At 72.0% G+C, this 114946-nt stretch carries 99 protein-coding genes and 3 pseudogenes (2 of these 102 cut by a window edge); 46 read left to right on the top strand and 56 right to left on the bottom strand.

All coding sequences use genetic code 11. From position 1 onward, the window contains the following. The 3 genes from AQJ11_RS20435 to AQJ11_RS20425 form a co-directional block, all read right to left on the bottom strand. Positions 1-827, bottom strand: partial view of an amidohydrolase family protein gene (locus AQJ11_RS20435; RefSeq protein ID WP_014671987.1) — the 5' portion only. It extends 280 nt beyond the left edge of the window; 827 of the gene's 1107 nt are visible here — the first part of the coding sequence; the start codon lies at positions 825-827; the stop codon falls past the left edge of the window. Positions 828-966: 139 nt separating this feature from the next. After that, positions 967-1287, bottom strand: a complete 321-nt coding sequence (locus AQJ11_RS20430) for a hypothetical protein (RefSeq protein ID WP_014671988.1) — start codon at positions 1285-1287, stop codon at positions 967-969. A gap of 70 nt (positions 1288-1357) precedes the next feature. Next, on the bottom strand, positions 1358-2362 hold the full coding sequence (locus AQJ11_RS20425) for a heme o synthase (RefSeq protein WP_237280810.1): 1005 nt from the start codon (positions 2360-2362) through the stop codon (positions 1358-1360). A gap of 363 nt (positions 2363-2725) precedes the next feature. Between AQJ11_RS20425 and tkt the strand changes: the two genes are divergently transcribed. From tkt to pgl, 5 genes are read left to right on the top strand one after another with little or no spacing between them, the layout of a single operon-like run. Then, positions 2726-4813 (top strand): transketolase, encoded by a 2088-nt coding sequence (tkt, locus tag AQJ11_RS20420; protein WP_014671990.1) that lies wholly within the window; start codon positions 2726-2728, stop codon positions 4811-4813. 33 nt (positions 4814-4846) lie between these two features. After that, positions 4847-5965, top strand: coding sequence for a transaldolase (tal, locus tag AQJ11_RS20415; RefSeq protein ID WP_014671991.1), 1119 nt, complete (start codon positions 4847-4849; stop codon positions 5963-5965). Between the two features lies 1 nt (position 5966). Beyond that, complete coding sequence (gene zwf, locus AQJ11_RS20410) at positions 5967-7505, top strand: glucose-6-phosphate dehydrogenase (protein WP_059263962.1); 1539 nt, start codon at positions 5967-5969, stop codon at positions 7503-7505. Then, on the top strand, positions 7502-8608 hold the full coding sequence (gene opcA, locus AQJ11_RS20405; protein ID WP_059263961.1) for a glucose-6-phosphate dehydrogenase assembly protein OpcA: 1107 nt from the start codon (positions 7502-7504) through the stop codon (positions 8606-8608). Before zwf ends, opcA begins: the two co-directional genes overlap by 4 nt. Further along, a complete protein-coding gene (pgl, locus tag AQJ11_RS20400) occupies positions 8605-9387 on the top strand; it encodes a 6-phosphogluconolactonase (protein WP_014671994.1) in 783 nt (260 codons plus the stop codon). Before opcA ends, pgl begins: the two co-directional genes overlap by 4 nt. A 47-nt stretch (positions 9388-9434) precedes the next feature. On the opposite strand, the gene AQJ11_RS20395 is transcribed toward pgl, so the two are convergent. From AQJ11_RS20395 to AQJ11_RS20375, 5 genes are all read right to left on the bottom strand, one after another. Then, a complete protein-coding gene (locus tag AQJ11_RS20395) occupies positions 9435-10274 on the bottom strand; it encodes a carbohydrate ABC transporter permease (protein WP_014671995.1) in 840 nt (279 codons plus the stop codon). Between the two features lie 10 nt (positions 10275-10284). Further along, positions 10285-11640, bottom strand: a complete 1356-nt coding sequence (locus AQJ11_RS20390; RefSeq protein WP_059263960.1) for an ABC transporter permease — start codon at positions 11638-11640, stop codon at positions 10285-10287. Positions 11641-11650: 10 nt separating this feature from the next. Continuing rightward, positions 11651-12976: an ABC transporter substrate-binding protein gene (locus AQJ11_RS20385; protein ID WP_059263959.1), complete on the bottom strand. Its 1326-nt coding sequence runs from the start codon at positions 12974-12976 to the stop codon at positions 11651-11653. A 29-nt stretch (positions 12977-13005) separates the two neighbouring features. Next, entirely contained in the window at positions 13006-14616 is a 1611-nt protein-coding gene (locus AQJ11_RS20380; RefSeq protein WP_208616573.1) for a glycoside hydrolase family 13 protein, read from the bottom strand. A gap of 157 nt (positions 14617-14773) precedes the next feature. Next, positions 14774-16045, bottom strand: coding sequence for an ABC transporter substrate-binding protein (locus tag AQJ11_RS20375; RefSeq protein ID WP_059263958.1), 1272 nt, complete (start codon positions 16043-16045; stop codon positions 14774-14776). A gap of 123 nt (positions 16046-16168) precedes the next feature. On the opposite strand from AQJ11_RS20375, the gene AQJ11_RS20370 reads away from it, so the two are divergent. The 3 genes from AQJ11_RS20370 to AQJ11_RS20360 are packed head-to-tail and all read left to right on the top strand — an operon-like array spanning position 16169 to position 19736. Further along, a complete protein-coding gene (locus AQJ11_RS20370) occupies positions 16169-16684 on the top strand; it encodes a PadR family transcriptional regulator (protein WP_014672000.1) in 516 nt (171 codons plus the stop codon). Next, positions 16681-17433, top strand: coding sequence for an ABC transporter ATP-binding protein (locus AQJ11_RS20365; protein ID WP_059263957.1), 753 nt, complete (start codon positions 16681-16683; stop codon positions 17431-17433). Before AQJ11_RS20370 ends, AQJ11_RS20365 begins: the two co-directional genes overlap by 4 nt. A gap of 20 nt (positions 17434-17453) precedes the next feature. Beyond that, positions 17454-19736, top strand: a complete 2283-nt coding sequence (locus AQJ11_RS20360) for an ABC transporter permease (RefSeq protein WP_059264038.1) — start codon at positions 17454-17456, stop codon at positions 19734-19736. Between the two features lie 268 nt (positions 19737-20004). On the opposite strand, the gene pgi is transcribed toward AQJ11_RS20360, so the two are convergent. From pgi to uvrC, 12 genes are all read right to left on the bottom strand, one after another. After that, positions 20005-21657: a glucose-6-phosphate isomerase gene (gene pgi, locus AQJ11_RS20355; RefSeq protein WP_059263956.1), complete on the bottom strand. Its 1653-nt coding sequence runs from the start codon at positions 21655-21657 to the stop codon at positions 20005-20007. A 52-nt stretch (positions 21658-21709) separates the two neighbouring features. Beyond that, entirely contained in the window at positions 21710-22975 is a 1266-nt protein-coding gene (locus AQJ11_RS20350) for an MFS transporter (protein WP_398780464.1), read from the bottom strand. A gap of 135 nt (positions 22976-23110) precedes the next feature. Then, positions 23111-23446, bottom strand: a complete 336-nt coding sequence (locus tag AQJ11_RS20345; protein ID WP_003976875.1) for an RNA polymerase-binding protein RbpA — start codon at positions 23444-23446, stop codon at positions 23111-23113. 204 nt (positions 23447-23650) lie between these two features. Further along, entirely contained in the window at positions 23651-23881 is a 231-nt protein-coding gene (secG, locus tag AQJ11_RS20340) for a preprotein translocase subunit SecG (protein ID WP_041665101.1), read from the bottom strand. 113 nt (positions 23882-23994) lie between these two features. After that, positions 23995-24771, bottom strand: a complete 777-nt coding sequence (tpiA, locus tag AQJ11_RS20335; protein WP_014672007.1) for a triose-phosphate isomerase — start codon at positions 24769-24771, stop codon at positions 23995-23997. A 3-nt stretch (positions 24772-24774) separates the two neighbouring features. Beyond that, the gene (locus tag AQJ11_RS20330) at positions 24775-25986 is read right to left on the bottom strand and encodes a phosphoglycerate kinase (protein WP_058080105.1); all 1212 of its coding nucleotides are present in this window, start codon (positions 25984-25986) and stop codon (positions 24775-24777) included. Positions 25987-26121: 135 nt separating this feature from the next. Further along, positions 26122-27129 (bottom strand): type I glyceraldehyde-3-phosphate dehydrogenase, encoded by a 1008-nt coding sequence (gene gap, locus AQJ11_RS20325; protein ID WP_014672009.1) that lies wholly within the window; start codon positions 27127-27129, stop codon positions 26122-26124. Between the two features lie 298 nt (positions 27130-27427). Further along, complete coding sequence (locus AQJ11_RS20320; protein WP_208616572.1) at positions 27428-30382, bottom strand: M14 family metallopeptidase; 2955 nt, start codon at positions 30380-30382, stop codon at positions 27428-27430. Between the two features lie 152 nt (positions 30383-30534). Then, on the bottom strand, positions 30535-31524 hold the full coding sequence (gene whiA, locus AQJ11_RS20315; RefSeq protein WP_014672011.1) for a DNA-binding protein WhiA: 990 nt from the start codon (positions 31522-31524) through the stop codon (positions 30535-30537). Next, complete coding sequence (locus tag AQJ11_RS20310) at positions 31515-32582, bottom strand: gluconeogenesis factor YvcK family protein (RefSeq protein ID WP_014672012.1); 1068 nt, start codon at positions 32580-32582, stop codon at positions 31515-31517. Before AQJ11_RS20310 ends, whiA begins: the two co-directional genes overlap by 10 nt. Next, on the bottom strand, positions 32579-33661 hold the full coding sequence (gene rapZ, locus AQJ11_RS20305; RefSeq protein WP_059263954.1) for an RNase adapter RapZ: 1083 nt from the start codon (positions 33659-33661) through the stop codon (positions 32579-32581). Before rapZ ends, AQJ11_RS20310 begins: the two co-directional genes overlap by 4 nt. Beyond that, positions 33658-35877 carry an excinuclease ABC subunit UvrC gene (gene uvrC, locus AQJ11_RS20300; protein ID WP_079082363.1) on the bottom strand — a complete coding sequence of 740 codons (2220 nt, stop codon included), beginning with the start codon at positions 35875-35877 and terminating at the stop codon, positions 33658-33660. Before uvrC ends, rapZ begins: the two co-directional genes overlap by 4 nt. 482 nt (positions 35878-36359) lie before the next feature. Between uvrC and AQJ11_RS20295 the strand changes: the two genes are divergently transcribed. Then, positions 36360-37307 carry a hypothetical protein gene (locus tag AQJ11_RS20295; RefSeq protein WP_059263952.1) on the top strand — a complete coding sequence of 316 codons (948 nt, stop codon included), beginning with the start codon at positions 36360-36362 and terminating at the stop codon, positions 37305-37307. 69 nt (positions 37308-37376) lie between these two features. Here the strand turns inward: AQJ11_RS20295 and AQJ11_RS20290 are convergent, their stop codons facing one another. Then, positions 37377-37805, bottom strand: a complete 429-nt coding sequence (locus AQJ11_RS20290; protein ID WP_059263951.1) for a Rieske (2Fe-2S) protein — start codon at positions 37803-37805, stop codon at positions 37377-37379. A gap of 275 nt (positions 37806-38080) precedes the next feature. Here AQJ11_RS20290 and AQJ11_RS20285 point away from each other — a divergent pair, with 275 nt between their 5' ends. Both AQJ11_RS20285 and AQJ11_RS20280 read left to right on the top strand, forming a co-directional pair. Next, positions 38081-39208 carry a LacI family DNA-binding transcriptional regulator gene (locus AQJ11_RS20285; protein ID WP_059263950.1) on the top strand — a complete coding sequence of 376 codons (1128 nt, stop codon included), beginning with the start codon at positions 38081-38083 and terminating at the stop codon, positions 39206-39208. Beyond that, positions 39205-40125 carry a carbohydrate kinase family protein gene (locus tag AQJ11_RS20280; protein WP_059263949.1) on the top strand — a complete coding sequence of 307 codons (921 nt, stop codon included), beginning with the start codon at positions 39205-39207 and terminating at the stop codon, positions 40123-40125. Before AQJ11_RS20285 ends, AQJ11_RS20280 begins: the two co-directional genes overlap by 4 nt. A gap of 158 nt (positions 40126-40283) precedes the next feature. Here the strand turns inward: AQJ11_RS20280 and uvrA are convergent, their stop codons facing one another. After that, entirely contained in the window at positions 40284-43310 is a 3027-nt protein-coding gene (gene uvrA / locus AQJ11_RS20275; RefSeq protein WP_014672020.1) for an excinuclease ABC subunit UvrA, read from the bottom strand. A gap of 224 nt (positions 43311-43534) precedes the next feature. On the opposite strand from uvrA, the gene AQJ11_RS20270 reads away from it, so the two are divergent. From AQJ11_RS20270 to AQJ11_RS20250, 5 genes are all read left to right on the top strand, one after another. Next, positions 43535-44221: a maleylpyruvate isomerase family mycothiol-dependent enzyme gene (locus tag AQJ11_RS20270; RefSeq protein WP_059263948.1), complete on the top strand. Its 687-nt coding sequence runs from the start codon at positions 43535-43537 to the stop codon at positions 44219-44221. A 63-nt stretch (positions 44222-44284) separates the two neighbouring features. Beyond that, entirely contained in the window at positions 44285-44941 is a 657-nt protein-coding gene (locus AQJ11_RS20265) for an MBL fold metallo-hydrolase (RefSeq protein WP_014672022.1), read from the top strand. Positions 44942-45424: 483 nt separating this feature from the next. Continuing rightward, positions 45425-46309 (top strand): ABC transporter substrate-binding protein, encoded by an 885-nt coding sequence (locus AQJ11_RS20260; protein WP_058080113.1) that lies wholly within the window; start codon positions 45425-45427, stop codon positions 46307-46309. Then, positions 46306-47241, top strand: a complete 936-nt coding sequence (locus AQJ11_RS20255; protein ID WP_014672024.1) for an amino acid ABC transporter permease — start codon at positions 46306-46308, stop codon at positions 47239-47241. Before AQJ11_RS20260 ends, AQJ11_RS20255 begins: the two co-directional genes overlap by 4 nt. 67 nt (positions 47242-47308) lie before the next feature. Further along, positions 47309-48037 (top strand): amino acid ABC transporter ATP-binding protein, encoded by a 729-nt coding sequence (locus AQJ11_RS20250; protein ID WP_167360870.1) that lies wholly within the window; start codon positions 47309-47311, stop codon positions 48035-48037. Positions 48038-48051: 14 nt separating this feature from the next. Here AQJ11_RS20250 and aroQ read toward each other — a convergent pair whose 3' ends face one another. Further along, on the bottom strand, positions 48052-48525 hold the full coding sequence (gene aroQ / locus AQJ11_RS20245; RefSeq protein WP_014672026.1) for a type II 3-dehydroquinate dehydratase: 474 nt from the start codon (positions 48523-48525) through the stop codon (positions 48052-48054). 210 nt (positions 48526-48735) lie between these two features. Between aroQ and AQJ11_RS20240 the strand changes: the two genes are divergently transcribed. Then, on the top strand, positions 48736-50007 hold the full coding sequence (locus AQJ11_RS20240; protein ID WP_059263946.1) for an MFS transporter: 1272 nt from the start codon (positions 48736-48738) through the stop codon (positions 50005-50007). A 27-nt stretch (positions 50008-50034) separates the two neighbouring features. Here the strand turns inward: AQJ11_RS20240 and AQJ11_RS20235 are convergent, their stop codons facing one another. From AQJ11_RS20235 to AQJ11_RS20210, 6 genes are all read right to left on the bottom strand, one after another. Continuing rightward, entirely contained in the window at positions 50035-51135 is a 1101-nt protein-coding gene (locus AQJ11_RS20235) for a calcium:cation antiporter (RefSeq protein ID WP_059263945.1), read from the bottom strand. A gap of 288 nt (positions 51136-51423) precedes the next feature. Continuing rightward, entirely contained in the window at positions 51424-52425 is a 1002-nt protein-coding gene (locus AQJ11_RS20230) for a TerC family protein (protein WP_059263944.1), read from the bottom strand. 222 nt (positions 52426-52647) lie between these two features. Continuing rightward, positions 52648-54669, bottom strand: a complete 2022-nt coding sequence (locus AQJ11_RS20225; protein ID WP_059263943.1) for a TerD family protein — start codon at positions 54667-54669, stop codon at positions 52648-52650. Positions 54670-54932: 263 nt separating this feature from the next. Then, on the bottom strand, positions 54933-55511 hold the full coding sequence (locus AQJ11_RS20220; protein ID WP_014672031.1) for a TerD family protein: 579 nt from the start codon (positions 55509-55511) through the stop codon (positions 54933-54935). A gap of 173 nt (positions 55512-55684) precedes the next feature. Continuing rightward, positions 55685-57832, bottom strand: a complete 2148-nt coding sequence (gene uvrB / locus AQJ11_RS20215; RefSeq protein ID WP_041665107.1) for an excinuclease ABC subunit UvrB — start codon at positions 57830-57832, stop codon at positions 55685-55687. 40 nt (positions 57833-57872) lie between these two features. Continuing rightward, entirely contained in the window at positions 57873-58751 is an 879-nt protein-coding gene (locus AQJ11_RS20210; RefSeq protein WP_014672033.1) for an MHYT domain-containing protein, read from the bottom strand. A 278-nt stretch (positions 58752-59029) separates the two neighbouring features. Between AQJ11_RS20210 and AQJ11_RS20205 the strand changes: the two genes are divergently transcribed. Together AQJ11_RS20205 and AQJ11_RS20200 are read left to right on the top strand one after the other, a co-directional pair. Then, positions 59030-59902 (top strand): glycerophosphodiester phosphodiesterase, encoded by an 873-nt coding sequence (locus AQJ11_RS20205; RefSeq protein ID WP_059263942.1) that lies wholly within the window; start codon positions 59030-59032, stop codon positions 59900-59902. A gap of 41 nt (positions 59903-59943) precedes the next feature. Then, a complete protein-coding gene (locus tag AQJ11_RS20200; protein WP_041665108.1) occupies positions 59944-60498 on the top strand; it encodes a methylated-DNA--[protein]-cysteine S-methyltransferase in 555 nt (184 codons plus the stop codon). Between the two features lie 16 nt (positions 60499-60514). Here the strand turns inward: AQJ11_RS20200 and AQJ11_RS20195 are convergent, their stop codons facing one another. Next, a complete protein-coding gene (locus tag AQJ11_RS20195) occupies positions 60515-60946 on the bottom strand; it encodes a VOC family protein (protein WP_059264036.1) in 432 nt (143 codons plus the stop codon). Between the two features lie 99 nt (positions 60947-61045). On the opposite strand from AQJ11_RS20195, the gene AQJ11_RS20190 reads away from it, so the two are divergent. Then, positions 61046-61954, top strand: a complete 909-nt coding sequence (locus AQJ11_RS20190; protein ID WP_059263941.1) for a pseudouridine-5'-phosphate glycosidase — start codon at positions 61046-61048, stop codon at positions 61952-61954. Continuing rightward, the gene (locus tag AQJ11_RS20185; protein WP_059263940.1) at positions 61939-62874 is read left to right on the top strand and encodes a carbohydrate kinase family protein; all 936 of its coding nucleotides are present in this window, start codon (positions 61939-61941) and stop codon (positions 62872-62874) included. The genes AQJ11_RS20190 and AQJ11_RS20185 overlap by 16 nt, the downstream gene beginning before the upstream one ends. 352 nt (positions 62875-63226) lie before the next feature. Here AQJ11_RS20185 and AQJ11_RS20180 read toward each other — a convergent pair whose 3' ends face one another. After that, positions 63227-64021 (bottom strand): methyltransferase domain-containing protein, encoded by a 795-nt coding sequence (locus AQJ11_RS20180; RefSeq protein ID WP_059263939.1) that lies wholly within the window; start codon positions 64019-64021, stop codon positions 63227-63229. A gap of 178 nt (positions 64022-64199) precedes the next feature. Here AQJ11_RS20180 and AQJ11_RS20175 point away from each other — a divergent pair, with 178 nt between their 5' ends. Then, positions 64200-65327, top strand: a complete 1128-nt coding sequence (locus AQJ11_RS20175) for a magnesium and cobalt transport protein CorA (protein WP_014672040.1) — start codon at positions 64200-64202, stop codon at positions 65325-65327. Between the two features lie 370 nt (positions 65328-65697). Here the strand turns inward: AQJ11_RS20175 and AQJ11_RS20170 are convergent, their stop codons facing one another. Continuing rightward, positions 65698-66330: a nucleoside/nucleotide kinase family protein gene (locus AQJ11_RS20170; protein ID WP_059263938.1), complete on the bottom strand. Its 633-nt coding sequence runs from the start codon at positions 66328-66330 to the stop codon at positions 65698-65700. Between the two features lie 16 nt (positions 66331-66346). Between AQJ11_RS20170 and AQJ11_RS52700 the strand changes: the two genes are divergently transcribed. From AQJ11_RS52700 to AQJ11_RS20150, 4 genes are all read left to right on the top strand, one after another. Next, on the top strand, positions 66347-67327 hold the full coding sequence (locus tag AQJ11_RS52700) for an NAD(P)-dependent oxidoreductase (protein WP_398780444.1): 981 nt from the start codon (positions 66347-66349) through the stop codon (positions 67325-67327). A 43-nt stretch (positions 67328-67370) separates the two neighbouring features. After that, on the top strand, positions 67371-68069 hold the full coding sequence (locus tag AQJ11_RS20160; protein WP_208616570.1) for a DUF2293 domain-containing protein: 699 nt from the start codon (positions 67371-67373) through the stop codon (positions 68067-68069). A gap of 415 nt (positions 68070-68484) precedes the next feature. After that, positions 68485-68964 (top strand): anthrone oxygenase family protein, encoded by a 480-nt coding sequence (locus AQJ11_RS20155; protein ID WP_059263936.1) that lies wholly within the window; start codon positions 68485-68487, stop codon positions 68962-68964. Between the two features lie 153 nt (positions 68965-69117). Beyond that, positions 69118-70605, top strand: coding sequence for a glutamate synthase subunit beta (locus AQJ11_RS20150; protein ID WP_059263935.1), 1488 nt, complete (start codon positions 69118-69120; stop codon positions 70603-70605). 58 nt (positions 70606-70663) lie between these two features. Here AQJ11_RS20150 and AQJ11_RS20145 read toward each other — a convergent pair whose 3' ends face one another. Beyond that, entirely contained in the window at positions 70664-71206 is a 543-nt protein-coding gene (locus AQJ11_RS20145; RefSeq protein WP_059263934.1) for a carboxymuconolactone decarboxylase family protein, read from the bottom strand. Between the two features lie 46 nt (positions 71207-71252). Between AQJ11_RS20145 and pdxR the strand changes: the two genes are divergently transcribed. Next, the gene (gene pdxR, locus AQJ11_RS20140) at positions 71253-72689 is read left to right on the top strand and encodes a MocR-like pyridoxine biosynthesis transcription factor PdxR (RefSeq protein ID WP_059263933.1); all 1437 of its coding nucleotides are present in this window, start codon (positions 71253-71255) and stop codon (positions 72687-72689) included. Positions 72690-72790: 101 nt separating this feature from the next. Here pdxR and AQJ11_RS20135 read toward each other — a convergent pair. The 3 genes and pseudogenes from AQJ11_RS20135 to AQJ11_RS20125 all read right to left on the bottom strand — a co-directional run bounded on the left by AQJ11_RS20135 (position 72791) and on the right by AQJ11_RS20125 (position 74795). After that, a pseudogene (locus AQJ11_RS20135) lies at positions 72791-73587 on the bottom strand (SAM-dependent methyltransferase). 92 nt (positions 73588-73679) lie between these two features. After that, positions 73680-73934 (bottom strand): DUF397 domain-containing protein, encoded by a 255-nt coding sequence (locus AQJ11_RS20130; RefSeq protein ID WP_014672050.1) that lies wholly within the window; start codon positions 73932-73934, stop codon positions 73680-73682. Next, complete coding sequence (locus AQJ11_RS20125; protein ID WP_014672051.1) at positions 73935-74795, bottom strand: helix-turn-helix domain-containing protein; 861 nt, start codon at positions 74793-74795, stop codon at positions 73935-73937. A gap of 202 nt (positions 74796-74997) precedes the next feature. On the opposite strand from AQJ11_RS20125, the pseudogene AQJ11_RS48310 reads away from it, so the two are divergent. The 3 genes and pseudogenes from AQJ11_RS48310 to AQJ11_RS20110 form a co-directional block, all read left to right on the top strand. Next, a pseudogene (locus tag AQJ11_RS48310) lies at positions 74998-75678 on the top strand (ATP-binding protein); the annotation flags it as partial. A gap of 362 nt (positions 75679-76040) precedes the next feature. Beyond that, on the top strand, positions 76041-76478 hold the full coding sequence (locus AQJ11_RS20115; RefSeq protein WP_014672052.1) for a hypothetical protein: 438 nt from the start codon (positions 76041-76043) through the stop codon (positions 76476-76478). Between the two features lie 273 nt (positions 76479-76751). After that, a complete protein-coding gene (locus AQJ11_RS20110) occupies positions 76752-78854 on the top strand; it encodes an ABC transporter ATP-binding protein (protein WP_059263932.1) in 2103 nt (700 codons plus the stop codon). Between the two features lie 15 nt (positions 78855-78869). Here AQJ11_RS20110 and AQJ11_RS49870 read toward each other — a convergent pair whose 3' ends face one another. The 4 genes from AQJ11_RS49870 to AQJ11_RS20095 form a co-directional block, all read right to left on the bottom strand. After that, complete coding sequence (locus AQJ11_RS49870) at positions 78870-79046, bottom strand: hypothetical protein (protein WP_014672054.1); 177 nt, start codon at positions 79044-79046, stop codon at positions 78870-78872. A 201-nt stretch (positions 79047-79247) separates the two neighbouring features. After that, positions 79248-79910 carry a DUF899 domain-containing protein gene (locus AQJ11_RS20105; protein WP_059263931.1) on the bottom strand — a complete coding sequence of 221 codons (663 nt, stop codon included), beginning with the start codon at positions 79908-79910 and terminating at the stop codon, positions 79248-79250. A 461-nt stretch (positions 79911-80371) separates the two neighbouring features. Beyond that, on the bottom strand, positions 80372-82231 hold the full coding sequence (locus AQJ11_RS20100) for an FUSC family protein (protein ID WP_086011514.1): 1860 nt from the start codon (positions 82229-82231) through the stop codon (positions 80372-80374). Between the two features lie 127 nt (positions 82232-82358). Beyond that, positions 82359-83126: a nucleotidyltransferase domain-containing protein gene (locus AQJ11_RS20095; RefSeq protein ID WP_059263930.1), complete on the bottom strand. Its 768-nt coding sequence runs from the start codon at positions 83124-83126 to the stop codon at positions 82359-82361. A gap of 184 nt (positions 83127-83310) precedes the next feature. Between AQJ11_RS20095 and AQJ11_RS20090 the strand changes: the two genes are divergently transcribed. Next, complete coding sequence (locus AQJ11_RS20090) at positions 83311-83730, top strand: RidA family protein (protein WP_014672058.1); 420 nt, start codon at positions 83311-83313, stop codon at positions 83728-83730. Then, entirely contained in the window at positions 83727-84182 is a 456-nt protein-coding gene (locus tag AQJ11_RS20085; protein WP_059263929.1) for a GNAT family N-acetyltransferase, read from the top strand. The genes AQJ11_RS20090 and AQJ11_RS20085 overlap by 4 nt, the downstream gene beginning before the upstream one ends. A gap of 206 nt (positions 84183-84388) precedes the next feature. On the opposite strand, the gene AQJ11_RS20080 is transcribed toward AQJ11_RS20085, so the two are convergent. After that, positions 84389-85111 carry an aspartate/glutamate racemase family protein gene (locus tag AQJ11_RS20080; protein ID WP_058080141.1) on the bottom strand — a complete coding sequence of 241 codons (723 nt, stop codon included), beginning with the start codon at positions 85109-85111 and terminating at the stop codon, positions 84389-84391. Between the two features lie 5 nt (positions 85112-85116). Beyond that, on the bottom strand, positions 85117-86574 hold the full coding sequence (locus AQJ11_RS20075; protein ID WP_059263928.1) for an NCS1 family nucleobase:cation symporter-1: 1458 nt from the start codon (positions 86572-86574) through the stop codon (positions 85117-85119). Between the two features lie 167 nt (positions 86575-86741). Between AQJ11_RS20075 and AQJ11_RS20070 the strand changes: the two genes are divergently transcribed. Then, positions 86742-87500 (top strand): GntR family transcriptional regulator, encoded by a 759-nt coding sequence (locus AQJ11_RS20070; protein ID WP_244218301.1) that lies wholly within the window; start codon positions 86742-86744, stop codon positions 87498-87500. On the opposite strand, the gene AQJ11_RS20065 is transcribed toward AQJ11_RS20070, so the two are convergent. Beyond that, positions 87439-88134 (bottom strand): uracil-DNA glycosylase, encoded by a 696-nt coding sequence (locus AQJ11_RS20065; RefSeq protein ID WP_059263927.1) that lies wholly within the window; start codon positions 88132-88134, stop codon positions 87439-87441. The two genes, AQJ11_RS20070 and AQJ11_RS20065, sit on opposite strands and share 62 nt — an antisense overlap. Positions 88135-88367: 233 nt before the next feature. Here AQJ11_RS20065 and AQJ11_RS20060 point away from each other — a divergent pair, with 233 nt between their 5' ends. Then, complete coding sequence (locus AQJ11_RS20060; RefSeq protein ID WP_059263926.1) at positions 88368-89129, top strand: RNA-binding S4 domain-containing protein; 762 nt, start codon at positions 88368-88370, stop codon at positions 89127-89129. 77 nt (positions 89130-89206) lie between these two features. On the opposite strand, the gene AQJ11_RS20055 is transcribed toward AQJ11_RS20060, so the two are convergent. The 3 genes from AQJ11_RS20055 to AQJ11_RS20045 form a co-directional block, all read right to left on the bottom strand. After that, the gene (locus tag AQJ11_RS20055) at positions 89207-89662 is read right to left on the bottom strand and encodes a DoxX family protein (protein ID WP_059263925.1); all 456 of its coding nucleotides are present in this window, start codon (positions 89660-89662) and stop codon (positions 89207-89209) included. 146 nt (positions 89663-89808) lie between these two features. Further along, entirely contained in the window at positions 89809-90501 is a 693-nt protein-coding gene (locus AQJ11_RS20050) for a class I SAM-dependent methyltransferase (protein ID WP_244218300.1), read from the bottom strand. A 62-nt stretch (positions 90502-90563) separates the two neighbouring features. Beyond that, on the bottom strand, positions 90564-91529 hold the full coding sequence (locus AQJ11_RS20045) for an acyltransferase domain-containing protein (protein ID WP_059263923.1): 966 nt from the start codon (positions 91527-91529) through the stop codon (positions 90564-90566). 124 nt (positions 91530-91653) lie between these two features. Here AQJ11_RS20045 and AQJ11_RS20040 point away from each other — a divergent pair, with 124 nt between their 5' ends. Next, positions 91654-91974: a DUF6343 family protein gene (locus AQJ11_RS20040; protein ID WP_167360867.1), complete on the top strand. Its 321-nt coding sequence runs from the start codon at positions 91654-91656 to the stop codon at positions 91972-91974. Positions 91975-92035: 61 nt separating this feature from the next. Here AQJ11_RS20040 and AQJ11_RS20035 read toward each other — a convergent pair whose 3' ends face one another. From AQJ11_RS20035 to AQJ11_RS20025, 3 genes are all read right to left on the bottom strand, one after another. Further along, positions 92036-92416 (bottom strand): tetratricopeptide repeat protein, encoded by a 381-nt coding sequence (locus tag AQJ11_RS20035; RefSeq protein ID WP_014672069.1) that lies wholly within the window; start codon positions 92414-92416, stop codon positions 92036-92038. Between the two features lie 90 nt (positions 92417-92506). Next, positions 92507-93160 (bottom strand): dephospho-CoA kinase, encoded by a 654-nt coding sequence (gene coaE, locus AQJ11_RS20030; protein WP_059263922.1) that lies wholly within the window; start codon positions 93158-93160, stop codon positions 92507-92509. Between the two features lie 45 nt (positions 93161-93205). Then, positions 93206-94144 (bottom strand): PAC2 family protein, encoded by a 939-nt coding sequence (locus tag AQJ11_RS20025; protein WP_014672071.1) that lies wholly within the window; start codon positions 94142-94144, stop codon positions 93206-93208. A gap of 196 nt (positions 94145-94340) precedes the next feature. Here AQJ11_RS20025 and AQJ11_RS20020 point away from each other — a divergent pair, with 196 nt between their 5' ends. Further along, on the top strand, positions 94341-95303 hold the full coding sequence (locus tag AQJ11_RS20020) for a right-handed parallel beta-helix repeat-containing protein (protein ID WP_059263921.1): 963 nt from the start codon (positions 94341-94343) through the stop codon (positions 95301-95303). 71 nt (positions 95304-95374) lie between these two features. Here AQJ11_RS20020 and rpsA read toward each other — a convergent pair whose 3' ends face one another. Continuing rightward, positions 95375-96865 carry a 30S ribosomal protein S1 gene (gene rpsA, locus AQJ11_RS20015; RefSeq protein ID WP_014672073.1) on the bottom strand — a complete coding sequence of 497 codons (1491 nt, stop codon included), beginning with the start codon at positions 96863-96865 and terminating at the stop codon, positions 95375-95377. Between the two features lie 389 nt (positions 96866-97254). Between rpsA and AQJ11_RS20010 the strand changes: the two genes are divergently transcribed. Then, positions 97255-98073, top strand: a complete 819-nt coding sequence (locus AQJ11_RS20010) for a class I SAM-dependent methyltransferase (protein ID WP_014672074.1) — start codon at positions 97255-97257, stop codon at positions 98071-98073. Positions 98074-98160: 87 nt separating this feature from the next. Further along, positions 98161-100686: an ATP-dependent helicase HrpB gene (gene hrpB, locus AQJ11_RS20005; RefSeq protein WP_059263920.1), complete on the top strand. Its 2526-nt coding sequence runs from the start codon at positions 98161-98163 to the stop codon at positions 100684-100686. Here hrpB and AQJ11_RS51130 read toward each other — a convergent pair. The 4 genes and pseudogenes from AQJ11_RS51130 to AQJ11_RS19995 form a co-directional block, all read right to left on the bottom strand. Further along, a pseudogene (locus tag AQJ11_RS51130) lies at positions 100676-100951 on the bottom strand (PorA family protein); the annotation flags it as partial. The gene hrpB and the pseudogene AQJ11_RS51130 overlap by 11 nt on opposite strands. Next, positions 100882-101121, bottom strand: coding sequence for a porin PorA family protein (locus AQJ11_RS52420; RefSeq protein WP_341846288.1), 240 nt, complete (start codon positions 101119-101121; stop codon positions 100882-100884). The gene AQJ11_RS52420 and the pseudogene AQJ11_RS51130, both read right to left, overlap by 70 nt. A gap of 27 nt (positions 101122-101148) precedes the next feature. Then, a complete protein-coding gene (locus AQJ11_RS48300) occupies positions 101149-101283 on the bottom strand; it encodes an SPW_0924 family protein (RefSeq protein ID WP_107120852.1) in 135 nt (44 codons plus the stop codon). A gap of 171 nt (positions 101284-101454) precedes the next feature. Next, entirely contained in the window at positions 101455-103233 is a 1779-nt protein-coding gene (locus AQJ11_RS19995; RefSeq protein ID WP_059263918.1) for a lytic transglycosylase domain-containing protein, read from the bottom strand. 317 nt (positions 103234-103550) lie between these two features. On the opposite strand from AQJ11_RS19995, the gene AQJ11_RS19990 reads away from it, so the two are divergent. Further along, the gene (locus AQJ11_RS19990) at positions 103551-104420 is read left to right on the top strand and encodes a DUF4184 family protein (protein WP_059263917.1); all 870 of its coding nucleotides are present in this window, start codon (positions 103551-103553) and stop codon (positions 104418-104420) included. Here AQJ11_RS19990 and AQJ11_RS50400 read toward each other — a convergent pair. Both AQJ11_RS50400 and polA read right to left on the bottom strand, forming a co-directional pair. Beyond that, the gene (locus tag AQJ11_RS50400; RefSeq protein WP_175252118.1) at positions 104329-104739 is read right to left on the bottom strand and encodes a hypothetical protein; all 411 of its coding nucleotides are present in this window, start codon (positions 104737-104739) and stop codon (positions 104329-104331) included. The two genes, AQJ11_RS19990 and AQJ11_RS50400, sit on opposite strands and share 92 nt — an antisense overlap. 536 nt (positions 104740-105275) lie before the next feature. After that, the gene (gene polA, locus AQJ11_RS19980) at positions 105276-108002 is read right to left on the bottom strand and encodes a DNA polymerase I (protein ID WP_059263915.1); all 2727 of its coding nucleotides are present in this window, start codon (positions 108000-108002) and stop codon (positions 105276-105278) included. A gap of 258 nt (positions 108003-108260) precedes the next feature. Between polA and AQJ11_RS19975 the strand changes: the two genes are divergently transcribed. From AQJ11_RS19975 to AQJ11_RS19945, 7 genes are all read left to right on the top strand, one after another. Further along, entirely contained in the window at positions 108261-110573 is a 2313-nt protein-coding gene (locus AQJ11_RS19975; protein ID WP_059263914.1) for an FdhF/YdeP family oxidoreductase, read from the top strand. Positions 110574-110620: 47 nt separating this feature from the next. Continuing rightward, on the top strand, positions 110621-111112 hold the full coding sequence (locus tag AQJ11_RS19970) for a hotdog fold thioesterase (protein WP_014672083.1): 492 nt from the start codon (positions 110621-110623) through the stop codon (positions 111110-111112). Between the two features lie 65 nt (positions 111113-111177). Beyond that, positions 111178-111519 (top strand): hypothetical protein, encoded by a 342-nt coding sequence (locus AQJ11_RS19965; protein ID WP_244218299.1) that lies wholly within the window; start codon positions 111178-111180, stop codon positions 111517-111519. 70 nt (positions 111520-111589) lie between these two features. After that, positions 111590-112225, top strand: coding sequence for a hypothetical protein (locus AQJ11_RS19960; RefSeq protein WP_059263912.1), 636 nt, complete (start codon positions 111590-111592; stop codon positions 112223-112225). 290 nt (positions 112226-112515) lie between these two features. After that, positions 112516-113748 (top strand): branched-chain amino acid ABC transporter substrate-binding protein, encoded by a 1233-nt coding sequence (locus tag AQJ11_RS19955; protein ID WP_014672085.1) that lies wholly within the window; start codon positions 112516-112518, stop codon positions 113746-113748. Between the two features lie 114 nt (positions 113749-113862). Next, the gene (locus AQJ11_RS19950) at positions 113863-114795 is read left to right on the top strand and encodes a branched-chain amino acid ABC transporter permease (RefSeq protein WP_058080162.1); all 933 of its coding nucleotides are present in this window, start codon (positions 113863-113865) and stop codon (positions 114793-114795) included. 5 nt (positions 114796-114800) lie between these two features. Further along, positions 114801-114946: the start of a branched-chain amino acid ABC transporter permease gene (locus AQJ11_RS19945; RefSeq protein ID WP_059263911.1), read on the top strand. It continues 1681 nt past the right edge of the window; only the first 146 of its 1827 coding nucleotides appear in the window; the start codon lies at positions 114801-114803; its stop codon lies off the right edge, out of view.

The following is a 114946-nucleotide window of genomic DNA, read 5'->3' as shown; positions in this document are numbered from 1 at the left end:
ACGTGCGGGAAGACACCGGCCAGGTGGGCGGCGTGGCGGTGGTACGGGTAGCCGTGCAGCAGGACCAGGTCGGTGCCGAGGCCGGCGGTGGCCCGGACGAAGTCGGTGAGCAGCACCGGGTCCGTGCGGTCGATGCGGGAGCCGGGCTCGCCGAGGCCCGCGTGCAGTTGCAGGGGCAGGCCCGAGGCGACGGCGATCCACAGCAGGTGCCGGAGCAGGACGGGGTCGGTGAGCGCCCCGCCGACGCGCCGTCCGGCCAGCCAGCGGCCCGCCGCGCCCCGCACCTCCCCGGGTCCCGGCGGCTCGGGCGCGAGGGCCAGGCCGTGTCTGAGGCCCGCGACGGAGGTGAAGGCGACGGCGGTGGCCGCGGCTCCGTGCACCGACTCGGCGAGGTTGGCGAGGAAGGACTCGACGGTGCCGGAGGTGTCGGCGACCTGCTCCGCGAGCGGTTCGAGCCGGATGATCTCGCGGGCCTGGGCCGCCGCCGCGGAGGCCAGTTCACCGGGGCCGGTGAGGTCGCCGGGCAGCCCCGTGTCGACCAGGTACGTCGTGATGCCGCTGCCGCGCAGCAGCCTGCGGCCCGACTCCAGCACGCCCAGTTCGCGGCGCCGGGCCAGATAGCGGGCGGGCGGGCAGTGCGGTTCGAGGCCGAGCAGGGGCGGGCACCAGCGCCGTACGGCGAAGCCGGTCTGCGTGTCGAAGAGGGTGGTGCCCGGGGCCGGGGGTCCCTCGGTGCGGGCCAGCTGGGCCTCGAAGGTGCCGAGGCCCAGTTCCGTCCGCAGTACGCCGTGGCAGTACTGGTCCACGAGGGACGGCGTTTCGATCATTCCGGCTCCCCGTGGGACGTGGGCGCGCTGTGCTGCCTCACACGTCCTAACGGGTGATCCGGGGTTCAGGTGGCGGCGGCCGACCCGAAGGAACGCGGCGCTGCGTCCATGTGCGGCTCCGCCACGGGCGCCACCACAGCTAGCCGCCGATCTGGATACCGGCCATCCGCTTCCACTCGTACGGGCCCGTCCGCACCTTCGCGGCGAACTCGCCGTCGAAGGACTCGTGGACCGTGATGCCCGCCTTCTCGACGGCCTTCTCGGCGATCTCGTACGTGGGAGCCACCAGGTCGCCCCAGCCGCCGTCCTCGCCGACGAGGACGATGCGGGCGCCGCGTTCACCGATGTGGGCCACCTGGCCCTCGGCGCCGCCGTGGGCCTTGGAGAAGGCGCTGATCTCCCGGGCGAGCCTGGCCACCTTGCGCTCGGCCCTCGCGTCAACCTGCTGCGTGTCTGCCATGACCAGGATGCTACCGACGGGTAGGTCGGCTGGCGAGGTCAGGGCTCTGTGACGTACGCCCGCCGACGTCTCAGCGCAGGAACGGGTCCACCGCGATCGCCACGAACAGCAGCGACACATAGGTGATCGACCAGTGGAACAGCCGCATCTCCTTCAGCTTCGCGCCCGTGACCTCGGCCTTGGCCCGGTTCTGGAGCGCGTGCGCCTCCCACAGCCACCATCCGCCGGCGGCCAGCGCGACGGCCGTGTAGAACCAGCCGGTGTAGCCGAGCGGGGTCAGGAGCAGGGAGACGGCGACCATGACCCAGCTGTAGATGACGATCTGCCGGGCCACGACCTTGTTGGAGGCGATGACCGGGAGCATCGGCACGCCCACACGGGCGTAGTCGTCCTTCACCTTCATGGACAGCGGCCAGTAGTGCGGCGGGGTCCAGAAGAAGATGACCAGGAACAGGATGACCGGCGCCCAGGAGAGCGAGTTCGTCACGGCCGACCAGCCGATGAGCACGGGCATGCAGCCCGCGATGCCGCCCCACACGATGTTCTGCGCCGTACGCCGCTTGAGGAGCATCGTGTAGACGACGACGTAGAAGAGGAGCGCCCCGAGCGAGAGCCACGCGCTCAGCCAGTTGACGGTGAGGCCGAACAGCAGCGTCGAGACCACCGCGAGGGTGATGCCGAAGACCAGGCACTCGGGCGGGCTGACCATGCCCGTCACCAGGGGCCGCTGCGAGGTGCGGTCCATCAGGGCGTCGATGTCCCGGTCGATGTACATGTTCAGCGCGTTGGCGCCGCCCGCCGACAGATAGCCGCCGACGCAGGTGAGCAGGACCAGCTTGAGGTCGGGCACGCCCTGCTGCGCCAGGAACATCACCGGAACGGTGGTGATGAGCAGCAGCTCGATGATCCGCGGCTTGGTCAGCGCCACGAAGGCCTTGACACGGGCCCCGAACGGCCGACGAACCGGGCCTTGGCTCGCAGCCCCGAGCGCACCCTCCCCCAGTGCCTTAAGGGCCTGGGAGGTGCCCCCAGGACGGGATTCGACGGCCGTCACGCACACCCCTGACAGAGACATCCCAGCAAGCCCCCCGTATGAAGTCCCGGTAAAGGCTCGCGCGTACCACGCCACTTTAGACGTTGCCCATACCCCGCCCTTCGCGGGGGTGGGGTCGTGTTGACGCACGTCCCATAAGAGGGGTCCCGGCACTCGATTGAGCGCTCAGATGACCGGCCCCGTATTCATGTGCCAAATGCCGTTCCCGGCCGGTCGGGAGGCGGATCGCGCGGACTCCCGGCAGTCTGGAAACACTCGAAAAAACGCACGTCCTTACGGGGGTAGGCTCGACAGCGGCCGGCGGGCGACAAGCCCGTCGGCGGCCGGGTGGGCGTATGCCCCGACGACCGGCGACCGACATGTGGAGAGGAGCCCTGACCCAGGGTGAGCACCAAGCCGACCACGACAGACCTTGAGTGGACCGAGCTGGACCAGCGGGCCGTGGACACCGCCCGTGTCCTGGCCGCAGACGCCGTACAGAAGGTCGGCAACGGCCATCCCGGTACGGCGATGAGCCTGGCCCCGGCCGCCTACACCCTCTTCCAGAAGGTGATGCGGCACGACCCGGCGGATCCGGAGTGGGTCGGCCGCGACCGCTTCGTGCTGTCCGCCGGACACTCGTCCCTGACCCTCTACACCCAGCTGTACCTGGCCGGCTTCGGCCTGGAGCTGGACGATCTGAAGTCGTTCCGGACGTGGGGCTCCAAGACCCCCGGCCACCCGGAGTACGGGCACACCAAGGGCGTCGAGACCACCACGGGCCCGCTGGGCCAGGGTGTCGCCAACGCGGTGGGCATGGCGATGGCCGCCCGCTACGAGCGCGGTCTGTTCGACCCCGAGGCCCCGGCCGGCGAGTCCCCCTTCGACCACTTCATCTACTGCATCGCCGGTGACGGCTGCCTCCAGGAGGGCATCTCCGCCGAGGCGTCCTCGCTGGCCGGTCACCAGAAGCTGGGCAACCTGATCCTGCTGTGGGACGACAACCACATCTCGATCGAGGGCGACACCGAGACGGCCGTCTCCGAGGACACCGTCAAGCGGTACGAGGCCTACGGCTGGCATGTGCAGCGCGTGGAGGCCAAGGAGAACGGCGACCTGGACCCGCAGGCGATCTTCGCCGCGATCCAGGAGGCGAAGCGGGTCACCGACCGGCCGTCCTTCATCGCGATGCGCTCCATCATCGCCTGGCCGGCCCCGAACGCCCAGAACACCGAGGCCGCGCACGGCTCGGCGCTGGGCGAGGACGAGGTCGCGGCCACCAAGCGCGTCCTCGGCTTCGACCCGGAGAAGTCGTTCGAGGTCGCCGACGAGGTCATCGCCCACACCCGCAAGGCGCTGGAACGCGGCGCCGAGGCGAAGTCCGAGTGGGAGAAGTCCCTCCAGGAGTGGCGCGAGGCCAACCCGGAGCGGGCCGCCGAGTTCGACCGGATCAGCAAGGGCGAGCTGCCCACCGGCTGGGAGGAGAAGCTCCCGGTCTTCGAGCCCGGCAAGGGCGTCGCGACGCGTGCCGCGTCCGGCAAGGTGCTCCAGGCGCTCGGCGCGGTGATCCCCGAGCTGTGGGGCGGCTCCGCCGACCTCGCCGGGTCGAACAACACCACCATCGACAAGGACAGCTCGTTCCTGCCCGAGGGCAACCCGCTGCCCGAGGCCAACCCGTACGGCCGCACGATCCACTTCGGCATCCGCGAGCACTCCATGGGCGCGGAGCTGAACGGCATCACGCTGCACGGCAACACCCGGGTCTACGGCGGCACCTTCCTCGTCTTCTCCGACTACATGCGCAACGCGGTGCGCCTGTCGGCCCTGATGCACCTGCCGGTGACGTTCGTGTGGACGCACGACTCCATCGGCCTCGGCGAGGACGGCCCCACCCACCAGCCGGTGGAGCACCTGGCCTCGCTGCGCGCGATCCCGGGTCTGAACATCGTGCGCCCGGCGGACGCCAACGAGACCGCCATCGCCTGGCGCGAGATCCTGCGGCGCTGGACCAAGGAGTTCGGCAAGGGCCAGCCGCACGGCCTGGCGCTCACCCGCCAGGGCGTGCCGGTGTACGAGCCGAACGAGGACGCGGCCAAGGGCGGCTACGTGCTGTTCGAGGCCGACGGCGGCGAGCCGCAGGTCATCCTGATCGCCACCGGTTCCGAGGTGCACGTGGCCGTGGAGGCGCGCGAGCAGCTCCAGGCCGAGGGCGTGCCCACGCGTGTCGTCTCGATGCCGTCCGTCGAGTGGTTCGAGCAGCAGGACCAGGGGTACCGGGACTCCGTGCTGCCGCCGTCCGTGAAGGCCCGGGTGTCGGTCGAGGCGGGCATCGGTCTCACCTGGCACAAGTACGTGGGGGATGCCGGCCGCATCGTTTCCCTGGAGCACTTCGGTGCTTCCGCCGACGGCAAGGTGCTCTTCCGGGAGTTCGGCTTCACCGCGGAGAACGTGGCCGCGAAGGCGCGGGAATCCCTCGCCGACGCACAGCGCTGACGCTCATATACGACACGTAGGAGATGTAATTCCATGACAGACGCACTCAAGCGCCTCTCCGACGAAGGCGTCGCGATCTGGCTGGACGACCTGTCGCGCAAGCGGATCACGTCCGGCAACCTCGCCGAGCTGATCGACCAGCAGCACGTCGTGGGCGTCACCACCAACCCGACGATCTTCCAGAAGGCGATCTCCCAGGGCGACGGCTACGACCAGCAGCTCTCGGACCTCGCCGCCCGCAAGGTCACCGTCGAAGAGGCCATCCGCATGATCACGACGGCGGACGTCCGCGACGCCGCCGACATCCTGCGGCCGGTCTTCGACGCGACGAACGGCCAGGACGGCCGGGTCTCCATCGAGGTCGACCCGCGTCTCGCGCACAACACCAAGGCGACCGTCGCCGAGGCCAAGCAGCTGGCCTGGCTGGTGGACCGCCCCAACACCCTGATCAAGATCCCGGCCACCGAGGCGGGTCTGCCGGCGATCGCCGAGACGATCGGCCTCGGCATCAGCGTCAACGTCACTCTGATCTTCTCGCTGGAGCGCTACCGCAAGGTCATGGACGCCTACCTGACCGGCCTGGAGAAGGCGAAGGAGCGGGGTCTCGACCTGTCGGAGATCCACTCGGTGGCGTCCTTCTTCGTGTCCCGCGTGGACACCGAGATCGACAAGCGGCTGGACGGCATCGGCACCGACGAGGCCAAGGCGCTGCGCGGCAAGGCCGCCGTCGCCAACGCCCGTCTCGCCTACCAGGCGTACGAGGAGGTCTTCTCCTCGGACCGGTGGAGCGCGCTGGAGAACGCGGGCGCCAACAAGCAGCGTCCGCTGTGGGCGTCGACCGGCGTGAAGGACCCGGCGTACCAGGACACCCTGTACGTCACCGAGTTGGTCGCCCCGAACACGGTCAACACCATGCCGGAGGCCACGCTGGAGGCCACCGAGGACCACGGTGAGATCACCGGCGACACCATCTCCGGCACCTACGAGCAGGCGCGCGCCGACCTCGACGCGCTGGAGAAGCTCGGCATCTCGTACGACGACGTCGTGCAGGTGCTGGAGGACGAGGGCGTCGAGAAGTTCGAGGCGTCCTGGACCGACCTGCTGAAGTCCACCCAGGCGGAGCTTGAGCGCCTCGCCCCTTCGGAGGGCTGACTTGTCACCCGTTTCCGGTTCCGGAGCGAACCCGCTTCGTGACCCGGCCGACCGACGGCTCCCGCGCATCGCGGGGCCGTCGGGCCTGGTCATCTTCGGCGTCACCGGCGACCTGTCGCGCAAGAAGCTGATGCCCGCGGTGTACGACCTCGCCAACCGGGGTCTGCTGCCGCCGGGCTTCTCGCTGGTGGGCTTCGCCCGCCGCGACTGGGAGCACGAGGACTTCGCCGAGGTCGTCCACGACGCGGTCAAGGAGCACTCACGTACTCCGTTCCGCGAGGAGGTCTGGCAGCAGCTCATCCAGGGGATGCGCTTCGTCCAGGGCACCTTCGACGACGACGAGGCATTCGAGCGGCTGCGCGCCACCATCGACGAGCTGGACAAGGCACAGGGCACGGGCGGCAACTTCGCCTTCTACCTGTCCGTGCCGCCCCGCTCCTTCCCGGTGGTCATCCAGCAGCTGAAGAAGCACGGTCTGGCCGACCAGACCGGCGGTTCCTGGCGGCGAGCGGTCATCGAGAAGCCGTTCGGGCACGACCTGGCGTCGGCCGAGGAGCTGAACAAGGTCGTGCACGAGGTGTTCGAGCCGGAGCAGGTCTTCCGGATCGACCACTACCTCGGCAAGGAGACCGTCCAGAACATCCTGGCCCTGCGCTTCGCCAACACGATGTTCGAGCCGATCTGGAACCGGTCCTTCGTGGACCACGTCCAGATCACCATGGCCGAGGACATCGGCATCGGCGGCCGGGCCGGCTACTACGACGGCATCGGCGCCGCCCGGGACGTCATCCAGAACCACCTGCTCCAGCTCATGGCCCTCACGGCCATGGAGGAGCCCGCCTCCTTCGGCGCGGACGCGCTGGCCGCGGAGAAGGAGAAGGTGCTCGGCGCCGTCCGGCTGCCGAAGGACCTGGGCGCCGACACCGTGCGCGGGCAGTACGCGGCGGGCTGGCAGGGCGGTGAGAAGGTCATCGGCTACCTCGAAGAGGAGGGCATCGACCCGAAGTCGAAGACCGACACCTACGCCGCGGTCAAGCTGGAGATCGACAACCGCCGCTGGGCGGGTGTCCCCTTCTACCTGCGCACCGGCAAGCGGCTCGGCCGCCGGGTCACGGAGATCGCCGTCGTCTTCCAGCGGGCCCCGCACTCGCCGTTCGACACGACGGCGACCGAGGAGCTGGGCCAGAACGCGATCGTCATCCGCGTCCAGCCCGACGAGGGCGTCACCGTCCGCTTCGGCTCCAAGGTGCCGGGCACCTCGATGGAGATCCGGGACGTCTCCATGGACTTCGCCTACGGCGAGTCGTTCACGGAGTCCAGCCCGGAGGCGTACGAGCGGCTGATCCTGGACGTGCTGCTGGGCGACGCCAACCTCTTCCCGCGCACGGAGGAGGTCGAGCTGTCCTGGAAGATCCTCGACCCGATCGAGGAGTACTGGGACACGCACGGCAGGCCCGCGCAGTACAAGTCGGGCACCTGGGGTCCCGTGGAGGCGGACGAGATGCTCGCACGAGACGGACGGAGCTGGCGCCGGCCATGAAGATAGACCTGACCGACACCACCGCCGGAGCGATCAACAAGGCGCTCGTGCAGGGCCGCCGCGCCATCGGCACACCCGCCGTCGGCATGGTGCTGACCCTCGTCCTCGTCACCGACGAGGAGAACGCCTACGACGCCCTGAAGGCCGCCAACGACGCCTCGCGCGAGCACCCCTCGCGCACGCTGGTGGTCATCAAGCGGGTCTCCCGCTCGCCGCGCGACCGCACGTCCTCGCGTCTGGACGCCGAGGTGCGGGTGGGCGCGGAGGCGGGCACCGGCGAGACGGTCGTCCTGCGTCTGTACGGCGAGGCCGCGGAGCACGCCGACTCGGTGGTCCTGCCGCTGCTGCTGCCGGACGCGCCCGTCGTCGTGTGGTGGCCGGTGAACGCCCCGCTCGACCCGGCGAAGGACCCCCTGGGCGCGCTCGCCCAGCGCCGGGTCACCGACACCTACTCGGCCGAGGAGCCGGTGCGGGAGCTGGCGGCCCGCGCCGCGGCCTACACGCCGGGCGACACCGATCTGTCCTGGACGAGGATCACGCCGTGGCGTTCCATGCTCGCGGCGGCGCTCGACCAGGTCACCTGCGAGGTGAAGGCCGTCGAGGTGGAGGGCGAGGAGTTCAACCCGAGCTGTGAGCTGCTGGCGATGTGGCTCGCGGACCGGCTGGACGTACCGGTGAGGCGCTCGCTGTCGTCCGGTCCGGGGCTCACGGCCGTCCGCATGGACACCGACTGCGGCCCGATCGTGCTGGACCGGGCCGACGGCTCGCTGGCCACGCTGTCCATCGAGGGCCAGCCGGCCCGCGCGGTGGCGCTGAAGCGACGGGACACCGCCGAGCTGATCGCGGAGGAGCTGCGCCGGCTGGACCCGGACGACACCTACGCGTCGGCGCTGCGCTACGGCGTGGACCGGCTGAACACGGTGCCGCGGCAGGCGTCCGAGGCGCCGGCCGGGGATGCGGGCACCGGGTCCGCGGCCGAGCCGGTCGCCGTACCGGAACCGGTCGAGGAAGCGGCCAAGGCCCCCGCGAAGAAGGCGGCGGCCAAGACCGCGAAGAAGGCGCCGGCGAAGAAGGCACCGGCGAGGAAGGCGACGGCGAAGTGAGCACTCCGCAGCTGGTCGTCCACCACGACAAGGAACTGATGGCGCAGGCCGCCGCGGCCCGCCTGATCACGAAGATCGTGGACGCGCAGGCCTCCCGGGGCACCGCGTCCGTGGTCCTCACCGGCGGGCGCAACGGCAACGGCCTGCTGGCCGCGCTGGCGGCGGCCCCCGCCCGGGACGCCGTCGACTGGGGCCGCCTCGACCTGTGGTGGGGCGACGAGCGCTACCTCCCCGAGGGCGACCCCGAGCGCAATGTCACGCAGGCCCGCGAGGCGCTGCTGGACTCCGTGCCGGTGGACCCGGAGCGCGTGCACGCCATGCCCGCCTCCGACGGCCCGCACGGCGCGGACGTGGAGGCGGCGGCGGAGGCGTACGCGGCGGAGCTGGCGAAGGCGGCCGGTCCGGAGAACCACGGCACGGTGCCCACCTTCGACGTCCTGATGCTGGGCGTCGGCCCGGACACCCACGTGGCGTCGCTCTTCCCCGAGCTGCCCGCGGTCCGGGAGACCGAGCGCACGGTGGTCGGCGTCCACGGCGCCCCCAAGCCGCCGCCCACCCGGATCTCCCTCACCCTCCCGGCGATCCGCGCGGCCCGCGAGGTCTGGCTCCTCGCGGCCGGCGAGGACAAGGCGGAGGCCGTGGCCATCGCCCTGTCCGGCGCGGGCGAGATCCAGGCCCCCGCGGCGGGCGCGTACGGCCGCTCGCGCACGCTGTGGCTGCTGGACTCGGCGGCGGCTTCGCAGCTGCCGAGGTCGTTGTATCCGCCGGCGTCCCCGTGACGCACGGGCCGGTGTAGCCGCGGCGGGGGTTCCGGCCCCCGCCGCCGCTATTTCACCGACCCCGCCATCACGCCCTGCACGAAGTGCCGCTGGAACGCGAAGAACACCACCACCGGCACGATCAGGGACAGGAACGCGCCCGGGGCGAGGACGTCGATGTTGCTGCCGAACTGGCGGATCTGCGACTGGAGTTCCACGGTCAGCGGCTGCGACGAGCTGTCCGCGAACAGCAGGGCGACCAGCATGTCGTTCCAGACCCACAGGAACTGGAAGATGGCCAGCGAGGCGATGGCCGGGCGGCCCACCGGCAGGACCAGACGCGTGAAGATGCGCCATTCGCCGCCGCCGTCCATCCGTGCCGCCTCCAGCATCTCCTTCGGCATCTCCGCGAAGTAGTTCCGCAGCAGGAAGACCGCGAAGGGCAGACCGTAGGCGACGTGGAAGAGGACGACACCGGGGATCGTGCCGAACAGGCCCAGCGCGCCGAAGAGTTTGGCGACGGGCAGCAGGCCGATCTGCACCGGCACCACCAACAGGGCCACCACCAGCAGGAAGAGGGGTTCCCGCAGCGGGAAGTCCAGCCAGGCGAAGGCGTATCCGGCGAGGGCCGCGATCACGACGACCAGCGTGGTGGCCGGCACCGAGATCAGCACGGTGTTCCAGAAGGCCTGGCTGATGCCCGCGTTCTTCAGCAGCGCCGAGTAGTTGTCGAAGGACAGCTGGCCGGGGCTGGCCAGCGCCGTCCACCAGCCGCCCTTCGCCGTGTCCTGGGCCGAGCGCAGGGAGGACAGGAACAGGCCGGCCAGCGGGGTCAGCCAGACCAGGCCGATGACCACCAGGAAGGCCTGCACCAGGCCGCTGCCCAGGCCGCGCCTGATCGCGTTCATCGCTGACTCCTCATCGTTGACTGTTGCGGAAGCGGCGGACGTTGAAGACCATCGCGGGGATCACCAGGAGCAGCAGGAGCACGCCGAGGGCGCTGCCGAGACCCTGGTCGTTGCCGCCGCCGAAGGACACCAGCCACATCTGGGTGGCGAGGACGGTGGCGTCCTCCTGCACCGGGCCGGGCGCGATGATGTAGACGAGGTCGAAGACCTTCATCACGTTGATCACCAGGGTCACGAAGACCACGGTGAGCACGGGCGCGAGCAGCGGGACGGTGATCCGGCGGAAGATCTGCCACTCGTTGGCCCCGTCCATCCGGGCGGCCTCCAGGGCGTCGCGCGGGAGTGTGGAGAGGCCCGCGCCGATCAGGACCATCGCGAAACCGGTCCAGATCCACAGGTAGGCGCCGATGATCGCGGGGGTGACGAGGGTCGGGCCGAGCCAGGAGACGCCCTGGTAGGGCGGGGCGAAGTTCGACTCCGGGAGCTTCACCGTGTACGGGCCCGCCGTGAGCCCGGAGAAGCGGAAGGAGCCGTCGGCGGCGGTGGTCGCGCTCGCGACCGTCTTGCCGTCGCGCACCGCCTCGACCTTCATGCCGGGCAGGCCGCTCTCCTTGGCGTCGACCTTGCCCTGCCTGCCTCCCCCGCCGGGGGTGAAGTCCAGGTAGACGACACCGCGCAGTTCGCCGGGCGCGGCCTTGCGCGCCGCCGCCGTACGGGCGGGCGAGGCGTCGCCGGGCAAGTCCCCCGGCAGCACGCCGACCATCGGCAGCGTCACGGTGTCGCCCGCCGAGGCGGTCGTGCGGTAGGAGCCGTCCCGGTCCTGGGTGAGCAGTCCGGTGCGGCCCCGGGCCGTCGGGTAGGTCGACGTGCCCTGGAAGGCGTCGTGGACGGAGACGACGGCGGCGTTGAGCACGCCCTTGTCCGGGTCCTCGTCGTAGGCGAGGCGGAAGATGATGCCGGCGGCGAGGAAGGACACCGCCATCGGCATGAAGAGCAGCAGCTTGAAGGCCGTCGCCCAGCGGACCTTCTCCACCAGGACGGCGAGGATCAGGCCGAGGCCGGTGAGCAGGGCGGGGGCGACGACGACCCAGATGGTGGTGTTGCGGATGGCCTTCAGCGTGGCCGGGTCGCGGAACATCTCGGTGTAGTTGTCGCCGCCGACGAACCGGGTGCCGGAGGCGTCGAAGAAGCTGCGGCCGACGGAGAACAGCACCGGGTAGACGACGAGCGCGCCGAGCAGGAGCAGCGCGGGGAGGACGAAGAGCAGGGCGATCAGCCGGGTGCGGCGCCGGCCGCGGCGCGCGGACGCCGGGCCGGCGGCGGGACGCGGGTCCGCCTGCTGTTTCACGACGGTGGGGGCGGTCATGGTGTGCCGCTCAGCCCTGGTAGGCCTTGGCCGCGGCGGCTTCGAGCTTCGCCGCCGTGCCCTTCGGGTCCGACGGGTCGCGCAGGAAGTCCTGGAGGAGCTTCCACTCGCCGGTGCCCTTGGTGCCGCCGAAGGAGGCGGGTGCCTGGTCGGACATGTCGAAGCGGACCGAGTCCCCGGCGCCCACGAGGGACTTGGCGGTGGCGCGGGTGACGTCGTCACCGTACGCGGAGAGGTTCAGCTTCCTGTTCGGGGACAGGAAGCCGCCCGCCTTCGCCCACACGGCCGCGGCCTCGGGAGTGGCCAGGTACTCCAGGAGCTTCATGCCGGCCTTGGCGTTCTTGCCGTCCTTGAGGACGACGGCCGCGTCACCGCCGCTGACGACGGGGGCCGTGCCGGCGCCGACCGCCGGGAAGGGGAAGAAGTCGGCGTCCTTGCCGACGGCCTTGCCGTACTGGTCGTGGGCGACGCCGGCGACGAAGTCGCCCTCGTAGACCATGCCGGCCTCGGGCTTGGGGCCGAACACCTTCTCCACCGAGCCGGGGAAGTCGGTGTTCAGAGCCCCGTTCTCACCGCCGGCGATGAGCTGCTTGTCCTTGAAGAGCTTGCCGAGGGTGCTGAGCGCCTTGACGACGGACGCGTCCGTCCACTTCAGCTGGTGCGCGGCGAGGGCGTCGTACTTCTCGGGGCCCGCCTGGGAGAGGTAGATGTTCTCGAACCAGTCGGTGAGGGTCCAGCCGTCCTGTCCGGCGACCGCGAAGGCGGCGAGGCCGGAGTCGGAGACGGTGTGCCCGGCCTTGAGCAGTTCGTCGTACGTCTTCGGCGGCTTGACCCCGGCCTGGGCGAGGGCGTCGGGGCTGTACCAGACGGTGGACTTGTGGGCGGCCTTGAAGTAGAGGCCGTAGAGGGTGCCGTCGACGCTGCCGTACTTCTTCCACACCGGCGCGTAGTCGGCCTCGATGGTCTGCTGGGCGGTCGGCGAGAGCGGCTTGAGCCAGCCCTTCTGCGCGAACTGCTTCAGGACGCCGACCTGCGGGACCATCACGACGTCGGGCGCGTTGCCGCCCTCGATCTTGCTGCCGACGACCGTGGAGACGTTGTCGCCGGTCGACACGAACTGGGTCTTCGCGCCGGTCTTCTCGGTGAAGGCGTCCAGCACCTTCTGGAAGTTCTTCTGCTCGCTGCCGGACCAGACACCGGCCACGGTGACGGTCTGGCCGCTGAGCGCCTTGTCGCCGCCGCCCGCCGAGACGGGGCCGCCGCCGCAGGCGGTGGCGCCGAGGGCGAGGGCGAGGGTGGTACAGCCGGTGAGCAGGGTCGTGCGTCGTCGCATCATCGTTGACGGACCTTTCATCAGGGACGGGATCACATGTCGTTCAGCCACCAGGCCGCCGTGGCGCCGGGCAGGACGCCGGGCGGGCAGGGGCCGCTGGACAGCAGGGGGGTGCCGGGGGCCGGCGCGGGGGCGGGGGCCGTACCGAAGTTGACGGCGCAGACCAGTCCGTCGCCGCGGACGAAGGCGAGGACGTCCGGCGGGGTGTCCAGCCAGCGCAGCGTGCCCTCGCCCAACTGGGGCAGGGACGCGCGCAGGTGGAGGCCGTCCCGGTAGAGGTGCCAGAAGGAGCGGGTGTCGGCGAGGGCGCGGTCGGTGGCGTACTCGGCGAAGTACGACGGCTGCGGCAGCCAGGGTTTGGCGCCCTCCACGCCGGAGGTGAAGCCGAACGGGGAGGCCTGTCCGGACCAGGGCAGCGGCACCCGGCAGCCGTCGCGGATGCGGGCGCGGCTGCCGGTGCGCCGGAAGATCGGGTCGGTGAGCACGTCGTCGGGCAGGTCGACGACCTCGGGCAGGCCCAGTTCCTCGCCCTGGTAGATGTACGCGGCTCCGGGCAGCGCCAGCATCAGCAGCGCGGCGGCGCGGGCGCGGGCGGCGCCGAGCCCGCTGCCCCCGGTGGCCGGTTCCCCGTAGCGGGTGACGGTGCGGACCTGGTCGTGGTTGTTGAGGACCCAGGTGACCGTGGAGCCGGTGCCGGCGATGTCCTGCATGGCCTCGGAGATGACCTTGCGGAAGGCGTCGGCGTCCCAGGGGGCGCCGAGCAGGTGGAAGAAGAAGGCCTGGTGGAGCTCGTCCGGGCGGACGTACAGGGCCTGTTCGCGGGCGGTGGGGACGGAGACCTCGCCGACGAGCAGGCGTTCGCGCCCGTCACGGTCGGCGTACTCCTCGCACAGGGAGCGCCAGCGGCGCCACACCTCGTGCACCTCGGGCTGGTTCCAGGCGAGCGGGTTGACCGAGTCGCGGGTGCGGGCGTCGGCCTCCGGGTCGTCGGAGTCGGGCAGTTCGGGGTGCTTGAACAGACCGGCGGCGACGTCGATGCGGAACCCGTCGACGCCCCGGTCGAGCCAGAACCGCAGGGTCCGGTCGAACTCGTCGGCGATCTCGGGGTTGCGCCAGTTCCAGTCGGGCTGTTCGGGCGTGAACATGTGCAGGTACCACTGGCCGTCGGCGACCCGGGTCCAGGCGGGGCCGCCGAACATGGCGTGCCAGTTGTTGGGCGGCTCGCTGCCGTCGGGGCCGCGGCCGTCGGCGAAGTGGAAGCGGGCGCGGGCCGGGCTGCCGGGCTCGCCGGCCAGGGCCTCGCGGAACCACGGGTGCTCGCTGGAGCAGTGGTTGGGGACGATGTCGAGCAGCACCTTGATGCCGAGCCGCCGGGCGGCGGCCATCAGCGAGTCGAACTCGGCGAGGTCGCCGAAGAGCGGGTCGACACCGCGGTAGTCGGCCACGTCGTAGCCGTGGTCGTGCTGCGGTGAGGGGTAGAAGGGGCTCAGCCAGATCCCGTCGACGCCGAGCTTCTTCAGGTAGGGCAGTCCGGCCCGGACGCCGGCCAGATCGCCGATGCCGTCACCGGTGCTGTCCAGGAAGCTGCGGACGTACACCTGGTAGATCACGGCGTCCCGCCACCAGTGGTGCTTACTCAACATGCATGCATGTTAGGTAGGCGTGTCGCGAGGATGTCAACGAAAAGAACAGATGCTACCGGGGAGTTGGGGAGGCAAATGCGGGCTTACCGGGACATTCGACGGCCAGTTGAGATGTCCGCGTTATCTAACAAGTAACTAGCGGTGGGTCCGCGGTCGGCTAGCGGCTGGCGATGGCGTCGAGTTCGCGCGCCAGCCTGCGCACGGCCTGTTCGGGCGTCTGCCGCCCGGTGAGCGCGTCCTGCACGACCGCCTGCACGGCCAGGCTGACCTGGTCGTAGTGGGGGCTCTTGGGACGCGGCCGGGCGGTGAGCACGGCGGTGCGCAGGGTCGGCAGATAGGGGAACCGCCGGATGAGCGCGGGGTCTTCGTAGAGCCCGGCGCGCACGGGCGGCAGCGCGCCCCGCGTGAGCACCTGGCGCTGCACGGGCGCGCTGGTGAGGTAGGCGATCAGGCGCGCGGCGGAGTCCGGGTGCCGGGCGTGGGTGTTGACCGCGAGGTTGGAGCCGCCGAGGACGCTCGTCCCCGGACCGTCGGGCCCGGGCAGCGGTACGGCGCCGATCTTCCCGGCGACCCGGGAACCCGGTGCGGAGGCCACGGCGTAGGCGTAGGGCCAGTTGCGCAGGAAGAGCAGCCTGCCGTCCTGGAAGGCCTGTTTGGACTCCTCCTCCTTGTACGTCAGCGCCTGCCTCGGGATCCAGCCCTCGCGGATGCCGCGGGCGAGGAAGCCGATGCCCTCGCGGGCGGCGGCCGAGTCGACGGTGACGCGGGTGCCCTCGCCGCCGAGGATGGTGCCGCCCGCCGAGTACACCGCCTCGGCCGCGTTCACGGTCAGGCCCTCGTAGGGCAGGAACTGGCCCGCGTAGCCGCCGAGTCCGTACTTCGGCGCGATGGTCCTCGCGTCGTGCTCCAGCTCGGCCCAGGTGCGCGGCGGGGACACCCCCTCCTGGTCGAGGACGTCCTTGCGGTACAGCAGGAGTCCGGCGTTCGTGACGTACGGGACCGCGTACAGCCGTCCGTCGTAGGTCGCCGTGTCCACGACCGGAGGCAGGAAGCTGTCCAGCGGGAAGCGGTCGCGGGGCAGCGGGCGGATCCAGCCGGCCGCCGCGAACTCGGAGGTCCAGTCGACGTCGATGTTGAGGACGTCGAACCGGCCCCGGTCGCCGCCGCGCAGGTCGGTCGTCATCTGCGCGTGCGTCTCGTCGGCGGAGTCCGGCAGCTCGACCAGGGTGACCTTCTCGCCGGGGTGGGTGCGGTTCCAGCCCTGGAGCAGCGGGCCGAGATAGCCGGTGAGGTCACCGGCGGTGGCCAGCGTGAGCGGGCCCCGGCCGCCTCCCGCGCCCTCGTCGGCGCGGGCGCCCGAGGCCCCGTAACCGGCCATGACCACGACGAGAACGAGAAGGCCCCTACCGGCGGCGCGCATCCACCGCATAGGTTCCTCCCTGTACACCGGCACCACGGGCACCCTCGCCCGGGGACAGAGGCCATGTATACCTGTTAGGTATGCGCGATACTAGGGCCTGGAGCACATGAAGCAGACAGGAGGACAGCACGAGTGCGCCTGCCCCTCCTGGCACTCCTCGCCCGCGGCCCGGCCCACGGCTACGAGCTGAAGCAGGACCTTGAGCAACTGCTGGGCGCCGCGTACCCTCAGCCGAACGTCGGCCAGATCTACGTCACCCTCGGCCGCCTGGAGAAGTCCGGGCTGATCGAGGGCCAGGACGTCGAGCAGTCCAGCCGGCCCAACAAGAAGGTCTACCACCTCACCGACACCGGGCGCGAGGCGCTGCGAGCCTGGTTCGAGGAGACCGAGGACGAGCCGCGGGTGCGGGACGAGTTCTTCATGAAGCTCGCCCTCGCCCCGCAGACCGGTCTCGCCGACCAGATCGCCCTCATCAACCGGCAGCGGCGCCAGTACCTCAACACCATGCGCAACCTGTCGAAACTGGCCGCGGCCGAGAGCCGGGACAACCGAATCGCCCACCTGCTGATCGAGGGCGCGATGCTGCACCTCCAGGCCGACCTCGACTGGCTGGAGCGGTGCCAGGAGGAACTGGAGGATCTGGGGTGAGTGACGGCCACGCTCCGGTACTGCGGGCCGAGGGGCTGGTGAAGACCCACTACGGCGAGGGCGCGCCCGCGCACGCCGTGCGCGGGGTCGACCTCGGCGTGGCCCGCGGCGAGTTCGTCGCGGTCACCGGGCCGTCCGGCGCGGGCAAGTCCACGCTGCTGCACCTGCTCGGCGGGCTCCAGCGGCCGGACCGGGGCAGCGTCTGGCTCGACGGCCGGTGCACGGACTCCTTCAGCGAGGCCCGCTGGGCGGTGGAGCGCAGGAAGGCCATCGGGATCGTGTTCCAGTTCTTCAACCTGGTCTCGAACCTGTCGGTCGCCGACAACGTGGAACTGCCCGCGCTGCTCGCCGGGGTCCCGCCGAAGAAGGCCCGCGCCGAACGGGAGGCGCTGCTCGCCGAGCTGGGTCTGGAGGGCAAGGAGCGCAGCATGCCGGGTGAGCTGTCCGGCGGTGAGCAGCAGCGGGTCGCGCTCGCCCGGGCGCTGGTCAACCATCCGCCGCTGCTGCTCGCGGACGAGCCGGCCGGCAGCCTGGACAGCAAGGGCACCCGCGAGGTGATGCGGCTGCTGTCCCGCTTCCACGGGCGCGGCCAGACCATCGTGCTGGTCACCCACGATGCCCGGCTGGCCAGCGCCGCCGACCGCGTGATCAGCTTCTTCGACGGCCGCATCGCCGACGACGCGGCCCTGGACGGCGCGCCGCCGCCCCGGCGGAGCGGCATCTCGGGCGTGCTGGAGCTGAGGGACTGACCGTGCCGGATCTGAGGGACGTGCGGGCCACCCTGCGCTGGGCCCACTCCGACCTGCGCACCCACCGCGGCGAAGCGCTGTTCCTGGTGCTGGCCACCGCGGGCATCGTCACCTCGCTGCTGCTCGCCGCCGCCCTGTTCGGCTACGCCACGAACCCCTGGCAGCGGACCTTCGCCGAGGCGCGCGGCGCCCACGTCTGGCTGCACACCGTGCCGTCCGCCGACGCCCGCGCGCTGGCCCGGCTGGACGGCGTCACCTCCGTCGCCGGCCCCTACCGCACCGAGGCGGCCACCGTCGCCGCCCGCGGCACCCGCGCCTCCGTCGAGCTGCGCGCCACCCCGGAACCGCCCTCTGTCGGCCGGCCCCTGCTCACCGCCGGGCGCTGGCTGGACCCGGCCGCGCCGGACGGCGTGGTGCTGGAGAGCAGCCTGGCCCGCGCCCTGCTGGCCGAGCCCGGCGACACCCTGACGCTGCCCGGCACGGCCCGCACCCTCACCGTCGAGGGCATCGCGGACAGCGCCGAACCGCCGTACCGCCCCGGCGAGCAGTCCGGTCTGGTGTGGGCGCTGCCGTCCGCCGTGCGGGCCCCGGCCGGCCAGGTCATCGGGCTGCGGCTCGGCGATCCGTCCGACACCGACTACGCCGTCCAGCGGGCCGTCACCGTGCTGGGCGCCGGCGCGGTCGGCGAGGTCTCCACCTGGCAGCAGGCCCGCGCCGAGGCACAGGGCGACAACCGGCTGCTCGGCCAGGTGCTCGGGCTGTTCGGTCTGGGCGCCCTCGTCGCCGCCGGGTTCGCGGTGCACGGCGCCATCGCGACCCGCATCCGCGGGCACCTGCGGGACCTGTCGGTGCTGAAGGCGATCGGCTTCACGCCCGGCCAGGTCGTACGGATCTTCCTGCTCCAGCACCTGGCGTACGCGCTGCTCGGCGCGGTGGCGGCGGCCACGCTCACCGAGGGGCTGGGCAACCGGGTCCCGGGGCGGCTCGGGGACGCGGTGGGTGTGTGGCAGGGGCTGCCCGGGCACACGCTCGCGCTGTGTGCGGTGCCGGCGGGCGCGGTGCTGTTCATCGCTCTGACCACGGGGCTCGCGGCCTGGCGGGCGGGGCGGGTGCCACCGGTCCCGGTGCCGCGTCCGGCCGCGTCGACGGGCGGGCGGCTGAGCGGGGCGGCCCGGCGGGCGCTCGGGCTGCGGCTGCCGGCCGCGCTGGTCCTCGGCTGCCACAAGGCGTTCGCGGGGCGCGGCCGGTCTCTGGCGACCGTGGCCCGGCTGACGCTGCCGCTGCTGCTCATCGTGGTGGCGCTCAGCGCCTGGACCACGATCGACCGCCTGCACGGCAGCCCCGAGCGGGTGGGCCTGCCGACGGCGCTCACGGTCCGCTCGGACGGCGCGCTGGACGCGTCCGGGGTACGGGCCGTGCTGACCCGCGACTCCCGGGTCGCCGCCGCCTATCCCGGCGTCGAGGTGGCCGCGCTGGTCCCCGGCCAGAACGCGACCATCGCCCTGCGCGGCGTCGGCACCCGCGCCGAGCCCTACCCCTACGCCCTCGCCGAGGGCCGCGCCGCACGCGGACCGGACGAGGCGGTGGCCGGGCAGGGCCTGCTCGACCTGCTGGACGCGCGGGTCGGCGACTGGGTGCGGATGACGGTGGGCGACCGGCCGCAGATCCTGCACATCGTGGGCCGCACCCTCGAACCGCGCAACGCCGGCCGGGTCGTCACCACCTCCCTGGACGCCCTCAGGGAGAACGACCCGGAGCTGTCCCCGGCCTTCTACGAGCTGCGGCTGCGGCCGGGCGCGGACCCGCACCGCGTGGCCGCCGCCCTCGCCTCGGCCGGCCACGGCCACCTGGAGGTGCATCCCGTGACGAACCCCGCCGACGGGCTGTCGCCGCTGCGCGGTGTCGTCGCCGGGCTGATCGCCGTCCTGGCGCTGATCGGGCTGGTGGAACTGCTCACCGCGATCGGCGGCAGCGTCCGCGAGGGCGAGCGGGACGTGCTGGCGCTCCGGGCGATCGGCATGTCGCCACGGCAGATCACCGCGATCACCGTCACGGCGACGAGCTGTACGGCCCTCGCGGCGGTCGTCGCCGCCACGGCGCTGGGGCTGCCGCTGGCCCGCCGGCTGATCGACGCCCAGGGCGGCTCCAGCGGCATCGGCGCCGGAATCGCCCAGTCCCCCTCCCCCGGCCTGCTGGTCCTGCTGGGCGCGGCCGCCGTTCTGGGAGCGGCGGCCCTGGCCACCGTGCCCGCGTCCCGCGCGGCCCGCCGCCGCCTCGCGGACACGCTGAGCGCGGTGGCCTGAGCCGGCTCAGGGGCGCCGGCCGGCCTGGAAGCCGGCAGGCACCGAGGACGCGTACGCCGTCGATCTCGGCGGTGGGGTGCCGGGACCCTCGGGGTCCCGCTCCCTGCCCGCCTGCCCGTACGCGTCCTCGGCGTTGGTCACGAACGTCCGCGCCGGCGTGAGCGGGCAGGCGTCGGTGAGCCCCTCCGCCCCGGCCGCGACCGGCTCCGGACGGGAGCCCGCTCCGGACGGGAGCCCGCTCCGGACGGGAGCCCGCTCCGGCCGGGGATCAGCTCCGGCCGCGCAGTTCCCGGTACGTGGCGACCAGTGCCTTCGTCGACGCGTCCAGGCCGGGGACGTCGGCGCCCTCGGTGAGCGCGGGCTCGACACGCTTGGCGAGCACCTTGCCCAGCTCCACGCCCCACTGGTCGAAGGAATCGATGTTCCACACCGCGCCCTGCACGAACACCTTGTGCTCGTAGAGGGCGACGAGCTGGCCGAGGACGGACGGGGTCAGCTCACGAGCGAGGATCGTCGTGGTCGGCCGGTCGCCCTGGAAGGTCTTGTGCGGCACCAGCTCCTCGGGGACCCCCTCCGCGCGGACCTCCTCGGCGGTCTTGCCGAAGGCGAGCGCCTGGGTCTGGGCGAAGAAGTTGGCCATCAACAGGTCGTGCTGGGCCTTGAGTTCCTCGCTCAGCTCCGCGACCGGCCGGGCGAAGCCGATGAAGTCGGCCGGGATCAGCTTGGTGCCCTGGTGGATCAACTGGTAGTAGGCGTGCTGCCCGTTGGTGCCGGGCGTGCCCCACACGACGGGCCCGGTCTGCCAGTCCACCTGCTTGCCGTCGCGGGCGACGTACTTGCCGTTCGACTCCATGTCGAGCTGCTGGAGATAGGCGGTGAACCTGGAGAGGTAGTGGCTGTACGGCAGCACGGCGTGCGACTGGGCGTCGTGGAAGTTGTCGTACCAGATGCCCAGCAGGCCCAGCAGCAGCGGGACGTTGGCCTCGGCCGGTGCGGTGCGGAAGTGGTCGTCGACGATCCGGAAGCCGTCCAGCATCTCCCGGAAGCGGTCCGGGCCGATCGCGATCATCAGGGAGAGGCCGATCGCGGAGTCGTACGAGTACCGGCCGCCGACCCAGTCCCAGAACTCGAACATGTTGGCCGTGTCGATGCCGAACTCGGCGACCTTCTCGGCGTTCGTGGACAGCGCGACGAAGTGCTTGGCCACCGCGGCCTCGTCGTCGAGCGCGGCCAGCAGCCACTTCCGCGCCGAGGTCGCGTTGGTGATGGTCTCGATGGTGGTGAAGGTCTTGGAGGCGATGATGAACAGCGTCTCCGCCGGGTCGAGGTCCCGGGTGGCCTCGTGCAGGTCCGCGCCGTCCACGTTGGAGACGAAGCGGACCGTGAGGTCGCGGTCGGTGAAGCAGCGCAGCACCTCGTAGGCCATCGCGGGCCCGAGGTCCGAGCCGCCGATGCCGATGTTGATCACGTTCCTGATGCGCTTGCCGGTGTGGCCGGTCCAGGCGCCGGAGCGGACGCGGTCGGCGAAGCCGGCCATCTTGTCGAGCACGGCGTGCACGGCCGGGACCACGTTCTCGCCGTCGACCTCGACGACCGCGTCCCGCGGGGCGCGCAGCGCGGTGTGCAGCACGGCCCGGTTCTCGGTGACGTTGATCTTCTCGCCGCGGAACATGGCGTCCCTGAGGCCGAAGACGTCCGTCGCCGCGGCCAGCTCGCGCAGCAGGCGCAGGGTCTCGTCGGTGACCAGGTGCTTCGAGTAGTCGATGTACAGGTCGCCGACCTGGAGCGTGTACCCGGTGCCGCGCGCCGGATCGGCGGCGAACAGGTCCCTGAGACGGGTGTCCGCCAGCTCCTCCCGGTGCTTGGCCAGAGCGGTCCACTCGGGCGTCTGGTTGAGCCTGGTACGGCCGTCTGCGTTCATGTCCGACTTCCGCCTTCGTTCGTGCCTGTCCCAGCTGTTCCAACCTAATTGATCAGCGCGCGGGACGAGCGGTGGAGACGCTGTCCGCGCGGGCGGCGACGGGTATGCCGGGCTCGCGTGCCGGTATCAGCGCGATGACGGCCGAGGCGAACAGGCCGGCCGCGATCAGGGCGGGCGCGTTGAGGCCGTACAGGCCGGCCACGGCCCCGCCGAGGAACGCGCCGAGCGGGGCACCGGAGGTGGAGGACGTACGGAAGGCCGAGGCGATGCGGCCCACCATGGACTCGGGGCTGCGCTGCTGCATCAGGGTGACCTGGTTGACGTTCCAGACCATGTTCATCGCACCGAGCAGCAGCATCCCGGCCATCAGCGCGGGCACGTGCCGCACGGCGCCGATGAGCAGCAGCGCGCCCGTCTGGAGTGTGCCGCCGAGCAGCAGGGCCCGTACCCGACCGGTGCGGCGCGCGATCCGCTGGGCGACCAGACCGCCGGCCAGGCTGCCGGCCGCGTACGCCGTCATGGCGGCGGCGTAGCCGGTGTCGCCCGCGTGCAGCCAGCGGGTGACGTGCAGCGCCAGCGTGGCGATCAGGGCGCCCATGCCGATGTTGCACAGCAGTGTGGCCACGCACACCGCGCGGAGCACCCGGTCGCGCCACAGCGTGCGCAGGCCCTCCCCGATCTCCGTGCGCAGGGTGCTGCCGGCCGGGCGGGGTTCGCGCTGCGGCGGCCGTATCCGCAGGGACGCCACGAGCGCGGCGGCCAGCAGGTACGTGCCCGCGTCCGCCGCGAACGGCATGAACGCCCCGGCCGCCAGCAGCAGCGGCACGAACGGGCCTGCCAGTAGTCCGCCCGCGAGCTGCTGACCGGTCATCAGCCGGGCGTTCGCGCTGCCCAGGGCCTCTGCGTCCACCAGGGACGGCAACAGGGCCGTGGAGGCGTTGTCGAAGAGCGTCTGGAGCGCGGTGAGGGAGAAGGCGAGGGCGATCAGCAGGGGCACGGAGGCGTACCCGAGGCCCACGGCGAGGGCGAAGCCGGCGACGAGCAGACCCCGCGCGGTGTCCACGAGCCACATCGCCCGCCGCTGGTCGACGCGGTCCGCCACAGCACCGCCGAACAGCCCGAACAGCAGCCAGGGCAGATAGCCGCAGGCGGTGACGGAGGCGACGACGAGCGGCTCGTCGGTGAGGCGCACGGCGAGCAACGGCAGCGCGGACGTGCGCAACGCGTCGCCGAACCGGGAGACCACGGCGGCCGTCCACAGCCGGCCGAATCCCCCGCGCCAGGCAGGTGTCCCGCCCCTGCTCGCCGTCCCGGCCACAGCCACGCTCGCCCCCTCACGACGCACCGATGCACCGATGCACACACCGTAGAGGGCACCACTGACAACGGGCCGCCGCAGCGGGGGGAAACGGCTCCGGCCAGGCACCCGCGGGCACCCGGCCGGTCACAACTCCTAGATCTCGCCTCGCAGTTTGGCGAGCGCCTCGGCGAGGATCGCCTCGCCGTCCGCGTCGCTGCGCCGCTCCCGTACGTACGCCAGGTGCGTCTTGTACGGCTCGGTGCGCGGCGGGTCCGGCGGGTTGTCCCGGTCCTGGCCGGCCGGGAAGCCGCAGCGCGGGCAGTCCCAGGTCTCGGGAACCTGCGCGTCGCTGGCGAAGCTGGGCTGCGTCTCGTGCCCGTTGGAGCACCAGAAGGAGATGCGCAGACGCGGCGCGGACTCGCCGCGCTCGGCCTCGCCCATCGGCCCCGCCCCGACCCGGCTTCCTCGGATCGCGTTGCCACTTGCCACGGTCGTAACTCCCTGCGTGATGGTGCCGCGAAGCGAGTCGGCGTTTCGCTTCGCCGCGAGCGCCTCAGTCTACGTAAGGCCCAACGCGCGTCCAGTGATTGGAGTTACCGGCCCCCACACCCAGACGCAAGCCCCATGATAGGCCGCGCTCAGGAGCGCGTACCGAACATGGGGCTTTACGTGTGGAATGTACTGCTCGCGTGTTCAGCTGTTCGTCTTGATCAGCATGCCGAGGACGATGATGCACGCGAACCACAGCAGGCCGACCACGATGGTGATCCGGTCGAGGTTGCGCTCGGCGACCGAGGAGCCGCCGACGGAGGACTGCATGCCGCCACCGAACATGTCGGAGAGGCCGCCGCCCTTTCCCTTGTGCATCAGCACCAGCAGCATCAGCAGCAGGCTGAAGATGATCAGGGCGATCGAGAACCCCAAAACCACGGCTGGACCAACTTCCTCGGATTCGGATGGACGACGGGGGCACAGCACCCGGCTGTGCCCCCGCAAGCGTACGACGTATCGCCGCTACCGCCTACTCACCGACCTGATCACTGGTCGCGGAAGCGCACGATCTTGACGAACTCGTCGGCGTCCAGCGAAGCACCGCCGACCAGGGCGCCGTCGATGTCGGCCTGGGACATGATCTCGGCGACGTTGCCCGACTTCACGGAGCCGCCGTACTGGATGCGGACCCGGTCGGCCACGTCCTGGGAGTACAGCTCGGCGATCTTGGCGCGGATGGCGGCGCAGACCTCCTGGGCGTCCTCGGCGCCGCAGACCTTGCCGGTGCCGATGGCCCACACCGGCTCGTAGGCGATCACGATGGTCTCGGCCTGCTCGGCCGGCAGGTCCTTGAGACCGCCCTCGACCTGGCTGAGGGTGTGGCTGACGTGGTCGCCCGCCTCGCGGACGTCCAGCTCCTCGCCGACGCACAGGATCGGGGTGAGGCCGTGCTTGTAGGCGGCCTTGACCTTGGCGTTGACCAGCTCGTCGGTCTCGTTGTGGTACTGGCGCCGCTCGGAGTGGCCGATCACCACGTAGGTGCACTTCAGCTTGGCCAGCATCGGGCCGGAGATCTCGCCCGTGTAGGCGCCGGAGTCGTGCTGGGAGATGTCCTGGGCGCCGTACTTGATCTTGAGCTTGTCGCCGTCGACCAGGGTCTGCACGGAGCGCAGGTCGGTGAAGGGCGGCAGGACGGCGACCTCGACGGCCTCGTAGTCCTTGTCGGCCAGGGCGAACGCGAGCTTCTGGACGTGTGCGATGGCCTCAAGGTGGTTGAGGTTCATCTTCCAGTTGCCCGCCATCAGCGGCGTGCGCGTGCTCAAGGGTCAGTCCTCCAGTGCGGCGAGGCCGGGGAGCGTCTTGCCCTCAAGGTATTCGAGGGAGGCGCCGCCACCGGTCGAGATGTGGCCGAATGCGTTCTCGTCGAAGCCGAGCGTGCGCACGGCCGCGGCGGAGTCACCGCCGCCGACGACGGTGAAACCGTTCGTGTCGACGAGTGCCTGGGCGACCGCCTTGGTGCCCTCGGCGTAGTCGGGGTGCTCGAAGACGCCCATGGGACCGTTCCAGAAGACGGTCTCGGCGTCGGCGAGCTTCGAGGCGTAGAGCTCTCGGGTCTTGGGGCCGATGTCCAGGCCCTCCTGGTCGGCGGGGATCTTGTCCGCGTCGACCACGGTGTTCTCGGTGGGCGCCTTGGTCTTCAGGTCCGGGAAGGTCCGGGAGACCACGACGTCGACGGGGAGCAGCAGCTCGACGCCCTGCTTCTCGGCGCGCTCCATGTACTCCGTGACGACCGGGACCTGGTCCTCCTGGAGGAGGGAGATGCCGACCTCGTAGCCCTTGGCCTTGAGGAAGGTGTAGGCCATGCCGCCGCCGATGAGGAGCCGGTCGGCCTTGCCGAGCAGCTGGTCGATGACGGCGAGCTTGTCGGAGACCTTGGCGCCGCCGAGCGCGACGACGTAGGGGCGCTTGACGTCCTCGGTGAGCTTCTTCAGGACGCCGACCTCGGTGGCGATCAGGTAACCGGCGTAGTGCGGCAGCCGGGCCGGGAGGTCGTAGACCGAGGCGTGCCCCCGGTGCACGGCGCCGAAGCCGTCACCGACGTAGACGTCGGCGAGAGCGGCCAGCCGGTCGGCGAACTCACCGCGCTCGGTGTCGTCCTTGGACGTCTCACCCGGGTTGAAGCGCAGGTTCTCGATGACCGCGACCTGGCCGGGCTGGAGGCCGTCGACGGCGTCGTGGGCGGCGGGGCCGACGGTGTCCTGGGCGAAGGCGACCGGGGCGCCGAGCAGTTCACCGAGGCGCTCGGCGGCGGGCAGCAGCGAGAAGGCGGGGTCCGGGGCACCCTTGGGGCGGCCCAGGTGCGAGGCGACGACCACCTTGGCGCCCGCGTCCGCGAGGGCCTTGACGGTGGGCAGGACGGCGCGGATGCGGCCGTCGTCGGTGATCGTCCCGTCGGCCAGCGGCACGTTGAGGTCGGCGCGGACGAAGACCCGCTTGCCGCTCACGCCGTCGGCGAGAAGTTCGTCGATCGTCTTCATGGGAGTGGACTCCTACAGGAGGGCTCGTGGTGCACCTGATCGTAAAAGGACGTGGTCAGTACGTGGGACAGGGCCCGGACAGCGCGGCGGTGCGCTGCACGGGCCCTGCTCCCACTTCGGGGTCCTGCTCGGCGATCAGAGCTGGTTGCCGACGAAGACCGTGAGGTCGACGAGGCGGTTGGAGTAGCCCCACTCGTTGTCGTACCAGCCGATGACCTTCACGTTCTTGCCCTCCTGGACCATGGTCAGGGAGGAGTCGAAGGTGCAGGAGGCCGGGGCGTTGACGATGTCGGAGGAGACGATCGGGTCCTCGGTGTAGTCGAGCAGGCCCTTCAGCTCACCTTCGGCGGCCTTCTGGAAGGCGGCGTTGACCTCTTCCTTGGTGACCTCGCGGCCCAGTTCCACGACCAGGTCGGTGACGGAGCCGGTCGGGACCGGGACGCGCATGGCCATGCCGTCCAGCTTGCCCTTGAGCTGCGGCAGGACCAGGGCGGTGGCCTTGGCGGCACCGGTGGTGGTCGGGATGATGTTCTCGGCGGCGGCACGGGCGCGGCGCAGGTCCTTGTGCGGGAAGTCCAGGATGCGCTGGTCGTTCGTGTACGCGTGCACCGTGGTCATCAGGCCCTTGACGATGCCGAAGTTCTCGTCGAGGACCTTCGCCATCGGCGCCACACAGTTGGTGGTGCAGGAGGCGTTGGAGATGACGTGGTGGTTCGCCGGGTCGTACTTGTCCTGGTTGACGCCCATCACGATGGTGATGTCCTCGTCCTTGGCCGGAGCCGAGATGAGGACCTTCTTCGCGCCACCGGCGATGTGCTTCGCGGCGTCTTCCTTCTTGGTGAAGATGCCGGTCGACTCGATGACGATGTCGACACCCAGCTCGCCCCACGGGATGTCGGCCGGGTTGCGCTCGGACAGCACCTTGATGGTGTGGCCGTCGACGGTGATGGTGTCGGCGGTGTGGGAGACCTCCTGCTTGAGGCGGCCCAGGATCGTGTCGTACTTGAGCAGGTGCGCGGTGGTCGCGGTGTCACCCAGGTCGTTGACAGCCACAACCTCGATGTCCGCTCCCTGCTCCAGCAGCGCGCGGAAGTAGTTACGACCGATGCGGCCGAAGCCGTTGATGCCTACGCGGATCGTCACGAACCGATCTCCTCGTTGGTACGCCGGCTATGCGGTGCCGGCGAGCTCTGTTTGGGATGTCCCCGACCACCACCGACCCTACCTCTCTGCGGGCCCCGGGGTGACATCGAGATGGCCCATACACGGGCAGGCGGTCCGTACCAGTCAGTAGAGGTACGGACCGCCTCGGATCGACAGCGGATTCACCCGTATTTATTACGGAACGCGGGGCGCTTCCGACGCCGGTTTCACTCGTTCGTGAGCGGGTCGGCTCACTTGATGCACACCCCCTGCGCGCACCCTTGAGAGGGGGTCCCGCTCACCTGTCGAGCGAGTCGAACGCCTTCCGCAGCAGAGCCGTCCGATCGGCCGCCGACGGCACCTGTTCCAGACCGAAACCGAGCAGCACGGTGTCGTCCGTGGTGACCGCTGCGTACGTCTGGAACAACGTCCCGGTGCGCGTCCAGTCCTTCAGCACCGCCGGGCTGCCGGCGGGTGGTCCGGCCGCCTTCCAGGCGCCGAGGGACGACTCGAAGCCCTCGGTCTCCCGCGCCGTGCCGCCGACGACCAGCGAGGCGTCGTCGGCGAGGACGCCGTGCCCGCCGCTGCCGGGGTCGGTGATGTAGCTGATCGAGACCTCGACGGACTTCCCGGCGTACGCGCTCAGGTCGAAGTCCGCCTGCTGCCAGCCGCCGGAGCTGCCGGTGAGGCTGTGCCACGCACCGGTGGTGCCGGTCGCGGCGCAGGTGTTGCCGGTGAGCGTCAGGTAGTGCTTCAGCCACGGGTGCTCACCGATCAGGAAGCCCGCCCCGCACTCGTCCGGCACGGCCGCCTTCGTGGCCCCGCCGGCCTCCGGCAGGGTCGTCCAGTCGTCCGCACCGACGGTGTGCGCCTCGACCACCGCGTGGTCGTAGCCGCGCTCGGTGTCCCACAGCAGCCGCGTCCTCAGGGCGGGCTTGTCGACGGCGGCGACCCCGGTGAGGTCGATGGTGCGGGTGAGGCGCTTGTAGGCGTCGTCGGTGTGCACGGCGGCGGCCATCGAGGCACCCGTGTACGGCCCGTACGGATTGACGGTGCCGGCGAAGGTGCCCGCGCCCGCGCTCTTGAACTGCGGGTAGGTGGCGGCCGGCAGTTCGTCGGAGGTGACGCCGTAGGTGCCGGCCTTGTCGAGCGGGTTGCCGGGCGCGTCGCCGAGGGCGCCGGTGAAGCCGTCGAGCGCGCCGGAGCCGGTGAAGCCGGTGGCCCCCTTGGTCGACGTACGGCTGTAGGCGCCGAGGTAGTACTGGCTGAAGTCGTCGGACAGGGTGCCGTCGCCGAGGTCGACGCTGCCGCCGGCCAGCTCGCCGGCCTCGATCAGCCTGCCGCCCTCGTTGAGGTAGGCGCGCAGCCGGAGCTGGGTGGCGTTGGCGGGGCCGCCCGCGCCAGAGTAGTGCACGACCGTCCGGAAGTGCTTCAGCACGCCGAGCGCGTCCGGGGCGCCCTGCGTGGCCACGTCCCACACGAGCGCCCGGTGCCCGGCGCCCTTCAGCGCGTCCACGTACGTCCGCGCCTGTGTGGCGGCCGTGCCCTCCTCGGCGACCACCAGGGTGTCGGCCGCCGGCCGCTTCGCGATCGTGTAGGTGAAGTGGCTGCTGGAGACCTTCTTCCCGCTCCTGGTCCGGCCGGTGAACCACACCTCGACCTTGTCGCCCGGCTCACCGTCCCGCACCGTCGCGCGGTACTCGTCGAAGTAGAGGTTGTCCTCACCGCCGTACGTCCGCCCGCCCCTCCAGTGCCTCAGTGCCTGGTCGCGCGTACGGCCGCCGTTGACGCGGTACTTGAGCTCCTTGTCCCGGACCGCCTTGCGGACGACGACCGAGACCTCCTGGTCCGCGCCCCGGGAGTACGACGTCGAGAACGCGGCCGGGGTGAAGTCGGCGGCGCTCAGACCGACCGAGGAGACCGGCTTGTCGGGGTGTACGGCGGTCTCGGCGACGGAGAGCGCGAACGGGACGTTCTTGGCGAACTCCTGCTGGATCAGCTTCTCGTCGTCGGGGAAGTTGAAGACGGACTGGCAGTCCTGGCTCTTCCAGGCGTCGTCCGGGTCGAGGTCGGACGCGGTCTGACAGGTCGACATCTCCGGGGTGAACATCGCCATCCCGTTGACGTTCGACGCGTGGCCGTCCGCCTCGCCGTTGGTGGTGTACAGCTCCGAGGAGACCTGCGGGTGGTAGCCCGGGACGGCGGAGTCGCCGGGGGTGCCGGCGAGCGCCTTGTAGAGGACGTCGTCGGGGGTCGGGGTGGCCACCTGCCAGCCGACGCCGTAGAGGAGGAGTTCGGCGGCGGAGTGGTAGTTGATGGCGTACCGGAAGCCGACGCGCTTCTCGAAGGCGTCGAGGGCCTTGGTCTCGGGCTCGGAGCCGGGGCTCGCGCCGCGGTAGGTCTGGCTGGTGGGGTTGGGGGACGAACCCTCGTCGTCGTAACCCCACTTGTAGGGGAAGTTGCGGTTGAGGTCGACGCCGTCGCCCGTGCCGATGACGCCGTCGCCGTTGACGTCCCGCAGGTTCTTGCGCCACAGGCGGGTGCCGGAGTCCTTGAACGTGTAGTCGTAGCCGTCCGGGTTGGCCGAGAGGACGAACCACAGCTCCGTCGAGTCGACGATCTTCCTGACACGCCGGTCGGTCGTGTAGCGGTCCAGGTAGTAGTGCATCAGGCGCCGGGTCATCTCCGGCGTGATCCACTCGCGCGCGTGCTGGTTGGACATGTAGAGCACGGCGGGCCTGGAGCCGTCCTTCGACTTCTTCGCGTTCCTGGTCAGTTTGAGCGCGAGGATGTCCTGGCCGCCGAGGGTCCTGCCGATGGACTCGACCTTGGTGAGGCCGGGGTGGGCCCGGGCGGTCCGGAGGATCTCCTCCTTGAGCCCGCCACTCCCGCTGTACGGGCGGAACACGCCCTGGGCGGCGTCCTCGACCCTGGCCTCCGCCTTGGCCGAGAGCGCGTGCTCGGTGAGGTCGACGCCCTGCTCGCGCAGTCGCGCGGCCTGCTTGCCGGTGAGGTAGACCTCGACCTCGGTCCTACCGCCTACACCCGCCTTCTCGCCGAGTTCATGGCCGTCCTGGCCGGCCTTGAGCAGCAGGGGCACCTGCTGCCGGGTGACCTCGGCGCGGTAGACCTTGACCTCTTCCGGCCCGGACGGCGCCGGACTTCCGTTCTGTGCCTGGGCGATGGGCGCGAGGCTCGCTCCGCCGATCAGAAGCGCGCCGACAGCGAGGATCGATCTCGCTCTGTGTCTCATGAACCCCCCTAGCGGTGGTCCGCCACAGCGACGAACAAGTTGCCAGGCTCATGCCACTTGATGATCGAGTCAAGAGCACCACAAGGACACGCAAAAGCCGGTGCCGACCACCCGAACGGCCGTCGGCACCGGCGAGTTGACGCGCCGTCCGGTCAGCCGGCGAGGTTGTCCGCCAGCTCCTCGGTGAGGTTGGCCTCCGTGCCCGGGATGCCCAGATCGGCGGCGCGCTTGTCGGCCATCGCCAGCAGCCGGCGGATACGGCCCGCGACCGCGTCCTTCGTCAGTGGCGGATCGGCGAGCGCGCCCAGCTCCTCCAGGGAGGCCTGCTTGTGCTCCATGCGCAGCCGCCCTGCCGCGGCCAGGTGCTCGGGCACCTCGTCGCCCAGGATCTCCAGGGCGCGCTGGACCCGGGCCCCGGCGGCCACGGCGGCACGGGCCGAACGGCGCAGATTGGCGTCGTCGAAGTTGGCGAGCCGGTTGGCCGTGGCCCGCACCTCGCGGCGCATCCGGCGCTCCTCCCAGGCCAGCACGGACTCATGGGCGCCCAGCCGGGTGAGCAGGGCACCGATCGCGTCACCGTCCCGGACGACCACCCGGTCCACCCCGCGCACCTCGCGGGCCTTCGCGGCGATCGACAGTCTGCGCGCGGCACCGACCAGCGCGAGCGCCGCCTCCGGGCCCGGGCAGGTCACCTCCAGCGACGAGGAACGGCCGGGCTCGGTCAGCGAGCCGTGGGCCAGGAAGGCACCGCGCCAGGCCGCCTCCGCGTCGCAGGTGGCCCCCGAGACCACCTGCGGGGGCAGACCGCGGATCGGGCGGCCCCTGCCGTCCACGAGACCCGTCTGCCGGGCCAGCTGGTCACCGCCCGCGACGACCCGTACGACATACCGCGAGCCGCGGCGCAGCCCGCCGGGCGCCATCACGATCAGCTCGGAGCTGTGCCCGAAGATCTCCAGGATGTCCCGCTTGAGCCGGCGCGCCGCCATCGCGGTGTCCAGCTCCGCCTCGATCACGATGCGCCCGCTCACCAGGTGGAGGCCGCCGGCGAAGCGCAGGATGGCGGAGACCTCCGCCTTCCTGCAACAGGTCCGGGTGACGGGTAGCCGGGAGATCTCGTCCTTCACCGCTGCCGTCATCGCCATGGGCCGATCCTTCCATGCATCCGAAAAATACGGTCGTACGCGGCGGCCAACAGCTCCGGATCGTGCCGGGGTGATCCGTCGGTCCGGGCCACCGGGGCCAGCTCGACCGCGGCTCCCAGCCGCTTGGCGGCCTCGGTGAGCGAGTCGCGGTCGGGCACGGCGGCCACGTCGGCCAGCACCACGTCCAGGGCGAGTTTAGGGGCGTGTCGCCCCAAAACCTCCAAATGACGCTGCGGGGAGAAGCCCTCGGTTTCTCCCGGCTGCGGCGCCAGGTTCAGCGAGAGCACCCGGCGCGCCTTGGTCTCGGTGAGGGCGTCCAGCAGCTCGGGGACGAGCAGGTGCGGGATGACCGAGGAGAACCAGGAACCGGGGCCGAGCACCACCCAGTCGGCGTCCAGGACCGCCGCCACGGCCTCGGGGACGGCGGGCGGATCGTTGGGCACGAGGTGCACCGACTGCACCTCGCCGGGCGTCAGGGCCACGGTCGCCTGCCCGCGCACCGTGTCCACGTCGTCCGGGCGCTCCGGGTCGTGCCCCTTGACCAGGGCCTGGAGCTCCAGCGGCACGGCCGACATGGGCAGCACCCGCCCATGTGCGCCGAGCAGCTTGCCGACCAGGTCCAGGGCCTGCACATGGTCGCCGAGCTGCTCCCACAGGGCGACGATCAGCAGGTTGCCGACCGCGTGCTCGTGCAGTTCGCCCTGGGACTGGAAGCGGTGCTGGATGACCCGGGCCCAGGTCTGGCCCCAGTCGTCGTCCCCGCACAGCGCGGCCAGTGCCTTGCGCAGGTCGCCGGGCGGCAGCACGCCCAGCTCGTCCCGGAGCCGCCCGCTGGAGCCGCCGTCGTCGGCCACGGTGACGACCGCGGTGAGATCACCGGTGATCCGGCGCAGCGCGGCGAGCGAGGCGGACAGGCCCATGCCGCCGCCGAGCGCGACCACCTTGGGCTGGGCGCCGCGCCGACGGGGCCGCGCCCCGCGGGCCTCGGCCGAGCGGCCGGCGCGCGTCTCGGGCACCATCCGGCGCAACCTGCTCAGCCGCGGTGTACGTTCCGTCATTCCCGTCCCATGTCCCGGTGCACGACCACCGTCTCCACGCCCTCGGCCGCGAGGCGCGCGGCGAGCTTCTCCGACATCGCGACCGAGCGGTGCTTGCCGCCGGTACAGCCGATGGCGATGGTCACATACCGCTTGCCCTCGCGCCGGTAGCCGGCCGCGATGAGCCGCAGCAGTTCGGCGTACCGGTCGAGGAACTCCTTCGCACCGGGCTGGTTGAAGACGTAGGCGGCGACCTCCTCGTTGAGGCCGGTGTAGGGGCGCAGCTCCGGGACCCAGTGCGGGTTGGGCAGGAACCGCATGTCCGCGACCAGATCGGCGTCGACCGGGAGGCCGTACTTGAAGCCGAAGGACATCACGGTGGCCCGCAGCTCGGGCTCCTCCTCGCCGGCGAACTGGGCGTCCATCTTGGCGCGCAGCTCGTGCACGTTGAGGCTGGAGGTGTCGATCACCAGGTCGGCGTCGCCGCGCAGCTCGCGCAGCAGTTCCCGCTCGGCGGCGATGCCGTCCACGATGCGTCCGTCGCCCTGGAGCGGGTGCGGGCGGCGCACCGACTCGAAGCGGCGGACCAGTGCCTCGTCGGAGGACTCCAGGAAGACGATCCGCCGGGTGACGCCCCGGGTGTCCAGGTCGGCGAGGGACTCGCGCAGGTTGTCGAAGAAGCGCCGGCCGCGCACGTCCACGACGACCGCGATCCGCGCCACGTTGCCCTGGGAGCGGGCTCCCAGCTCCACCATGGTGGGGATGAGGGCGGGCGGGAGGTTGTCGACGACGAACCAGCCGAGGTCCTCCAGACACTTCGCCGCCGTGGACCGGCCGGCCCCGGACATGCCGGAGATGATCACCAGCTCGGGGATGGCCGCCTCGGGGACCCCGGCTGTCTCGCTGCCCGTACTCACCTGTGCTCCGTTGTCCTGACCGGTGTTCTGTCCGGTGTCCTGGTCGGTGCCGGGCCGGCCGGTGCCCCGGCCGGTCTCGGGCCGGGCGGTGTCCCGGCCGGTGCCGTGCCGGGCGACATCGTCGCCCGTGCCGCTGTGCGCCTGATCTCGCTGTGCTGTGGGCTCTGCGTCGTGCTCGGTCATGTCTCCTGCCCCCGTCGTTCGTCCGGGACGCCCGCGGTCACGGGCTCCCCCGAGGAACCCCCCGTCGTATCGGGTTCCTCGTCCTCAATGATCTCTCCGGTCGCCGTGTTCACGGCGGGGGCGGCCGGGGCCGCCTGGGCGAGAGCCATGGCGATGGTCTCGGCCGTCTTCCGGCCTATACCGGGCACTTCCTGGATCTGCTCGATTGTGGCGGACCGCAGCTTCTTCACCGAGCCGAAATGCTTGATGAGCGCCTGTTTGCGGGTCTCGCCGAGGCCGGGGACGTCGTCCAGCGGGCCCGCGCGGAAGCGCTTGGCGCGCTTGGTGCGCTGGTAGGTGATCGCGAACCGGTGGGCCTCGTCGCGAACGCGCTGGAGCAGATAGAGACCCTCGCTGGTGCGGGGCAGCACCACCGGGTCGTCCTCGCCGGGCACCCAGACCTCCTCCAGGCGCTTGGCGAGACCGCACACGGCGATGTCGTCGATGCCCAGCTCGTCCAGCGCGCGCCGGGCCGCCGCGACCTGCGGCTGACCACCGTCGACCACGACGAGCTGGGGCGGGTAGGCGAACTTCTTGGGACGGCCGTCGTCGTCCTTGAGGGAATCGGCGATCGCCTCGGCGTCGGCGAACACGGCGCCGCCGCCGTCGGGGAGGGAGCCGTTCGCGCCGGGACCTCCGGCCAGGGAGTCGGGGGTGCCGGAGCCTTCGGCCAGGGGGTTGTCGGTGCCGGAGCCTTCGGCCAGGGGGTTGCCGGTGCCGGAGCCTTCGGCGAGCGGGGCGTCGGTGTCGGCGCCGTCGGTCCACTCCCCCGTCCGCTCCTTCTCGGCGAGGTAGCGCTTGAAGCGGCGGGTGATCACCTCGTGCATGGAGCGGACGTCGTCCTGCCCGGCGAAGCCCTTGATCTGGAACCGCCGGTACTCGCTCTTGCGCTGCAAGCCGTCCTCGAAGACGACCATGGAGGCGACCACGTCGTCACCCTGGAGATGCGAGATGTCGTAGCACTCGATCCGCAGCGGGGCGCTGTCCAGGTCGAGGGCCTCGGCGATCTCCTCCAGCGCGCGCGAGCGCGTGGTCAGGTCGGAGGCGCGCTTGGTCTTGTGCAGCGCGAGGGCCTGCTGGGCGTTGCGCTGCACGGTCTCCATGAGCGCCTTCTTGTCGCCGCGCTGCGGGATGCGCAGCGACACGTTCGACCCGCGACGGCCGGTCAGCCACTCCTGGACCGGCTCGACCGGCTCGGGCAGGGCCGGGACCAGCACCTCCTTGGGAACCGCGTCCCCGCTCTCCTCGCCGTACAGCTGCTGCAAGGCGTGCTCGACCAAGGCACCGGTGGTGACCTCCTCGACCTTGTCGGTCACCCAGCCACGCTGACCGCGGACCCGGCCGCCACGCACATGGAAGATCTGCACGGCCGCCTCCAGCTCGTCCTCGGCGACGGCGATGAGGTCGGCGTCGGTCGCGTCGGCGAGCACGACCGCGTTCTTCTCCATGGCCTTCTTCAAGGCCCCGATGTCGTCCCGCAGGCGGGCCGCCCGCTCGTACTCCATCTCCTCTGCCGCCTCCATCATCTGCCTCTCCAGACGGCGGAGGTAGGTGCCGGTGCGGCCGGCCATGAAGTCGCAGAACTCCTCGGCCAGCTCTTGGTGGTCCTCGGGGGTGATCCGGCCGACACAGGGGGCGGAACACTTGCCGATGTAGCCGAGCAGGCAGGGCCGGCCGGTGCGGGCGGCGTTCTTGAAGACGCCGGCCGAGCAGGTACGCACCGGGAAGACCCGCAGCAGCAGATCGACGGTGTCCCGGATGGCCCACGCGTGCGCGTAGGGCCCGAAGTAGCGGACGCCCTTCTTCTTGTGACCGCGCATCACCTGGACCCGCGGGAACTGCTCGTTCATCGTGACCGCGAGGTACGGGTAGCTCTTGTCGTCCCGGTACTTGACGTTGAACCGGGGGTCGTACTCCTTGATCCAGGAGTACTCCAGCTGGAGGGCCTCGACCTCCGTGGACACCACCGTCCACTCCACGGACGCTGCTGTGGTCACCATCGTCCGGGTGCGCGGGTGCAGGTTCGCCAGGTCCTGGAAGTAGTTCGCCAGGCGCTGGCGCAGGCTCTTCGCCTTTCCGACGTAGATCACCCGGCGGTGCTCGTCACGGAACCTGTACACCCCCGGAGAGTCCGGGATGTCTCCCGGCCTGGGGCGGTAGCTGGAGGGGTCGGCCATGTCTCACACCCTACTGGCGAGCACCGACACCGCGTCGGGCCTGTGGACAACGCCCGCACCCGGACGGCGTCCGCGCGGTGGCCCCGCGGCACCCCTTCCGGCCTGCGGCCGGGCGGCGGACGCGTCCGGGGGCCGTGCCCCTCGGCCCGCCCGCCAGTCGCCTTCCCGCCATGCCGGTGACGCCCCGCCCGGCGTCGTCTCTCCGGCCAAGCCCTGGATGAGGCAGGCGGCCACTCCGACCCCGCCCAGCGGCCGCGGAACGGCAGGGTCCGGCCAGTCGTCCGGAACGGCCGGGTCCTAGGTGTTGTCGGGTTCTGGTCAACACGCTTCAATGCGGGGGAACTCGGCGCCCTGCACATGTGTACGGGGCCGGCGCGGCATGCCCGGCCAGGCACGCCCGCGGGGCCCACGGAGGCGGCCCCGCACACCCGCACAGACGGTCTGACCAGCCGTAGCGACACCTCATAGAAAGGCCCCTCGGCATGCGGCATGCCACAGAGCACGCGGACGTCCCCACCGCGGAACTGGACACGGCCCTGCGCGGCGGCCCCTTCCATGTGGCGCTGCGCGCCGCGATCGCCGCACGAGGACTGCCGCTCCAGCGCGTCCAGCACCATCTGTCACGCCACGGGGTCAAGGTCGGCGTCACCAGCCTGAGTTACTGGCAGCAAGGTGCTCGCCGCCCGCAGCGCCCGGAGTCGCTGCGGGCCGTACGCGCGCTGGAGGAGATCCTCCGGCTACCGGACGAGTCGCTGATCCGGCTGCTCGCCGAGGCCGACGAGCGGGCGACGGCCGACCGTCCGGCGGGCCGCTCCTACCGCTCCCTGATCGAGGCCTCGGGCGTCGCGGACCGGCTCACCGCCGACCTCGGCTGGTCCCAGGACGGCGGGCTGCACACCGTGGGGCACCACGAGCGCGTCCGGATCGGCGCCCGGCGCGAGCTGGTGAGCCGCGAAGCCCACCACATCGTGCGGGCCCACCGCGACGGCGTCGACCGCTTCGTCGTCCTCCACCACGGCGATCCCGGCTGCGACCCGCGCCGTGTCACCGTGCACGCCCTGGAGAACTGCCGTACCGGTCGCCTCCGCTGGGACCAGGACACCGGCGTCCTCGTCGCCGAACTGCTCTTCGGCACCCGGCTGCGCACCGGGGACACCTTCCTCTTCCGGTACGGCATCGAGGACGGCACGGCCGGGACGTCCCGCGAGTATCTCCAGCGGTTCGGCTTCCCCGGCGGCCAGTACGCGCTCCAGGTGCGCTTCGACACGGCCGCGCTGCCGGTGCGCTGCCACCGCTTCACCCAGCACTCGGCCGCGGCCCCGCGCAGTGGCCGGCAGGAGCTGTCCGTGACCAGTCCGCACCACTGTGCCCACCTGGTCGAGCCCCGGATCCGGCCGGGTGTCCTGGGGATCGCCTGGGACTGGGAGTGAGCTCATCCCCACGTCCGCACGCTGAGCCGGCCTTCCGCGCCCCGCTCCCGTCGGCCCGCGACTGATCGGTCAGTCCGCGGGACCGGCGACGATCCTGCCCTTCGCGGCCTTCACCGGCAGCTCGGTCAGGGGCTCGGTGGCCGGCGCCTGGACGACCTTGCCCGTCACGGCATCGAACTCGCTGCCGTGGCAAGGGCAGACCAGGGTCGTCCCCCGCAGCTTGTTGATGGGGCAGCCGGCGTGCGTGCAGATCGTGCTGTACGCCTTCAGGGTGCCGTCCTCGGCACGGCTGACCACCACGTTGTGGTCCCGGTAGAGCTTGGCCCCGCCCTTCGCGACCTCGCTCTCGGCGCCGAGGTCGACCGGTGCGGTGGGGGCGGCAGCGGCGGAACCACTGCCGCCCGGGGCCGAGCACGCGGCCAGGCCGAGCCCGGCGACCGGGGCCGCGGCGGCCCCTCGAAGGACGGTACGGCGGGTCGCGGAGGAGCGGGCGGGCATCTGGAACTCCACTGGTCAAGGGGTGTGCAGGGCGACGATACCCGGGCAGAGGGGGCGGCCTGGGAGCGGGGGCCGCCCTGGCAGGGGACGGGGCCGGATGTCCGCCCGAAGGGCATCGAGGCGAGTCCGGTGGTGTGCCGGGAGGAGTCACTCTGGGACGTAAACGCTTACGTAAGCGTTTACGCGAGGCGGGACCATGGGATAGCGTCCGGCCGGAAGCCGAGAAGACCGGGGCCGGCGCCGACCGAACGGCAGCCTCGGGGAAGGGAGCGCGGATGGCCACCATGGCGGATGTCGCCCGTAGTGCCGGGGTCTCCGTGGCGACCGTTTCCCACGTGCTCAACGGCACGCGTCCGGTGCTCCCCCACACCCGCCAGGCCGTGCTCGACGCCGTGGACGCCCTCGGCTACACCCCGAACACCCTGGCCCGCTCCCTGGTGACCTCGCGCACCCGCTCCATCGGCCTCGCGGTGTCGGCCATCAGCAACCCGTACTTCACGGAGATCCTGCAAGGCGTCGAGGCCGCTGCCCTGGAGGCGGGCTACAGCCTGCTCATCGCGGATCCGCACGACGACCCCCGGCACGAGCGCAAGGTCGTGCAGCTCCTCCACGAGCGCCGGGTGGACGGCATGATCGTCGCCCCGTCCGCCGAGCCGGGCGACCTCGTCGGCTACCTGCGCCGTCACGCCGTACCGACGGTGTTCCTGGACCGACTGGTCGACGCCCGCGCGACGGAGGACCGTGCACCGGGCGACGGTGCGGACGGTGCCGCCGCTTCGCCGAGCCCCCCGTGCTTCGACCAGGTGTGTGCCGAGAGCGCCGCGCCGACAGCCCTGCTCGTGACCCATCTCGCCGGGCTGGGGCACCGCCGGATCGCCCTGGTCGCCGGTCTGCCCGGGCTCAGTACCACCAGCGAGCGCGTCTCCGGCTACCGGGAGGGCCTCACCGCGGCCGGTCTGGCATACGACGAGCGTCTCCTGGTGTCCGGCAACTCCGAGTCCGCCGGTGCCGAGCGGGCCACGGCCGACCTGCTCGCCCTGCCCGATCCGCCCACCGCGCTCGTCACCGCCAACAACGCGATGACCATCGGCGCGCTGCACGCGCTGCGCCGGCACGGCCGGTCCGTCCCCGACGACCTCGCGCTGTGCTGCTTCGACGACTTCGCCTGGGCCGACCTGTTCTCGCCCCGGCTGACCGCCATCGCCCAGCCCAGCCGGGAGTTGGGCGCCCGTGCCGTCCGGGTGCTCCTGGACCGTCTGGCCGAGCCGGACCGGCCGCCCCGGACGGTCCGGCTGCCGTGCGCTTTCGTCCACCGCACGTCCTGCGGCTGCCCGGAGGAGCCGGGCAGCCGCAGCGGGGCCACCGCATCATCCACGCTTGCCGAGAAGGGAACCGCCTCGTGATCGTCGTCGCCGGTGAGGCACTGATCGACCTGGTTCCGCAGGGCCCCGGTGCCCTCGCGGGCCTGAAGCCGGCGCTCGGCGGCGGCCCGTACAACACCGCCGTGGCGCTGGGCCGGCTCGGCTCCCGCACCGCCTTCTGCTCCCGGACGTCGGACGACGCCTTCGGTGAGGCCCTGCTCGACGGGCTGCGGCGGGCCGGCGTCGATGTGTCCGGCGTCCAGCGGGGACCGGAACCGACGACCCTCGCCGTGGCCACGCTCGACGCCGCCGGTTCGGCCGCCTACTCCTTCTATGTCGACGGCACCGCCGACCGTCTGTTCACGGCCCCGGCCGCGCTCCCCGCCGCTGCGCGCGCGGTGTCCTTCGGCACCTGTTCGCTCGTCCTGGAACCGGGGGCGAGCGCCTACGAGGAGCTGATGCGGACCGCGGCCGGGCAGGGGCTGTTCACCGCCCTGGATCCCAACATCCGGGCGGGACTCATCCCGGACGCGGACGCCTACCGGGCGCGGTTCAAGAGCTGGCTGCCCTCGGTGACGCTGCTGAAGCTGTCCACGGAGGACGCGGCGTGGCTCGGTGGCACCCCGAGCGAGTGGCTGGCCGCGGGACCGGCGGCCGTGGTGGTCACGCGGGGCGGCGACGGTCTGACCGTGTTCACCCGGGACGGTGGGGAGCATTCCGTGCCGGGTGAGAAGGTCGATGTCGTGGACACCATCGGCGCCGGTGACACGGTGAACGCGGCCTTGCTGCACGGGCTGGCCGCCCGGGACGCGCTGTCCGCGGAAGCGCTCGCCGCCCTCGGGACGGAGGGCTGGACACGGCTGCTGCGCTTCGCGGCACGGGCGGCGGCGATCACCTGCTCACGGGCGGGGGCCGAGCCGCCGTACGCGGCGGAGCTGGGCGGTTCGGCCGCGCTGTGAGCGGTCCGCTTTCCCTGTGCTGTTGACAAGGTACGACCGGGCCTGCGGGTGGCGGGGACCTGTCGGACCGCCGGACCGGGCCGGCTGATGGTGGAACGAACGGCGCCCCGCGGGAGGTTCCCGCGGGGCGCCGCATTTTTGATGGTGCGTCAGACGGCTCAGGCCTTACGGGCCCGCGTCGTCTTCTTGGCGGGCGTCGCCGTCTTCGTGGCCGTGGCCGCCTTCTTGGTCGCGGTGTTGTTGGCCTTGGCCGTCACCGTCTTCCTCGTCGACGACTTGGCCGCGGCCGTCTTCCGTGCCGTGCCGCCCCGCTGTGCCTTCACCGGCTCGGCGTCACTGATGCGGTCGGCGCCGAGGATCTCGCGCAGGAACTTGCCCGTGTGGCTCGCCGGAACCCCGGCGACCTCCTCCGGCGTGCCCTCGGCGACCACCAGGCCACCGCCGGCGCCGCCCTCCGGACCCATGTCCACGACCCAGTCGGCGGTCTTGATCACGTCGAGGTTGTGCTCGATGACGATGACCGTGTTGCCCTTGTCGACCAGTCCGCCGAGCACCGTCAGCAGCTTGCTGATGTCCTCGAAGTGCAGACCCGTGGTCGGCTCGTCCAGGACGTAGACCGTGCGTCCGGTGGACCGCTTCTGCAGTTCGCTGGCGAGCTTGACGCGCTGCGCCTCACCACCGGAGAGGGTGGTGGCGGACTGGCCGAGGCGGACGTAACCGAGGCCGACGTCGTTCAGCGTCCTGAGGTGACGGGAGATCGCCGGGACCGCCTCGAAGAAGTGCATGGCCTCCTCGATCGGCATGTTCAGCACCTCGGCGATGGACTTGCCCTTGTAGTGGACCTCCAGGGTCTCCCGGTTGTACCGGGCGCCGTGGCAGACCTCGCACGGGACGTAGACGTCCGGGAGGAAGTTCATCTCGATCTTGATGGTGCCGTCGCCCGCGCAGTTCTCGCAGCGACCGCCCTTGACGTTGAAGGAGAAGCGTCCGGGCTGGTAGCCACGGACCTTCGCCTCGGTGGTCTCGGCGAACAGCTTGCGGATGTGGTCGAAGACACCGGTGTACGTCGCCGGGTTGGACCGCGGGGTGCGGCCGATCGGTGACTGGTCGACGTGCACGACCTTGTCGACCAGGTCGTCGCCGTCCACGCGCGTGTGCCGTCCGGGGACGGTCCGGGCGCCGTTCAGCTCGCGCGCCAGGTGCGTGTAGAGGATGTCGTTGACCAGGGTCGACTTGCCGGACCCGGAGACGCCGGTGACGGCCGTGAAGACACCCAGCGGGAAGGACACGTCGATGTCCTGGAGGTTGTTCTCACGGGCGCCGTGCACGGTGAGCTGCCGGGAGGGGTCGCGGGGGCGCCGTACGTCCGGGAGCGGGATCGACTTGCGGCCCGAGAGGTACGCGCCGGTCTGCGACTCGGTGTTGGCGAGCAGTTCCTTCACGGAGCCGCTGTGCACGACCTTGCCGCCGTGCTCACCGGCGCCGGGGCCGATGTCCACGATCCAGTCGGCGACCTTGATGGTGTCCTCGTCGTGCTCCACCACGATGAGCGTGTTGCCCATGTCGCGCAGGCGGACCAGGGTCTCGATCAGACGGTGGTTGTCCCGCTGGTGCAGGCCGATGGACGGCTCGTCCAGGACGTACAGCACGCCGACGAGGCCGGAGCCGATCTGGGTGGCGAGGCGGATGCGCTGGGCCTCGCCGCCGGAGAGGGTGCCGGCCGCGCGGTTGAGCGAGAGGTAGTCCAGGCCGACGTCGACCAGGAAGCGGAGCCGCTCGTTGACCTCCTTCAGGACCCGCTCGGCGATCTTCTTGTCGCGGGCGTTCAGCTTCAGCTCGCCCAGGAACTCCGCGCAGTCGCTGATCGACATCGCGGAGACCTCGGCGATGGACTTCCCCATGATCGTGACCGCGAGGACGATCGGCTTCAGACGCGTGCCCTCGCAGGAGGGGCAGGGCACCTCGCGCATGTAGCCCTCGAAGCGCTCGCGGCTGGCGTCGCTCTCCGCCTCGCTGTGGCGGCGCTTGACGAAGGGCACCGCGCCCTCGAAGGGGGTGGTGTAGACCCGCTCACGGCCGTACCGGTTGCGGTAGCGCACCTCGATCTGGGTCTTGTGGCCGTAGAGCAGGGCCTTCTTGGCCCGCTGGGGCAGGCCCGCGAAGGGGATGTCCGTGCGGAAGCCGAGGGCGTCGGCCAGGGCGCCGATCAGGCGGCCGAAGTAGTCCTTGGTGTGGCCGTGCGACCACGGGTGGATGGCGCCCTCGTCCAGGGACTTGTCCTCGTCCGGGACGATCAGTTCCGGGTCGACCTCCATGCGCGTGCCGATGCCGGTGCACTCCGGACAGGCGCCGAAGGGCGAGTTGAAGGAGAAGGAGCGGGGCTCCAGCTCCTCGAAGGACAGGTCGTCGTACGGGCAGTACAGGTGCTCCGAGTACATGCGCTCGCGCTCGGGGTCGTCCTCGGGGAGGTCCACGAAGTCGAGCACGACCATGCCGCCGGACAGACCGAGGGCGGTCTCCACGGAGTCGGTGAGGCGGCGCTTGGCGGAGTCCTTCACCGTGAGGCGGTCCACGACCACCTCGATGGTGTGCTTCTCCTGCTTCTTCAGGACCGGCGGCTCGGACAGCTGAACGGTCTGGCCGTCCACGCGCGCGCGGGAGTAGCCCTTGGTCTGGAGGTCGGCGAAGAGGTCGACGAACTCTCCCTTGCGCTCGCGCACCAGCGGCGACAGCACCTGGAAGCGGCTCCCCTCGGGCAGCTCCAGGACCTTGTCCACGATGGCCTGCGGCGACTGGCGCGAGATCGGGCGGCCGCACTCGGGGCAGTGCGGCTTGCCGATGCGCGCGAAGAGCAGACGCAGGTAGTCGTAGACCTCGGTGATCGTGCCGACCGTCGAGCGCGGGTTGCGCGAGGTCGACTTCTGGTCGATGGAGACCGCCGGGGAGAGGCCCTCGATGAAGTCGACGTCGGGCTTGTCCATCTGGCCGAGGAACTGCCGTGCGTACGAGGAGAGCGACTCCACGTAACGGCGCTGGCCCTCCGCGAAGATCGTGTCGAAGGCCAGGGAGGACTTGCCCGACCCGGACAGGCCCGTGAAGACGATGAGCGAGTCACGTGGCAGGTCGAGCGAGACATTCTTCAGGTTGTGCTCGCGCGCGCCACGGACGATGAGACGGTCGGCCACGCCGGTCCGCACCTTTCTTGAGAGAAGTGACAGGGGCGGGGCCCCCGTGCTTCTTCAGACTAGGGGGAGCCACTGACAACGCCGGTCGGATTGCCCGGTTGCATAACAACCCCCGGCCATCCAGCATGCCCGACGCCGCCTTCGACCTTATAGCACGTGCATTCGATTTCCGGGCGGGGTTCGTCACCTTCACCCGAAGGAGTGGTCGGACTAGGGTCGGCGCCATGATGGATCACGCTCATGACCTGGCCTGTGTACGGGAAGCGACGGATCGGCTCCTCAACGCGGTCACCGCAATGGACAACGCATCGCTCGCCGAGCCGTCACGGCTTCCGGGCTGGAGCCGCGGACACGTCCTGGCCCACCTCGCCCGCAACGCTGACGCGCTCGTGAACGTCCTCCAGGGCCGTCCCATGTACGCGAGCGCCGAGGCGCGGGACGCCGACATCGAGCGGGACGCCCCGCGCCCCCTGGAGGTCCAGATCACCGACGTCCGGGAGAGCGCGGCCCGCTTCCAGGCGGCCGGGGAGGCCCCCGCGGACTGGACGCGCACGGTGGAGCTGCGCAATGGAGTCACCGACTCCGCGTCCCGGGTGCCGTTCCGCCGGTGGGGGGAGGTGGAGCTGCACCACGTCGACCTCGGTACCGGGTACGAGCTGGAGGATCTTCCGGCGGAGTTCCTGGAGCGGGAGACCGGCTTCCTCACCGAGCGGTTCTGCGGGCACCCGGACGTCCCGGCGACCCGGGTCACGGACGGCACGCGCGCGTGGACGACCGGGCGCGCGGCGGACGAGCCCGGGATCACGGTCACCGGCCGGCCGGCGGACCTGGTGGGCTGGCTCGCCGGGCGCCGCGACGGGGCGGCCCTGGAGGTGCGGGGCGGGACGCTGCCGAAACTGCCCCCGCTGTAGGCCGGACCGTGCGCGGCCCGACCCGGCCGTCCACCAGGGCTCCCGCGCTATAGGCTGACCTTCATGACGTACTCTGGAGAGGTCAGGGTCGGCGGACCGGCGGATGTGCACGAGCTGAAAGACCTGATGATCACCAAGATCGCGGTCGGCCCGATGGACAACAACGCCTATCTGCTGCGCTGCCGTGCCACCGACGAGCAGCTCCTGATCGACGCCGCCAACGAGGCGGAGACGCTCCTCGGCATGATCGGTGACGACGGCATCGCGTCCGTCGTCACCACGCACCGGCACGGCGACCACTGGCAGGCGCTCGCCGAGGTCGTCGCGGGCACGGGCGCGCGTACGTACGCCGGCCGCGACGACGCCCCCGGCATCCCGGTGCCCACCGACGTCCTCGTCGACGACGGCGACGTCATCAGGGTGGGCCGCGTGGAGCTCACCGCACGCCATCTGGTCGGGCACACGCCCGGATCGATCGCCCTGGTCTACGACGATCCGCACGGCCACCCGCACGTCTTCACCGGCGACTGCCTCTTCCCCGGCGGTGTCGGCAACACGCGCAAGGACCCCAAGGCGTTCGCCAGCCTGATCCACGACGTGGAGACGAAGCTCTTCGACGTGCTGCCGGACGAGACGTGGGTCTACCCGGGGCACGGCAACGACACCACGCTGGGCGCGGAACGGCCGCATCTGCCGGAGTGGCACGCGCGCGGGTGGTGAGCGGGGCGCCGACCGGCTCGCGCGCCTGACCAGCTCGCATCCCGCACCCCCGATCAGCCCGCGCTCCGATCAACCCGCATCCCTGATCGGCTCACGTCGCAGGGCGCGCTCCGGCGTACAGGCGGTACGCGCGCCCCGCACATGGCAGTTGTGCGTGAGCCGAGCGTGCGCCGTGCACGCACCCGGCGTGCGCGCCCCCTCCGCGCGCCCCGTGTGAACCTTTCGCACACACCGGGCCTCCGTGCGCACTCCCGGAGACCGGGCGACCGCAGTCAACTGGTAGCAGCCCCGCGCAGGATGACGGCTCCTGAGCGGTAGGGGCCGCCGGTCTCCAACCCCGCCCTCGGCCGGCGGCCCAGGCTCCGCCCACGCGCGCGTGGGCCTCGCGCACCGCGTTCACACGGCCGCAACACCCCTTCCCAGCATGCGGACAACCACCGTCGTGACCTGGACAGACGCCGCGTTCACTGCCAGTCTCCCGCCATGCATGCTGCCCCTCTCGCCCTGAGCCGCGCGGTCGCCGCCGCCACCGTAGTCCTGCTCGCCACCGCCGTCGGCTGCGCTCCCCAGCCCGAGGAGAAGGCGTCGGCCGCCCCGTCCGGGTCGGCCGCGAAGAGCTGCGCCAAGGGCGAACTCGCCACCAAGACGGCTGGAAAACTGACGATCGCGACGGACGAACCGGCGTACGAGCCCTGGTTCAAGGACGACAAGCCCGCCAACGGCAAGGGCTTCGAGTCGGCCGTCGCCTACGCCGTGGCGAAGCAGCTGGGGTACGACAAGAACGCGGTCGTCTGGCAGAGCGTGCCCTTCAACAAGGCGTTCGCGCCCGGGGTGAAGACGTTCGACTTCGACATCAACCAGGTGTCGATCAGCGCCGAGCGCAAGAAGGCCGTGGACTTCTCCTCCGGTTACTACGACGTGCGTCAGGCGGTCATCGCCCTGAAGGGCGGCAAGGCCGCCGAGGCGAAGAGCATCGCGGACCTCAAGAAGCTGAAGCTGGGCGCGCAGGTCGGCACCACGAGCCTCGACTACATCACCGACGTCGTGAAGCCGGCACAGGACGCCGCCGTCTACGCCAAGAACGACCAGGCGAAGTCCGCCCTGAAGAACGGCCAGGTCGACGCCATCATCACGGACCTGCCGACCGCGTTCTACATCACGGCCGCCGAGGTGACGAACGCCAGGATCGTCGGCCAGTTCGAGAACCAGGCCGGCACACCCGAGCAGTTCGGGCTCGTGCTGGACAAGGGCAGTGCGCTGACCACGTGCGTGAGCGGCGCCGTCGACGCCCTCCGCAAGGACGGCACACTGGCCGCGATCGAGAAGCAGTGGCTCTCGGACGCCGTCGACGCCCCGGTGCTCAAGTGACGGTCACCAAGGGAGAGTCGGCCCGGGAGGGGGCGGACGACAAGGGGGACATGACCGGCGGCACCGGCGGCGGTGCCCCGGACGACGGCTACACGCCCTCCGAGCGGCGGCTGGCGCGCGAGCGCTACAGACGCGCGCGTGCCCGCCGCGCCACGGCCGTCGCGGCCCTCTCCACTCTCGTCACGGCCGCCCTGCTCTACCTGGTCGTCGTCAACGCGCCGGGCTGGCCGCGCACCAAGGAGACGTTCTTCAGCGCGCACTACGCGCGCGAGGCGTTCCCGAAGGTCCTCGAAGGGCTGTGGCTGAACGTCCGCCTGCTGCTGATCTGCGGTGTCGCCGTCCTGGTCCTGGGCATGCTGATCGCGGTCGCGCGGACCCTGCGCGGCCCGGTCTTCTTCCCGCTGCGGGTGCTGGCGGCGGCGTACACCGACTTCTTCCGCGGTCTGCCGCTGATCATCAACCTGATGATCGTGGTCCTGGGTGTGCCCGCGCTGCGGCTCCAGGGCGTGACGGTCGATCCGGTGCTGCTGGGCGGTACGGCTCTGACGCTGACGTACTCGGCGTACGTGGCGGAGGTGTTCCGGGCCGGCATCGAGTCGATCCACCCCTCGCAGCGTGCCGCGGCGCGCTCGCTGGGCCTCACCAACCGGCAGGCCCTGCGTTACGTCGTCCTGCCGCAGGCGGTGCGCCGCCAGGTGCCGCCGCTGCTCAACGACCTGGTGTCGTTGCAGAAGGACACCGGTCTGGTGTCCATCGGGGGTGCGGTGGACGCGGTACGGGCGGCCGACATCATCGTGGGCCGCAGTCTGAACTACACGCCGTACATCGTCGCGGGGCTGGTGTTCGTGGCGCTGACCATCCCGATGACCCGGTTCACCGACTGGGTGACGGCCCGGATGGACCGGCGGCGGGCCCAGGGAGGGTCCCTGTGAGCGCCTGGGGAGGAGCCCTGTGAGCACGCCCGAGAACACGCCCGCGAGCAACGCGCCGGTGCTGCGGATGGAGTCCGTCCGCAAGACCTTCGGCGGCTCGGTCGTCCTGCGGGACGTCGGTCTGGAGGTCGCCCCGCACACGGTGACCGCGCTGATCGGCGCCTCCGGCTCGGGCAAGTCCACGCTGCTGCGCTGCGCCAATCTCCTGGAGGAGATCGACGACGGCGCCATCTGGCTGGACGGCGAGGAGATCACCGACCCGCGCGTGGACCATGACGCGGTACGGCGCCGGATCGGCGTCGTCTTCCAGGCGTACAACCTCTTCCCGCACATGACGGTGCTGGACAACATCACCCTCGCCCCGCGCCGGGTGCACGGCGTCTCCCGTACGGAGGCCGAGGAGCGGGCCAGGGAGCTGCTGGAGCGCCTCGGGCTGGGCGGCAAGGCCGACGCCTACCCGGACCGGCTCAGCGGCGGTCAGCAGCAGCGTGTGGCGATCGTCCGGGCCCTCGCGGTGCGGCCCCGGCTGTTGCTGCTGGACGAGATCACGGCCGCGCTCGACCCCGAGCTGGTGGGCGAGGTGCTGGAGGTGGTGCGCGGTCTCAAGGACGAGGGCATGACCATGGTGCTGGCCACGCACGAGATGGGCTTCGCGCGGGACGTCGCCGATCAGGTCTGCTTCCTGGACGGCGGGGTCGTGCTGGAGCGCGGCACCGCCGAGCAGGTCTTCGGTGACCCGCGGCAGGAGCGCACGCGGCGCTTCCTGCGGCGGATCGTGGAGGCGGGCCGGCTGTAGGTCCCGCGCGCGGGTCACGCGTCCGCTCGCGCCGCCCCGACCAGTGCCGCGACCCGCTCCACGCCGAACGCATAGCCCTGCACCCCGCATCCCGCGATCACGCCGTCGGCGCGCAGCGAGACGTAGGAGTGGTGCCGGAACGATTCGCGCCGGTGGATGTTGGAGATGTGCACCTCCAGCACGGGCATGCCGTCACAGGTGTTGAGCGCGTCCAGGATGGCGACCGACGTGTGCGAGTAGGCGCCGGGATTGATGACGATCCCGCAGTGGCCCAGCCGCGCCTCGTGGATCCAGTCGACCAGTTCCCCCTCGTGGTTGGACTGCCGGAAGTCGACCGTGCCGCCGTGCGCGGCCGCCGCCTTGGCGCAGAGCGCCTCGACGTCGGCCAGCGTCTCGTGGCCGTAGATCTCGGGCTGGCGCTGACCGAGGAGGTTCAGGTTGGGCCCGTTGAGGATCATGATCGGGGCGTTGGCCAGGGTGCGGGGCACGGTTCCTCCGGTCCGTTCGGGGCGGTCCGTCCACGACCGCCGCTCGCACCCGGTCTATCACGCCGGTCGGCACCGGCAGCGGGCCCCGTCCGCCGGTCGCCACGGCGCGCACCCACGTCCCGTGATCACCTCCGCACGCCCCCGTAACCCTTGATCACTGTGGGTAGTTGACGCGGCATGCACGATGCACACGCCGTAAACGCCCCGTCCATGCCGCGGCTCGCCGCCGCCTCGCTCGCCGGGACAGCGATCGAGTTCTACGACTTCTTCGTCTACGGGACCGCGGCGGCTCTGGTCCTGGGGCCGCTGTTCTTCCCGACGTTCTCGCCGGTCGCCGGGACGCTCGCGGCGTTCGGAACGTTCGGGGTGGGGTTCGTGGCCCGGCCGCTGGGCTCGGTGATCTTCGGGCATCTCGGGGACCGGCGCGGCCGGCGTCCGGTGCTCGTCGTCTCGCTGCTGCTCACCGGCGCCTCGACGGTCGCGGTCGGCTGTGTGCCGTCCTACGGGACCATCGGCGTGGCCGCGCCCGTGCTGCTGCTCGTACTGCGTTTCCTCCAGGGGCTCGGGCTCGGCGGTGAGTGGGGCGGGGCGGTGCTGCTGACCGCCGAACACGCTCCCGCCGGGCGGCGTGCCCTGTGGTCGAGCTTCCCCCAGATCGGGCCGGCGCTCGGCTTCGTCCTGGCCAACGGGGTGGTGCTCGCGCTGTCGGCAGGGCTGTCCGACGCGGAGTTCGCCCGGTGGGGCTGGCGCGTGCCGTTCTGGGCGGCCGGCGTCCTCGCGCTGGCCGGTCTGTGGCTGCGCTCCTCCCTCAGGGAGAGTCCCCGCTTCCTGGAGATCGACGACCACGCGCGCGTGCCGCTCGTGGAGGTCGTACGCCACCACGGGCGGCTGGTGCTGCTGACGGCCGGAGCCCTCGCGGTCGGTTACGCGGTGTTCTACGCGGTGACGACCTGGTCGCTGGCGTACGCGACGGAACGGCTCGGCGTGAGCCGCACGGTCATGCTGACGTGCGTCATGGGCGCGGTGCTGGTGAAGGGCGCGCTCACGCCCGTCATGGCGCTGCTCGGCGACCGGTACGGACGCCGGCCGCTGTGTCTGACGGGGTGCGCTGCCTGCGCCCTGTGGATGCTGCCGATGGTCGCCCTCCTCGCGACCGGCGAGCCGCTGCTGATGTTCCTCGCCATCCTGGGCGCCCTGATCGCCTTCATCACCATGTTCGCGGTGATCGCCGCGTACCTGCCGGAACTGTACGAGGCCCGGGTGCGCTGCACGGGCGCCGCCGTGGGCTACAACCTCGGCGGGGTCTTCGGCGGCGCCCTCACCCCGATCGTCGCCACGACTCTCGCGGAGCGGGGCGGACGGGTCCCCTGGGGCGTGGGGGCGTACCTCACGGGCATCGCGCTGGTCAGCCTGGCCTGTTTCGCACTGCTGCCGGAGACGCGGCCGGCGCCCATGCCGGCGGTCGAACCGGTCACGGGCTGACCGGACGCGTCGGGGACTTCCAGCCCGCTACGGGTTGATCGCCAGTTCCAGGTAGGCGGCGAACAGCACCAGGTGGACACCCCCTTGGAGGGGCGTGGCCCGGCCCGGCACAACGGTCAGGGAACTGACCACCACGGTCAGCGCGAGCAGCAGCATGTGGGTCGCGCCGAGGCCCAGGACGAGCGGCCCGGACAGCCATACGGACGCGAGCGCCACGGCCGGGATGGTCAGGCCGATGCTGGCCATCGCCGAGCCGAGCGCCAGGTTGAGGCTGGTCTGCACCCGGTCGCGGCGAGCGGAGCGCAGCGCGGCGATGGTCTCGGGCAGGAGGACGAGCAGGGCGATGATCACACCGACGACGGCCTGGTGCAGGCCCGCCGCCGCCACGCCCGACTCGATCGTGGGCGACACGCCCTTGGCCAGGCCGACCACGCCGATCAGTGCCAGCCCGAGCAGGCCGAGGCTGGTCCAGGCGGTGCGCGCGGACGGGGGCCGGGCGTGGTCCTCGGCGGTGATGACCTCGCCCTGCCGGGTGATGGGCAGGAAGTAGTCGCGGTGGCGCACGGTCTGGGTGGCCACGAACAGCCCGTACAGGATCAGTGAGGACAGCGCCGCGAAGGTCAGCTGGATGGTGGAGAACTCGGGTCCGGGCTTGCTGGTGGTGAAGGTCGGCAGCACCAGGCTGAGCGTGGCCAGCGTCGCCACGGTCGCCAGCGCCGCGCCGGTGCCCTCGGGGTTGAAGACGGCCGTGCCGTGCCGCAGGGACGCGACGAGCAGGCAGATCCCGACGACGCCGTTGCAGGTGATCATCACCGCGGCGAAGACGGTGTCCCGGGCCAGGGTGGCACTCTTGTTACCGCCGTCGGCCATGAGGGTGACGATCAACGCCACCTCGATGATCGTGACGGCGATGGCGAGCACCAGGGAACCGAAGGGCTCGCCGACTCGGTGGGCGACCACCTCGGCGTGGTGCACGGCCGCCAGGACGGCACCGGCGAGAACGACGGTCATCAGGGCGACGACCGCGCCGGGCATGCCCCGGCCCCAGGTGAAGACCAGTAGGACGACCGCGAGCACCGGCACGAGGATCGTCCATTGTCGGGTGAGCGACCGGAGCCGAGTGATCATGCGGCGATGGTCGCAGAGGCGTACAGAGTTCGCATTCCGTTCTTTCCGGATACCTCTCATCCTTTCCGGTGCGGGGCCCGGCGCCGGTGGGGCCGGGCGCCCGCGTCACTACGAGACGCCGCCGAGGGGCGATGAGACGCGCCGAGGACCGCTGACCTCGCCGAGGGCTCACGCACCCCCGACAAGGGCTCACGCACCCCCGGCGAGGGCTCACGCACCCCCGGCGAGGGCCGATGCCCCCGTTGGCTGTGCGGCTACGCGGAACCGGGGGCTCCCGCTGCGCCTCGGTCAGACATCGACGCTGCTCTTGCGAGCGCCCTCGCCGTCGGCGCGCGCCTCCTCTTCGGCCGCCTGCTTCTTGGAGGCCAGCAAGCTGGTGACCGTGGTCACGGCCAGGACCGCGCAGATCACGCCGAGCGAGACCGGGATGCTGATCTCGGGCACGTGGACACCGGACTCGTGCAGGGCGTGCAGCACCAGCTTGACGCCGATGAAGCCGAGGATGATCGACAGCCCGTACGACAGGTGGACCAGCTTCCTGAGCAGTCCGCCGATGAGGAAGTACAGCTGACGCAGACCCATCAGGGCGAACGCGTTGGCGGTGAAGACGATGTACGGGTCCTGGGTCAGGCCGAAGATCGCGGGGATGGAGTCCAGGGCGAACAGCACGTCCGTGGTGCCGATGGCGAGCATCACGACCAGCATCGGGGTCATGACGCGCGTGCCGTTCTGCTGGATCCAGAGCTTGGTGCCGTGGTACCGGTCGGCCACGCCGAACTTGCGCTCCACGGCCTTCAGCAGCTTGTTCTCCTCGTACTCCTCGTCGGCCTCGTCCGTACGGGCCTCCTGGATGAGCTTCCAGGCGGTCCAGATCAGGAAGGCACCGAAGAGGTAGAACACCCAGGAGAAGCTGGCGAGGATCGCGGCCCCGGCGGCGATGAAGACGGCCCGCAGGACCAGGGCTATGAGGACGCCGACGAGCAGGACGCGCTGCTGGTACTGCGCGGGCACCGCGAACTTCGCCATGATCAGGACGAAGACGAAGAGATTGTCGACGCTCAGGGACTTCTCGGTGATGAAGCCCGCGAAGAACTCACCGGCCGGCTGCCCGCCCCCGAAGACGAGGAGGCCGAGACCGAAGAGACCGGCCAGGGCGATCCAGACGACCGTCCAGATGCCCGCTTCCTTGATCGACACCTCATGCGGCTTGCGCCCGATGAAGAAGTCGACCGCGATCAGGGCGGCGAGACCCGCGATGGTGAGGACCCATAGGGTCATGGAGACTTCCACTGCACCTCCGGCATTACATGACGGCAAACACATCAGCGTTGTCGCTGCCGGAGGTCTCTTCCACCCGCAATGGGCCGACGCCCCGGGACCGGACCGGTCCGTACTGACGGGTGCGCCGCAGTCAAGGAGTACTCCCCTCCGTACGGAAGACTGTACCCCAATCACCAAGGAAAGGTAAAGCAATAAGTAAAGTAAATGCCAAGTTGGCTGGTCAGGCGTACTTTACCAGTGCTTGGTGCGGGCTCTGGCGACCTCCGTGAGCACGGCGTGCACGATTGGGTCGCCGGCCGGGGGCAGTGAGGGTTCGTATGTCCAGGCGTGGCCGATCCACGGATCGGCGAGGTGGTCGTCGGGCAGCGGGGTGAGTCGCAGCAGCGAACGCCACAGTGGATCGAGCAAGGGGCCGTAGGCGGTGGCCTCCTCACGGTCGGCGACGAGAAGGAGGTGTACGCCGACGGCCGGCCCCTCATCGGCGAGGTACCGGAGCCGGGTCACCGACCGGTCGTCGAATCCGTGCGGGAAGTCGTTGACGATCAGGAGCTGCTGGGCGGTGTCCACATCGGCCGGCAGCGACTCGGCCGCGCCGCCGCGCACCGCCATCTGCACCAGGTCGACCCTCCGGGTGAGCCGCTCCAGCGTCTGCGAGACACCCGCCGCCCCGGTCGCGGCCGGCGGCGCGAGAACCCCGGCCCGCGTCAGCGGCAGCAGCGCGCGGGTCCCGGCACCGGCAGGGTCGACCACCTGCACGGCGAACTCCCCAGCCGGGTGTACGGCGAGCAGGCGCGCCGCGAGGGCGGCGGCCACGGACATCGCCAGGTGCCGCAGCTCGGCGGGGTCCGTCAGGGGAGCGGCGCCGGCCGCCGACGGACCGCCGTCGATCCACAGCCCCCTCTCCAGGGGCAGCCGGACCAGCAGGGGGATACGCAGGGGCGCGCTTTCGGGCAGGTGGACATCACCGAGCCGCAACGCCATCGGCGGCTCGGCAGGGACGCGGTAGGCGTGCCAGACGGGGCTGTCCCAGCGGGCGTAGGCGGGCGGGAGCGCGGGCTCGACCACCTCGGCCTCGGCGATGAGCTGGGCGAGGTCGCGATCGAAGGCTGCCCGCGCTTGGCCGGCCAACTGGGTCCGGCGAGCGTGGGCCGCCTCGCGCGCGGCACCGCCCGCCGTGCCGAGCCTGGTGCGGGGGTCGGCGAGGGCCTGGTCCAGTTCCTTCTCCAGGCGGGAGTCGGCGAAGTCGATGGCGCTCCGGTAGGCCGCCGTGGTGCGGGCGAGGTCCTCGAACATCCCCCAGACCTGGTTGTACAGCCGTTCCTCCATCGACCAGCCCACGGCGTCCCCGGCAACGGGCCGAGGGGGCTGTCCGTCGGCGACCGAGGGGGCCGGGGACGGAGACGGAAGGCCGCGGGTGCGGCGCGGGTGTGTGTAGTCGACGGGGCCGCCCGGCTGGTGGGGATCGGGGCCGCCATCCTCGTCAGGGCTCTGCGGGTCGTACGAACGCGGCGGCTCCGCCGGTCCGGAAGCGGACGACTGGGACCCGGTGGCGGGCTGAGAAGCCGACGCGGGTGGGGAAGGCGGGAAAGCGGTGGTGGGCTGAGAAGTGGGCACCGCCTGATGGGCGGGCGGGGCCTGCGGTGCCGCGGCGGAAGTGGTCCGGGTATCGCGATCGGTCGGCGGAACGGGTGTCGCACCGGGCAGGCCCTGGCCCACCGCCTGCTGGATAGCCGTCGCGAGGTCGTCCGCGTCGGGCAGTCCCCGGTCGGCGAGGAGGGCGGGGAGGCCGCTCGCATAGCCCTGGCCCATCGCGCGCACTTTCCAGGCGCCGTGTCTGCGGTACAGCTCCAGGGCGATCACGGCCGTCTCGGTGTCCAGGCCGGTGAGGGTGTAACAGGCCAGTTCGGTGCCGTCGTGGCCGCTCACCGTGGTGTGCGGGGCCGGGACGGCGCCAAAACCGAGCGGGCCCGCCGTGCCGGTGGGCAGGGCGAGGAACACGTCGACGCGGTGCACGGCCTCGGGCAGGGCGGCCAGGTCGACGGCCAGGCGGTGCTCGGCGGCCGTCTGCCGGGGCACCTCGACCCCGGCCAGGACGGGGGCACCGGGGTGGGCCACCCACTGGCGGCCGTGCACCGCACCGTGCTCGTCGCCGAGCGTGGCCCCGGCGAGGACCGGCACTCCGGCCGAGATCCGGATCTCCAGCCGGACCTGGGACAGCGGGTGGTTCTGCCCCCGCACCAGCTCGGCCCCCATCGCCGTCGCCCCCCTGTGTCGTTCGGTCGTGCGTGCCGCGCCGGGTGAGCGGGCGGTCCCGTGCCAGGGCCCTGTCGTCACCTTCCCGTCGTCGTCCGCAGGGCGCCCCCGCGGCGTCCGGTGCGTGCTCTGGCGCTCCCCCGGCCGAAGGCCGGGGGAGCGCCGGGCCCAGGCCCTCGTACAGGACGTGCTCGGGTCCGGGGCCGGCGCGGCGACACTACGTGCGTGGCGTCGCGCGGCGGACGCGCACTGGCGGACAGGCCCTAGAGGTGCGGCAGGATCGCCGGCATCAGGTCCTGGAAGGTACGGCCCCTGGCCGGGGCGCCGATGGCCGTCATCGTCCAGCCGGAGCCCGCCCGCTGCACCTTGGCCATGATCTGGGCGGTGTACTCGCCGCCGCCGGCCAGGGTGTAACGGGCGAGTTCCTGGCCGTTGGTCTCGTCCACGAGACGGCAGAAGGCGTTCTGCACCTCCTGGAAGGTCTGGCCGGTGAAGGAGTTGACCGTGAACACGATCTGGTCGATGTGGACCGGGACGCGTTGCAGGTCCACCAAGATGGCCTCGTCGTCCCCGCCCTGGCCGGCGCCGCCGACGAGGTTGTCACCGGTGTGGCGCACGGAACCGTCGTCGCTGACCAGGTGGCGGAAGAAGACGACGTCCTTGGGTTCCGCACCGGCGAAGAGGACGGCCGAGGCGTCCAGGTCGATCTCGCGGGTGCGGGAGCCGAACAGGCCGCGCCGCTTGGCCGCCTGCCAGCCGAGGCCCATGCGGACCGCCGTCAGGGTGGCCCCGTCCTTCTTCTCCAGGCTGATGGCCTGACCCTTGGACAAGTTGACGGACACGGCTGAATCCCCTCTCGACGGTCCCCTGTTGCCGCGCCGAGCCGTTGCTGCGCACCGCGCGGTTGATCAGAACACTACGCAGGGCCACGGGTGGTGCCGACCCCCGGCCCGGGCTTTGTGTCGGGGTTGCAACACTTGGCGTGCGGGGCCGGGGGCCGGTACCGGGCGGAGACTCAGGCGAGGCCGGCCTCCCGCATCTGGCGCAGCTCCTTCTTCATCTCGGAGACCTCGTCGCGCAGCCGGGCCGCGATCTCGAACTGCAACTCCGCGGCGGCGGCACGCATGCGCTCGGTCATCTCCTCGATCTGCTCCGCCAGTTCGGCCGCGGGACGGTCCGTGGGCACCGCCTTCTCCTTGGCCGTCCTGGCAGCCTTTCCGGCCTTCGCGCCCTTGGCCGCCTTGTCCCCGAGCGACGGGACGGGGGCCTTCGCTCCCTTGCCGTCCTTCGTCTTGCGGTACCCGGAGCCGAGGAGCTGTTCCGTGTCGACCTCCTCACGGGCGATCTGGGCGACGATGTCGTTGATCTTCTTGCGCAGCGGCTGCGGGTCGATGCCGTTCGCTTTGTTGTAGGCGACCTGCTTCTCCCGGCGGCGGTTGGTCTCCTCGATGGCCTTCTCCATCGCCGGGGTGATCTTGTCGGCGTACATGTGGACCTGACCGGAGACGTTGCGCGCCGCGCGGCCGATGGTCTGGATCAGCGAGGTGCCCGAACGGAGGAAGCCCTCCTTGTCGGCGTCCAGGATCGCCACCAGGGACACCTCGGGCAGGTCGAGGCCCTCACGGAGCAGGTTGATGCCGACCAGGACGTCGTACTCACCGGAGCGCAGTTCGCGCAGCAGCTCGACGCGGCGCAGAGTGTCGACGTCGCTGTGCAGGTAGCGCACCTGGATGCCGAGTTCCAGGAAGTAGTCGGTGAGGTCCTCGGCCATCTTCTTGGTCAGCGTGGTGACGAGGACCCGCTCGTCCTTCTCGGTGCGCTTGCGGATCTCGTGCACCAGGTCGTCGATCTGGCCCTCGGTGGGCTTGACCACGACCTCCGGGTCGACCAGGCCGGTCGGGCGGATGATCTGCTCCACGAAGCCGTCCGAGCGCGACAGCTCGTAGGGGCCCGGGGTGGCCGACAGGTAGACGGTCTGCCCGATGCGCTCCTGGAACTCCTCCCACTTCAGCGGCCGGTTGTCCAGGGCGGAGGGCAGGCGGAAGCCGTGGTCCACGAGGGTGCGCTTGCGGGAGGCGTCGCCCTCGTACATCGCGCCGATCTGCGGGACGGTGACGTGCGACTCGTCGATGACGAGCAGGAAGTCGTCCGGGAAGTAGTCCAGCAGCGTGTTGGGCGGGGAGCCGGGCGAGCGGCCGTCGAAGTGCATCGAGTAGTTCTCCACGCCGGAGCAGGTACCGATCTGGCGGAGCATCTCGATGTCGTAGGTGGTGCGCATCCGCAGGCGCTGGGCCTCCAGGAGCTTGCCCTGCTTCTCCAGCTCGGCCAGGCGCTCCCCCAGCTCCTTCTCGATGTCGTTGACGGCCCGCTCCATGCGCTCGGGGCCGGCGACGTAGTGGGAGGCGGGGAAGACGTAGAGCTGCTGGTCGTCGCTGATGATCTCGCCGGTGAGCGGGTGCAGCGTGGACAGCGCCTCGATCTCGTCGCCGAACATCTCGATGCGGACGGCCAGCTCCTCGTAGACCGGGAAGATCTCGATGGTGTCTCCGCGGACCCGGAAGGTGCCGCGGGTGAACGCCATGTCGTTGCGCGTGTACTGGATGTCGACGAAGCGGCGCAGCAGCTCGTCCCGGTCGATCTCGTCGCCGACCCTGAGGGTGACCATGCGGTCCACGTACTCCTGCGGAGTACCGAGGCCGTAGATGCAGGACACCGAGGCGACCACGACGACGTCGCGGCGGGTGAGCAGCGAGTTGGTGGCCGAGTGGCGCAGGCGCTCGACCTCCTCGTTGATCGAGGAGTCCTTCTCGATGTAGGTGTCCGACTGCGGGACGTACGCCTCGGGCTGGTAGTAGTCGTAGTACGAGACGAAGTACTCGACGGCGTTGTTCGGCAGCAGCTCGCGGAACTCGTTGGCCAGCTGGGCGGCCAGCGTCTTGTTCGGCGCCATCACGAGCGTGGGGCGCTGGAGCTTCTCGATCATCCACGCGGTGGTGGCGGACTTGCCGGTGCCGGTCGCGCCCAGGAGGACGACGTCCTTCTCGCCGGCCTCGATGCGCTTGGCCAGCTCGGCGATGGCCGCCGGCTGGTCGCCGCTGGGCTGGTAGGGGCTGACGACCTCGAAGGGCGCCACCGTGCGTTCGATGTGGGAAACGGGCCGCATGACATCAACCGTACGACCCCGCACTGACAACCGGCTCCGATCAGCGGTTCTGCGGGGTCCGGGAGGCGTGGTGCTCGGTTCGGCGCACGGGCCGGCGCCCGTCGTGATCGGTGGGGCGGCGTTCGGTGTGGGAGGCGACGGCGGTGGCCGGGACGCCCGGTTTCTGCTCGACGGGCCGCCAGTCGGGGCGGCCCGTGACCATCAGCGGGTCGAAGATCACGACGGCGCCCGCGAGGAGCAGGAAGGCGAGCGGGCCGATCAGCATGGGCGCCAGCACGGACGCGGCGGGCACGCCCCCGGCGGTGTGGGAGGGGCCGTCGAGGTGGACGCTCAGCGCGGCCATGCCGGTGTAGTGCATACCGCTGACCGCGAGCCCCATGACGAGGCTCGCGCCGACGCTCCACAGGAAGCCCCGCACCTGTCCGGCGGCCCACAGGGCGGTGGTGGCGGCCACCACCGCTATGACGACGGAGGCGGCGACGGTGAACGTGTTGTAGGTGAACCGTCCGTGGAAGCGGACGCCCGCCATACCGAGGTAGTGCATCGAGGCGACGCCCAGACCGGTGATCGTGCCGCCCGTGAAGAGGGGGGTACCGGTGGCGCCCCGGTAGCCGACGATGAAGATCCCGACGCCGACCATGACGATGGCGAGACCGAGGCTCGCATAGGTCATCGGCTTGTCGTAGTGGAGCGGTGCCTCCTTGATGCTGAAGCCCATCATGGCGACGAAGTGCATGGTCCAGATGCCGGAGCCGATCGCCGCCGAGCCGAGGGCCAGCCAGGCGGGCCGCCGTGCGTGCGTGACCAGCAGGGATCGTGTGGTGCAGCGCAGGCCGAGGGCGCCACCGAGGCACGCCATCAGGTAGGCCACCAACGGGGTGACGGCCCCGTAGCTGAATCCGTCGACCGTGCCTTGCATCCGCGGCTGCCCTTCCCGCCTTCTTCTGTCCCGGAAAAACCCGAATACGCCCCGTCCCAGGACCGCACGGGCGGTCAGGGTTGTCGCAGAGAGTATGACCCCCACCGGAAGGGTCGAACGATTTTCCGGCAAAGAAACACGGCCTTGCCGCAGTTGTGCGGCACCGGTGTGCGGACTTGGACAACTCCATTCAATGTGTGGCCGCCGTGCGCCGAGTGGCGTTGACTCGATGCTGTCAGTCTGTTGCTGTCCGTATCCGCTCGATGCGAGGAGTACGCATGTACGCGCGCGTAGTCGCCGCCCCGGTCGCCGCGGCCCTGGGGACGGTGATCGCCCTGCTGAGCCCCACGTCCGATGCCCGGGCGGGCGAGCACGGCATGCCCGTGGTGATCGCCCACCGCGGCGCCTCCACCTACGCACCCGAGAACACGCTGGCCGCCGTCGACAAGGCCGCCGAACTGGGCTTCTCCTGGGTCGAGAACGACGTCCAGCGCACCAAGGACGGCGAGCTGGTCGTCCTGCACGACGACACCTTGCGGCGCACCACCGACGTCGAGGAGGTCTTCCCCGACCGGGCGCCGTGGAAGGTGCGGGACTTCACCGCCGCCGAGATCGCCCGGCTGGACGCGGGCAGCTGGTTCTCCCCCGCGTACGCGGGCGCGCGCGTGCCGACGCTGAAGGAGTACATGCGCCGGATCGAACACAACCACGAGAAACTCCTCCTTGAGATCAAGAATCCGGAGCTGTACCCGGGCATCGAGCAGCAGACGCTGAAGCTCCTCGACAACGAGGGCTGGCTGGACGGCGGGCACCTGGGGCGGCTGATCGTGCAGAGCTTCAGCGCCGACAGCGTGCGGACCGTGCACGAGCTGAAGCCGGCGGTCATCACCGGCTACCTCGGTACGCCCACCGTGGCGGAGCTGCACCGGTTCACGCGCTTCACAGATCTGATCAATCCCTCGTACGGGTCACTCTCCCAGGGGTACGTCGCCTCCGTGCACGCCTTGGCCGGACCGCACGGCCGGTCGCTGGAGCTCTTGGCCTGGACGGTGGACGACGCGGCCACCGCCCGCGAAGTCGCCGGTTACGGAGTCGACGGGATCATCACCAACAAGCCCGACGTGGTGCGGGCGGCGCTGGGTTCGGACTGAGCCGGGCGGGCGTTGTCAGTGGTGGGTCGTACGGTAGGCGCATGGACAGCCATGGGCAGGGTGAGCAACGGGTCGTGTGGGCCGTCGTCGCGACGGACATCGGCCCGCTGATGCTGGCGGCGACCCGCGACGGCCTGGTCAACGTCGTCTTCCACGCCTCGGACGCGGTGCGCGACCGGGCGCTGGAGCGGCTGGCCGCACGGCTGGGTTCCGAGCCCGTCGAGGATCCGGACTCGCCGCTGCTGGCCGAGGCGATACGCCAGCTGCGGGCGTACTTCGCGGGGCGGCGGCACGACTTCGACCTGCCGCTGGACTGGTCGCTGATCTCCGGTTTCAACCGGCAGGTCCTGCGCGAACTGGCCTCCGGTGTGCCGTACGGCTCCGTGGTGGGGTACGGCGATCTGGCGGGCCGGGTCGGCCAGCCCGGCGGTGCGCAGGCGGTCGGCGTGGCGATGGGCGCCAATCCGCTGCCGGTGGTCGTGCCCTGTCACCGGGTGGTGGAGAGCGGTGGCGGCATCGGCGGTTTCGGGGGTGGGCTGGAGACCAAGCGGAAGCTGCTCGCCCTGGAGGGCGTGCTGCCGGAGCCGCTGTTCTGACCGGTCCGGGGCGCGGCTAGTCGTCGTAGTGGCGGGCCTCGAAGATGTTGCCGTCCGGGTCGCGGAAGTAGAAGCTGCGCGTGGCGTTGCCGCGGGCCCCGGACAGGCCGTGGTCAATGCCCGACACGGGGACACCGTGCTCCTCCAGGCGGGCGCGCAGCGCGTCGAAGGCCTCGGCCGGCAGCGACAGACAGACGTGGTTGACGGGGTGGCCCGCGCTGTCGGCGGAACCGGGCAGCATCCTCATCTGATCGGCGAAGCGGTGCGGGGCGAGGTCGAGGATGGTGTCCTCGTTGACGCGTACGGAGGGGAAGGCCGCCTTGCCCTCCGCGAACTCGGCGACCCTGACCGGCGTCAGGCCGACGGCCGTCTCGTAGAAGGCTGCCGCGGCGACCGGGTCGGCCACCCACAGGACGACGTGGTCGAGGCGCGTGGTGTTGTTCCTCATGGGCACCAGGCTGGTGGCCTCCACGACGGGTCACAAGCGTTTATCCGGGGCCGGCGCCCGCCAGAGACTAGGAAGGACCGACGGACAGGAGGCGGGCACGTGGTGCTGGTGGTGTCGGAAGAAGTCCGGGAGGCGATCGACGCGCGGCGGCCGGTGGTGGCTCTGGAGTCCACGATCATCGCGCACGGCCTGCCTCGTCCGCGCAACATGCAGGTGGCGCTGGAGCTGGAGGAAGCGGTGCGGCGGGAGGGCGCCGTGCCGGCGACCATCGCCGTGCTCGACGGGCGGCCCCGGGTCGGCCTGGACAAGGACCAGCTGGAGCGGGTCGCGAACGAGGACGGCATCCGCAAGCTGGGCCATCGTGACCTGCCGCTGGCCGTGGCGGTGGGGGCGAGCGGGGCGACCACCGTGTCGGCGACGGCGCAGCTGGCCTCCCTCGCCGGGGTACGGGTGTTCGCCACCGGTGGGCTGGGCGGGGTGCACCGGGAGTGGACCGTGACCCAGGACGAGTCGGCCGACCTGGGGCTGCTGGCGCGGACCCGGATCACGGTGGTGTGCGCGGGCGTGAAGTCGATCCTGGACGTACCGGCGACGCTGCAACGGCTGGAGACACTGGGCGTTGCCGTCGCCGGGTACGGCACGGACCGGTTCCCCGGCTTCTATCTGTCGGACTCGGGGCATCCGGTCGACTGGACGCTGGACACCCCGGAGCAGGTCGCCGCCGTCATGCGCGCCCAGGACGCACTGGACGCGCCGGAGTCGGCGCTGATCGTCGCCCAACCCGTCCCGGAGGCGGAACAGCTCGATCCCGAGCTGCACGCGCGTGTGCTCGCCGACGCGCTGCGCGCCTGCGCGGAGCAGGGTGTCACCGGGCAGGCGGTGACCCCGTTCCTGCTGGACCACCTGGTCCGGCACACGGACGGTGCCTCGCTGAGCGCCAACCTGGCGGCGGTGCGCGGCAACGTCCGGCTCGCGGCGCGGATCGCCACGGCGTGGGCCAGGGGGTGACCGCGGGCCGCAGCGGCGCGCTGTTGGTCGTCGGCGACGTGGTCACGGACGTCATCGCCCGGCATCGGGGCCCGCTCGCGGCCGGCACCGACACGGCCGCCGTGATCCGGAGGCTGCCGGGTGGCGCGGGCGCCAATGTGGCGTGCTGGGCCGCCCACACGGGCTGCGCGGACGTAGGGCTGCTGGGGCGGGTGGGCGCCGACGCCGCCGCGTGGCACGAGCGCGAGCTGGTCGCGGCCGGGGTGCGGCCCCGGCTCGTGGTGGACCGGGAGGCGGCGACCGGGACCGTGATCTGCCTCGTCGACACGGGTGCGGCGGCCGAGCGGACGTTCCTGACGGACAGCGGGGCATCCCTGCGGCTCGGCCCCGCCGACTGGTCGGACGCGCTGCTCGACGGGGTGGCCCGGCTGCATCTGTCGGGCTACCTGCTGTTCACGGAGTCGAGCAGGGCGCTCGCGGAGACGGCGCTCGCGGCGGCACGCGCGCGTGGTGTGCCGGTCAGCCTGGACCCCGCCTCGGCCGGCTTCCTGGTCGAGCTGGGGGTGGACCGCTTCCTGGCGTTCGCCGAGGGGCTGGACGTGCTGCTGCCCAGCCGGGACGAGGCATGTCTGCTGACGGGGCTGCCGGATCCGGCGGACGCGGCGGCGAAGCTGAGCCGTCTCGTGCCGCTGGTGGTGGCCAAGGCGGGTGCGGACGGGGCGCTCGTGGCCCGTTCCGGCACAGCGCCGGCCCGGGTTCCGGCCGTGCCGGTGGAGCCCCGGGACACCACGGGCGCGGGTGACGCCTTCACCGGAGCGTTCCTGGCCGCCGTGCTCGCGGGCGCGGCGCCGGAGGAAGCGGCGGCACGGGGTTGCCGGGCGGGTGCGGAGGCGGTGGGACAGGTGGGCGGCAGACCACCGCTTCCGAGCGACGGGGGTTAGGCGGACGGGGACATGCCGGCCGCTTCCGCCAGGTGTCGGGGCGTGCGAACGGTGGGCCGCCTCCGCCAGGTGTCGGGGCGCGCGAACAGTCGCCGCCAGGTGTCGGGGCGCGCGAACAGTGGGCCGCCTCCGCCAGGTGTTGGCGGGACTTGCGAACGGCGCCCGGTCACGCCCTCTGCCGGACGTCGGGGCCCTGCCGGCGGGCGACTTCAGCAGGGCCTGTGGAGCCGCCCGCCGATGAAACGGTCCGGCAGGCGCGTGAGGCCGCCGGACGCTGAAACGGCCCGGCAGGCGCGTGGAGCCGCCTGCCGCTGAAACGCTCCGGCAGCCCCGAGTGCCCCGCTGCCGCCGGCTACCCCTTGCGTCCCCACGCCGAGATCATCGGCGCGGTGGTCAGGTCCATCGTGCCGGTCTCCACGTTGGCCAGGTGCTGGTCGATCTCCGCGTCGGTGGCCAGGCCGGCGGCGACGAGCCGGGCACGGATCTGCCGGACCGTCGCGGTCTCCAGGGCGGTGCAGGCGGGCGAGGCCACGGGGAAGTACGCGTCGGCCTCCACATCGTGTAGTCCGGCCTCGCGGAGCAGGCGCGGGAGTTTGCGGCCGTAGGACAGGTCGGCGCCGCGGTCTGCGAGCAGCTCGCGGAAGCCTCGGCGCAGCCGGTTGGCGAGCCGCTGCTCGGGGCCGTACTCGTCGGGGCAGGTCAGGGGCTGGAGGGCGGGGTCGGCGTCCTCGATCAGCAGGCGTCCGCCGGGCCGCAGGGATCGGATCATGTTCCGCAGCGCCCGTTCCCGGTCGGGTACGTGCACGAGGACGAGCCGGGCGTGGACCAGGTCGAAGCCCTCCCCCGGCGGCTCCTCGGCGCCCACGTCGTGGACGCGGATCTCCACCGGCGGGCGGGCCGCGGCGGTGAGCCGGGAGGTGTCGATGTCGGTGGCGACGACCTGACCGGCCGGCCCCACCTTCTCGGCGAGCCAGGACGCGACGGAGGGGCCGCCGGCCCCCACTTCCCAGCACCGCCAGCCGGGGCCGATGCCGAGTCCTTCGAGGTGCCGGAAGGTCGTGGGGTCGAAGAGGGCGGTGAAGGCGTCGAAGCGTTCGCCCGCCTCGTTCTGCCGGTTGTCCAGGAGGTATCCGTCGGAGCGCGCCATGCTCCGATCATCCCAGCCCAGCCGGCCCCGTCCGGCTCGGTCGCCCCTTTGTCCACAGGCGGGAACAAAGCGGAACTCCCTGTTCCCACAGGCTTGCCCGCACTTCGCCGGGGACTGGCAGACTTGCCGGGCAAGGCGCGAGAGCGTCAGGCGAGGAGATCCACACGAGGAGATCCAGATGTCCATGGCAGGGAATCTGCGGAAGGTCACGGGGCTGGGCAGGGTCGGCGGCCTGCGCAAGGTGGCGCGGTTGGCCCGGCGCCGGCCGCGCGTGGACCTGAGCCATCCCGCCAGGTCGCCGCTGGGCTCGTCGGTGGTGAAGTGCGTGACGTATCAGGACGGCGTGCGCGTGCCGGGGTGCGCCGACCTGGTGGATGCCGTACGGCTGGTACGCAAGACCGGCGAGGGCTTCGTCTGGCTGGGGTTGCACGAGCCGACGGACCGTGAGTTCGCCGGCATCGCCGAGCTGTTCGACCTGCATCCGCTGGCGGTGGAGGACGCGGTCGAGGCACACCAGCGGCCGAAGCTGGAGCATTACGGGGACACGCTCTTCGCGGTGTTCAAGACGGTCTGTTACGTGGAGCACGAGCAGCTGACGGCGACCAGCGAGGTGGTGGACACCGGCGAGATCATGGTGTTCGTCGGCGAGGACTTCGTGATCACGGTGCGGCACGGCCGGCACGGCTCATTGGGGCCGTTGCGCGAGGAGCTGGAGGCGGACCCGCACCAGCTGGCCAAGGGGCCGGCGGCGGTGCTGCACGCGATCGCCGACCATGTGGTCGACGACTATCTCAGCGTCACGGACGCGGTCCAGGCCGACATCGACCAGGTCGAGACGGACGTGTTCTCGGAGAACGGCGCGCGTCTGGACGCGGGCCGCATCTACCAGATGAAGCGTGAACTGCTGGAGCTGAAGCGGGCGGTGGTGCCTTTGGGCCGCCCGGTGGAGGAACTGGCGACCCGGCCGATACGGGTCGTCGGGCCGGAGATACAGACCTACTTCCGGGATGTGCTCGACCACTTGATCCGGGCCAAGGAACAGATCGCCGCGTTCGACGAGCTGCTCAACTCCATCCTCCAAGCGCATCTCGCGCAGGTGACGGTGGCGCAGAACGAGGACATGCGGAAGATCACGGCCTGGGCCGCGGTGGTCGCCGTGCCGACGATGGTGTGCGGTGTGTACGGCATGAACTTCGAGCACATGCCGGAGCTGCACTGGCGGTTCGGCTACCCACTGATCATGGCCGTGACGGCGGGGGCGTGTCTGGCGGTGTACCGGGGCTTCCGGCGCAACGGCTGGCTCTGAGCGGCGGGGCCGCGGGGACCGGGGCCGCAGGGCCGAGCCGCGGGACCGGGCTGCGAGGTGCCGGTTCCCGATGGCCGCGTGGGCACCCCGGCTGGGCCCGGTCAGGGCGAGAAGGTACGGGAGCCGCTTGTCCTCGTCCGGCAGATCTCGGCGACGCCCCGGATCTCGGCCGAGTGACAGGGGTTCGCCGGGTCGAAGACGGAGCGGCTGATACGCGGGTCGCGGCGGAGGTCGCGCCCCTTCTGACGGCGGCCGACGGACGAGAAGAACACGCTGTGGCCCTCGCGTTCGATCAGACGACGGAGTTGCGCGGGGCGCCGACGGGGAGGAGGGCGCCTCACCGGACGGATCTGCGGGCGGCGCCTTCGGATCAGCCGCTCCAGGCGGGGTGGCGGGGGTCGTCGGCTCGTACCAGGACGTCCGCCGTCCCGGCCAGGTCGGTCTCGGCCTCGTAGCGCTCGAAGGCGGGGAGGGTCCAGTGGTCGGCCTCGGGTGTACGGCGTCGGAAGGCGCCCGGGGAGAGGAGGAGGTGCACGGTCAGATCGAAGGGGAACCAGTGGCGCAGCAGGAGGGGGCCGTGGAGCAACAGGATGCCGCCGGGCGGGAGTTGGACGTAGGGGCTGCGGGTGGCCCGGTCCGTGGCCGGGTCCCACAGGTCGGGCAGGATCCGCCCGCTGCCTCCGGGGTCGAGCGGCCCGAAGACCTCCCGCCACAGGGCGCCCGTGTCGAACCATCCGTCGTAGTACGACTCCGCGTCCCGCCGCCCGTGCTCCAGGCGGAGCGAGGCCGGGCGCAGGAAGCCTTCGGTGCCGATCACGAGCGAGGGCCGGCCGCGCACCCGCAGTGCCTCGCCGACACGCGCGGCGAGGTCTCCCGGACGGGCGGCCGGGGCCCCGTCGAAGCCGACGCGCTGCCAGGCCGCGCCGTCGGCCGGCTCCGCCCCGGCCAGCCGGTCGGCGAGCCGCTCGGCCAGCCGCTCCCAGGTGATCGCTTCGAGTCGCACAGGCCCATGATGCCGGGTGGCGGACAAGGGCGGCGCGAGTGCCGGCGGCGTCAGGCGGGCTGTCCGGCCGCGCGGCGGGCCGCGAGCAGGGCGGGGAGGTGGGTGCCGTTGCGGTAACCGGGGGTCCGGTCCGCGACGTCCTGGCCCGATCGCGGGCGACCGCGCAGGACCGGGAGGTTGGGATGAACGGGATCGTGGTCTTCCGTGCCGGGGGCCGGGCCGGGCCGGGGCGGGCCAGGCCGGCCGGGCGGTGACGACCGAGGTGCGTGCGCGTGGGTATGCGGCGACGGCCGTGGTGCGGGATGCGGCGGGGTATCCGCATCTGGGAGCGGAGGATGTCACGGTCGTACGGGGCGATGTCACCGATCCCCGATCCGTCGCCGGAACCGCTGCCGGTCACACCGGAGCCGTGCACGCCGTCTCGCCGTTCAGCGGGCCGGAGCAAGGGCTCGACACGCTCGACCACGGGTTCTTCGTCAAGGCGGCGGACGCGCTGCTCGACGGACTCGCCGTGGCCGGTGTGGGTCGGCTCGTGGCGGTGGAACCAGGGGCGAACCTGCTCGGCATGGACAGGCGGCCGGTGATGGACGCCCCAGGCGCGTTCCCGACGGAAACCCGGCCGTTCGCGCTGGCGCACACGGCCGGCCTGCACCGGCTGCGGGAGCGCGGGGACGGCCCCGTCGACCGGGTGATGCCGACGCCCGCCGGGCACCTGGGTCACGGCGGTGCCCGGACGGGGCGGTACCGCATCGCGGGGAGCGGCTGCCCGGCGACGGTCCTGAGCCATGGCTGTCGTACGCGGATCTCGCGGTGGCGGTGGTCGACGAGATCGAACGCCCGGTGCGGCGCCGTACGCGGGTGCCGGTGTCCAACTTCCACTACGAGAAGGGGTAGTTGGGGCGGAGGGACGAAGAGAGAGGAGAACGTACGGGGAAGTACAGGCGGTGACACAGGAGGAGGGACGGAGCAGGTAACTGGCGGACGGGAAACGGCGTAGGCGGGCGTGGGAGGCGTGGGCGGGGACGGGGAAAGTACCGCGTATGGCGCTTCCCGCGACTCCCCACTCCCCCGGTCGGCTTGTCGTCATCCAGCCGCTGAAGCGCAAGCGGTGTGCCGGTTGCCGGCGCGGTCCGCTGTCGCTGCTGGTGCTGGAGGACGGGGCGCCGCGCTGCCTGGACTGCGCCGACCTCGGCCACCTGGTGTTCCTGCCGCGCGGCGACACGGCCCTGACCCGCAGGTCGCGGGAGGAGAGCACGCTGTCGGTGGTGGTCGTGCGGTTCAACCGGCGCAAGAGCCGCTACGAACGCCAGGGCGTGCTCGTGGAGGAGGCCGCGCTGGCCCGGGCCGAGACCCGCTGTCTGGCGGACGCGGAGGCCCGGCGTCGGCGGCGGGCGCGGGACGCGCGGCGCCGGGTGGCGGAGGACGAACGGTTCGCGGCGGCGTTCGCGGCCGAGATCCTCCGGCTGTTCCCCGGTTGCCCGGTCGAGCGGGCCCGCGCCATCGCGGCCCACGCGTCGGTGCGGGGCAGTGGGCGGGTGGGTCGCAGCGCGGCCGGGCGGGCGTTGACCGAAGGGGCGGTGATCTCGGCGGTCGTGGCGGGCGTACGGCATGGGAACACGGCGTACGACCAGCTCTTGATGAGCGGGGTACCACGGTATGAGGCGCGGCGCCGGATCGCGGGGACCGTGCAGAGCGTGCTGCGGGCGTGGCAGGGCGTTGGGAAGGAGGACGTGGGTTGAGGAAGGGGGTGGGGGTGAACGCGGACGGGATGGTCGGCCGGGGCGTGCGTGAGCGAGGGCTCGGGGCGTCCGCAGGAGCGGGTGCGACCGCAGGCCTCGGCTGGGGCCAGCAACGCTTGCCCTCGCCAGAGGGTGTGCCCCAAGAGGGGGTGTACCTCCAGCGCCTCCCGTGCGGCCCCAGCGGCACGCTGCCCGCGACTGCGGGCCATGGCCGCCCGCGGCTCCGCGGGGTCGGCAGCCACCGCTCGATCGGCGCCGCCCCAGCGGCATGGTTGCCGGCTGCGGGGGTGCTACGGAGGGCGTGGGAGCTGGGCGAGCAGCCAGGACGTTGTCGCAGGTAAGGGGGTGCGGTGGTGCGTGAAGGTGTTGTCGGTGCCGGGCGGTGGTCCGGGTGGGAAGGATGGGGGGTGTGGGGATGATCGGCGGGCCGTTCTTCGTGCTGGTCGTGCTGGGCATTCTCGGGACCGGTCTGGTGGCCGGTGTCTTCTGCGGGTTCTCGACCTTCGTGATGCGGGGGCTCGCGGCGCTGCCGCCCGCGCAGGGCGTGGCGGCGATGAACGCGATCAACGTCGCGGCGGTACGGCCGGCCTTCATGACCGTGTTCGCCGGATCGGCGGCGTTGAGCGCGCTGATCGCGGTGGTGACGTTCGTGGTGTGGCCGGAGGAGGGGAAGGTGGAGCTGCTGCTGGGCAGCGCGCTGTACCTGGTCGGCTCGTTCGGGCTGACGATCGTGGCGAACGTGCCCCGCAACGACCGGCTGGCCCGGCTCACGCCGGGGGCGCCGGAGGCCGCGGTGTACTGGCCGGCGTATGTGCGCGAGTGGACGTTCTGGAACCACGTCCGGACGGTCGCCTCCGCCGCGGCGGCCTTGGTCTACATAGTGGCCCTCGCCTGAGCCGTCCCCGCGGCGCGGCCCCGGGAGAAAGCGCTGTCCGCCACTCTGCGCGGGCGTCGGCGGAGACGTATCGTGGCCGGAAGAGTGCCGCCCGATGACGCACGGCCCTTCGTACACCCGGTGCCTCCGGTGCCCGTACGCGAGGAAGACGCCATGGCCGATCCCAAGGGGTTCATGACCACGCCGCGCCAGGAGTGGCCGCGGCGGCCCGTCGAGCAGCGGGTGCGGGACTGGGACGAGGTGTACGTCCCGGGCGCGCTGCTGCCCATCATCAGCAAGCAGGCCGACCGCTGCATGGACTGCGGCATCCCGTTCTGCCACCAGGCCTGCCCACTGGGCAATCTCATCCCCGAGTGGAACGACCTGGTCGCGCGGGAGGACTGGCGGTCGGCGAGCGACCGGCTGCACGCCACGAACAACTTCCCGGAGTTCACCGGGCGGCTGTGTCCGGCGCCGTGTGAGGCGGGGTGCGTGCTGGCGATCAACCAGCCGGCCGTGACCATCAAGAACGTCGAGTGCGCGATCGCCGACCGGGCGTGGGAGGAGGGTTTCACGCCGCCCCGGCCGCCCGAGCGGCTGTCCGGGAAGACGGTCGCCGTCATCGGCTCCGGGCCCACCGGGCTGGCCGCGGCGCAGCAGCTGACCCGGGCGGGACACACGGTGGCGGTGTACGAGAAGGACGACCGGATCGGCGGGCTGATGCGGTACGGCATCCCCGAGTTCAAGATGGAGAAGCGGCATCTGGAGCGGCGGATCGAGCAGATGCGGGCCGAGGGGACGAAGTTCCGTACGTCGACGGCGGTCGGCCGGGACGTCCCGGCGGCCGAGCTGCGGTCCCGGTACGACGCGGTGGTGATCGCCACGGGTGCGACGGCGTGGCGGGAACTTCCGGTGCCGGGCCGGGCGTTGAACGGGATACACCAGGCGATGGAATACCTGCCGCTGGCCAATCGGGTGTGTGAGGGGGATCTGGAGGTATCGCCGCTGTCGGCCGCCGGCAAGCACGTCGTGATCGTCGGCGGTGGGGACACCGGGGCGGACTGTCTGGGTACCGCGGTGCGCGAGGGGGCCGCGTCCGTGACCCAGCTGGACATCTACGCACAGCCGGGTGCGGAGCGCGACGAGGACGCCGAGCCGTGGCCGACGTACCCGAAGGTCTACCGGCTGTCGGCCGCGCACGAGGAGGCGCGGGAGCTGCGTACGGCACCGGCGGCGGACGCGGACGCGCGGTTGTTCGCGGCGTCCACGCTCCGCTTCACCGGAGACGCGAGGGGGAATGTGCGGTCACTGCATCTGGTGGAGGTGGACGAGCAGCGGCTTCCGGTGCCGGGGACCGAGCGGACGCTCCCCGCCGACCTGGTGCTGCTCGCCCTCGGGTTCTCCGGGCCGGACCAGAAGGACGGTCTGATCGAGCAGTTGGGGCTGGCGTTGCAGCCGCGTGGCACGATCGCCCGGGACGACGGTTTCGCGACCAACGCCCCAGGGGTGTTCGCAGCGGGAGACGCGGCGCGCGGGCAGTCGCTCATCGTGTGGGCGATAGCGGAGGGGCGGGCGGTCGCGGCGGCCGTGGACCACTATCTGACGGGGAGTTCCCGGCTGCCGTCCCCGATCCGGCCCACGGACCGGCCGATGGTGGTCTGATACCCCGTCAGGGAGGCGGACGGCAACGGGGGCGGCCGGGGAGCGGTGGCGGTCGTCCTCAGCCGGCGGCGCGTTCGTCCGTGCCCGCGACCTTGCCGGTGGCCAGGGCCACGCGGTTCCACGTGTTGATCGTGAGGATCAGGGAGAGGACGTGGGCCAGTTCCTGGTCGTCGAAGTGGGCGGCGGCCTCGGCGTAGACGGTGTCGGGAACGCCGCCGTCGGCGACCAGGGTCACCGCCTCCGTCAGAGCGAGGGCGGCTTGTTCCTTCGGGGTGAAGAAGTGCCGGGCCTCGCGCCAGACGGCGACCATGTGGAGGCGGTCCTCTCTCTCGCCGGCCTTGCGGGCGTCGTTGGTGTGCATGTGCAGGCAGTAGGCGCAGTGGTTGAGATGGGAGGCGCGGATCTGGATCAGTTCGACCAGCGCCGGGTCGAGGCCCTGGCGGGCGGCGGTGTCGAAGCCGACGATCGCCCGGAACACCTTCGGGGCGGCCTTCGCGAAGTCCAGGCGGGTCCGGGCGGCCTCGGCCGTGGCGATGCCGTCCTGGAGGTCGACGGTGGAGGTGGTGGCGGCGGTCGCGGCGGTCGTGTTCGTCGTCGTCATGGCTTCAACCTAGGGGCCGGAAAGACCGACTGTAGGGTGCATTTCCATGACGGAATCGTGGGTCAATTCCGCGGAGCGCATCGGTGCGGACCTGCACCTGGAGCTGTCGGGGCCGGGGGGTCGGCGGGCGGCGCTGACCAGGGCACTGCGCGAGGCCGTGCGCGACGGGCGGCTGGCGCCGGGCACCCGGTTGCCGCCGTACCGGTCGCTCGCCGCGGACCTGGGGGTGGCCCGCAACACAGTGGCCGACGCGTACGCCGAGCTGGTCGCGGAGGGCTGGCTGACCGCCCGGCAGGGTTCCGGGACGCGGGTGGCGGAGCGGGCCGAGCCGCTGCGTGACACCGTACGAACGCCCGTCGAGGCACCTTCGCGCGCGGGGCCGGTGCACGACCTGCGGCAGGGGGCGCCGGACGCGTCGGCCTTTCCGCGCGCGGCGTGGGCGGCCTCGTACCGCCGGGCGCTCCAGGCGGCGCCGAACGAGGCGTTCGGGCCGGGCGATCCCGCCGGGCGCCGCGAGCTGCGCGAGACCCTGGCGGAGTATCTGGCTCGCGCGCGTGGGGTGCGGACCGAGCCGGACCGGATCGTGATCTGCTCCGGTTTCGCGCACGCGCTGCGGCTTCTCTTCGGCCGGGGCGTCCAGGACGCACCGGGCGCGGGCGGGGTGCTGCGCGGTCCGCTGGGCGTGGAGGCGTACGGGCTGGGGTTCCACCGGGAACTGCTCGCGGCGGCCGGCGTGCGCACCGTACCGCTGCCGCTGGACGAGCACGGGGCGCGGGTGGACGCGCTCGGGCGCGAGCGGGCGGTGCTGCTGACGCCCGCGCACCAGTTCCCGACCGGCGGCCCGCTGCACCCGGAGCGCCGGGCGGCGGTGATCGGCTGGGCACGCGCGCGGGGGGCGGTGGTGCTGGAGGACGACTACGACGGCGAGTTCCGGTACGACCGCCGGCCCGTCGGCGCGCTCCAGGGGCTCGATCCTGAGCGGGTGATCCACATCGGGTCGGTCAGCAAGAGCCTGTCGCCGGCGCTGCGGCTGGGCTGGATGGTCCTGCCGCGACGGTATGTGGAAGCGGTGCTGGCGGCGAAGGGCGAGCGGGAGGGGTGGGCGAGCGTGCCGGACCAGCTCGCCCTCGCGGACTTCGTCGCCTGTGGGTCGTACGACCGTCATGTGCGGCGTATGCGGCAGCGGTACCGGCGGAGGCGGGACCGGCTCCTCGCCGCGCTCGCCGCGCAGGCGCCGCACATCGAGGTGGCGGGGATCGCGGCCGGTCTGCACGCGGTGCTGCGGCTGCCGCCCGGCACGGAGCGGTCGACGGTGCGGGCCGCCGTGTGGCGGGGTGTCGCCCTCGACGGTCTCGCCGCGTTCCGGCATCCGCGGAGTTCGACGGATGCCGGCGACGGTCTGGTGGTGGGATACGCGGCCCCGGCCGAACACGCCTACGGGGCCGCACTGGAGGCACTGTGCGGGGTGCTGCCGCCGGGGTGAGGCACGGATCGCCCCGGGAAACCGCGGCGGGGCAGGAATTGCCCGGGAAGCCAGGACAGGGCAGGGACTCGCCCAAGGGAAGCCGGGGCGGGGATGCCGGCCTATGGCTTGCGTGCCACCGCCCCGTACCCCGGGATGACGCCGTCGTCCTGGCGCGGGACCGGTTCGCCCAGGTCGGGGTGCCACTTGTGGACGATCTCGACGCCGGGGTCGACCAGGTCGAGGCCGGAGAAGAAGCGGGCGAACTCCTCAGGGGAACGCAGGGCGAGGGTGACGCCGGCGGCCTTCAGTTTCCCGGCCGCCGCCGACTCCTCGGGCGTGAAGTCGGCCGTGGCGTGGGTCGCCATCAGGTAGCTGCCGGACGGCGGGGCGGACAGCAGCCGGGAGACGAGGGCGTGCGCGCCGTCCTCGTCGGGGATGAAGTGGAGCAGGGCGACCAGGGAGAGAGCGACCGGCCGGTCCAGGTCCAGGATGCGCCGGGCGCCCTCGATGATCGCGTCCGGGTCGCGGACATCGGCCTGTAGGTACTCGGTGACGCCCTGCGGGGCGCCGCGCAGCAGGGCCGCCGCGTGGGCCGGCACGATCGGGTCGTTGTCGCAGTAGACGACGCGGGCGTCGGGCGTGATCCGCTAGGCGACCTGGTGCAGGTTCGGCTCGGTGGGTATGCCGGTGCCGATGTCCAGGAACTGCCGTACGCCCCGCTGGGCCAGCCGGCGCGTGGCGCGGTGCATGAACGCGCGGCTGACCCAGGCCATCACCGGTCGAGGGCCGGCATCCGCCGGCCCATCGCCTCGTCGACGGGGTAGTTGTCCTTGCCGCCGAGATACCAGTCGTACATCCGCGCCGGATGCGGCTTGCCGGTGTCGATCTCGATGGCCGTCGGGTCCTGCCCTGTCATGCAGGACTCCGCAAGCGTAGGACGCGATGGTTTGTGTTCGTCAAGTGCGCTTAGCAGTAAGGAAGTTGACTGAGAAACAACACACGTCGGCGTCAGGACAGCAGGAAATCGGCCTCCCCCGCCTTGGCGCCCTCTATGAACGCGGTCATCTCGGCCGTGGTGTAGATCAGGGCCGGCCCGTCCGGGTCGGTCGACTGGCGCAGGGCGATCCGTCCGTCGGCCAGCTTCATGGCCTCCAGGCAGTTGCCGCCGTTGCCGCCGCTCCAGGGCTTGTGCCACCCCTCGCTGCCCAGCTCCCGCGCGGGCATGCCGTTGTAGACGTGTCCGCGCGGCTTGATGCGATCCATTCACAGCTCCTTGCGGAGATCCCGGAGGATCTCCTTCGTGCGTTGTGCCGTAGCGGCCTGCGCCGCCATGCGGTCCATGACCTCCAGGTGGGTCGCCACCTCGGTGCGCGCGTCGAGGTAGACGGCGCCGGTCAGGTACTCGCTGTAGACCATGTCCGGCAGTTCTGACATGGCAAATCGGAACAGCACGAAGGGCCCGTACGTCCCCGGGTGCGGCCCGTTGGCGAACGGGGCGACCTGGAGCGTCACATGGGGCAGCTTCGTGGCGTCGAGCAACTTGTCGATCTGCGCACGCATCACCTCCGGGCCGCCGACCGGGCGGCGCAGGGCGGTCTCGTCCATCACCACCCAGAAGCGGGGGGCATCGGGACGGGTGAGCAGTTGCTGGCGTTGCATGCGCAGCGCGACGTGCCGCTCGATGTCCTCCGGGCTCGTCTGGCCGACGGCACCGGATTTCAGCACCCCGCGCGCGTAGTCCTCGGTTTGCAGCAGGCCGGGGACGAAGTGCGGTTCGTAGGAGCGGATGAGGCTGGCCGCGCCCTCCAGGCTGACGTACATCGAGAACCAGCCCGGCAGGATGTCGTGGAACCGCTGCCACCAACCGGGCTTGTTCGCCTCCTCGGCCAACTGGACGAAGAGCTCGGCCTCGTCGTCGGGGACGCCGTAGGCCTTCAGCAGCAGTTGGAGGTACGGGATCTTGAGGGAGACCTCGGCCATCTCCATGCGGCGGACGGTGGCGGGGGCGACACGGAGGACGCGGGCGGCTTCCTCGCGCTTCAGTCCGGCGCGTTCCCGCAGGTCCAGCAGGCGCCGACCGAGGACCACCTGGCCCACCGTCGGCGCGGACCGCGGTTCGCTCACGCTCCCACCTCCACCGAAAGTTCACTACAGCCCTGCGGCGCCGTTCGAAGATTCATTCGAAGACCGGGCCGGACCTCCGACGACTCCAATTGGCGCCGCGCGACGTGCTGTTGCGAGCAGTCTGCCACGAGCCCTGACCGAGTCACACAGCACTCTGCAATTTTCAGAGTGACTCTTGCCAAGTGTCCATGGCAGAGCGATAGTGGCAGGCGTGATTCCGTCCGCGCCTTTAGGAACAGACGCCGCCGCAGACCGTTCCGGTCTCGGCGCCGATGGGGGTTTCCCCGCGCGAGCCGGTTCGAGCGTGGGGGAGGCAGTGACCTCCCAGGGGAGCACTGCCGAGCGCAGGTTCCGCTTCGAGCTGGCCGCACATCCCGGTTCCGTCGCCCGGGCCAGACGCCTGACGCGCGCTCGGCTGTCCGGCTGGGCGGTGTGCGCGGACACCTGCGACAGCGCCGCCCTGGTCATATCCGAGCTCGTCACGAACGCGATCGTGCACACCGCGAGCGGCCGGGTCGTGTGCGAACTGCGCGAGCACGACGACATGGTGCGCATAGCCGTACGTGACGAGGGCTGTGCTCCTGGCGAACCCCACCCGTCTCCACAGCGACCTGACGAGGAGCACGGGAGGGGGTTGCTCCTCGTCGACGCGCTGTGCCGGGCCTGGGGTGCCCAGGAGCACGGCTCCGGGCTGCTGGTCTGGGCCGAGCTGGCCCTCCAGGACGCCGCCGTCGCCTCTGACACCCTCGCCCCGGACGCCGTCACCCCGGACGCCGTCGAGCCGCGAGACGACCTTGGCTGGGGCGCCCGCCCCAAGCCGGGCCGCCCGGACGACTCCGACGACGACCGGCCGGCCGAGGCGAGTGGGCGGGTGGCGCCTGAGGAGGGGCGGGGTACGGCACCGGGGCGGGAACACCGGAGCGCCCTGCCGGAGGAACACCGGGAGGTGGCCTGCGGGCAGCACGGGGACGCGGCCTCGGAACACCGCCGGGATGCCCTACCGGAGCAGCAACGGCGGACTCCTCAGCTGGAGGGGCCGGGGAAGGCCGGACAGCTCGGGCCTGGGACGGTTGGGTCTGGACCGCGCGGGCAGCTCGGGCATGGGACGCGGCTTCCGGAACAGCACCTGCACGCCGCGCATCCGGAGCAACACCAGCACGCTGGGCTTCCGGAGCAGCACCAGCCCCTCCCACTGGGCCGACCCCCGCACGACCTACTGGCGCCCCGCCTTCACCGGGAGCGGCCGTGACCGGCGGGCGGCCCGGTGGCAGCCAGGAGCACGCCCTCGGTCTGGACACGCTGGTACGACTGCAACGCCGGCGCCCGGCCCCTGATCCGGGCCACCGTCTGTCCCTGCCGGACGGCATGACGGTCCCGCTCGGCTGTGACGCCGTCGCCGTGCCCGACCGCCTCGGCCCGCTCGTCGTACCCCGGCTGCCACGGCTGGGATGCGTGTACGCCGACGGCTCCCACTGGTGGTGGATCGTTCCGTCGGACTCCGACTACGCCCTGCCCTGGCCGTCCCCGGCCCACTATGCCGTCGGTGCCCTGGTCACCGGCCCCGCCCGGCTCATCCATCGCCCGGACGGCACGGTTCCGTACACCCCGCCGATCCCGCTGTACCTGGCCCTGTGCCGGGTGACGGGGACGGCTCCGGACTGGTCGCGGGCGGTCTCGGCGTAGCCGTTGCCGCCCCGGCCGCCGACCGTCGCCGCGGTCCCGGCGCACTTACCTTCCGGCACCCCACCGCTGCCCCGGCCCGAACCACCACCCTCACCGGCCGGTCCCCCGGTCCCCCAGCCCCCGTCGGATCCCACGGGGCCAACCAGCGCCCGCCCACCGCGCCGCCCACGCGGATCGTGCTCCCTCCGCGCCCCTCGTACGTCTGCTCGCGCCCTGCCGGGCCGGGGTCCCGGCCGGAATAGTGGCCGTTCCGTCGGGGTCCGGGAGGTCACGGTGAGGAAGAAGCGGGAGGCGGCCGAGCCGGTGGTGTCGGCGTCGGAGCGGCTGCTGTTCGGCGGACCGCTGCGGTACGACATGGGTTGGAACCAGCACGCGGACGCCTTCCTCGCGCTGACCTTCCGGGCGATGCTGACCCGGCTGCCCGGCATGCTGTCGTCCAGTCTCCGGCTGGCCCGGCAGGCGGACGCGCGGGCCGCGCGGGTGGTGCTGGCCGCCGAGGCGGGCCGGGGCGTGGCCCAGGCGGTGAGCCTGCTGGCCGTGAACAACGCGCTCGGCAAGCTGCTCACCGGCCCCGACATCGAGCAACGGCTGCGCGCGGCCACCCCCGCCCTCGTGGTGATGGCCGTCGTGACCCTGGTCGCCGCGTTGCTGCGGGCCGCCTCCGTCTACGCCACCGGACGGCTGGAACCCAAGGTGGAGCGGGTGGCGACCGAGCTGTACCTGGAGCGGGCGGCGAACGTGGAGCTGGCCGCGATCGAGGACCACGCCTTCCACAAACTGCTGGACACGGCCCAGTACGGCGCCCGGTCCGCCCGGCACATGATCGGCTACAGCACCCGGGTGATCAACGCGATGATCTCGCTGGTCGCCGCGGCGGGCGTGCTCACCGTGCTGCATCCGGCGCTGCTGCCCCTGCTGGTCACCATGACCCTGCCCAGCGCCTGGAGCGCGCTGACCAACGCCCGGCGCCGCTACGAGTCCTTCCACACCTGGGTGCAGCACGCGCGGGCCGGTCAGCTGATCAGCGGCCTGCTCACCGAGCCGGCCGCCGCCCCGGAGATCCGGGTGCACGGTGTGGGCCCGTTCCTGCTGCGCCACTTCCGGTCCATGTCGGAGACCGCGGAGGCGGAGCAGGCCCGGCTGTCCCGGCTGGCCGCGCGGACCGGACTGATCGCCGCGGCCTGGACGGGCCTGGCGACCCTCGCCACGTACGCGACGCTGGGCGCGCTGCTGCTCGCCGGCGCGATGGCCCTGGCGGTGGCCGGTACGGCGGTGATCGCGATCCGCACGGGTGCGGCGAGCCTGGACACGCTGGTGCTGGAGATCAACCAGCTGCACGAGGAGGCTCTGTTCGTGGGCGATCTCCAGCGGCTGTACGCCGCGGCGGCCGAGCGGGCCATCCCGGCGGGCGGCGAGCCGCTGCCGGAGGACCCCCAGGAGATCCGCTTCGAGAACGTCACCTTCAGTTACCCGCACGACGAGCCACCGGCCGGACCCGAACAGCACCCGACCGGTGACCACGCAGCCGCTCCGCCCGCGAGCGTCCCCCACCCGACCGGAGAAGCCGCGCCCCGGGAACACCCGCTCGGAGATTCCGCGTCCCAGGAACACCCGACCGGCAGGCCCCCGAGTGGCACCGCCCCCCGCCCCGCCCTCGACAACGTCACCCTCACTCTCCCCCTCGGCCGGATCATCGCGCTCGTCGGTGAGAACGGCTCGGGCAAGACCACGCTGGTCAAGCTGCTCGCGGGGCTGTACACGCCGGACCGGGGCCGGATCCTGTGGGACGGCGTGGACGCGGCGCGCGCCGACCGGCGGCTGCTCGCCGAGCGCATCGCGATGGTGGCCCAGGACTTCAAGCGCTGGCCGTTCACCGCCCGGGTGAACGTGGCCGTCGGCCGCTCCACCGCGCCGATGACCGAGGAGCGGCTGGCCGCGTCGATCGCCGAGGCGGGCGCCGAGGACGTGGTCGCGGACCTGCCGCGCGGCCTGGACACCCTGCTGGCCCGGAACTTCAGCGGCGGACACGAGCTGTCCGGCGGCCAGTGGCAGCGGCTCGGCATCGCCCGGGCGGCCTACCGGCGCGGGAGCATCCTGATCGTGGACGAGCCGACGGCGGCGCTGGACGCGCGGGCCGAGCTGGAGGTGTTCGAGAAGATCCGGGCGCTGGCCGGCGGCGGGCAGACGGTCGTCCTGATCACCCACCGGCTGGCCTCGGTCCGGCATGCCGACCTGGTGCACGTGCTGGAGCAGGGGCGCCTGGTGGAGTCCGGCACCCCGGAGGAACTGCTGTCCAGGGGCGGTGTCTACGCGGAGCTGTACTCCCTCCAGGCGCAGCAGTTCACGGCGCGAGTGCCGGCCCCCAAGCCGGCCTGAGTCCCCCGGACCGGCTCAGTCGACCGTCTCGCCACCGCGGACGATCACCAGGAAGGTGTCCGTCGCGAGGTCCATGACGACCTCGGCGGGCAGGCCTTCCAGTCGCCGCGCGTGCGCGAACTCCTCCGCGGGCCAGGAGCCCCGGGGACCACCGGCGGGAAAGCGTTCGAGCACCGTTCGCCCGTTCACCATCTCGCACCTCCAGGAAGCGTCGTACGTGTAGGGAGTTAACGCCCTGGAGAGGGGAAACGGCTCGGTCAGTGACGGGACTGAGACATTGTCGACACCGGGTCGGCGCGGACCGTGAGGATCCGCTCACCTTGTGACACGAACCGCACGCTCCGTATCAGTGATCGAACAGTTCGTGTCGGCATCCGCACCTTCCGCATCGCATCAGTAGTCGTACTCATCGTGCAGCCGGAGCCCCTCGCTTCCGGCCGGGCTGCGGCCGAGTGCGGTCAGGTCGAGCAGGGCCGTGGTGGTGCCCAGTCCGTCCAGCCCGTCGTCGTACACGGAGTAGGTGTGGAAGACCCGGTCGCGGTCGCGCAGGAAGCAGCTCAGGCCCGGGCGCTCGACCAGCTCGCCGCCCGACTCGACGGTGGCCTCGAAGTCACGGTTGAAGTCGCGGTCGCCGTCGTTGCCGCCGTGCGCCGAGGAGTACCAGGGCACCGCCCACCCCATCCGGGCCTTGAACGGCAGGATCCGGGTGAACGGTGCCCGGGAGACGGCCGCGAAGGAGGTGTTCCGGGCGCGCAGGTGGGCGAGGTTGCCGACCTGGTCCAGGAAGGCCGCGCAGCAGGGGCAGCCGGTCTCCCACTCCGGGGCGAACATGAAGTGGTGGACGACGAGCTGGGTCCGTCCCTCGAAGAGGTCGAGCAGGGTGGCCTTGCCGTCGCCGCCCTCGAAGACGTACTCCGGGTCGACCTCGACCATGGGCAGCCGCCGGCGCTCGGCGCCCAGTACCTCGCGCGCCCGTCTGACCGCCTCCTCCTTGCGCAGCAACTCCTCGCGCGCCGCGCGCCACTGCTCGCGCGAGACGATCTCCGGGTGCGACATGGGCCCTCCTGTCCGACGGTCGGTTCAGGGTGGTGACCGCCGGCGGCAGCGGAACTCATCGCGGGGAACGAAGGATTTTTCGGCCAAGTCCTGCCCGGCTTCCGGCCAGCAGCGGGCTGGAGCGCGCCCGCTGGCCGGGTACGAGGGTGCCGACCCCGGGTGCGAGGGTGCCGACCCCGGGTGCCGAGCGCGATCGCGCGGGCGCTCCGCCGCGTCGCGTGGTGCAGCTCGGCGGCAGGTCAGCCGGTGCGGGTCGCCCCCGTGGACTTCTGGATCAGGGACGTCAGCGCCATCGCCTCCCACTCGTCGAGGCGGCTCATCGCCTCCCACACGCCGAGGGGGGTTCTCGGAGGCGGCGCCGTCGGTGGCGCGGCCGACGGGTACGCCGGCCGCGTGCGGGGCCCGTACCGGACCGGTCGTCGGCCAGGCGAACTTGAGGCAGCCGCGGGGCGCGGATACGGCTAGGCGGCAGCCGCCGCGCCTGCCCGCTCCCGCATTCCCCGCCGCTCCAGCTCCCCCAGCGCGTCCCGGAGCCGGCTCAGGTGCCGGGGGGTGAGCCGGCCGGTCTCGTCGAGGTGCACGGCGCAGGCCGTGGTCGTGTCCACGAGCCGTTCCAGCACCTCGGCGACCGCGTCCGTGCCCTCCGTGTGCCGGGCGAGGGCGGGCAGTTCGGCAGCGGCGACGGCGATGGCGGTCCGCGCCTCGGCGAGGGTCCGGTAGGCCTCCCGGCGCAGCGCCCACCGCTCGGCGCGGTCCCCGGACTCGCCGAGGACGTGCAGGAGGTAGGCGTCGGCGGCGCTGCCGGCCGCGGCGAGCCGGGCCCGTACCCCGCCGCCCCGCTCCCCCGGCATCGGCAGATGTCCCACGACCAGTACGAGCGCGCAGGCCAGCAGCGTCTCACCGATCCGGCTGACCGAGGCCTGCGGCTCCCCGCCGGCCATGACCAGGGCGAGTACGAGGACGGTGACGGCCGCGGTGAGCGCCGCGAAGTGCCGGGTGGCGACCGGTATCACCGCGCCGCAGACCGCCACCAGCGCGACCAGCCCGGCCGGGCGGGGCAGCAGCGCGGCGAGGCCGGCGAACACCAGGGCGCCGAGCACGGTCCCGGCGGCCCGGCACAGCACCCGTGAGGCGAGCGGGCCGAGGTCGGGCTTGACGAGGAAGACGGCGGTGGCGGGCAGCCAGTACCAGTGCTCGTGCTGTCCGTACCAGCGGGCGTGGTGCAGGGCCTGGGCGATGGCGGCGCTGGCGCCGAAGCAGAGGGCGACGCGCAGCCCGTACTCGCGCCCGCCGGTGCCCAGCGCGGCCCGCAGGGCGTGCCGGAAGCCGCGGCGGCGGCCGAGCAGCCCGCGGTGGGCGCCCTCGCCCCGGTCGAAGGCGTCGGCGGCGCGCAGCAGGGCGTCGTCCAGGGCACGCAGGGCGGGGGCCGACCGGTGCGGCGCGGGCAGCGGGCCGGTGCCGGTGTTGCCGCGGACGGCGGCGGCGAGCCGCCGGGGGCCCTCCGCCGCCCGCGCCGGCACGGCTTCTCCCGACCAGTACAGGGCGGTCGCGGCCTCGGCCAGGGGCAGGGCCGCCGCGAACCGGGCGTGCAGCCGGCGCTCGGCGGCGCAGCCTGCGTACCGGCGCAGCCGGGGTCCGGCGAGGGCGTCCTGGGCGTGGTCGAGCGCGGCGGTCAGCGCGGCCCGCCGGGCGGTGGCGTGCTCCCCGCCCACGGCGTCGACGAGCGCGGCGATGGCGTCGTACACATCGGCGACCGCCTCCCGCTCGCCGTCGAAGCGGAAGTCACCGGCGAGCGAACCGGGGGTGGGCAGGGCGAGCCGCAGCACCAGCAGCCACCCCGCGCCGGCCAGGAAGGCCAGGGCCCGCTGCCAGCCGCTCTCGGCCGCGGGCATCCCGGCGCCGATGGCCGCGGCGACAAGCAACTGGGTGCCGGCGGCGGAGGCGACGGGCCCGACCGCGCTGATGCCGCCGGCGACCAGCCCCAGTGCGGTGAGCGCGAGGGTCAGCGGTACGGCGGCCAGGCCCTGCCCGGCGTACGTGCCGAGGAACAGCCCCAGTGCCCCGGCCAGTGCGGGCACCCCGAGCCGCTTCACGGACGCGCGCCGGCTGCCGGGCCGGTCGTTGATGCCGGCGAGCATCGCACCGATGGCGGCGAGCACACCGGAGGCCGTCTGCCCGCCGAGCATCCCGGCCAGCAGCAGCGGCCCGGCGGCGAGCGCTCCCCGGCACACGGCGCTCCAGGGAACGGGACCGCGCTGGGCGCGGAGGGCATGAGCCAGCCAGAGGGGTACAGCACGCCGCGACACGGGGCTCCTGTTCATACGAGGGCGGGGGTGGGCCTTCGGACGACGGTGGCCGGTGGGGGTGTCTCCACAGTAGATCGCGTTCCCCGCGTGAACGGTGCGCTCACGTTTCGGGCAGGTGAAAGGTGCCCGGTGCGCGGTTTCTTTATGAACGCAACGCCTCGGCGATGATGTCCTCCGCCGCGGTCACGGCATCGGCCAGGGCGCCGGGCTCGGGCCGCAGCGCGCCCACGACCGCGTCGATCCCCCGCAGCCCCGCCCGCTCCAGGAGGCGCTTGTCGTTGGTCACCCATGCGCCGCGGGCCGCGAGGACGGCGTGGGCGGCCTGGGTGGCGGCTGTGGCCAGGGCGCCGGCGGTTTCGGTGAGGCGGGCGTGGGGGGCGTGGTGGGCCTTGGCGTAGGAGAGGGTGGCGCGGGCGGTGCCGGACCAGCGGTCGAAGGCGGTGCGGCTCAGTGCGGGTGGGTAGCCGGCCGGGCGTGGGAGGTCGCCGCGCAGGACCTGGTTGAGCGCCAGTTCGGCGACGACCAGGTAGGTGGGGATCCCGGCCAGGTGGAACAGCAGCGGCTCCACCCGGAAGCGGCCCTCCTCCGCCTCGGCCAGCTCGTGTGCGACGACCTCCAGGTCCCGGTAGTGCACGTCGACCCGGCGTCCGTCGATGGTCAGCCAGGCTCCGCCGTTGAAGACACCGCCGCCCCAGCCGCCGATGTCGGAGACCTCGCCCGGCCAGCCGAGGGCGCGCAGGTCACCGGGGTCGAAGGGGCCTCGGTAGTAGACGGCCAGGTCCCAGTCGCTGTCCGGGCGGTGGGTGCCCTCGGCGCGGGAACCGCCGAGGGCCACGGCCCGCACGGTGGGCAGGGCGGCCAGGCGGTCGGCGGTGGTGGCGAGGAAGTCGGCGTCGGAGGACTGCGGCATGCCCCCAGCCTGGCGCAGCCGCGCCGAAGTCCGCTCCTGGAATTCCGGTGCGCACCTGTGCGGGTGCCCGGACGCGCGTAATGCGGGTGCCCGGAGGCGCGTAATTCGGATGCGGGCAGGCCCGAGGAGGTCCGATCATCGGAAAGTCGCCCGCCGACCGTCGTCGTTCGAGGAGCCGCTCACCGTGATCCGGCGCGTCACCGCCCCCGCCCTCTTCCCTCCGCCCGCCTACTCCCACGCCTCCGTCGTCGAGGCCGGCACGAAGCTCGCGTTCCTCGCCGGGGCCGTGCCGCTCGACGAGCGGGGAGAGATCGTCGGCCCCGGCGACCCCGTACGGCAGGCCGAGCAGGTCGTCGCCAACCTGCGGGAACAACTCCGTGTCATCGGCAGCGACCTGGAGCACGTGCTGGCGACGGACGTGTACGTCGTGAGCGGCGAGCCCTCGGTGCTGTCCGCGGTGTGGGAGGTGGTGGAGTCCTCGGGACTGAGCACGGGCCCGCACTCCTCCACCCTGCTCGGCGTCGCCTGCCTCGGCTACACCGGTCAGCTGGTGGAGATCACGGCCACCGCCGTGGTGCCGGAGCGGGCGGGAGACGACGGATGACGGAAGCGGTCGTCCTCCGTCGCGCGGTCGCTGCGGACGCCCGTGCCGCCGCCGACGTCTATCTGCGCTCCTTCGACGCCGCGCTGCCGACGGTCGTCCGGCCGCACACCGACGACGAGGTCCGGGACTACATCCGGGACGTCGTGGTGCCGCACCGGGAGACCTGGGTGGCCGAGGCGGCCGGGGCCGGGGTGGTCGGCCTGATGGTCCTGGACGGGGAGTCGCTGTCCCAGCTGTACCTGGACCCCGGGTGGCGGGGGCGGGGCATCGGGGATCGGTTCATGGCGCTGGCCAAGGAACGCCGTCCCCAGGGCCTCAGCCTGTGGACCTTCCAGGTCAACAAGCCCGCCCACCGCTTCTACGAGCGGCACGGGTTCGTCGCCGCCGAGTACACGGACGGCAGCGGGAACGAGGAGCGGGAGCCGGACGTCCGGTACGTCTGGCGTCCGTGACGGTCACCTCCGGTACCCCTGGCGTCCGTGACGGTCACGTCCGGTACCCCTGGCGTCCGCGACGGTCACCTCCGGCACCTCTGGAACCCGCCACGGTCACGTCCGATACCTCGGGCACCCGCAACCGTCACCTCCAGCACCTCTGGCATCCGCCACGGTCACCTCCGGCACCGGGGTCACCCGCGTCGGGAGCCGTGGCTGCCGGCTCACCCCGCCGGCCGCCCCCACACCCTCCGCTTGGGCAGTGGCCGCGCGTAACCGCCCGCCCGGCTCGTCGTCAGTCCCAGCCCCACCAGCGACTCCGCGAGTCTGACGGCCGCCCCGACGCCGTCGACCACCGGCATCCCGAGCTTCTCCCCCACCGCCCGGTGCAGCCCCGTCATCCCGGCGCAGCCCAGCACCAGGACCTCGGCGCCGGCCTCCCGGGCGCGTTCGGCGGCGGCCAGGAACGCCGACTCCGTGCGGGCCTGGTCCTGCGCGAGGTCGAGCACCCCGAGGCCGGTGCCGACGACGGCGGCGCAGTTGCGTGCCACGCCCGCCGTCTCCAGGCTGTCCTCGATCAGGCCGCAGGACCGGTCGAGGGTGGTGACGACGCCGTAGCGGCGCCCGAGGAGACAGGCGAGGTGGGCCGCGGCCTCGGTGATGTCCACGACCGGTACGTCCACCGACTCCCGTACGCCTTCCCGCCCGTGCTCCCCGAACCCGGCCAGCACGACCGCGTCGTAGGCGGGACCGTCGTACGTCCGCAGCGCGTCGAGGACGGCCGCGGCGGACAGATAGCTGTCCAGCCAGCCCTCGGCGGACTCGGGGCCCCAGGTGGGCGTGAGTCCGGCCACGGTGGTGCCCGGACCCGCCGCGGCACGGGCGCCTCGGACGATCTCCTCCGTCATCTGCCCCGTGGTGTTGCAGTTGGTGACGATGATCCGCACGTCCGTCAGCCCTCCTGTCCCGCCGTCGCGCGTTCCCGTCGGCACAGCGCCGCGTACACGCCCGCGGCGAGGGCCGTGCCGATGAACCAGGAGTAGGGGGAGACGTCACTGAAGCCGTGCACGAGCGCGAGGACGGCGGCGACCGCGGCGGCCGGAAGGAACGCCCCCAGCGCCTTGGGGTTGACCCCCTTGCGGTAGTGGTACGCGGTGCCGGGCCGGGCGTCGAACAGCGCGTCGACGTCGATCCGGCCGCGCTTGACCCAGTAGTAGTCGACCATGATCACGCCGAACAGCGGGCCCAGGAAGGCGCCGAGTCCACCGAGGAAGTAGTTGACGACGGTCGGGTTGGAGAAGAGGTTCCAGGGGGTGACCACCAGGGCCGCCACCGTGCTGATCATGCCGCCGACCTTGAAGGTGATCTTCTGCGGCCAGACGTTGGCGAGGTCGTACGCCGGTGAGACGAAGTTGGCGACGATGTTGACGCCCATGGTGGCGATGGCGAAGGTCAGGGCGCCGAAGACGAGCACCCAGGTGTTGCCCACTTTGGCGACCAGCTCCGCCGGGTCGGTGATGGCCTGCCCGAACGCCTCCAGCGAGCCTGCCGTGACGATGACCGAGACGACCACGAACGCGGTGGAGTTGATGGGCAGTCCCCAGAAGTTGCCGCGCCGGACGGTCCGGTCGTCGGGCGCGAAGCGGGAGAAGTCGCAGAAGTTGAGCATCAGCGTGCCGTAGGTGGCGAGGATGAGCCCGATCGCGCCGAACCACTGGCGCCACTGCTCGCCGACCGGGACCGGGTGCGGGGTGGAGGTCAGCGAGATGCTCCAGTGGGCCTTGGCCAGGACCCACAGCGCCAGCGCGATCATCACCAGCCAGATCGCCGGTCCGCAGAAGTCCTGGAACTTCCGCACCGACTCCATGCCCCGGCTGATGATCAGCGCCTGGAGGAGCCAGAGCGAGACGAAGGAGATCCAGCCGAGCGCGTCCAGGCCGAGGAAGGAGGGGTGCGTCAGCGACTCCAGCCCCGGCCAGGCCGCCAGCAGCATCACATTGACGGCGACGGAGGCCAGATAGGTCTGGATGCCGTACCACATGATGGCGATCACGGCCCTGATCAGCGCCGGGATGTTGGCGCCCCAGACGCCGAAGCTGATGCGGCTGACGACCGGGAACGGCACGCCGTGCCGCTGGCCGATCCGCCCCATGCGGTTCATGCCGAAGTAGATCAGCACGAAGCCGACGAGGAGCGCGGTGAAGACCTGCCAGACGTTCATGCCGAGGACCAGCAGGCCGGCCGCGAAGGTGTAGTTGCCGAGGTTGTGGACGTCGGACATCCACATGGCGAACAGGTCGAAGACCTTCCAGTTCCGCTGCTTCGCGGGAGCGAGGTCCTCGTTGACGAGGCGGGGATCGGGGACGAACGCGGGGGCGCCGGTGGCTGCGGCGCGGTCGGCCAGGGACACGGGACCTCCATGGGCGAGGGGACGGAGGACGGCGGCTCTCCTTGAGTGCCGGACGAGCGCGTTTGGTATACCAAACTGCCGTCATGGTCCCGCCGTCAAGCGTTCGGACCGATGTCGTCGCCGTTACGGCCCCGTAAAAGTCCCCCGGTTTCGGCGAAGATGGGCCCATGACCCCCACGACGAGCCCCGGAAGGGCGAAGACCGAACCCCTGGGCGCGGTGCGCGAACGCGTCCTGGCGAGCCTGCGGGAGGACATCATCGCCGGGCGCCTCGGCCCCGGTGACCGGCTCGTCGAGCGGGAACTCGCCGAGCGGTTCGGCGTCTCGCGGGTACCGGTGCGGGAAGCGATCCGCGCCCTGGTCGCCGAGGGGTTCGTCCTCTTCGAGTCGGCCCGCCGCACGGTCGTACGCCGGCTGACCCCCGCCGACGTCCGCGAACTCTTCGAACTGCGCGAGGCCTTGGAGGTCTACGCGGCCGGGCTGGCGGCGTCCCGGGCGACCCCCGAGGCCCTGGCGGAGCTGCGGGACCTGCTCGACCAGGCGGCCCGGGCGACGAAGGAGGACGACGCCGAGGTGATCACGGACATCAACACGCGCTTCCACGACCGCGTCCTCGCCATGGCCGGCAACAGTCTGCTGATCTCCGTCATGGAACCGGTCGACGGCCGCCTGCGCTGGCTCACCCGGCGGAACGAGGAGTGGCCCCAACTCCTCACCGAGCACCGCGAGTTGTACGACGCCATCGCCTCCGGCGACCCTGACCGCGCCCGCGCCCACGCCCTCGGCCACGTCCGCGCCAACTACCGCTCGACGGTGCGGCACCTGTTCGGACCGGACCCGGCGGACGCCCCCGCGCCCGCGGGCGCTACGGCAGTCCGGCCGCCTCCGCCGCCGTGCGCAGCACCTCGCGGAGCATGTCGGCGGTGAGCCGGCCGGTGAAGGTGTTGCGCTGGCTGACGTGGAAGCAGCCGAAGAGGTCCAGGCCGTCGAGCGCGACCCGGGTGCCGTGGGCGAAGGCCGGGCGGGGGCGGGGCACGGTCCAGCCCGCCTCCGCGAACGCGGGCAGCGCGGCCTGCCAGCCGAAGGCGCCGAGCACGACCACGGCCCGCAGGGTCGGCCGGAGCAGGGTGAGCTCCTGGACCAGCCAGGGGCGGCAGGTGTCGCGCTCACCCGGCGTCGGCTTGTTGGCGGGCGGCGCGCAGTGCACGGGCGCCGTGATCCGCACGCCGTACAGCTCAAGCCCGTCGTCGGCGCTGACCGCGGTGGGCTGCGAGGCGAGCCCCACGTCGTACAGCGCCTGGTACAGCACGTCTCCCGAACGGTCCCCGGTGAACATCCGGCCGGTGCGGTTACCGCCGTGCGCGGCCGGGGCCAGCCCGATGATCGCCAGCCGCGCGTCGGCCGGCCCGAACCCGGGCACCGGCCGCCCCCAGTACGTCCAGTCGGCGAACGCCGCCCGCTTCGTACGGGCCACCTCCTCACGCCATTCGACCAGCCGGGGGCACGCCCGGCAGTCCGCGACGCGCCGGTCGAGCCGGGCGAGGGCACTGCTGTCGTCCATACGGCCACGGTATGCCGTGCGGACGGTCCGCTGCGGAGAGGCCGGGCGGGACGGGACCCGCGACACGGCCGGCGCCCGGGGCGCCACCGCCACCGCCACCGGCGCCGGCGCCGAGGCACCAGCCCTCAGGTCCGGCTCCGCTGGTGACCCGGGGCGCGGGAGCCGCGAGGGGCTGCCGCGGCCACCGCGAAAACGCTTCCGGGTCCATGGGTCCAGGGCGTTAAGGTCGGTGCATGGCTATCGATGACGCGGACGAGAACGTGGACCGTGGGACCGTCGAGGGGACCGGCGAGCCGGGCGCGACCGCCCCCGCCCCCGCCGAACGACCACTCGATCCCAAGATCGCCGCAGCGGTGGCCGCCGCCGAGGCCGCCGGGCCCGCCGACGGCGAGACCGTCCGCATCGACAGCTGGATCTGGGCCGTCCGCCTGATCAAGACCCGCTCCCTCGGCGCCGCCGCCTGCCGGGGCGGGCATGTGCAGGTGAACGGCGAGCGGGTGAAGCCCGCCTACTCCGTGCGCGTCGGCGACGAGGTGCGGATGCGGCACGAGGGCCGGGAACGGATCGTGATCGTCAAGCGCCTGATCCGCAAGCGGGTGGGCGCGCCGGTGGCCGCCCAGTGCTACATCGACAACTCCCCTCCGCCTCCGCCCCGCGAGGCCATCGCCCCCGCCGGCCTCCGCGACCGCGGCACCGGCCGCCCCACCAAGCGGGACCGCCGCGAACTGGAACGCCTCCGCGGTGTCGCCGGCCCGGGCATCCCCGCAGGCTTCCCCGGCTTGACCGACCTGGGCGGACCCGGCGCATCCGGCGGGCCCGGCGCATCCGGCGGGCCCGGCGCATCCGGCGGGCCCGGCGGCCGTGGCGGGTCCGGCGGCCATGGCGGACGCGGCGGCTCCGGTTCTTCCGGCGGACGTGGTGGCTCCGGTGGACGCGGCACCTCGGGTGGCTCCGGCGGCTTCGGCAGCTCGGGAGGGCGACCGCGCGGACGCTGAGCTGCCGAGACCGGGCCCACGCCAGGCCGTCGGCTGCCGTCTCAGCCGAGCCTCCTACCCGGCCGACGGCACCACTGTCACCGTCGGCCCAGCAGCCGCAGCAGCTTCCCGTTGTGCGCTCGGCGGGTCCAGGCGATCAGGGCGAGGGGGACCGTCAGGATCAGCGGGGTCGCCGCGTTCTGGCCGTCGAACGCGGTGACCTGGACGATGAACGCCCCCACCATGAGCGCACCGAGGGCGATCGCCGCCACGGATTGCAGCACGGGGACCAACAGCGCGATCGCTCCGGCGAGTTCGAGCGCGCCGATGGTGTACATGGCCCCGCTGCCCCAGCCGATTCTGTCGAAGGACTCGACGGCCGTGGGGTGTGCCATGAGCTTGGGCAGGGCGCTCGCGACGCCGTAGAACAGCGCGAGCAGCACCTGCACCACGCGCAGGGCGACCCGGACTCCGCGCGCCCGGCCGGTGAGCGCGCCGGCGGAGACCGCGGCGGGCGTCGTCGGGGAGCTGACGGGGACGGTGGTCTCGGACATGACGGTCTCCAGGTGAAGCGGTCCCGATTGCTGTCACCGAGGCAGACCGGCCGGCGGTCCGGAACTCATCGGCCGACACCTCATCGGTCGAGAACGCTCGCCTCCCGGCCCCAGGATGAACGAACCGTGCACGGCAGCCGGGGTGACTACACCGAGGGCACCGCCCGGACCCACATCCCGTCCGGGGTCAGATACGTGTCCACCTCCAGTCCCGCTTCCGCCAGCGCCGACTCGAACTGCTCCTTCGTCAGGGGTCTGGAGAGGAACGTCTGCGTCCAGACCGCGTCCGGGAAGACATACTCCGCGCGGACCGAGTCCACCCCCTCCCCGGCCGGCTCCACCGAGGCGATCCGCACCGTGAAGCCACTCGGGTCGACCCGCTCCCTGGGCACGTCGGTGTGATAGTCCGCGCCCTCGCGCTGGATCAGCACACAGCCGCCGTCCGCCACATGCCGGGCGCAGGTCCTCAGGATGCCCCTGCGCACCTCCTCGTCACCGGCGTGCACCAGGAACGACGCGAGCATCACCACGTCGAACGTCTCGCCCAGGTCGAGGTCCTCGATGGGGCCGCGTATCGTGCGCGCTCCGCGGACCCGGGCCAGCATGTCGGCCGACTCGTCCACCGCCGTCACCGTGAAGCCGCGCTCCAGCAGCGGATGGGTCACCCGGCCCACCCCGCTGCCGAGTTCCAGGATGTGCGCCCCGGCCGGTACCGCCGCGGCGATGATGTCCGGCTCCTCGCCCACCGGCAGTCGCGCGTACAACTCGACCGCGCAGCCGTCCGGGGTGATCGCACCCGGTCCCGTGCCCCCGTAGCCCTCACGCATCTCGATCCTCATGCCCGGACAACGGCCCGCCCCCGCACGCCCGTTCCCACCCTCCCCCAGTTCACTCCTTCGAGCTATTCAGCCCGGAACGGGAACCATCCGTGTCCGATGTACCAGTGGCCACCGGCCCGCAGATGGTCCCCGACCGCCCGCTCCAGGGACGTCCGGCGGGGCAGCGTGGCGACCGGCAGGTCCGGGTCCCCGAAGACGAACCGGACGGGTTCGGTGTCGGCCGGCTCGCTCAGCTCGCGAGCGATGCGGAACCGCTCCTGGAAGCGCAGGATGTTGGAGTCGGCGGGCAGGTACCGCCGCAACTGCGGGTCCAGCAGCCAGGAGTGGCACAGCACCGCCACCGGCCGCTCCTCGGGGAAGCACCGGGCGAAGAACTCCCGGGCCAGCGCCAGCGAGCGGTCGCAGGCGGACGGGGTCAGCGGGCCGTGGAAGTCGGGGATGTGCAGGTTCAGGCAGGGCGTTCCGGGCGCCGCGTCCAGCCCGGCCGCCGCCCCCAGTCCAGGCGCCGCGTCCAGCCCAGCCGCCGCGTCCAGCCCGGTCGGCGCCGTCACCCGTGCGTCGTGGTCCCCGAACCGTGCGCGCTCGAACTGGAGCCGCCCGAGCTGGTACAGCTCACCGCGGAAGTGCCGGACCAGCCAGCGCCACGACTGCACCCCGGCCCTGCCGTGCCGTCTGCGGTGCACGGCGAGGTGGCGGCCCAGGTCGGCCAGGGTGCGCCGGGAGACGTCGGCCGGGACGCCGCGGGCCCGGTGGCGCGCCTGGGTGCGCGGGAGGGCGGCGAGGAGGACGTGCACGGCGAAGGTGTCCCTCAGCTCGGCCGGAGCCGAGGCGAGCAGATCGGGCAGCGCGGGTGTGCGGCCCGTGTCCTCCGGCTCGCGGAAGAGTTCCTCGACGCATTCCACCAGGAGCCGCAGCGTGCCGGGATCGCCGGTCAGCCCGCGCCACTGGGCGACGAGTTCGTTGACGTCCTCGTGCGGCACGGCCAGGTCGAGGAGCAGTGCGGGCAGATCGTCGGCGTCCGGCAGCACGGGCGGTCCCCCTTCGGCAGCGGCGGACGGCCTTATCCCCCCTCATCGAGGGGTCCCGCCGCCTCGTCGAGTGTTGATGCACGTCGTCGTCGAAGAGTACGTTGCAGACAGGAGTGGTGATCCGATGCGTACGGGCAGTGAACCGGCGACCGCGCGCAGTGCCCTGCGGGCGCGGTTCTGGCTGAGCCTGTGGGGACTGTGCTGGGCGGTCTTCGGCACGGTGGCGTTCGCGCTGGCCGGGCACCCGGGCTGGGCGGCGGTCTGCGGGGTGCTGTGGCTGCTGATCACCGTCGACATGACCGTGATCCTCCGGCACATCCGGCAGGGCCCGCACTACCAGCCGGGCCGGGACGTACCGCCGTACCGGCCGCCGGACGGACCGCCGTATCCGCAGCCACCGAGACGCCGACACCTGCATCGGGGGCCGCCGAGGCACCACCGGTAACCGGCCGGCACCGGCCGCCGCCTCCCGTGACCGCACGCCCGGTCGCCCACCGCCGCGCGCGTCACTCCTCGAAGCGTGCCGCCTTCAGGTACTGCGGGTTGGGGTCCAGCGCCGCCGCCAGCCGGAAGTGGCGCTTGGCCTGGTCCGGGCGGCCCTGGCGCTCGTAGGTGCGGGCCAGTGCGAAGTGCGCGTACGCGTTGTCCGGCTCGCGCTCCAGCACGATGGTGAACTCAAGCTCGGCGGGACGCAGTTGCGCCGCGGCGAAGAAGGCGCGGGCGCGCAGCAGCCGGGCGGCGGTGTTCTCGGGGTGCGCGGCGATGACTCCGTCGAGCAGCTTCACCGCGCCCCGCGGGTCCCGCGCGTTGAGCAGTTGCTCGGCGGCACGGAAATCGATGACATGCGTTTCCGGAGTACGTCCGGTGGAACCGCTGGTCTCGGGCACGGCAGAGTCCTTCCCTCACTGCCGCCCTTCAACGCCCCGAGCCGGACCGCTATTCCGCACCGGCATGCCATACCGGCCGTTCCGCACCTTCTATGCCGTACTGTCCGCGCCGCCCGCGCCGCCCGCGTCCTTCGGGGTCGCGCCGGCCTGCCGCGCCCGGCGTGCGAGGTCGTCCCAGACCTCGGCGACGCGCCTCGTCAGCACGTCCAGGGGTACGTCGTTGTCGATCACGATGTCCGCGATCTCCCTGCGCTGCTCCCGGGTCGCCTGCGCGGCCATGCGCGCGCGTGCGTCCTCCTCGGTCATCCCGCGCAGCCGCACCAGCCGGTCGAGCTGGGTCGCGGGGCTCGCGTCCACGACGATCACGACGTCGTAGAGCGGGGCGAGGCCGTTCTCGGTGAGCAGGGGCACGTCGTGTACCACCACGGCGTCCTCGGCCGCGGCTCTCTCCAGCTCGCGGGAACGGGCGCCCACCAAGGGGTGCACGATCGAGTTGAGGAGGGCGAGCTTCTCGGGGTCGGCGAAGACGATCGAACCGAGCCGGGGCCGGTCGAGGCTGCCGTCGGCGGCGAGGATGTCCGCTCCGAAGGCGTCGACCACGGCCGCGAGACCGGGCGTGCCGGGCGCCACGACCTCGCGCGCGATGCGGTCCGCATCGATGAGTACGGCCCCGTGCCGCACGAGCAGCCGCGACACCTCGCTCTTGCCGGCGCCGATCCCGCCGGTCAGGCCCACTGTCAGCATGAGCGGAAGCCTAGGCCCTGTCCGTGCCGGCGGAACCGGCGGAGGTCAGTTGTCGCCCTCGCGCTCCGCCAGGAAGCGCTCGAACTCGCGCCCGATCTCGTCGGCCGACGGGATCTCCACGGGCTCGGCGAGCATGTTGCCCCTGGTCTCGGCACCCGCCGCGGCGTCGTACTGGTGCTCAAGGCCCTGGACGAGCGCGGTCAGTTCCTCGTCGCCCTCCTGGATCTGCCGCTCGATCTCGGTCTGCGTGCGGTGCGCGTCGGTGCGCAGCGCGTGCGCGACGCCGGGCAGGACCAGGCCGGTGGCGGCCGTGATGGCCTCCAGGACGGTCAGGGCGGCGTCCGGGTACGGCGAACGGGCGATGTAGTGCGGGACGTGCGCGGCGACGCCCAGGACGTCGTGCCCGGCCTCCATGAGGCGGTATTCGAGCAGCGACTCGGCGCTGCCGGGCACCTGCGCCTCCTCGAAGGGGCTGCGGTGGCCGGGGACGAGGTCGGTGCGGTTGCCGTGCGGGGTCAGGCCCACGGGGCGGGTGTGCGGGACGCCCATGGGGATGCCGTGGAAGTTCACGGACAGGCGGACGCCGAGCCGCTCCACGATCTGCCGCACGGCCGCCGCGAACCGCTCCCACTCCACGTCGGGCTCGGGGCCGGACAGCAGCAGGAACGGGGCACCGGTGGCGTCCTGGACGAGGCGCACCTCGATGGCCGGGGTCTCGTAGCCGGTCCAGCGGTCCCGCTTGAAGGTCAGCAGGGGCCGGCGGGCGCGGTAGTCCACGAGCCGGTCGTGGTCGAACCGGGCCACGACCTGGTGGGGCAGTGAGTCGAGCAGCCGGTCGACGATCTGGTCGCCGGTCTCGCCCGCGTCGATGTATCCGTCGAAGTGGTAGAGCATGACAAGGCCGGCCGACTCCTGGGCGAGCGCCATGTCCACCACGGCGAGGCCCTTCGGCTCCCATGCGTACAAACCCTGCGGATCAAGCACTGTGACCGCTCCTCCTCGTGTTCCCCATGGACAACGCGCCCCGGAACAGCGGAATTCCCGCGACACGCCGCTGATCAGCGATCTCTTGCGGAACACCTTGACGACCCGTCACCTGGTCCCTACCTTCCACGGGAGCCGAGTTCAGCATCCCGGTCGTCGTTCACGTATGAGGAACGGCACGGCAGGAAGGCACTCCATGCGCATACGCACGCCGCTCCCCTCCCTGTTCACCGCGGCCCTCACCGCCGGCGGACTGCTCCTGATCGCCACCGGCCCGGCCTCGGCCGCCACCACGATCGAGGTGACGACCGCGGCCCAGCTGAAGACCGCGCTCGCCGCCGCCGGGCCCGGCGACACGATCCACCTGGCGGACGGCACGTACACCGGGAACTTCAAGGCGACGACACCGGCCACGGCGTCCGCCCGCATCACCCTCACCGGCTCCCCCGGGGCCGTGCTCACCGCCGGCGGCGGCTACGGCCTGCATCTGAACGGCGCCTCCTACTGGACGGTCCAGGGCGTGACGGTGACCGGCGGCCAGAAGGGCATCATGATCGACGCGGCCAGGGGGGTCGTGATCGACGGCGTCACGGTCCACGGCCTGGACATGGAGGGCGTGCACTTCCGCACCTCCAGCACGGACGGAGTGATCAGGAACTCACGGATCTACGACACCGGGAACGACGGCCGCGGCATGGGCGAGGGTGTCTACGTCGGGACCGCGAACACGCTGTCCGACAAGAGCGACCGCATCCAGATCCTGGGCAACACGATCGGTCCCGGCGTGGGCGGCGAGAACGTCGACATCAAGGAGGGCACGACCGGCGCCCGGATCATCGGCAACACCTTCGACGGCTCCGGCCTGACCGGCGCCAACTACGACGACTCCTGGGTCGACGTGAAGGGCAACGACGTCCTCGTCCAGGACAACACCGGCACCGCGACCAGCAACGACGGCTACCAGACCCACACCCAGCAGCCCGGCTGGGGCTGCGGCACGATCTTCAAGGGCAACAAGTCGAACTTGACGAGCGCCACCGGGGCCACCCGGCTGGCGATCAACGTCACCAACTTCGGCGCCGGCTGCACCACGACGGTCCACAGCAGCAACACGGTGACGGGCGGCAAGGGCCTGACCAACATCGCGGTGACCCCGTGAACGCCTGAGGGGCCGCACCCCGGAAGGTACGGCCCCTCAGCCGACTATCGGCTAAGCCCAGCGGCTAGCGTTCAGCTCTGCCCACCGGCCAGCTTCTCGCGCAGCGCGGCCAGCGCCTCGTCCGAGGCCAGCGCACCGGAGGTGTCCGCGCCCTCGGAGGAGTACGAACCGCCGGTCGCGGCCGGAGCCGCAGCCTCGCCACCCTCGGCCGCGGCAGCGGCGTCGGCCTCGCGGGACTTGATGACCTGCTGCTGGTGCTGCTCGAAACGGGACTGCGCCTCGGCGTACTGGCGCTCCCACTCCTCGCGCTGCTTCTCGTAGCCCGGCAGCCAGTCGTTGGTCTCCGGGTCGAAGCCCTCGGGGTAGATGTAGTTGCCCTGGTCGTCGTAGGACGCGGCCATGCCGTACAGGGTCGGGTCGAACTCGACCGCCGTCGGGTCGGCACCGAAGGACTCGTTGGCCTGCTTCAGCGAGAGGCTGATCCGACGACGCTCCAGGTCGATGTCGATGACCTTGACGAAGATCTCGTCGTTGACCTGGACGACCTGCTCCGGGATCTCCACGTGGCGCTCGGCCAGCTCGGAGATGTGGACCAGACCCTCGATGCCCTCGTCCACGCGGACGAACGCACCGAACGGCACCAGCTTCGTGACCTTGCCGGGCACGACCTGGCCGATCTGGTGGGTGCGGGCGAACTGCTGCCACGGGTCTTCCTGGGTCGCCTTCAGCGACAGGGAGACGCGCTCGCGGTCCATGTCGACGTCGAGGACCTCGACGGTGACCTCCTGGCCGACCTCGACGACCTCGGACGGGTGGTCGATGTGCTTCCAGGACAGCTCGGAGACGTGGACCAGACCGTCGACGCCACCCAGGTCCACGAAGGCACCGAAGTTGACGATCGAGGAGACCACACCGGAGCGGACCTGACCCTTCTGGAGGGTCGTGAGGAACGTCTGGCGGACCTCGGACTGGGTCTGCTCCAGCCAGGCACGGCGGGACAGGACCACGTTGTTGCGGTTCTTGTCCAGCTCGATGATCTTGGCCTCAAGCTCCTTGCCGACGTACGGCTGGAGGTCGCGGACGCGGCGCATCTCGACCAGGGAGGCCGGGAGGAAGCCACGGAGGCCGATGTCGAGGATGAGACCACCCTTGACGACCTCGATGACGGTACCGGTGACGATGCCGTCCTCTTCCTTGATCTTCTCGATGGTGCCCCAGGCACGCTCGTACTGGGCGCGCTTCTTCGAGAGGATCAGGCGGCCTTCCTTGTCCTCCTTCTGGAGGACCAGGGCCTCGATCTCGTCGCCGACGGCGACGACCTCGTTCGGGTCGACGTCGTGCTTGATCGAGAGCTCGCGGCTCGGGATGACACCTTCGGTCTTGTAACCGATGTCGAGCAGGACCTCGTCCCGGTCGACCTTCACGATGACGCCGTCGACGATGTCGCCGTCGTTGAAGTACTTGATCGTCTCGTCGATCGCTGCGAGGAAGGCTTCCTCGTTACCGATGTCGTTGACCGCTACCTGCGGGGTGGTGGCGGTGGTCTCGGTGCTGCTCGTCATGTGGGAAAGGGCTCCGGTACGGACATTGAAGTCGTAGGTACTGCTTACGCCGGGAGCCCGTTTCGCTCTGCAGAAGCCGGACAGCCAAGGAAGCGCCACATTGAGCACCGGGTGCCCGGTGGCGCCTCGACAACCGAGGGGACATACAACAGATGCGAGCGCAGCCTGCTACGTCTGAGGTGCGCAGGCCCGCAGCGCAACTTGTAGCATACGGGGGCAGCCGGACATGGTCAATGCGCGAAGGCGCACACCCGGGGCAGATCGCCGCATTTCCGGCAGAAGAAACGTCCCAACAGGCCAGTACGGGCCTGGGGGACCCCTTCCGCACGGACCCCCGGCGGGCTGGACGGAAGAGTACGACGAGGGAGCCGATCATCCAAGAGCCGGAAGTGCACGAGCCGGAGACCTCCGACGGGTTCGAGCCGGAAGCCACGCGGCGTGAGGCGGACGTCACCGAGAGCACGCGGGCCAACCGGGGCTGGTGGGACCGCAACGCCGACGAGTACCAGATCGAGCACGGCACGTTCCTCGGCGACGACCGCTTCGTGTGGGGCCCGGAGGGCCTGGACGAGGTGGAGGCCGAGCTGCTCGGCCCGCCGGAGGAGCTGAAGGGCAAGGCGGTCCTGGAGATCGGCGCGGGCGCGGCGCAGTGCGCGCGCTGGCTGGCCGCCCAGGGCGCGCGTCCGGTGGCCCTGGACCTCTCGCACCGCCAGTTGCAGCACGCGCTGCGGATCGGCGGATCGTTCCCGCTGGTCTGCGCCGACGCCGGCGCGCTGCCCTTCGCGGACGGCTCCTTCGACCTGGCGTGCTCCGCGTACGGGGCGCTGCCGTTCGTGGCCGATCCGCGGCTGGTGCTGCGCGAGGTGCACCGGGTGCTGCGGCCCGGCGGGCGGTTCGTGTTCTCGGTGACGCACCCGGTCCGCTGGGCGTTCCCGGACGAGCCGGGCCCAGAGGGCCTGTCGGTGTCCTCGTCCTACTTCGACCGCACGCCGTACGTGGAGCAGGACGAGCGGGGTCACGCGGTCTACGTGGAGCACCACCGGACGCTCGGCGACCGGGTGCGCGACATCGTGGCCTCCGGGTTCCGGCTGGTGGACCTGGTGGAGCCGGAGTGGCCGGCCTGGAACACCTCGGAGTGGGGCGGCTGGTCGCCGCTGCGCGGGAACCTGATCCCGGGCACGGCGATCTTCGTGTGCGAGCGGGACTGATCATCCCGGGCGGCCCGGGCGCCGCCCGGGACCGGGGGTCGCACGCGCGCGTGTCGACCGTTTCGGGCTCCGTACGACACTAGGGGCGTGATCCGTTACGACGCCCTGGACGCCCTTCCCGTGCGTGGCGCCCTTCCCGCCCTGGCCGAGGCCCTCGACGCCCGCGGCACCGCCGTTCTCGTGGCGCCGCCCGGCACCGGCAAGACGACGCTGGTGCCGCTGGTGCTGGCGGGGCTGGTCGGCGGCGGTCCCGCGCGGCGGGTCGTGGTGGCCGAGCCGCGGCGGATCGCGGCGCGGGCGGCGGCCCGGCGCATGGCGTGGCTGCTGGGCGAGAAACCGGGCGGGAGCGTCGGCTTCACGGTGCGCGGCGAGCGGACCGTGGGGCGGCACACGCGCGTGGAGGTCGTGACGACCGGTGTCCTGCTCCAGCGGCTCCAGCGTGACCAGGAGCTGGCCGGGGTGGACGTCGTCGTCCTCGACGAGTGCCACGAGCGGCATCTGGACGCGGACACGGTGGCCGCGTTCCTGTGGGACGTGCGGCAGGCGCTGCGGCCGGAACTGCGGCTGGTGGCCGCGTCGGCGACCACGGACGCCGAGGGGTGGGCGCGGCTGCTCGGCGGAGCGCCGGTGGTCGAGGCGGCGGGCACGGCGCATCCGGTGGAGGTCGTGTGGGCTCCCCCGGCGCGTCCGGTCCGGCCGCCGCACGGGATGCGGGTGGATCCGGCGCTGCTGGCCCATGTGGCGTCGGTGGTACGGCGGGCGCTGGCCGAGCGGGCCGGGGACGTGCTGTGTTTCCTGCCGGGCGTGGGCGAGATCGCGCGGGTGGCGGGCCTGCTGGGGGATCTCGGTGACGTGGACGTGCTCCAGGTGCACGGCCGGGCGCCGGCCGCCGTGCAGGACGCGGTGCTGGTGCCCGGGGCGCGGCGCCGGGTGGTGCTGGCGACGTCCGTGGCCGAGTCGTCGCTGACCGTGCCGGGGGTGCGGGTGGTGGTCGACTCCGGGCTGGCGCGAGAGCCCCGGGTGGACCACGCGCGCGGGCTGAGCGGGCTGACGACCGTACGGGCGTCGCGGGCGGCCGGGCGGCAGCGGGCGGGGCGGGCCGGGCGTGAGGCGCCCGGTGCGGTGTACCGGTGCTGGACGGAGGCCGAGGACGGCCGTCTGCCGGCCTTCCCGGCGCCCGAGATCAAGGTGGCCGATCTGACCGCGTTCGCCCTTCAGGCAGCCTGCTGGGGTGATCCGGACGCCTCTGGGCTGGCGTTGCTGGATCCGCCCCCGGGCGGGGCGATGGCGGCGGCGCGGGAGGTGCTGGCGGCCGTGGGAGCCGTGGACTCCGCCGGGCGGGCCACGGAGGTCGGCGTGCGGATGGCCCGGCTGGGGGTGCACCCCCGGCTGGGGCGGGCGTTGCTCGACACCGCCGGTCAAGGGGCGGAGGTTGTCGCCCTGCTTTCCGAGGAGGTGCCCCGCGACCACGGGGATGATCTCGCCGGTGCGTTGCGCCGTGTCCGGCGAGGGGGTGACGCCTACGCCGCGCGGTGGGCCGCGGAGGTACGGCGGCTGCGGGGCGTCTCGGAGGAGTTCGCGCACCCGCCAGCCCTTCACGGCCGGCACCAAGGCGCCGTCCAGGCCGGACCGGGCACCGGCGACGACAAGCTCGCCGGGCTGGTCGCCGCCCTGGCCTTTCCCGAGCGTGTCGCCAAGCTCGACGGCGGGTCGTACCTCATGGCGTCCGGGACGCGCGCGGAACCGGCCGAGGGATCGGCGCTGCGCGGTGCTCCCTGGATCGTCGTGGCCGTCGCCGACCGGCCCTCCGGCAAGGGCCACGCGCGCGTGCTGCTCGGGACGGCCGTGGACGAGGACGTGGCGCGGGCCGCCGCCGGCGCGCTCCTGGCGGAGGGGGACGAGGTGCACTGGGCCGACGGGGACGTCGTGGCCCGGCATGTGGAACGGCTGGGGGCGATCGAGCTGGCCGTACGGCCCCTGAAGGACGCCGATCCGGCTCTCCTACGCGGTGCCCTCCTCGACGGGCTCCGGCAAGGCGGGCTGGGGCTGCTCCGCTGGTCGCCGGAGGCGGAGGTGCTGCGGCAGCGGCTGGCGTTCCTGCGGGCGCACCTGGGTGATCCGTGGCCGGACGTGTCCGACGCGGCGCTCCACGCGCGCGTGGACGAGTGGCTGGAACCCGAGCTGAGCCGGGCCCGGCGGCGGGCCGATCTCGCGCGGATCGATGCCGGACAGGCGCTCGCGCGGCTGCTGCCCTGGGCGAGCGGGGAGGCCGCCCGGCTGGACGAGCTCGCGCCCGAGCGGATCGCCGTACCGAGTGGGTCCAGGGTCCGCGTCGACTACCGGGATCCCGGGCGGCCGGTCCTCGCCGTCAAGCTCCAGGAGATGTTCGGGCTGCGGGAGACACCGGCCGTCGCGGGTGTGCCGCTGCTCGTGCACCTGCTCTCGCCCGCCGGGCGGCCCGCCGCGGTCACCGCCGACCTCGCCTCCTTCTGGGCGGACGGTTACCGGGCCGTCCGGGCGGAGCTGCGCGGCCGGTACCCCAAGCACCCGTGGCCGGAAGACCCGGCGACCGCCGAGCCCACCCGGCACACCAACGCGCGGCTCAGGCGCTGACCGGTTCGGGCTCCTGCGTCCGCGTGCCGGCGGGGTCCTGCGGGCGGGCGCGGGCCTCCAGCCAGAGGGACAGAGCGAGAAGCAGCGGGGCGAAGCCGAGGGAGCCCCAGGGGACGTACGAGGTGAGGGCCAGGACGAGGGTGCGGTTGCGACGGACCAGGGCGACCGTGTGGTCGATGTAGTCCTCGCGTACCCTCACGTGCCCGGCGAACGCGGTGACCTCGGCGCGACCGCCGAGCAGGGTGCCGCCGCGCAGTTCCTCCCGGCCCGACCTTCTTCGCGGCCTCCACGTCGCCCTTGAGGGAGGACCATGTCCTGGTACTGGTTCGCGGGGATCCGGGCCAGGCGGGGGAAGGCGTACCACCGCACCAGGGGGGCCGGCGCCGCGCAGAACACGGCGCAGGCGAGCAGGACCAGGCCTGCCTTGCGGCGCATTGCGGCCCCTCTTCCAAACGGGCGCGGCTACGGGCGTGCGGGCACCGTCGTCAGCAGCGGCTCGGGGGACGTCCGGCCCGACGGCGGGCCCAGCGCGCTGACCGTGAGGACCAGGGCGAGCGCGAGGGCGAGACCGGTCGCGGCGGCGATCAGGGCGCGCATGCGGGGCCTCCCGGTGGACGGTCGGTGTCCTGACGGGTCCTCACCGACTCCTGATGGGCCGTCAGGTCCGGCGCCGTAGCAACGGGCGGACGAGATGAGAACAGCGGTGCGCGCACGAAGAAGGGCGCCCGCCCGCCGGAGCGGGTCGGGCGCCCTGTGCGCCGTCGTGCGTCAGGAGGCGGAGGCGCTCGGGTCCGGGCTCGCCGGGGAGTCGGCGGCGGCGACCTTCAGTTCGACCGTGAGCGTGGCGCCGCCCGTGGTGGTGATGCGGAGCAGGAACGTGCCGGTGGTGTCGTCGGCGTACAGCTTCGGCAGCGTGAGCAGGCCCTTGTCGTCCGTCTGGAGGCCGGTGAGGGTGCGGACGACCTTGCCGTCGGCGTCCTTGAAGTAGGGGCCCTTGTCGTTCTCCGTGGCGCCGTCCGCCGACTTGACCAGTGTGGCGGTGGCCGCGACCTTGTCCGCGACGGCGCCCTTGTACGTCGCCTTCACCTGGACCTGGTCGGCGAACTCGCCGCCCGGCGTGCAGCTCAGCGGGGTGTCGCCGGTGCGGACCAGGGTGTCGGCGGCGCGCGCGGTGACGGTCGCCGCGAAATCGACGCCCTTGACCGTGCGGCCCACGACGGCGGCGGTGACCTTGAAGTCGCCGGTCTTCTCGCCGGCCTGGAGCGCCGGGGCGAGCGCGATGCCCTTGGCGTCGGTGGCGACCGTGGCCACGGTCTCACCGCCGGCGAAGGCGGCGTCGGTGTCACCGGTGATGGTGAACCGGATCCTGATCTTGGCGACGGACTTGCCGACCTTGGTCTCGGCGCGGACGCTGACCGGCTCGGCGAAGGCGTCACCGGCCATGGCGCTGAGCTTTCCGGTGCCCATGCCCACCAGGTGGTCCACCAGGTCGGTGGGCGTCTGCGGGTCCGTCGGGGGCGCCGGCGGGGTCGGCGGAGCGGGCGGGGTCGGCGGGGCGGGCGTCGGCCCGGGGCCGGGGCTGTCGCTCCCGCCGTGGTCGCTTCCGCCGTCGCCGCCGGGCTTGGGCTTGTGGGGCTTCGGGTCCGGCTTGGCCGGCGGGTCCGAGGGCTTCGGGGAGTGGGTGCCGCCGGAGTCCTCGTCGCTGCGGTGCTCGGGGACGCCGCCGGTGCCGTCGGGGACGGAGTGGCTGCCCTTGCGGTAGAACTCCAGCCAGTTCAGGACCAGGTTGAGGTAGTCCTGCGAGTTGTTGTAGCTGAGGATCGCGCTGTGCAGGCCGCCTTCGGTGGACATGTCCCAGTCGTTGCGGCACAGGTAGTGGCCCGCGGCGAGGGCGGCGTCGTAGACGTTGTTGGGGTCCTTCTTGCCGTCCCCGTTGCCGTCACGGCCCGCCCAGGCCCAGGTGGACGGGATGAACTGCATGGGGCCGACGGCCTGGTCGTAGGTGCTGTTGCCGTCGTACGCGCCGCCGTCGGTGTCCGGGATGAGCGCGAAGCCGTTGCCGTCGAGCTGCGGGCCCAGGATGCGGCCCACGGTGGTGCCGTCGGCGTCGACCTGGCCGCCGCGGGCGTGCCCCGACTCCACCTTGCCGATGGCGGCGAGCAGTTGCCAGGGCAGGTTGCAGCCGGGCTTGGTGGAGCGCAGTTCCGCCTCGGCCTTCTTGTAGGCGTCGAGGACCGTCGCCGGGATGCCGGCCTCGGCCGCCCCGCGGGAGACGGGGGTGCCGGCGCTCGGCGAGGGGCTGGGGTCGGGGCTCTTCAGGGGCGGCAGGTCCGTGTAGTAGGGCGAGTTGCCGGTCGCGTTGCCGGTGGCGCTGCCGTCGACGGCCCCGTCCGTGGCGGGGGCGCTGGCGCCGGCCGCCGCCGGTCTGCCGTCGTCCTCGTTGGTCACTCCCGGTGCCTGGGACGCGGACAGAGCCGCGACCGCCGCCGCGGCCACGGCGGTGGTCGCCGCTCCCTTGCGCAGCCGCCTGCCGAAATGCGCCGCCATAGAGTGAACCCCTCCCATGGACGCCCGTGCGTCCGTCTCCTTCTGTCTGCCTCGCTCTGGTGTGACGGTTGACCCGGTGCTGTGGTTGCGCCTGTTCCGCCCTTCCCTCCGTGCGACGGGTGTACGGCCGTGCGCCCGCACGGCGACGCAGGTGACCCTACGACAACTTGCTTGGAACCTGCACCGGTTCGCGCCCGGATTTCACCGTTTGGCCAACTGTCGTCGCCCATGCCTGCCCCGGGCGGCCGTCACCCATACTGGGCCGGCCTGATCACCGGCGCCGCGTTCCGCGCCGCCGACCGCTCCGGGAGGCCCTGTTGCCGTTCACACTCAGCCATGCGGCGGCCGTGCTGCCCGCGATCCGCCGGGACGGAAGCGGCCGGGGCCCACTGGTGCCGACGGTGCTCGTCGCGGGTTCCTTCGCGCCCGACATGCCCTACTACGCGGCCGGTGTCCTGCCGGGCGGGATGGAGTTCGGCTCGGTCACGCACGCGTTCGCCGGCGTCGTCACGGTCGACGTGCTCATCGCCTGGGCCCTGGCGGGGCTGTGGCTGCTGGTGCGGGAGCCGTTGCTCGCGCTGCTGCCACGGGCGCGGCAGGGCCGGCCGGCCGCCCTGCTGCGCTGCGGTGCGCACCGCGCGCGGGTGCGGACCTCGGAGGTGGGGCGGTGGTACGCCTCCGCGGTGCTCGGCGCGCTCACCCATGTGGTGTGGGACGCGTTCACGCATCACGACCGGTGGGGCACGCGGCTGGTTCCGGCCATCGGGCGGGCCCGTCCGGCCGGCGTACCGCTGTTCACCTGGCTTCAGTACGGCTCGTCGGCGGCGGGTGCCGTGGTGATCGCCGTGTTCGCGGTACGCGCGCTGCGGCGGGCGCCGGACGGCGTGCCGGCGGGAGTGCCGGTGCTGTCCGTGCGGGACCGGTGCCGGGCGCTCGCGGTGATCGGCGGCTGCGCGCTGATCGCGGCGGTGCAGCGGACGGCGCGGTGGCGGGAGCGGCGGGGTACGGCCGCGGGGCCGTGGGAGCTGGTGCCCACCCTGTGCTTCGGGGTGGGCGCCGGGCTGCTCCTGGGGCTGCTGCTGTACGCCGTCGGGGTCAGGGTCTGGCGTCCGGCCGGCGGTCCCGGGGGTCCAGGGGATCCCGGTGGGGTGGTCGGTGCGGGCCGGGGGCGGCCGGTCGCTCGGTGACGGACGCGACGAAGACCGTGAGCGTGGGCCGGGGGCGTGATCTCGGGATCAGGGTGAGGACGAGGGCGGCGTAGCCGCGGGCCAGGTCGGCCCACTGGCGCCAGTCGGGGGTGCGGGCCGCGCGGTCGGCGACCCTGCGCCGGAGGTCCTTGGGGACGTTGCGGACGGTCGTGGCCAGATCGGCCGGGATGCGGGCGGTGCTTGCGTCGGCCGCGAGGGCCGGCACCGGCGCGGCGGGCACGGCCTGCGTCGAGGCGGTGTCCGCCCAGACCCCGGCTGATGCCTCGGGCGTCCGGCGGTGAAGCATGCGTATACCCATGCCCGCAGTGTTGCGGCTGCGGGGGGTGGGGGGCGTTTTGGCGGGGTCCGTTCGGGTTGTGACGAATCCCTCCGGGGGACCGGCCGGACGTTCGAGCTCGGGTGGGTCGCGGCGAGGAGGGGGTGAGGCGGTCGGGGGCGGGGTGGTCGGGGGCGGGGTGCCCCGCACCGCTGGGCTGCGTTGCGGGGTGGGGAGGTGATCGGCGGCCGGGGCGCAGCCCCTGCACCGCCGGGCTGCGCCTTAGGAGGGAAGGCAATCCGCGGCCGGGGCTGGGTGCCCCGCACCACCGGGCTACGTCACGGGGGCGCAATGCCCCGCACCACCATGCTGCGCCGTGTAAGGCGATCGGCGACCGGGGGCGCGGCTCCCTGCACCGCCGGGCTGCGCCTTAGGAGGGAAGGCAATCCGCGGCCGGGGCCGGATGCCCTGCACCGCCGACCTACGTCGCGTGGGGATCGGCGCTGCGGCGGAGAAGTACGTCACCCCTCGCCGCAACGCCCGCGCCTCCGCTCGGTCCGCCCTCCACGCGCCGCAGGCTAGTGGGCCGCCGATTCCCAGTCCGGGCCCACGCCCACCGAGACGTCCAGCGGGGCCCTGAGCTGCACGGCGCCCGCCATCTCGCGGCGGACGATCTCCTCCGCCGCCGCCCGCTCGCCGGGGGCGATCTCCAGCACGATCTCGTCGTGCACCTGGAGGAGCATGCGGGACCTGAGGTCCGCCTCCCGCAGCGCGCTGTCCACCTTGAGCATGGCGATCTTCACGATGTCCGCCGCCGTGCCCTGGATGGGCGCGTTGAGGGCCATGCGCTCGGCCGCCTCGCGGCGCTGGCGGTTGTCGCTGTTGAGGTCGGGCAGGTAGCGGCGGCGCCCGAAGAGCGTCGCGGTGTAGCCCGTCGCCCGGGCCTCGTCGACCGCCCGGCGCAGATAGTCCCGCACTCCGCCGAAGCGCTCGAAGTAGGCGTCCATCAGGGCGCGGGCCTCGGCCGCCTCGATGTTCAGCTGCTGGGAGAGGCCGAACGCGGACAGGCCGTACGCGAGGCCGTACGACATCGCCTTGATCTTGCGGCGCATCTCGGCGTCTACCGCGCCGGGCTCGACGCCGAACACCTGGGAGGCGGCGGTGGTGTGCAGGTCCTCGCCGGAGGTGAACGCCTCGATCAGGCCCGCGTCCTCGGAGAGGTGGGCCATGACGCGCAGTTCGATCTGGCTGTAGTCCGCGGTCATCAGGGACTCGAAGCCCTCGCCGACCACGAAGCCCCGGCGGATCGCCCGGCCCTCGTCCGTGCGGACGGGGATGTTCTGGAGGTTGGGGTCGGTGGAGGACAGACGCCCGGTCGCGGCCACCGTCTGGTTGAAGGTGGTGTGGATCCGGCCGTCCCCCGCGATGGTCTTGATCAGGCCCTCGACGGTCACCCGCAGCTTGGCCTGCTCGCGGTGGCGGAGCATGATCACGGGCAGTTCGTTGTCGGTCTGGGTGGCGAGCCAGGCCAGGGCGTCGGCGTCCGTGGTGTAGCCGGTCTTGGTCTTCTTCGTCTTCGGCAGGGCCAGCTCGCCGAAGAGGACCTCCTGGAGTTGCTTGGGCGAGCCCAGGTTGAACTCGTGGCCGGCCGCCGCGTGCGCCTCCTTCACGGCCTGCTGCACGGCGCCCGCGAACATCTGCTCCATCGCTTCGAGGTGCGGCCGGTCCGCCGCGATGCCGTGGCGCTCCATGCGGGCGAGCAGCGCGGAGGTGGGCAGCTCCATGTCGCGCAGCAGGTCGGCGGCGCCGACCTCCTCCAGGCGGCCCTCGAAGGCCGTGCCGAGGTCCAGGACGGCGCGGGCCTGGACCATCAGGGCCTCGGCCTCGGCGCCGTCGTCCGCGCCGAAGGCCAGCTGGCCGTCGGCCGCCGCGGCGGGGGCCAGCTCGCGGTGCAGGTACTCCATCGACAGCGCGTCCAGGTCGAAGGAGCGGCGGCCGGGCTTGACCAGGTAGGCGGCGAGCGCCGTGTCCATGCGCACGCCCTCGACGCTCCAGCCGTGCTCGGCGAAGACCCGCATGGCGCCCTTGGCGTTGTGAAACACCTTGGGGCGGGCCGCGTCGGCCAGCCAGGCGGCGAAGGCGTTCTCGTCGGCCTCGTCCAGCTCCGACGGATCGAACCAGGCCGCCGCTCCCCCGGCCGCGGCGAGGGCGACCTCGGCGACCGAGCCGGCGCCCAGCGCCCAGGTGTCGACGGTGGCGACGCCCAGGGGGCCGACGCCGTGCTCGGCGAGCCAGGGGGCCAGCTCTCCGGTGTGCAGGATGGCGCCGTCGATCTCGACGCCGTCGGTGGTGATCGGGGTGGCCTCGGCCTCCTCCGTGCCGGGGTCGACGGCGAAGAGCCGCTCGCGCAGCGACGGGTTGCGGATCTCCAGGGTGTCCAGGACCATCGCGACGGCCTTGCGGTCGTACGGGGCCCGCTCCAGGTCGGCGACCGCCTTCGGCAGCTCCACCTGGCGTTCCAGCTCGGTGAGGAGGCGGTTGAGCTTGACGGACTCCAGGTGGTCGCGGAGGTTCTGCCCGGCCTTGCCCTTGACCTCCTCCACCCGCTCGACCAGCTCGGCGAAGGAGCCGAACTGGTTGATCCACTTCGCGGCGGTCTTCTCGCCGACCCCGGGGATGCCGGGGAGGTTGTCGGACGGGTCGCCGCGCAGAGCCGCGAAGTCCGGGTACTGGGCGGGCGTCAATCCGTACTTCTCGAAAACCTTCTCCGGGGTGAAGCGGGTCAGCTCCGAGACGCCCTTGGTCGGGTAGAGCACGGTGGTGTGCTCGCTGACCAGCTGGAAGGAGTCGCGGTCGCCGGTGACGATCAGCACCTCGAAGCCCTCGGCCTCGGCCTGGGTGGCGAGGGTGGCGATGATGTCGTCCGCCTCGTAGCCCTCGACGGCGAAGCGGTGCGCGTGCATCGCGTCGAGCAGCTCGCCGATCAGCTCGACCTGGCCCTTGAACTCGTCCGGGGTCTTGGAGCGGTTCGCCTTGTACTCGGTGAACCGCTCGGAGCGCCAGGTCTTGCGGGAGACGTCGAAGGCCACCGCGAAGTGCGTGGGCGCCTCGTCACGCAGGGTGTTGGCCAGCATCGACGCGAAGCCGTAGATCGCGTTCGTCGGCTGGCCGGTCGCGGTCGTGAAGTTCTCCGCGGGCAGCGCGAAGAACGCGCGGTAGGCCAGCGAGTGCCCGTCCATGAGCATCAGCCGGGGACGGGAGCCGCCGGGGGTCTTGTCGGTCTGCTTCGATGCTGTCTCTGCCACGTCCCCGATCCTGCCACGAGCCACTGACAGCGCGGGCCGGGCGGTTCCGGCGGGGGGCACAGCCGGTCGCCTCCCGGACGCTCACCGCGACGAGGACCCCGCGCCTCTCACAGCGACGAGCGTCCCGCGCGGACGGACACCGTGGAACCGGCGCACGCGGTGCCGCCGGCTCCCGCCCTGCCCGCCCGGCATCGTTGTCGGCGGGCCGTGGGAGGATCGTCGGCGTACTTCTCACACGCAGTCGAAGGGGAGCGTGCGATGGCGACGAAGCCGCCCAAGGGTGATCCGGTCCAGGACGCGCCGCAGGTCGCGGAGCCCCGGCACGCGGCCGCGGGGCTGCCGGCCATCGGGCACACGCTGCGCATCGCCCAGCAGCAGATGGGTGTGAAGCGCACCGCGCTGACGCTGCTGCGCGTGAACCAGAAGGACGGCTTCGACTGCCCGGGCTGCGCCTGGCCGGAGCCGGACCACCGGCACACGGCGGAGTTCTGCGAGAACGGCGCCAAGGCGGTGGCCGAGGAGGCCACCCTGCGCCGGGTCACGCCCGAGTTCTTCGCCGCGCACTCCGTCGCGGACCTGTCCGGCCGCAGCGGCTACTGGCTGGGACAGCAGGGCCGGCTCACGCACCCGATGTACCTCCCCGAGGGCGGCACGCACTACGAGCCGGTCTCCTGGGAGCGGGCCTTCGACATCGTCGCCGAGGAGATCGCCGCCCTCGGCTCCCCGGACGAGGCCGTCTTCTACACCTCGGGCCGCACCAGCAACGAGGCCGCGTTCCTGTACCAGCTCTTCGCGCGCGAGCTGGGCACGAACAACCTGCCGGACTGCTCGAACATGTGCCACGAGTCGTCCGGGTCGGCGCTCAGCGAGACCATCGGGATCGGCAAGGGCAGCGTCCTGCTGGAGGACCTGTACAAGGCCGACCTGATCATCGTCGCGGGCCAGAACCCGGGCACGAACCACCCGCGCATGCTCTCCGCGCTGGAGAAGGCCAAGGCGAACGGCGCGAAGGTCATCAGCGTCAACCCGCTGCCCGAGGCGGGCCTGGAGCGCTTCAAGAACCCCCAGACCCCGCAGGGCCTCCTCAGGGGCGCCGCCCTCACCGACCTGTTCCTCCAGATCCGCATCGGCGGCGACCAGGCCCTCTTCCGGCTCCTCAACAAGCTGATCCTGGAGACCGAGGGTGCGGTCGACGAGGAGTTCGTCCGCGAACACACCCACGGCTTCGAGGAGTTCGCGGAGGCCGCGCGTGCCGCCGACTGGGACGAGACGCTGACCGCGACCGGCCTCACGCGCGCGGAGATCGAGCAGGCCCTCGGCATGGTCCTCGCCTCGCGGCGGACCATCGTCTGCTGGGCCATGGGCCTCACCCAGCACAAGCACTCCGTCCCGACCATCCGCGAGGTGGTCAACTTCCTGCTGCTGCGCGGCGACATCGGCCGCCCGGGGGCGGGCGTGTGCCCGGTGCGCGGGCACAGCAACGTCCAGGGCGACCGCACCATGGGCATCTTCGAACGGCCCGCGCCGGCCTTCCTGGACGCCTTGGAGAAGGAGTTCGGGTTCGCTCCGCCGCGCGAGCACGGCTTCGACGTCGTACGGGCCATCCGCGCGCTGCGCGACGGCGAGGCGAAGGTCTTCTTCGCCATGGGCGGCAACTTCGTCTCCGCCTCGCCCGACACGGAGGTCACCGAGGCCGCGATGCGCCGCGCGCGGCTGACCGTGCACGTGTCGACCAAGCTGAACCGCTCGCACGTGGTCACGGGCGCGCGGGCGCTGATCCTGCCCACGCTGGGCCGGACCGAACGCGACGTGCAGGACAGCGGCGAGCAGTTCGTGACGGTCGAGGACTCCATGGGCATGGTGCACGCTTCGCGCGGGCGTCTGCGGCCCGCGAGCCCCCACCTGCGGTCCGAGCCGGCCATCGTGTGCGGTCTCGCGCGGCGGGTGCTCGGCGAGCGCAGCGTCGTGCCGTGGGAGGAGTTCGCGAAGGACTACGCGACCGTCCGTGACCGCATCGCGCGCGTGATCCCCGGTTTCGAGGACTTCAACGCGCGCGTGTCCCGGCCCGGCGGCTTCGCGCTGCCGCACGCCCCGCGCGACGAGCGGCGCTTCCCGACCGCCACGGGCAAGGCGAACTTCACGGCCGCGCCGGTGGAGTACCCGGCGCTGCCCGAGGGCCGGCTGCTGTTGCAGACCCTGCGCTCGCACGACCAGTACAACACCACGATCTACGGCCTGGACGATCGGTACCGGGGCATCACGGGCGGGCGCCGGGTGGTGCTGGTGCACCCCGAGGACGCCCGGTCGCTCGGGATCGCCGAGGGGTCGTACGTCGACCTGGTGAGCGAGTGGCGGGACGGGGTGGAGCGGCGGGCGCCCGGTTTCCGGGTCGTGCTGTATCCGACGGCCCGGGGATGCGCGGCGGCGTACTACCCCGAGACGAACGTGCTGGTGCCGCTGGACGCCACCGCCGACACCAGCAACACCCCGGCCAGCAAGTCCGTCGTCGTACGGCTGGAGGACCACAGCGGCACCGCCGGGAGCCGTCTGGAACAATCGGCGACCGACTGAGCGTTTGCTCAGCGAGCAGACAGGTGGACGACGAACGGAGCCGGCCCATGGGCGAGCAGCAGCACGTGAAGTTCCCGCAGGAGGTCCTCGACGAGTACACGGCGCTCGGTGTGGACCTGCCCGCCCTGTTCTCGGCCGGGCACCTGGGCACGCGGATGGGCGTGCAGATCCTGGAGGCCTCGGCGGACAAGGTCGTCGGGACCATGCCGGTGGAGGGCAACACCCAGCCGTACGGCCTGCTGCACGGCGGCGCCTCCGCGGTGCTGGCGGAGACCCTGGGCTCGGTCGGCTCCATGCTGCACGGCGGCGCCTCGAAGATCGCGGTCGGGGTGGACCTGAACTGCACGCACCACCGCGGCGTCCGCTCCGGCCTGGTGACGGGCGTGGCCACGCCGGTGCACCGGGGGCGGTCGACGGCGACGTACGAGATCGTGATCAGTGACGAGGAGGGCCGCCGCGTCTGCACCGCCCGGCTGACCTGCCTGCTGCGCGACGTCCGGCCGGGCGACGGAGCGCCCGCGGAGTCCGCCGCGAGCTGAGCGCCGCCTCCACCGGCCTGCGCCGGACCGTTGCCCCTCGCCCTCCCTCCCTCTAGCTTCGGCACATGGGACGGCGAGGAGGCCCCCGGCCGGGGGTGAGGTTCCTGGTGCTGGGGCCGGCGCTGCCGGCGCCGCTGTGCACGACGGGCCGCACCGGACCGGACGGCTCCGCTCCCTCCCCCGCTCCCACCACGGCCTCGGCCTCGGCCTCACCGCACCCGGCCTCGGACGCCGACCTGTGCACCAGGCCCGTCACCCACTGGGCCCGCAGGACACTCACCGACGACACCTGCGGCGACTACCAGTCGATGGGCCTGCCCCACGGGCGGTACCGGATCCTCCTGGACGTCGCGGCGGCGAAACGCCCCGCGCGGCAGCGCCAAGGCGCGGCAGCGTCCGTTGGTTGATGCACCGTCAGGCCCGCACGGCGTGTGCCGCGCGCTACCGCCACGGGACCGCGAGGACAGGTCCCTGGACATGAGCGGCATCGGTCCGCCGGAGCCCGGCGAGGGCACGCGCGCGTGGGACGGCCGGCGGCCGGAGGACACGCGTCCGCCCGGCCGGACACGCGCGGCCCTGACCGCCTGGTACGCCCGCCACCGGCGGATCGCCATCGCCCTCGCCGCCGCGGCCGTCGCCCTGGCGGGCGGCGGCTATCTGTACGCCACCCGGCCGCACCGGCCGCCCCCGCGCGAGGACCGCGCGCACGCGCAAGTCCCCTACCCCGCCCAGGCGGTGGACATGACCTACCTGGACGGCCGGACCACTCCCGCGGGCGCCCCGCCGCGCAGCTTCAGCTTCGCCGTGCTGCTCAGCGTGACCTCGGGGCCGCCGGTCACCGTGACCCGGGTGACCCAGCCGTACGCGGGTCTGTCCCTGCATACGGATCCACCCGTTCCGTTTCAGACAAGGTCGGGTTCCGCCCGCAAGGTCACGATCACGATGCACGTGACGGAATGCGAAAAAGTCCCCAAGAACGCCGGGCTGCCTTTCCTGGACGTAACTCTGCGTAATACGCGCGCAATACAGGTCCAGAGCTTCATCCTGGGCCCCCGCTACGCACAGGACCTCTCACGCGCCCTGCTAGTAGCCTGTAGCAACAAAGTTCGGTAATCACCAAAACGGCTGAGACGCCTGGAGGGATCAAGGCGAGTCCTGCGGGTTCTCACAATGCGGACAGTGCGAATCCACCTGAATTCCACCTTCCACCCCACCAAGTACCGCTCTGCATTACGTCGTGTCATAACAAGAGCGTCACAGCCTCGGTCAGACACTCCTCCACGTTCCCCACACACGCTTAGAGTCACGGCCAGTCACCGCGCCTTCGGATTGTCCAATTCAGCGCGGCGCGCGACTCGGCCGCCTCCACAGGGAGACGGTTGTGCCTGGGGAAAGGACTGATCGTGCGTCAACGTTCGCTTATCGCCATCACCGCCGCGCTGGCGGCGGGAGCGCTCACCCTCACCGCCTGCGGCTCGCGCGACAGCGGCGACAAGGGCTCCGACTCCGGCAACGGCGGCAGCACCGTCGTCATCGGCGTCGACGCCCCCCTGACCGGCGACCTGTCCGCCATGGGCCTCGGTATCAAGAACTCGGCCGACCTCGCCGTGAGGAACGCCAACAAGCAGAACTACGTCAAGGGCATCACCTTCAAGATCGAGGCCCTCGACGACCAGAAGCAGCCGTCCCAGGGCCAGCAGAACGCCACCAAGCTCGTCGCCGACAGCGACGTCCTCGGCGTCGTCGGCCCGCTGAACTCCTCCGTCGCCGAGTCCATGCAGAAGGTCTTCGACGACGCCAAGCTCGTCGAGGTCTCCCCGGCCAACACCGGCCCGGCCCTCACCCAGGGCGCGAACTGGCAGACCAAGAAGGTGCGCCCCTACAAGTCGTACTTCCGCACCGCGACCACGGACGCCATCCAGGGCCCGTTCGCCGCCCAGTACGTCTTCAACACCGCCAAGAAGAAGAAGGTCTTCGTCATCGACGACAAGAAGACCTACGGCGCGGGCCTCGCCGGCACCTTCACCGAGGAGTTCAAGAAGCTCGGCGGCAAGGTCGTCGGCACCGAGCACATCAACCCCGACACCACGGACTTCTCCGCCGTCGCCACCAAGGTGAAGAACTCGGGTGCGGACGTCGTCTACTACGGCGGCGAATACCCGCAGGCCGGCCCGCTCAGCAAGCAGATCAAGGCCGCCGGCGCCAAGATCCCGCTCGTCGGCGGCGACGGCATCAACGACGCCACCTACGGCAAGCTGGCCGGTCCCGAGGCCACCGGCGACCTCGCCACCTCGGTCGGCGCCCCCGTCGAGTCGCTGCCCTCCGCCAAGCAGTTCGTCTCCGACTACAAGGCCGCAGGCTACAAGGACGAGTACTCCGCCTACGGCGGCTACTCCTACGACTCCGCCTGGGCGATCATCGAGGCCGTGAAGAAGGTCGTCGAGGACAACGGCGGCAAGCTGCCCTCCGACGCCCGCGCCAAGGTCACGGCCGCCATGCAGAACGTCTCCTTCGACGGTGTGACCGGCAAGGTCTCCTTCGACGAGTTCGGCGACGCCACGAACAAGCAGCTCACCGTGTACGCCGTCAAGAACGGTGCCTTCACGGCCGTCAAGTCCGGCACCTTCACCGGCTGACCACGCCCGCACCATCCTCACGAGCCGCGCGGGGCGCTGTTCCACTGGCGCCCCGCGCGGACTCGCATCCGGACACACCCGTCGAACTTTTCCGAACGTCTCGGAGGACATGCGGTGAACGAACTGCCGCAGCAGCTGGTCAACGGCCTGCTACTCGGATCCATGTACGGGCTGGTCGCCATCGGCTACACGATGGTCTATGGCATCGTCCAGCTCATCAACTTCGCCCACGGCGAGATATTCATGACCGGGGCGTTCGGCGCCCTCACGGTCTACGCGTACATCCTGCCCGACGGCACCTCCATGTGGGTCGCCCTGCCACTGATGCTCATCGGCGCCGTCCTGGTCGCCGTCCTCGTGGCCGTGGGAGCGGAGCGGTTCGCCTACCGGCCCCTGCGCAACGCCCCCCGCCTGGCCCCTCTCATCACGGCCATCGGCCTCTCCCTCGCCCTCCAGCAGGCCGTCTGGGCCTGGTACCCCGAGGCCAAATCCGCCCGCACGTTCCCGCAGATCGACGGAGGCCCCTTCCACCTCGGCAGTGTCACCATCCAGACCGGCGACGTCTTCCTCATCATCGCGGCCCCCATCAGCATGGCCGTCCTCGCCTACTTCGTCATGAGGACCCGCACCGGACGCGGCATGCAGGCCACCGCCCAGGACCCCGACACCGCCAAGCTCATGGGCATCGACACCGACCGCATCATCGTGGTCGCCTTCGCCCTCGGCGCCGCCTTCGCCGCCATCGGCGGCGTCGCCTACGGCCTGAAGTACGGCCAGATCGACTTCCGCATGGGCTTCATCCTCGGCCTCAAGGCCTTCACCGCGGCCGTCCTCGGCGGTATCGGCAACATCTACGGAGCCATGATCGGCGGCGTGGTCCTCGGCGTCGCCGAGACCCTGGCCACCGCCTACATCGCCGACATCCCGGGCATGGACAAGTTCGGCAGCCAGTCCTGGGCCGACGTCTGGGCCTTCGTACTCCTCATCCTCGTACTGCTGTTCAGGCCACAGGGCCTGCTCGGCGAGCGCGTCGCGGACAGGGCGTGAGACCGATGACCACACAGACCACCGCACCCGAGACACCCAGCGCCCGCAAGGCCGACACCCCGGCCGGCCTGCTGCCCCTGCCCGAGAAGGCCGCCCGCGCCCTCGCCCTCGGCGGCAGCGCGCTGACGATCGTCTCCACCTTCCTCGCCTG

It is taken from the genome of Streptomyces corchorusii, assembly GCF_001514055.1.
In the GTDB taxonomy this organism is placed as follows: domain Bacteria; phylum Actinomycetota; class Actinomycetes; order Streptomycetales; family Streptomycetaceae; genus Streptomyces; species Streptomyces olivaceoviridis.
This window is presented reverse-complemented; position numbering and strand designations above follow the sequence as displayed.

Bases quoted from the DNA above. Each gene is read 5' to 3' on its own strand.
- AQJ11_RS20430 (WP_014671988.1), bottom strand. From the start codon at position 1,287: ATGGCAGACACGCAGCAGGTTGACGCGAGGGCCGAGCGCAAGGTGGCC.
- AQJ11_RS20425 (WP_237280810.1), bottom strand. From the start codon at position 2,362: ATGTCTCTGTCAGGGGTGTGCGTGACGGCCGTCGAATCCCGTCCTGGG.
- tal (WP_014671991.1), top strand. From the start codon at position 4,847: ATGACAGACGCACTCAAGCGCCTCTCCGACGAAGGCGTCGCGATCTGG.
- opcA (WP_059263961.1), top strand. From the start codon at position 7,502: ATGAAGATAGACCTGACCGACACCACCGCCGGAGCGATCAACAAGGCG.
- AQJ11_RS20395 (WP_014671995.1), bottom strand. From the start codon at position 10,274: ATGAACGCGATCAGGCGCGGCCTGGGCAGCGGCCTGGTGCAGGCCTTC.
- AQJ11_RS20390 (WP_059263960.1), bottom strand. From the start codon at position 11,640: ATGACCGCCCCCACCGTCGTGAAACAGCAGGCGGACCCGCGTCCCGCC.
- AQJ11_RS20385 (WP_059263959.1), bottom strand. From the start codon at position 12,976: ATGATGCGACGACGCACGACCCTGCTCACCGGCTGTACCACCCTCGCC.
- AQJ11_RS20380 (WP_208616573.1), bottom strand. From the start codon at position 14,616: ATGTTGAGTAAGCACCACTGGTGGCGGGACGCCGTGATCTACCAGGTG.
- AQJ11_RS20375 (WP_059263958.1), bottom strand. From the start codon at position 16,045: ATGCGGTGGATGCGCGCCGCCGGTAGGGGCCTTCTCGTTCTCGTCGTG.
- pgi (WP_059263956.1), bottom strand. From the start codon at position 21,657: ATGAACGCAGACGGCCGTACCAGGCTCAACCAGACGCCCGAGTGGACC.
- AQJ11_RS20330 (WP_058080105.1), bottom strand. From the start codon at position 25,986: ATGAAGACGATCGACGAACTTCTCGCCGACGGCGTGAGCGGCAAGCGG.
- AQJ11_RS20320 (WP_208616572.1), bottom strand. From the start codon at position 30,382: ATGAGACACAGAGCGAGATCGATCCTCGCTGTCGGCGCGCTTCTGATC.
- whiA (WP_014672011.1), bottom strand. From the start codon at position 31,524: ATGGCGATGACGGCAGCGGTGAAGGACGAGATCTCCCGGCTACCCGTC.
- AQJ11_RS20310 (WP_014672012.1), bottom strand. From the start codon at position 32,582: ATGACGGAACGTACACCGCGGCTGAGCAGGTTGCGCCGGATGGTGCCC.
- rapZ (WP_059263954.1), bottom strand. From the start codon at position 33,661: ATGACCGAGCACGACGCAGAGCCCACAGCACAGCGAGATCAGGCGCAC.
- uvrC (WP_079082363.1), bottom strand. From the start codon at position 35,877: ATGGCCGACCCCTCCAGCTACCGCCCCAGGCCGGGAGACATCCCGGAC.
- AQJ11_RS20295 (WP_059263952.1), top strand. From the start codon at position 36,360: ATGCGGCATGCCACAGAGCACGCGGACGTCCCCACCGCGGAACTGGAC.
- AQJ11_RS20290 (WP_059263951.1), bottom strand. From the start codon at position 37,805: ATGCCCGCCCGCTCCTCCGCGACCCGCCGTACCGTCCTTCGAGGGGCC.
- AQJ11_RS20285 (WP_059263950.1), top strand. From the start codon at position 38,081: ATGGCCACCATGGCGGATGTCGCCCGTAGTGCCGGGGTCTCCGTGGCG.
- AQJ11_RS20270 (WP_059263948.1), top strand. From the start codon at position 43,535: ATGATGGATCACGCTCATGACCTGGCCTGTGTACGGGAAGCGACGGAT.
- AQJ11_RS20265 (WP_014672022.1), top strand. From the start codon at position 44,285: ATGACGTACTCTGGAGAGGTCAGGGTCGGCGGACCGGCGGATGTGCAC.
- AQJ11_RS20260 (WP_058080113.1), top strand. From the start codon at position 45,425: ATGCATGCTGCCCCTCTCGCCCTGAGCCGCGCGGTCGCCGCCGCCACC.
- AQJ11_RS20250 (WP_167360870.1), top strand. From the start codon at position 47,309: ATGGAGTCCGTCCGCAAGACCTTCGGCGGCTCGGTCGTCCTGCGGGAC.
- AQJ11_RS20240 (WP_059263946.1), top strand. From the start codon at position 48,736: ATGCCGCGGCTCGCCGCCGCCTCGCTCGCCGGGACAGCGATCGAGTTC.
- AQJ11_RS20235 (WP_059263945.1), bottom strand. From the start codon at position 51,135: ATGATCACTCGGCTCCGGTCGCTCACCCGACAATGGACGATCCTCGTG.
- AQJ11_RS20225 (WP_059263943.1), bottom strand. From the start codon at position 54,669: ATGGGGGCCGAGCTGGTGCGGGGGCAGAACCACCCGCTGTCCCAGGTC.
- uvrB (WP_041665107.1), bottom strand. From the start codon at position 57,832: ATGCGGCCCGTTTCCCACATCGAACGCACGGTGGCGCCCTTCGAGGTC.
- AQJ11_RS20210 (WP_014672033.1), bottom strand. From the start codon at position 58,751: ATGCAAGGCACGGTCGACGGATTCAGCTACGGGGCCGTCACCCCGTTG.
- AQJ11_RS20205 (WP_059263942.1), top strand. From the start codon at position 59,030: ATGTACGCGCGCGTAGTCGCCGCCCCGGTCGCCGCGGCCCTGGGGACG.
- AQJ11_RS20200 (WP_041665108.1), top strand. From the start codon at position 59,944: ATGGACAGCCATGGGCAGGGTGAGCAACGGGTCGTGTGGGCCGTCGTC.
- AQJ11_RS20195 (WP_059264036.1), bottom strand. From the start codon at position 60,946: ATGAGGAACAACACCACGCGCCTCGACCACGTCGTCCTGTGGGTGGCC.
- AQJ11_RS20180 (WP_059263939.1), bottom strand. From the start codon at position 64,021: ATGGCGCGCTCCGACGGATACCTCCTGGACAACCGGCAGAACGAGGCG.
- AQJ11_RS20175 (WP_014672040.1), top strand. From the start codon at position 64,200: ATGTCCATGGCAGGGAATCTGCGGAAGGTCACGGGGCTGGGCAGGGTC.
- AQJ11_RS20160 (WP_208616570.1), top strand. From the start codon at position 67,371: ATGGCGCTTCCCGCGACTCCCCACTCCCCCGGTCGGCTTGTCGTCATC.
- AQJ11_RS20155 (WP_059263936.1), top strand. From the start codon at position 68,485: ATGATCGGCGGGCCGTTCTTCGTGCTGGTCGTGCTGGGCATTCTCGGG.
- AQJ11_RS20150 (WP_059263935.1), top strand. From the start codon at position 69,118: ATGGCCGATCCCAAGGGGTTCATGACCACGCCGCGCCAGGAGTGGCCG.
- AQJ11_RS20145 (WP_059263934.1), bottom strand. From the start codon at position 71,206: ATGACGACGACGAACACGACCGCCGCGACCGCCGCCACCACCTCCACC.
- pdxR (WP_059263933.1), top strand. From the start codon at position 71,253: ATGACGGAATCGTGGGTCAATTCCGCGGAGCGCATCGGTGCGGACCTG.
- AQJ11_RS20130 (WP_014672050.1), bottom strand. From the start codon at position 73,934: ATGGATCGCATCAAGCCGCGCGGACACGTCTACAACGGCATGCCCGCG.
- AQJ11_RS49870 (WP_014672054.1), bottom strand. From the start codon at position 79,046: ATGGTGAACGGGCGAACGGTGCTCGAACGCTTTCCCGCCGGTGGTCCC.
- AQJ11_RS20105 (WP_059263931.1), bottom strand. From the start codon at position 79,910: ATGTCGCACCCGGAGATCGTCTCGCGCGAGCAGTGGCGCGCGGCGCGC.
- AQJ11_RS20100 (WP_086011514.1), bottom strand. From the start codon at position 82,231: ATGAACAGGAGCCCCGTGTCGCGGCGTGCTGTACCCCTCTGGCTGGCT.
- AQJ11_RS20095 (WP_059263930.1), bottom strand. From the start codon at position 83,126: ATGCCGCAGTCCTCCGACGCCGACTTCCTCGCCACCACCGCCGACCGC.
- AQJ11_RS20085 (WP_059263929.1), top strand. From the start codon at position 83,727: ATGACGGAAGCGGTCGTCCTCCGTCGCGCGGTCGCTGCGGACGCCCGT.
- AQJ11_RS20070 (WP_244218301.1), top strand. From the start codon at position 86,742: ATGACCCCCACGACGAGCCCCGGAAGGGCGAAGACCGAACCCCTGGGC.
- AQJ11_RS20065 (WP_059263927.1), bottom strand. From the start codon at position 88,134: ATGGACGACAGCAGTGCCCTCGCCCGGCTCGACCGGCGCGTCGCGGAC.
- AQJ11_RS20060 (WP_059263926.1), top strand. From the start codon at position 88,368: ATGGCTATCGATGACGCGGACGAGAACGTGGACCGTGGGACCGTCGAG.
- AQJ11_RS20055 (WP_059263925.1), bottom strand. From the start codon at position 89,662: ATGTCCGAGACCACCGTCCCCGTCAGCTCCCCGACGACGCCCGCCGCG.
- AQJ11_RS20050 (WP_244218300.1), bottom strand. From the start codon at position 90,501: ATGAGGATCGAGATGCGTGAGGGCTACGGGGGCACGGGACCGGGTGCG.
- AQJ11_RS20040 (WP_167360867.1), top strand. From the start codon at position 91,654: ATGCGTACGGGCAGTGAACCGGCGACCGCGCGCAGTGCCCTGCGGGCG.
- coaE (WP_059263922.1), bottom strand. From the start codon at position 93,160: ATGCTGACAGTGGGCCTGACCGGCGGGATCGGCGCCGGCAAGAGCGAG.
- AQJ11_RS20020 (WP_059263921.1), top strand. From the start codon at position 94,341: ATGCGCATACGCACGCCGCTCCCCTCCCTGTTCACCGCGGCCCTCACC.
- rpsA (WP_014672073.1), bottom strand. From the start codon at position 96,865: ATGACGAGCAGCACCGAGACCACCGCCACCACCCCGCAGGTAGCGGTC.
- AQJ11_RS52420 (WP_341846288.1), bottom strand. From the start codon at position 101,121: ATGCGCCGCAAGGCAGGCCTGGTCCTGCTCGCCTGCGCCGTGTTCTGC.
- AQJ11_RS48300 (WP_107120852.1), bottom strand. From the start codon at position 101,283: ATGCGCGCCCTGATCGCCGCCGCGACCGGTCTCGCCCTCGCGCTCGCC.
- AQJ11_RS19995 (WP_059263918.1), bottom strand. From the start codon at position 103,233: ATGGCGGCGCATTTCGGCAGGCGGCTGCGCAAGGGAGCGGCGACCACC.
- AQJ11_RS50400 (WP_175252118.1), bottom strand. From the start codon at position 104,739: ATGGGTATACGCATGCTTCACCGCCGGACGCCCGAGGCATCAGCCGGG.
- AQJ11_RS19975 (WP_059263914.1), top strand. From the start codon at position 108,261: ATGGCGACGAAGCCGCCCAAGGGTGATCCGGTCCAGGACGCGCCGCAG.
- AQJ11_RS19970 (WP_014672083.1), top strand. From the start codon at position 110,621: ATGGGCGAGCAGCAGCACGTGAAGTTCCCGCAGGAGGTCCTCGACGAG.
- AQJ11_RS19965 (WP_244218299.1), top strand. From the start codon at position 111,178: ATGGGACGGCGAGGAGGCCCCCGGCCGGGGGTGAGGTTCCTGGTGCTG.
- AQJ11_RS19960 (WP_059263912.1), top strand. From the start codon at position 111,590: ATGAGCGGCATCGGTCCGCCGGAGCCCGGCGAGGGCACGCGCGCGTGG.